We start from the raw sequence: 111,436 nt of genomic DNA on the forward strand, positions 1-111,436 counted from the left end.
CCGGTTGGCCTGGCGTCGGCTGGCCCGGCGTCGGGCGATGGCTGCCGGGCGGCGGCACGGCCCCGGGATCACGGGGCTCCGGTTCATCTCTGGGGGTGCTCATGGCACTCACTTTAAACCCGGGATTTCGCCAATTCCAGAAGGCCTGAACGCCAAACGCCCCGCCTGCGGAGAGACCGCGGACGGGGCGTTTGGGTTCCAGCAATCGTGGCTGCTGGACCAGCGTGAAATCTAGGCTGCAGGGGCGATGAAGGCCAGTTCAAGGTTGATGGCAACCTTGTCGCTGACCAGGACGCCGCCGGCTTCCAGCACTGCGTTCCAGGTCAGGCCGAAGTCCTTGCGGCTGATGGTGGTCTCTGCGGAAACACCGGCGCGGGTGTTGCCGAAGGGGTCCACTGCAACGCCGTTGAATTCGGTCTCGAGGGAGACGGGGCGGGTGACACCCTTGATGGTCAGGTCGCCCTGGAGTTCGTAGCTGTCCCCGTTGGCAACCAGGCCGTTGGAAACGAAGGAGATCTCCGGGAACTTCTCGACGTCGAAGAAGTCTTCGCCGCGGACGTGGCCGTCGCGGTTGGCGTCGCCGCTGTCGAAGCTGGCGGTCTGGATGGTGGCCTCGACCTTGCTGGCCGTGACGTCCTCGGAGAGGTTCAGGGTGGCGGCGGCGTCCTTGAACTGGCCGCGGACCTTGCTGATGCCGGCGTGGCGGACAGTGAAGGCGATCTCGCTGTGGGAGTTGTCGAGGGTCCAGGTGCCGCGGGTGAGCTCGGTGGAAAGTGCCATGGTGGTTCTCCTTGTGTAAGTGGTCGGACTGTGATCGTTGAAGCTTTTGTTGAAGTCTCAACTAACTGCTGCATCCAGTATAAACATGCATTTGCATCTTTTATTCCACCGCCAGGGAACTTTTTTAAAAATTTCTCAGTTCTACTTGGTGTAGAAGATTTCGTCATTGCCCCTGCCCTTTGAGAAACTGGTAGACATGCCCCAAGCCACTGTCCATTTGCTCCGCCACGGCGAGGTCCACAACCCCGAAGGTGTCCTGTACGGCAGGCTGCCTGAATTCCACCTCTCCGAACTTGGCCAGCAGATGGCGCAGACGCTCGCCGAGCACTTCCGCGAACGCGCCTCCCAGGGTGCCAACATCGTGTACCTGGTGGCCTCGCCACTCACCCGTGCCCAGGAAACCGCGCAGCCCACCTCGGCTGCGCTTGGGCTGGACATCCACACCGACAGCCGGATCATTGAGGCCGAAAACTACTTCGAAGGGCTGAAGGTCACCAAAGCCGAGCTGCGCAAACCCAAGCACTGGCCGCACCTGGTCAACCCCTTCCGGCCGTCCTGGGGCGAGCCCTACAAGCTGCAGGCAGCCCGCGTGACCGAGGCCGTCCAGGAAGCCCGCGCGAAGGCCATCGAACTCGGCGGCGACGGTGCCGAGGCCATCCTGGTCTGCCACCAGCTTCCCATCTGGGCCACCCGGCTCAGTGCCGAGGGCAAGCCGCTGTGGCACGATCCGCGGAAACGCGAATGCACCCTGACCTCCCTCACCTCCCTGGTATTCGGCGACGACGGCGCCCTGCTCCGCGTGGAGTACAGCGAACCCGCCGCCGCCCTTCTTCCCGGTGCCTCGAGCACCCCCGGAGCCTAGCTATGACTGAAACACCCAAAAGTTCCCGCCGCAGCGTCCTCGCCGCCGGTGGCCTGGCCCTCACAGCGATCACGCTGGGCCTGTCCGCCTGCGCCCAGGAGGACGCCCTGGCCAAGCAGGCCAAAGCCGGGGACAACAAGAACTACGTAGCCGGCGACGGCTCAGTGACCGAGTTCGCCGCAGCGGAGCGCAAGTCTGGCATCCAGATCGAGGGCACCCTGTTTGACGGCACCGCCGTGACACCCAAGGACTTCCTGGGCAAGGTCACCGTGCTGAACTTCTGGTTCGCAGCCTGCGCGCCCTGCCGGGTGGAGGCGCCGTCCCTCGAAGCCCTGCACCAGGAGTTCAAGAGCAAGGGCGTGCAGTTCTTCGGTGTGAACCTGCGCGATGAGAAGGCCACAGCTGACGCCTTCGACAAGACCTTCGGGCTCACCTACCCGAGCTTCGACGACAAGGACGGCAGCGTGCTGCTGGCCGTTTCCGGCCTGGTACCCCCGGGCGCCGTCCCCACGACGCTCGTGGTGGACAAGCAGGGCCGGGTGGCGTCGCGCGTGCTGGGGGAGATCGAGAAGGGCACGCTCAAAGCTCTCATTCAGTCTGCCGTGGCAGAGTAACCTCCCGTGAACAGCCCCTTCGCCGAAGCCATCCTGAACGGTTCCCTCCTGCTCGCCATCCCCGTGGCGCTGCTGGCCGGACTCGTGTCCTTCCTTTCGCCGTGCGTGCTTCCGCTGGTGCCCGGATACCTGGGCTACGTCACGGGGCTCACGGGCGTTGACCTGCAGAAGCAGAAGCGCGGCCGCATGCTGGCGGGCATCGGCCTGTTCGTGCTCGGCTTCTCGGTGATCTTCGTGCTGCTCGGCGGTGCGTTCGGCCAGCTGGGTTCCCTGATCTCCGGCGGGCAGAACGCCTGGGTCACGCAGGTCCTGGGCGTCGTGGTGATCCTGATGGGCGTGGTGTTCATGGGCGGCTTCTCCTGGTTCCAGCGCGACGCCAAGATCCACGCGAAACCGCCGGCGGGCCTCTGGGGCGCGCCGTTGCTGGGAATCACGTTCGGCCTCGGCTGGGCACCCTGCATCGGCCCCACTTACTCCGCCGTCCAGCTCCTGAGCCTCTCCGGCGGCTCTTCCGCCGCGAAGGGCGCGTTCCTGGCCTTCGTCTACAGCCTTGGCCTGGGCATCCCGTTCCTGCTGATCGCCCTGGCGGTCCGGCGCGGCGCGGGCGTGATGTCCTTCTTCCGCAAGCACCGGCTGGCCATCCAGCGCACCGGTGGCGGAGTCCTGATTGTCCTGGGCATCCTGATGGCCACGGGTCTGTGGGGAACCTGGGTCACCGAATTGCAGTACTGGTTCCAAACCGATGTGAAGTTGCCGATCTGATGAGCGAGCGTGTGAAGTCAACCGAGAAATCCCCGGCCGAGGACGTCCCGCAGCCCGGGCCTGCCAAAAAAGACGCCGTGATGGCTGCCAAGGCCGGGGCCGCAGTTCCCTCCCTGGGCTTCGTGGGCATGCTCCGCTGGGCCTGGACCCAGCTGACCAGCATGCGCACCGCGCTGTTCCTCCTGCTCCTGCTGGCGGTGGCCGCGGTGCCCGGATCGCTGTTCCCGCAGCGCCCCGCCAACCCGTCCGTGGTCACCCAGTACATCAAGGACCACCCGGACTACGGCCAGTTGCTGGACTCACTGCAGCTGTACGACGTCTACTCCTCGGCCTGGTTCTCGGCCATCTACATCCTGCTGTTCATCTCGCTGATCGGCTGCGTGGTGCCCCGGGCCATCGCCCACTACAAGGCCATGCGCTCGCAGCCGCCGCGCACCCCGAAGCGGCTGTCCCGCCTGCCCGAGTACGGCACCCTGGTGGTGCCCGCGGACGCCGGCATCCCGGCGTCGGACGCCATTGAGGACGCAGCGGCGCTGCTGAAGAAACGCGGGTACCGCGTTGAGGTAAGGCACGACGGCGGCGCGCGGCCATCTTTGGGGGCCGAGCGCGGCTTCCTGAAGGAAGTGGGAAACCTTGTCTTCCACACCTCGCTGATCGGCGTGCTGGTGTCCGTGGCCGTCGGCGGGCTGTTCGGCTACAGCGGCCAGCGGATCCTGGTGGAGGGTGACACGTTCGTGAACACCCTGGTGGGCTACGACCAGTTCACGCCGGGCACCAACTTCCAGAGCAGCCAGCTGCAGCCGTACTCGATCCAGCTGGACAAGTTCCAGGCCACGTTCGACCGCGAATCCCAGGGCAAGTTCGGCCAGCCCATCGACTTCACGGCGGATGTCACCACCAAGGAAAACCCCGGGGCGCCGGCCAAGAAGGAAGTCCTCAAGGTCAACGACCCCGTCACGCTCGGCGGCACCAGCATCTACCTGACGGGCAACGGCTACGCCCCGGTCATCACGGTCCGCGACGGCAGCGGCAACGTCGCCATGCAGGGCCCCGTGGTGGCCAAGCTGCAGGGCGAGAACTATTACTCCTCCGTGGTCATCAAGGTCCCCGACGCCAAGCCCGACCAGCTGGGCTTCGCCGGATTCTTCCTCCCCACGGCCTTCGTGACTGAACAGGGCATCTCCTTCAGCGGCGACCCGGACCTCATCAACCCGCAGCTGAACCTGAACTCGTACTACGGCGACCTTGGCCTGGACAAGGGTTCCCCGCAGAACGTCTTTGAGCTCGACGTCAAGAACCTCAAGGAACTCAACGGTCGGAACCTCAAAGCGGGCGGCATCACGCTCGCGCCGGGCAACACCTACACGCTGCCCGAGGGCAAGGGCTCCATCACGTTCGACGGCGTGAAGAAGTACGTGGGCGTGGACATCCACCACAATCCCGGACAGTTGTCCGCCCTCATCTTCGCGCTGCTTGCCGTGGCCGGCCTCATCGTCTCCCTCTACGTGAACCGCCGCCGCGTCTGGATCCGCACCGGCACCCACCAGGACGGCAGGACCATGGTGGAGTACGGCCTCCTGGCCCGCGGCGAGGATCACCGGCTGGCCGGCGAAGCCGCAACGCTGCGCGGCCTCCTGGCGCGCAAGTGGAACCTGGACGCCGGCAACACCGAAACTGCACCTTCCAACTCCTCACCAGCAGGCTCGCCTGAGCCGAAGAAGGACCAGTAATGTTTCCCATCAACGAGACCATGGGCCAGTACAGCGAGCTCTTCATGCTGCTTGCGGCCGGCACCTATACCGTCGCCTTCATCGCGTTCGCGTGGGATCTTGCCAGAAGCAGCAAGACCCTGAAGTCGGTTGACCTCAAGGCCGCTGCCGGTACGTCGGCGGATGCGTCCGCCAAGGTTCCGGTGGTGGCAGGTGCGTCCGTGGGGGCAACCACGCCGCGGACCGCGGGCAGCGGTGAGGACCGCCTGTCCGGACCGGCAGACCGGGCCGAGCGGCCGTCGTCGTCGTACGCCTCCGGTACCGCGAACGGCGCCGCCGGGCAGACCGCCGACGACAGCATGCGCTACGGCGAACGCCGCGCGCCCGCGCGCGTGGCCGTGGCACTGACCGTCCTGGGCGCCGCGATCCACGCCGCCGCCGTGCTGACCCGTGCGGTGGGCGCCGGCCGTGTGCCGTGGGGCAACATGTACGAGTTCCTCACCACCGGTGCCTTCGTGGCCGCGGCCGTGTTCCTCGCGGTGCTGGTCCGCCGCGACCTGCGGTTCCTCGGCACGTTCGTGGTGGGCCTGGTCATCATCATGCTCGTGGCCGCGTCCGTGGCGTTCTGGACCCCCGTCGGCCACCTGGTGCCCGCGCTGCAGAGCTACTGGCTGATCATCCACGTGTCCATCGCGGTGCTGTCCTCCGCGCTGTTCACCCTGACCTTCGCGATGTCCGCGCTGCAGCTGGTCCAGTCGCACCGGCAGAAGACCATCGCGGCCGGCGGCGCGGACAAGCTGGGCTTCATGCGCCTGGTGCCCTCCGCGCTGAGCCTCGAGAACCTGTCTTACCGCATCAACGCGATCGCCTTCATCGGCTGGACCTTCACCCTCATGTTTGGCGCGATCTGGGCGGAGAAGGCCTGGGGCCGGTTCTGGGGCTGGGACACCAAGGAAGTGTGGACCTTCGTGATCTGGGTGGTCTACGCCGGCTACCTGCACGCCCGCGCTACCCGCGGCTGGACGGGCACCCGTGCCGCCTGGCTGTCGATCGTGGGCTACCTGTGCGTGGTCTTCAACTTCACCATCGTGAACCAGTTCTTCAACGGCCTGCACTCGTACTCGGGGCTGTAGGGGGTTCCGGGGCGCCGGGCCTGCCGGGTCGCCGGTTTGCCAAAAAGGGCCGCTCACGCTCGTCGATTTACCGAAAAAGGCCGTTCAGCTTGCTGCTGGGCGGCCTTTTTTGGCGTAACGAAGGAGGGGGCAGCTACCGGGCATCACGTTGGCTGAGGGCGCCCCCGATCTGAAGACGCCTTCGATTTACCGAAAAGGGACGCCTGGCCTCGCCAATTTACCGAAAAGGGACGCCTGGCCTCGCCGATTTACCGAAAAGGGCCGCTTAGCTTGCTGCTGGGCGGCCTTTTTTGGCGAAAGCTGCAGGAGAGGTCGGTCAGGCCCCGCGTGGGCGAGGTGCTTCGGACTTCAGGGGTGCCGGTGCGGTTGGTTATCGGGCGACGGACGATTAACGTGCGGCGTCCAGCCACGGCTTGTTAGGGCTTTGCGCACCTTGGTGACGGCGCTGGGCTCCATGCCCCGGGCGACGGGATCCAGGTCCAACTGTGTCAGGACCACCACGAGCCAGCCCAGACTCCGTGCGTTTTCATCGCGGAAGATGTCGCTTCTTCGTTGCGCTGGAGTGGCGTGGTGGCCGCCGTCGTACTGGATGGCAATCTTGAACTCCTCGTAGGACATATCCGGGTCCTGGACCCAGCCGCCGGTCTCATCGAACATGGGGACGTTGATGGCCGGCTCGGGCAGCCCGGCGACGATCAGCAGAAGCCGCAGTTCGGTCTCCTTCGGCGAATCGGTGCGCGCGCGGACGAGAGCCCTGGCCTTCATTGCCTTGCGATAGCCTGCCCGTCCCTGCTTCTCGGCGAGGAAAGCGTCCAGTGCCTCGGGCGTGGAGAGGGGACCCTTGCGGCGCAGAAGGAAGTCGCCGGCAATGACGAGGTCCTGCAGGGAGAGGATGCCGGCCAGATCGAACCACGTCCGAAGCGGTGACGTGCAGGCAACGAAGCGGCCCTCGAAAATCTCGTCCTCCGGGAGCGGAAGGCAGTGGCCGCAGACGTTCTTCCTTCGCACAGCCCGTGCGCCGTCCCGGCTGGTCAAATGGATGACGGCGTGATCGTCGAAACGAAGGGGCAACGGGAAACCCCAGAGCGCAGCGGCTGAAAGATGGCTGACGACTGCTCCGGTTGCGAGTGCCAGACCGCGCGCCCGGACAAGAAGGGTGATCTCCACGGCCGCAGGCGCGCGTACTCCGTGGCAGGGGCTCGTCAGGTCGAGGGCCCGTGCTCGCCTCCGGGTTAGGCCGGCAGCCGTAGCCTGGCGGATGGTGAACGGCTGTCCCTGCAGGGCCGGAGGAAGGGGACGTGGACGCGGCATAGGAGCATTCTGCTGCCCGAAGTGGGTCTGCGTGCCGTTGTCCACAATTCAGGGCCGGTGTGGAGGAATAGTGGGCGGTGGCTGCCCGGGCGTGTGGGCATCGTCCTGCTGCGACCGTTTTACCAAAAAGGGCCGCTCAGCTTGCTGCTGGGCGGCCCTTTCGGGTAAATCGGTGCGGTCAGGGGTCGCCGCTACTTGGCCTCGGGGTTCCCTTCGGCGTTGGCCTCGCCCGCGGCGCCCGGCTTGCGTGGACCCGGCTCGCCCGCCGCCGGTCCGCTGGCACTCGAACTGCCGCTGCTGGTGCCCGGAGCTGCGCCGGTGCTGCCTGTGCCCGCAGCACCCGTGCGGTGAGGGCCGCCGTCGGCCTGGTTCTTCCGCGCAGCGTCGTCCCTCAGCTTGCGGAGCCGTTCCGCCTCGGCCTTGCGGCGGCGCTGCTCGAGGTTCCGCAGGAAGTCGGGGTCGTCGTCGGGGGCGGTGGGATGGCGCTGGTAGACGGGCTGGGCCACGGCCGATGCGCGGGGGCGGCCGATCAGGAACCACAGTGCGGCGCCGATGAGCGGCAGGAGGGCAACCATGATGATCCAGGTTGTCTTGGAAAACCCGCGGGTCAGATGCCTGTCAGTCCGGATGACGTCCACCAGTCCGTAGACGTAGATGGCGAGAACGGCGACTGCGAGTGCAACACGAGGCATGCAATCAGTCTAGCCGCCGCGCGCCCCGGCGGAGATTACAGTATGCCCACAGTCGTGCGCCAGCAAAACGCCGAACCGGAGCCGCAGATGACGCAGGATACGTTCAGGCGGGACGGCTAAACTTGGATAGTGGCTTTTCTGAAATACTCCCTGATCCGGTTAGCGATCTTCCTGCCCCTGTTTGTGCTGTTCGTCTTCCTGCAGCTGGGGTGGTTTCTGGCCGTCGTCTGTGCAGGGCTGATTTCCTTCGCCATCAGCTACCTCTTCTTCCAAAAGCAGCGCGATGCCGCGACGGCGTCACTGCATGCCCGCTTCTCCGGCCGCGCCAAGCCCATCCGCACCGCCGGCGAGATCGACGATGCCCAGGCCGAGGACCACCTCGTGGACACCCACCCGGACGTCACCATCCGCAACGACGTCAAGAAGCGGGAACCCCGCGGCGAGGAAGCCTAGGCCTTACAGCCCGCTGCTCAGCACCAGTCCCAGCGAGAACAGCACGGCGTAGCCCAGGTTGATGAGACCCGTCTGCTTCAGGACCGGGATGAGGCTCTTGCGCTTCCGTCCGTTGATCATGAGCCAGGCCGGCATCAGGCAGGCCGGGATCAGGAGCAACACGATCAGCATCCACGGCCGCGTGGGAGCCAAAATCACCACGAGCAGGATCGCCACGGCCAGCATCAGCACGTAGCTCTCGCGGGCGTGCTTGTCGCCCAGGCGCACCGCCAGGGTTTTCTTCCCGGCCTGGATGTCCGAGGGGATGTCCCGGACATTGTTGGCCATGAGCAGGGCGCACGCGATGAGTCCCGTACCGATGGCGCCAATCACGGCAGGCAGGCCGATCTGCCCCGCCTGCGTGTAGGTGGTGCCGAGCGTGGCCACAAGCCCGAAGAACACGAACACGAAGACGTCGCCCAGGCCCATGTAGCCGTACGGGTTCTTTCCGCCCGTGTAGCCCCAGGCCGCCATCACGCAGCCCACGCCCACCAGCAGCAGCCACCACGTCTGGGTGATGATGACCAGTACCAGCCCCACGAGCATCGCCAGGCCGAAGGCACCGAACGCGGCATACTTCACGTGTTCGGGGCGGGCGGCACCGGAACCGACCAGCCGCAGGGGCCCGACCCGGTTCTCGTCTGTCCCGCGGATCCCGTCGGAGTAGTCGTTGGCGTAATTGACGCCGACCTGCAGCAGGAGCGCCACGAGGGCCGCCAGGACTGCATTGAGCGGGCGGAAGGAGGCCATCTCATAGGCCGCCGCCGAGCCGATCAGAACAGGGGCGATCGCGGCCGGCAGGGTGCGGAGCCGGGCGCCTTGGATCCATTGTGCGGCTGTTGCCACGGTAAGTACCTCGTGTTGGGTCGGTGATACATTCAAAAAGCATGGGCGTGCGCCGGGTTCGCGAATCCGCAGCGGCGCGGCGGCAGGACTACTCTATTTTCCCTGATGCAGCGCGTTGAGGCGTTCAATCATGGCCAGCCGGTCCGGCTTGCCGTTGGGCAGCATGATCAGCTCTCCGGCCGGCAGGACGGTTTTGGGGGCCAGCAGCCCGAGCGTGCGGTGCCATTCCTCGGCCCACGCGGCGCCGTCCCGTCCAGCGCCATCGGCCCCGGAGGCGGTCCGGGCGACTGCCACATAGGCCGCCACGGCCTGGCCCCACTTCGCAGACTCGACGCCGGCCACAAAAGCCGCCGTCACGCCGTCGGACTTTTCCAGCTCCGCCTGCACGTGCGCGGCGGAGACCTTGACGCCGCCGGTAATGATGACGTCGTCGGCACGGCCCAGCACGGTGAGCCGGCCGTCGGCATCCAGGGTGCCGAGGTCGTTGGTCCGGTACCAGCGGCTGCCGTCCTCCTCGATGAAGGACTCGGCGGTCTGCCGCGGCGCGTCCAGGTAGCCCGCCGCGAGAATGGCCCCGCCCAGGTGGATCCGGCCGTCTTCGGCGAGCCGCAGGGCCACGCCCTCGAGGGGATAGCCGTCGTACACGCAGCCGCCGCAGGTTTCCGCCGCACCGTAGGTGGTGACCACCCGGAGGCCGGCGTCCCGCGCGGATGCCAGGAGCTCGGCCGAGGCCGGGGCGCCGCCGAGCAGGATGCCGTTGAAGCGGCGCAGCACAGCGAGGGTGTCCGCCGACGGATCCGCGAGCAGGCGCTGCAGCTGCGTGGGCACCAGCGACGTGAAGCGGATCTTGTCCGTCAGCTCCAGTGCGGCCGCGGTGAAGGCATCAGCGGTGAAGCCCGCGGACAGGTCCATGGCCCACGGCCGGGTGCCCGCAAACAGCGACCGCACCAGTACCTGCACGCCCGCCACATACTGCAGCGGCAGGGCCAGCAGCCACTGTCCCTCGCCCTTGAGCGCAAAGGCGGTGGCCATCGACGACGCCGCCAGCGCGTCCACCGTCAGGACCGTCGCCTTGGGCGCCCCGGTGGACCCGGACGTGCGGACCACCACGACGGCGTCCTCGAACCCGGGGGTCCGGACAGGGGTCACTGCCGGATTGCCGTCGGGGCCGGCGGAGAGTTCGACGGCGGGGCCCTCACCGTGGAGGGCGGCCGCCAGCGCCTTGAGTGCGGGCTCGATATTCACTGCGTGCGCCTTGGGTGCGCGGGCCTGGGGAGCATGGGGTGCCTTCCGACGAGTGCGTTCTTAGAAGTAGTACGGGAACCGGGACCAGTCGGGGTCGCGTTTTTGCAGGAAGGCTTCCTTGCCCTCCACGGCCTCGTCCGTCATGTAGGCCAGCCGGGTCGCTTCGCCGGCGAACACCTGCTGTCCGGCCAGGCCGTCGTCGGCGAGGTTGAAGGCGAACTTGAGCATCCGGATGGCCTGCGGTGACTGCCGGGCGATGTCCGCGGCGTACTCCAGAGCGACTTCCTCGAGGCGCTCGTGGTCAACGGCCTCGTTCACGGCCCCCATCCGGACCATGTCCTCGGCGGAATATTCACGGGCGAGGAAGAAGATCTCCCGGGCGGACTTCTGACCGATTTGCCGGGCCAGCAGCGCCGAGCCGTAGCCGGCGTCGAAACTGCCCACCGTGGCGTCCGTCTGCTTGAACTTCCCGAACTGGCGCGAGGCGATGGTCAGGTCGGAGACCACGTGCAGGGAGTGCCCGCCGCCGGCCGCCCAGCCGTTGACGACGGCGATGACCACCTTGGGCATGGTCCGCATCAGCCGCTGGACCTCCAGGATGTGTAGCCTTCCCGCGCGGGCCGGGTCGATGGTTTCCTGCGTCTCGCCGTCGGCATAGCGGTATCCGTCCCGTCCGCGGATCCGCTGGTCCCCGCCGGAGCAGAACGAGTGGCCGCCGTCCTTGGGGGAGGGGCCGTTGCCGGTCAGCAGCACGGTGGCCACGTCCGGGGTCATCCGGGCGTGGTCCATGGCGCGGTACAGCTCGTCCACGGTCCCCGGGCGGAAGGCGTTGCGGACCTCCGGCCGGTTGAACGCGATGCGGACGGTGGGCAGGTCCCGTGTCACGGTGCCGTCCTCGGACCGCTCCACCTGCCGGTGGTAGGTCAGGTCCTGGAAGTCGTCGAAGCCGGACACGGTGCGCCAGCGGGACGGGTCAAAGACGTCGGATACCTTGGCGGGGAATTCGTTGCTCACCGTCCAAGTCTAGTAATCGGCTCAGCTGATGCAGAACTCGTTGCCCTCCGGGTCCGCCATGGTGTGCCATTCGTGCGGCCCCTGGCTGGCCGTCCAGAGGAAGGTGGCGCCGCGGGCTTCCAGCTCGGCGCGGACCTCGTCCTTGTCCCGGCCGTCCAGGCGAACGTCCCAGTGCACCCGGTTCTTGATGGTCTTTTGTTCCGGCACGGTCTGGAACAGCAGGCGCCGGGCGGGTGCCTTGGCGTCGATTTCCTCGGTGGGCCGGATCGCCGCGCCCTCCTTCCACACCAGCTTGCCGTTATGCGTCATGGTCTGGTCTTCCGTGGCGAAGCCCTGGCTGATCATGGACCGGATGAAGCCCTCGTCCTGCGGCTCCACGGACCAGTCCAGCGTTTCGGCCCACCAGTCGGCGAGGTCATGCGGGTGATGGCAGTCGATGGCGATCTGAATGTTGAGTCCCATGGCACCAAGCTACGACGGCGGCGCCGCCTCCGGATAGGGGCCGGGCCATCATGACGGGGCCGGCCCGGGCGCGCCCGGGCGGCAGGGCCGGCGGCGGCTCTAGCCTTGGACCCGCTGCAGCTGATCCAGGAGTTCCGGCGGGATGGTGTAGAGGAAGATCGCGGCCAGCAGGTTCTTGGTTGCATGGACGAAGTAGGCAAACATCAGGTTCCGCCCCGTCCACACGTATACAAAGACCAGGGTGCCGCCCATGGCCAGGTACGGCATGAGCGCGGGGAGGGTGAGGGCCTCCTGCCCCACGATGTGCAGGGCGGCGAAGAGAATCACGGAAAGTCCGCAGCAGATCCAGATGTTGACCCGCCTGCTGAGCTTCCCGATCAGCAGGTGCCGGAACACATACTCCTCGACGAACGGTCCCACCACGACAATCAGCGGCACCATCAGCCAGGCCGGGACCTGCCGAATGAGCGTCTGCAGTCCGGCCTGGTTGGCGGACGTCTCGGTGGTCCCGCCCACGGCCACCAGGATGGCCGTGACAACCATCATGGCGACGACGGCCAGCGGCACCATTCCGAGCGTGAACCAGGGCCGCGTGGCAAGCACCTTGAGGTCCCGGGACACCACCCCGCGGGCGGCAAACAGCGCCAGGGCGCCGACACAGCCGTAGAAGAGGAGGTTCACGCCGTAGGAGGCGATGGCCGGCGTCGGGGCCAGTGCCCGGAGCAACGGCAGGATCAGTTCCCCGGCCAGGGCGAAGAACGCGGCGACGGCAACGTAGAGTCCGACGGCGGTGAGGTCCAGCGGCGAAAACCGGTAGAGATCCGGCCGCGGAGCAGGCAGCATGCGTCTGGTATTCACCATGCTCCCAGCGTAGTGCGCGTGCCCGACGGCGGGTGCGAACCTTGACGGGGCCGCCCGCCTGCGGGCAGGCTTGACCCATGAAGTCCTAACCGCGACGCCGGCATCGTCCGGCGTCGACATGGCCACAGACAAGGCCCCGTAGAGCATAACTGAGCTCCGGGGCCGCACTTTGGACTGCGAGGACTTCCCATGACTGAACCACATTTCCGCACCGAACAGCTGCACCTGTCCGGCGTCTCCCACGGCTACGGGGACCGCGAACTCTTCACCGGCGTCGACCTGGTGATCGCCGCGGGGGAACACGCCGCCGTCGTGGGCGAGAACGGTGCCGGCAAGTCCACTCTGCTGCGGATCCTGGCGGGTATCGAGGCGCCTGCGGAAGGCACGGCCCAGCGGCACGGCCGGGTGGGCTATCTGGCGCAGACATCCGGACTCTCCGCCAGGCTGACCGTGGCCGACGCCATTGACGGTTCGCTTCGCGCACTGCGGGAGATGGAAGCCGAGCTGGAACGGCTGGAGGACGGCCTGGCGGCGGCCGGGCCGGCCGAGCTCGAGGCCTACGGGAACCTGCAGACCCGGTACCAGTTGCGCGAGGGATATGCCGCGGAATCCCGTGTGGAGGCGGCGCTGGACAGGCTTGGCCTGGGCGGCGTGGACCGCGGCCGGACGCTGGGGTCGCTGTCCGGCGGGGAGCAGGAGCGCGTGGCGCTGGCCTGCCTGCTGGCTGATCCCGCGGACATCCTGCTCCTGGATGAGCCAACGAACCACCTGGACGCCAGCGGAACAGCCTGGCTCGAGGGCCGTCTCGCATCGCACCGGGGAGTTGTGGTGGTGGTTTCGCACGACCGTGTGCTGCTGCGGAAGGTCGCCGCCGCCGTGATCGAGGTCGACGCCGAGCGCCGAACGGTGAACCGCTACGGCAACGGCTACGACGGCTACCTGAAGGAGAAGCGGGCCGAGCGGCAGCGCTGGGCGCAGCAGTACCACGGCTGGCTCGACGCCATGGATGCCGAACGGCGGCAGGCGGACACCGTGGCGGGCAGGATGGGCTACGCGCGCCGGCGGGACAACGACAAGGCGGCCTTCGACTTCAAGACCGGGACCTGGGAGCGCGCCGCTGCCAGCAAGATCCGCAATGCACAGGAGCGGCTGCGCCGCCTGGAGGACAACCCGGTGGAGCGCCCGCCGGAACGCCTGAAGCTCGACGCCGGGCTCGACGGCGAATTGGACGGCACGCCCGGCGGCGGATTGGACGGCACCGCCGATTCCGGCGGGAGGAACGTCACCGCCGATTCCGGTGGGAGCGCCGGCCGGAGTTCCGGGGGCGGACACCTGGAAGCCGTCGAAGGGGTCCTGCATGCCCGCAACACCCGGGTGCCTGGCCGGCTGGACGTCCCCGAGTTCCGGGTGGACCGCGGGCAGAAAATCCTCATCACCGGGCCCAACGGTGCCGGGAAGTCCACGCTGCTCTCCGTTCTGGCCGGCACGCTCCAGCCGGCCGCTGGCCAGGTGGTGCGCCGCGGCCGGATCGGCTACCTGCAGCAGGAGCTCGAGTTGCCCGAACATCCGGCCCTGAGGCTGCTGCCCGCCTTTGCCGCCGGGCTCGGCGGGAACATCGACGACCATGCGGAGGCGCTGCTGCGGCTGGGCCTCTTCCGCACCAGCGAATTCCATGTTCCGGTGGGCGCGCTCTCCGCAGGCCAGCAGCGCAGGCTGGCGCTCGCCCGGCTGCTGCTCGGCCACAGGGACGTCATGCTCTTGGACGAACCCAGCAATCACTTGGCCCCCGCGCTCGTGGAGGAACTGGAATCGGCGCTCGCGGACTTCGGCGGAACGGTGGTGATGGTCAGCCATGACCGGGCCCTGGGTGAGTGGTTCGACGGCTGTGCGGACGGGTCCCGTGGCCGGGCGGGTGAACTCGCTCCGGGGAGATGGCTCAGGTACACGATGGCGGACGGCATGCTGGAAAAGGTGGCGCTGCCCGCCTGAGCAGAAAAACCCAGGCCCGGCGGATGTGCCGCCAGGCCTGGGTTTTCTTGCAGCTGGGTCAGGAAGCTACCGGAACAGGGCGCTGTAGGTTCCCATGATGATTCGGTCGCCGGGCCTGGACTTCCTGATGTAATCCACCACGGCCCAGTCGTCCAGCGAGATACAGCCCGCCGTCGGGACCTTGTTCATGTGCAGGAAGATGGCGAAGCCGGCGTCCTGCACGATGTTGGGACGGTTGTAGTTGACCACCACGCCCTGGCGGTAGTCATGAGTGGCGCGGGTGGCGAAGTACCACATGTTCTCGTCCCAGCCCACCCACGATGAGGACTCGAAGTACTTGTTGTACGTCGCGGTCCACGGGTTGCCGCCCCAGCGCGAGCGGGGGTTCAGCGTGCGGTAGGGGAGCTTCGTTCCCGGGTTGCCCAGGCCGAAGGCCTCCGTCACCGAGTACGAGCCCGTGGGCGAGTACAGGTAGCGGGTGGGGCCCGAGGGGACGCCCGGAGCCTTGAAGCCGGAGGCGCCCACGTAGCCGTCGGTCCGCCAGTCCTGGACGTACGTTCCGGCCATCCGGACGCAGTAGACGTTGGTTGCATACGACTGGCCGTAGCCCTGCGTAAACGTCAGCAGCACCCGGTTGGCGCCGTACGTGGAGTACCTGGACCGCCCGTTGTTAAGCTTCTGGCATTCGGTAATTCCGTAAGCCCGCGTGCCGGCAGCCTTGGTGTAGCCGATGAAGCCGCGCTGGAACGATTGGATGCACTGGTCGCCGGCGCACCGTTCGTTCGCCGTCGGGTAGCCCAGCCAGCCGCCCGCCCCGCCGTTGGTGGCATAGCGCTGGGCGATGCCGGCCCGGACGATCCAGGCCGGGGTCAGCGGAGACCAGTAGATGGTGCCGCCCTGGAACCGCTGGATGCACCCGCCGGCGGCCTGCCCGCAGGCCTCATTGGCCACGGGATAGCCCAGGGAGCTCCGGTTTCCGCCGGTCAGGATGTACCGGGTGCCGATGCCGCCGCGCGTGATCCAGGCGCCTGTGGCGGGCGACCAGTAAATGCTGCCGCCCTGGAACCGCTGGAGGCAGCCGCCCGCCACCTGGCCGCAGGCTTCCGTGCTGGTTGGATACCCCAGGACGCCGTTCTGCGCGCCGACGGCACGCCAGCGGGAGCCGATGCCGCCGCGGATCGCCTGGCCTCCGGTCTGCGGCGACCAGTAGATGGTGCCGGCGTCGAAGACCTGCGAACAGCCCCCGTTTCTCAGCCCGCAGGTTTCTCCGGCTGACGGCAGGCCCAGGACCGTCTCAGCTCCCGACGCTGCCCAGCGGCTGCCGATGCCCGTACGGGTGGAGAAGTTGAGCAACCGGGTTCCGGTCCAGATGATCACCTTGCCGGTGGAGAATTTCTGCAGGGACCGTGCCCCCATGGCGATTTCGTCGCCGATGGGATAGCCGAAGGCTGCCAGGCCGCCCCCTGCCGTCCACTGCGGGCCGGTGCGCCCGGAGGCCAGCAGGACCGGATGGGCTCCCGACTTGGACGTCCAGTAGATCGGGCCGCCCGAGAAGCTCTGCACGCAGAGCCCCGCCGAGCACTGCTCGTTCGACGTCGGCTCGCCGAGCACGCCGCCCGCTCCGCCAAGGCTCCGCCACTTGGCGCCGATGCCGCCGGCGGTGACAAATTCGGGCTCGGGGTCCGGCTCCGGATCGCTGACGGCTGGATCGGCGGCCGGATCTGTGAGCGCCGGATCGGTGACGGCGGGATCTGTGACGGCGGGGTCCGTTACGGGCGGGTCCGACGCCGGCCCCGGAGCCTCTGGCTCGGTCACCGGATCGGTGGCCGGGTCAATCGCGGCTTCCGTTGCCGGGTCAGTCGCCGGTTCGGAAGCAGGAGTAGTGGCCGGGGCGGTCTCTGCAGTGGCGCCCGTGGTTCCGGCTCCGGGAGTGGAAGAGGCAGTCGCCTGGACGGGCGGCGGCGTCTCGGAACCGACGGCGAGGGCAGGTGAGGACGCGAGCGGCCCGGCCGCCAGGCTCAGGAGCAGGGCGGCCGCAAGTAGTGGTTTTCTCACGAAGCATCCTCCACCGACACAACCGGTTCGCACGTGCCGGTTTGGCCCGCGGTTTTGGCGAAGTTCTCTGCAGACACTTCAGCCGATTTCCCTGCCTGGACCGTTTCCGTGAGCAGGGTGTGGCCCTGGACAGCCGCGCCGACGGTGACCGCAATGGCCACTGTGTACTTCTTGGCTGTGTCCGATGAGTTGACCAGGGTTCCCTTGAACGTCCACTGGCCGTCCGGACCGGCCGCGCAGGTGTGCTCCTGCAGGGCATCGATCGCGTTCAGCGACGTGGACACATCGGTGGGGAGGGAAGGGGCCGTCGTGGGTGGTGAGGATTCCGACGGCGGCTGGGACACCGCCGTCGTACTGGTTGCTGATGGTGCGCTGGGGCTGGATCCGGAAGGGGCTGGACCCCCGCCGGAACACCCCGAAGCTGCCAGCAGCAAGGCCGCAGGCAGCAGTAGTGCTCTCTTTCTCATAGTCCCCCCTGAAAAATGGCGCGAGTGCCGGCGTCCGCATGAGACGGTGCGGACACCATGGCCGGGAACGAATCCCCGGCCATGGTGCTCAGAGTAGCCCCAATCCGGGCACCAACGGGAGGTTTTTGTCCATTCGAGTTACTGTTTCGCAACGCGACACGGGGACCGCGTCAAAGCCCCGTCAAAGCCCCGCCGAACCCCAACCGGACCTGCGGAATGTTGCCCGCGTCACGGAGCAGTCCGGAAATCTTGTACGATGGACGGGCCGTGCGAACCTTCGATGCTCCACGAGTTTTTGTACACATACGGTCCTTAAGAGGGGCCTGAAGTCGAATTATCTGTACAAAAACTCCAGGTTCCGGAACCGGCAGTGCCCTACCCAAGGCAACCCCCGACCTACAAGGAACAGTTGTGCCTCAAAGTACCCCCACAGAACTTATGAGCCCGACGGCTCCATCCGCCGCCGTCGACTCGACCCTCAGCGCCGAGGGCTACAAGAAGACCCTGAGCCGGCGCCACGTCACGATGATCGCGATGGGCGGCGCCATCGGCGTCGGCCTCTTCATGGGAGCCGGCGGCCGGCTGGCCTCCACCGGACCTGCGCTGATCTTCTCCTACGCCATCGCCGGCGTCATCGCCTACCTGCTGATGCGGGCGCTCGGCGAGCTCGTCATGTACCGCCAGACCTCCGGCTCGTTCGTCAGCTATGCCGGCGAAATGTTCGGCAAGAAGGGCGCATTCTTTTCCGGCTGGATGTACTTCATCAACTGGGGCATGACGGGGATCGCGGAGCTTATCGCGATTGGCCTGTACTTTCAGTTCTTCTTCCCCAACGTGCCGGTTGAAGCTTCCGCCATTGCGGCGCTTGCGCTGCTCGTGGCCGTGAACCTGCTGAGCGTCAAGGCGTTCGGCGAGTTTGAGTTCTGGGCGTCCTGCCTCAAGGTCGGCGCCATCCTGATCTTCCTGGCCGTGGGCACCTTCATGGTGATCACCAACGCCAAGGTCGGCGGCGGCCACGCCTCCGTGGCAAACCTCTTCGACGGCGACGGCGGCATGTTCCCCAAGGGCGCCCTCGTCATGGTCCTGGTGCTCAACGCCGTCATCTTCGCCTACAACGGCATTGAGCTCGTCGGCATCACCGCCGGCGAGATGCAGAATCCGGAACGAGAAGTACCCAAGGCGGTCCGCGCCGTCGTCCTCCGCATTGTGGTCTTCTACGTCGGCTCCGTAACCCTGCTGGCCATGCTGCTGCCGTCCGACCAGTACAAGGCCGGCGTGTCCCCGTTCGTCACCGTCTTCGGCCAGATGGGCCTGGGCTGGGTGGGCGACGTCATGAACATGATCGTCATCACCGCGGCGCTGTCCTCGTGCAACTCGGGCCTCTACTCGATCGGCCGTGTCTTCCGCACCATGGCCAACAACGGCCACGCGCCGCAGTGGCTCACCAAGATGTCCTCGCGCCACGTTCCGTACGCTGCGATCCTGGCCATTGCCGCCTTTTACCTGGTGGGCATCCTGCTGAACATCTGGCTCGGCGGCTCGCACGCGTTCGACCTCGCCCTGAACACCGCGTCCATCGGCGTGATCTTCACGTGGGGCGCCATCTTCGCGAGCCAGATCGCGCTGCGTCACCAGAAGGGCAAGGTCTCCAGCCTCCCGATGCCCGGCTCGCCGTGGACCAGCTGGGCCGGACTTGTCGCTCTACTCGCCATCGCCGTGCTGATCGGCTTCGACACCATGACCAGCAAGTCCGGCGAGGTCTTCCACCTCGGCCTCTGGACCCTGGCCACCATCCCGTTCTTCGCCGTGGTGCTGTGGCTGGGCTGGCAGAAGGTCAAGAACAACGAACCCAAGAGCGAGCTGTTCAGCTAGCTTCTGGTTTGATCCCGACTTTTTTGATCGCGACGGCGGGCCCTCCTTTCCGGAGGCGCCCGCCGTCGTCGTTCCTCCATCGGTTGCTCCATAACTGCCCTTCTGAGCGTTCAAAAGGGCAGTTGTGGAGCAATCGATGTCAGATTTTCAAGTGCCGCGCGAAGTGGTCCTCGATCCGGCGCCACGCCTCCGGGGCGGCGGCCGGATCCGGTCCGATCCCCATCACGCGCGTCAGCGGGCGCAGCGCCCGCGGGCCTTCCTCCTGGTCGTTCAGGAAGGAGTGTCCCGCCGTCGGGAATTCCTTGACGTCGTGTTCGACGCCCACCGCATCCAGGGCGGACTCCAGCCTGGCCGCGGCGCCGGGCAGGGTGCGGTCCTTGGCGCCGTAGTTCGCCACGAGTGGGCAGGCGCCCCGGAGCGCCGGCTCCAGGTCGCGGGGCAGACGGCCGTAGTTCACGGACGCGGCGTCGAAGCCGTCGTTGGCCGCGAGGAGAGCGAAGCCGCCGCCCATGCAGAATCCGATGACCCCCGTCCGGCCGGTGGAAAGGGGCGACGCCTGCAGCCAGGACCGTGCGGCGGCGATGTCGGCGAAGACGCGGCCTTCGCCTGTGATCATGGATTTCATGGTGCCCACCAGGCAGCGGCGCGGGCCGCCGTCGCTGAAGAGATCGACGGCGAGCGTGAGGTAACCGGCCGCCGCGAGCCGGTCCGCGTGCCGGCGGATCTGGTCGTTGAGGCCGAACGCCTCATGGATCATCACGACGGCGGGAAAGGGGCCTGAGCCGGCGGGTGTGGCAAGGTAGCCGCGAAGAGTCTTGGATCCGCCGCGGACGGCTGCCCCGCTCAGATCAACGTGCGTCATGGACCCAGTCTTGCACGGGCCGCAATCCCGAACGGGCGGTATTGCTTGGCGTCAAGCCTGACCTTTCTACAAGAACGGCCTTTCTACAAAAACGGCGACGCCGGGCTCCCCCCAAGGGAGTCCGGCGTCGCCGTTCGCGGTGATGTACTAATCCCGCTTGAATTCGTCCTTGACGTCTTCGCCGACCTTCTTGGCGTCGGCGACCACCTGGTCCTTTTGGCCCTCTGCCTTAAGGCGGTCATTGTCCGTCGCGTTGCCTGCCGCTTCCTTCGCCTTGCCGCCGAAGTCTTGTGCAGAGTTCTGGATCTTGTCTCCGATACCCATGATGGGAACCACCTTTCGGTTGCCGGTTGATCTGACAAAGCCATTTCAGCCTAACACGAAGCATGCTTACTATTTCAAGCCGTGGTGGGAATTCCTGTGAGGCCCGGGGCTGGGAGGAGGGCGCTCCAGGCCCAAAATGTCGGCCGTCGACGCTAGGCTCGAAGGCATGGATCACAGCATTAGCCTGAGTCAGCACGTGAACGCCAGCCCGGAGAAAGTCTGGCAGGTGATCTCGGATGTACCGGGGTCCGCCGCCACACTCTCCGGGGTTGAGTCCATCCAAATGGTCAGCGAGGGGCCGTATGGCGAAGGCACCCGCTGGAAGGAGACGCGGTCCATGATGGGCCGGCGCGAAACGGTGGAAATGTGGGTATCCCAGGCTGATCCGCCGCACAGCACAACGGTGAAGGCGCTGCAGGGCGGAGCTGACTACACCTCCCGGTTCACGCTGGAAGAGCGGGGCGGCGGGACCGACCTCACCATGACCTTCGGTGCGGAGGTCCTCAGGCCCACCGTGTTCAGCCGGCTGATGCTTGCCGTGTTCGGGAGGATGGGCATGACTATCACGCGGAAGGCCCTGGCGAAGGACCTTGCTGAGATCGCGGCGAAAGCGGAGCAGCTGTAGTGGCGGGAAGGTCTGCGGGCAAACCCCGCCAGGGTTCGGCGTCGAAGGTCACGCCCCCGAGGCTGGCGCCGGTCCGGCTGGAGGATCTGCGGGAGGACGATGCGCCGGACTTCAGCCGCGCCGCGCGCTATGACGGCATGCGGTACAGCAGGGCGGCTGCAGATGGGCTGGAGCTGAGTGGCATCACCTTCGCCGAATGCGAATTCGCCGGAGTCTCCTTCAATGAAGCGCAGCTGCGGGGCGCCACCTTCCGGGACTGCGTCATTGAGGAGGCCTTTGCCCCCGTCCTGAACGCCGCCCGGTCCACGCTGCACGACGTCGTCTTCAGTAACCCCAGGTGGGGGTCCGCGGAGCTCTATGAGGGCGGCTGGCAGTCGGTGCGGATCGACGGCGGCAAGATCGACTACCTGAACCTGCGCGGCTCGCGGCTGGCGGACGTGCTGATCAGCGACTGCATCATCAGCGAACTTGACCTGGGTTCTGCCACCGCTGCCCGGGTGGCGCTGAAAAACTGCACCATCGGCAGCCTGGACCTCGCCGGCGCCAGGCTGAAGGACTTCGACATGCGCGGCACGGACTTCCGGAGCATCAGTGGACTGGGGAGCCTCGCCGGCGTCGTGATCGACGAGTATCAGCTGGGTCTCCTGGCCCCGTTGCTGGCTGCGCACCTGGGTGTTGTGGTGGCCTGACGCGGGTGGTGCCCAGGGGAGCCCCGCGGGTGGTGCCCTGACGCGCCCCGTGGGCTGAAGAGTTTTTGTCCACTTGTCACGACTTCGAGGCATGTTAGGTCGCGACAAGTGGACAAAAACTCCCGTCCCGTTGACCGGTTGCCCGCACCGTGTAATCTTTATAGAACGAACGGTCGGTAATTTATTCGCTGCCGACCCAGCTTCTGCGAAAAGGATGTTCTCATGGTCGAGGCTTTTCTGGTCGGCGGTGCCCGTACCCCGGTAGGACGATACGGCGGAGCGCTCTCGGCGGTCCGGCCCGATGATCTGGCCGCGCTGGTGGTCCGCGAGGCCGTTGCCAGGGCGGGCGTGAATCCGGACGCGATCGATGAGGTCATCCTCGGCAACGCCAACGGCGCCGGCGAGGAGAACCGCAACGTGGCGCGAATGGCCACCATCCTTGCCGGCCTGCCGCTCCACATCCCCGGCATCACCGTAAACCGGCTCTGCTCCTCGGGCCTGAGCGCCATCATCATGGCCAGCCAGATGATCAAGTCCGGGGCCGCGGACATCGTGGTTGCCGGCGGCGTGGAATCCATGAGCCGCGCGCCCTGGGTACAGGAGAAGCCACAGACGGCCTTCGCGAAGCCCGGCCACATCTTCGACACCTCCATTGGCTGGCGGTTCGTGAACCCCCTGTTCACGAAGGGCGAGTTGTCCCGGGACGGCAAGATGACATTCTCCATGCCGGAAACCGCTGAGGAGGTGGGCCGCGTGGACGGCATTTCCCGCGAGGACGCGGACGCCTTCGCCGTCCGCTCCCACGAGAGGGCACTCGCCGCCATCGAGGCGGGTCGCTTCAAGGACGAAATCGTCCCGGTGACGGTCAAGACCCGCAAGGCCGAGACAGTGGTGGACACCGATGAGGGGCCCCGGGCAGGCACCACCATGGACGTGCTGTCCGGCCTCCGCCCCGTGGTTCCCGGCGGCTCGGTGGTCACGGCCGGTAACTCGTCCTCCCTCAACGACGGCGCGTCCGCCATCATCGTGGCCTCAGAAGCCGCGGTCCAGCGGCTCGGCCTCACGCCCCGTGCCCGCATCATCGACGGCGCCTCCGCGGGCTGTGAGCCGGAAATCATGGGCATCGGCCCGGTTCCCGCAACGCAGAAGGTGCTCAAGCGGAGCGGTCTCAGCGTCGGTGACCTTGGCGCCGTCGAACTTAATGAAGCGTTTGCCACCCAGTCCCTTGCCAGCGTGCGGCGCCTTGGGCTGGACCCGGACATTGTGAACAACGACGGCGGCGCGATCGCTTTGGGGCACCCGCTGGGTTCCAGCGGCTCCCGGATCGCCATCACCCTGCTGGGCCGGATGGAGCGCGAAGACGCGCGGATCGGCCTGGCCACCATGTGCATCGGCGTGGGTCAGGGTACAGCCATGCTGCTGGAGCGCGTGTAGTGCCGGGCCACGACATAGTGACAGGCCAGGACAGCGCGAACGGGCACTTGGGCACGCGGGAGTTCAGCACCATCCTGGTCGAAGAGCGCGAGGACCGGGTGGTGGTGCTCCTCAACCGCCCAGAGGTCCGGAACGCGATCGACCAGCAGATGGTGGACGAGCTCCACGCGGTCTGCGCCGAGCTGGAAAAGGATCCCAAGGTCCTCATCATTGCCGGCACCGAGGGCATCTTTGCCTCGGGCGCGGACATCGCGCAGCTGCGGGAGCGGCGCCGCGACGACGCGCTGCAGGGCATCAACTCCACGATCTTTGTGCGGATCGCCAAACTTCCGATGCCGGTGATCGCGGCACTGGACGGCTATTGCCTGGGCGGCGGGGCGGAGCTGGCCTATGCCGCCGACTTCCGGATCGGCACCCCGGCCGTTCGGATCGGCAACCCGGAAACCGGATTGGGCATTCTGGCCGCCGCCGGTGCCAGCTGGCGCCTGAAGGAACTCGTGGGGGAGCCCGTGGCCAAGGAAATCCTGCTGGCCGGGAGGGTGCTGAAAGCCGAGGAGGCGCTCGCCATCAACCTGGTCACCGAACTGCACGAGGCCGCCGAACTCATGGACGCCGCCCATCGGCTCGCCGACCGCATCGCCCGGCAGGACCCGCTTGCCGTCCGGATCACCAAATCGGTGTTCCACGCCCCGGCCGAGGCGCATCCGCTGATCGACCAGCTGGCGCAGGGAATCCTGTTCGAGTCGCAGGCCAAGTTCGACCGGATGCAGGCTTTCCTGGACAAAAAGAAAACCGACAAGAACACCACAGACGGGACGAAGTCATGACCGCCATTCCCCAGTACGTCGGAGTGCTCGGCGGCGGCCGGATGGGCGCAGGAATCGCCCACGCCTTCCTCATCAAGGGCGCCACCGTCGTGGTGGTGGAGCGCGACGACGATGCTGCCGCCGGCGCACGCGCGCGGGTCGCCGATGCCGTGGCCAAGTCCGCTTCCCGCGGCGTTCTGGATGGAACGCCGGAGGACGTCCTGGCGCGGTTCAGCACGTCCACCGATTACTCCGCCTTCGCCGGCTGCGGCCTCGTGGTCGAGGCGGTTCCGGAGGACTTCGAGCTGAAGGTCAGCGCCCTGAAAGCCGTGGAGGAACAGCTGGCGCCCGGGGCGTTCCTGGCCTCCAACACCTCGTCGCTCTCGGTCACCGATCTCGCCGCCCAGCTGCAGCGGCCGGCCAGCTTCGTGGGGCTGCACTTCTTCAATCCCGTGCCCGCCTCCACCCTGATCGAAGTGGTGGTGGCCAAGGAGACGTCACCCGAACTGGCGGCCGCAGCGAAAGGCTGGACGGAAGCGCTCGGCAAGACCGCCGTCGTCGTCAATGATGCCCCGGGGTTCGCGTCCTCGCGGCTGGGCGTGGCAATTGCGCTGGAGGCGATGCGCATGGTGGAGGAGGGCGTGGCCTCCGCTGAGGACATCGACGCCGCCATGGTGCTGGGCTACAAGCACCCCACCGGCCCGCTGAAGACCACCGACATTGTGGGCCTGGACGTCCGCCTGGGCATCGCCGAATACCTGCACTCGACGCTGGGGGAGCGCTTCGCGCCGCCACAGATCCTCCGGGACAAAGTGGCACGTGGCGAACTGGGCCGCAAGACCGGCAAGGGCTTCTTCGACTGGACCGACTGACCCGCCCGAGCCCCCACCCGCCGAAGCCTTGGCGTGCCTGCATCGGGCCGTACAGGCTACAGCGATTCCAGCCTCTGCCGGAGTCCGTTCAGGGCAGGGTCGCGCAGCTTCATGAACTGCGGCTTGAGGAACGACTGCAGCAGCTTGTAGGGCCAGTTGATGCTGAACTGTGCCGTGTACAGGACCTCGGATCCGGAGGTGAGCGACCGCACATCGATCGAGTCAAAGGCCACGAGGTTCCGGTGTTCGCCCCGGAGCTTGATGTGGTTGTCGAACAGTTCGACGACCTCGTACTCGATGGGTTGGCGCCTGTCCCGGAACAGTGCCTCCGCGTGGTAGCGGTGGCCGACGGCGACGGGTCCCTCGGTCAGCTTGTCCATGACTGCTGTGCCCGGGTCCCACTCGCTGGTGTGTTCGAACGCGGACAGGTACGCGAACGCAGTCCGGGCCGGCAGGGAAGAAGCAACAGTGCCCGAGACTGTGATCATGACACCAGCCTAGCCACGCAGGCCGCCGGGCACACCGTCCCGGGTCAGGCCCGGGTGCAGCGAGGAACTAGTCGAGCGCCGCCCTGATGGAGGCGGCGTAGCCTTTGGCGTAGCCGTCGGCCGTCGGGTGGAAAATGTCGGCGGTCTGCGTGCCGCAGGTGGCGGTGGCCGTGCAGAGCGGTGGCAACCCCACGATCCATGGCTGCGGCGATCCGATGCCATGGCCGGCGAACGCCCGCGCGACGTCCACATAGTGCACCTTCGAGCGGCCGCCGTCGGCTGCGCGGGCGGCGTTGGCAATCACCGCGTTCAGCTGCTGCGTCAGCCCGTTCACCGGATCAGCAGCCGGGCCGGCGCCGGGCTCGAACAGCAGCGGATACCCGGTCACGTAGATGTCAGCACGCGGTGCCTTCGCTTTGACGTCCGTCAGCATGGCCAGAAGATCCTGGAAGAACGGGCTCGCGGCCGGGCTGTTGAGGGCCTGTTGCAGGACGGCCGCCCGCTGCGCCAGGGCAGCAGTGCACGCCGGACCGGAGTCCTGCGCACAGATCACCAGCGCGCCAATGGAGTCGAGGTCGTTGCCTCCGGCGGTGACGGTCACCAGGTCCACCTTCTTGCTCAGCGAGGGGATCTGGTTGGCCCGGACGGTGCTTGTAGTGGCGCCGCTGCAGGCCGCATTCCCGGTAAGGCCGATCTTGCGCACCGCGTCCAGCAGTTCCGGATAGCTTTGGTCGCTCCGCAGGCAGGCGTCCACGTACGAGCCGGCGCCCTGGCCCGCGGCGTAGGAATCGCCCAGCGCGACATAGGAATCGAACCGGTCCGCGGACGCCGGCGCGGCGGTCAGGCCGGCCAGAACCAGCGCCGCGAGGACACCGGTAAGGCGGGCGATCCGCCGTCGCAAAGGCTTTTTGGCTGTCATCAGAATCCCCATATTCGCTCAGGCCGGAGTGCGGCGCCCGTTCCCCAAGGGTACGCCCGCAGTCAACGCTTTGCCCGAACCCCGTGCGGCCGCCGGGGCAGGTGTGGTTAGCTGGCTCCGTGAAGGCGAGGGGACAAATCGACTGGGACGGGGCGGTGAACGCCTGGCTTGTGGCGGGTTCTGTCTACCGGATGGGGCGGCGGGAATGGGTCACGGATGCAGGCTGGAAGGAAGCGTACCGCGACGGCATCCGCACGGTCATTGACCTCCGGAATCCCGGTGAACGGCAGCGCCGGCCCAGCGATCCGGTGGTGGGCGAGGCACTCGCCGCGTTCGACGTCGTCCTGGCGCCCACCGAGGATCCGGAAAACCCTGAGTTCAAAGCCCTGTGCGACCCCTACCTGAAGGATCCCGCACACTATGCCGCCAACGCCCGCCTCTTTCCGGACAGGCTGGCCGCAGTGTTCAAGGCCGTGGCTGCCGCGCCGGGGGGGCGTCGTGATCCACTGCTCGGCTGGCAGGGACCGCAGCGGCATGATCGCGGCCATGCTCCAGGACCTTGCAGGCGCCACTGATTCCGAGATCGTGACCAGCTATCAGGCCGCCATGCGCACCATCAACGAACGGCACCGGACCATGTGGCCGCCGCATCCGCATGAACGCTACCTCGACGAGGAAACCCTGGCCCCCCTCCTTGAGACCCGCGGGGCGCGGGTTCTGGACTTCGTGCGGCAGCTCGACACGCGGGAATTCCTGCTGCGGAACGGCGTCACGGAGCCGGAGCTGGAGGCAGTGCTGGCCGCCCTCGGCACTAGGGTTGCCCTGTGACTTCTCCCTCCTCCGGCCGGGCACTCCGGCGCGCACTCGCCCTGGCAGCTGCGGTGGCGCTGGGCGCCCCGCTCGCATCAGCACCCGCTTACGCTGCCCTGGAAAGTACCACGACGGCGGAAGCCGGCGGCGCGGTAGCCTCGCCGGCGGTGGCGTCCCCGGCTGCGGATCCGGGGGCCGGTGCTTCCGGACTTCCGGGCCCGGGTGCATCCTCGACGACACCGGCGGAGGCCGGCGGTGGGGTTGCCTCGCCGGCGGTGGCGGCCGGCACATCGGGAGTGGCCGGCACGCCGGCGGAGGGCCTTGCCGAAGCCGTTCAGCGCGATCTGGGCATGACACTGGAGGAATTCAACGCCGCAGGGGAGCAGGGAAAACGGGCTGCCGCCGCCCCTGCGACCGCTGCCCCGGAACCAGGCACCGGGAAGGCCGCGGCCGGGCAAACCGGGAATGACCTTCGCGCCGCGAGCGTCGAGCAGCTTTACCAGGCGTACCTGCGTGAGGTGGGAGCTGCGGGGCTCCAGGCCGTGGCTGAGGCGGACGGCAAGTTCATCATCCGCACGGGCGGGGTCAACGAGCCCCAAGCGGAGCCAAAGCCCGCAACAGCAGCGGGCGGCACTCAAGCGGACGGGACCCAGGCGGGCGGCACTCAAGCGGACGGGACCCAAGCGGACGGCGCCGATCCCGCGGCCAACCAAGCTCCGGCGTCGGCGGACCCGGCGAGCGGCGGGCGACTGTCGCCGTCGGAATTCGTGGAGCAGTACGCCAACGTGGTCCTAGAGATCGGCGAACCCCTGGCCCCGGAGGAGGACTTCTTCGGCGGACAGGGGTACCGGATCGACGGCGGGGTGGTCTGTTCCGCCGGCTTCAGCGCGTTCAGCCCCGACGGCAGGCCTTTGGTCCTCACTGCCGGCCACTGTGCCGACGACGGCGCCGCACGGCTTGCCGAGATCACCCTGCCGGCCGGGGATCCAGCCGGAGGATTCGCGGCCGAAAATGCGGTCACCGGGGAACTCGGGACATTCGGCTTCAGCCAGTTCGGCGGCCCGGGGAACTCAAGGGTCGCGGATCCGGAGAATCCCGGCACGCCGGGGAACGACATCGCGGTCATCGGCTCCATCCGTGCAGACCTTGACCCGCTCCCGGCCACCACCACGTGGGAGGACGCCACCAGCCTCGGGACCGGCTCCGTGAAGATCGTGGGGACGGTGTCGCCGTTTGTGGGGCAGGCCGTTTGCCGTTCCGGGCGGACCGCCGGCTGGTCATGCGGCACCGTGGACGAGGTGGGGATCTACATCGTGGGTGGAGGCTCCGGGGACGCTGCCGACCTGCGGTCCTTCAGCGGATTCCTCTCCACCTCCGTGCAATCCAGCGGCGGTGATTCCGGCGGGCCATGGATCAGCGGGAACTACGCCGTGGGCACGCACTCCGCGGGGAATTCCAGCGACTCCACAGAGAACTTCGCCGTTGCCGCAACGCTTGAGGACTCGATGTCAGTCCTCCAGGGCGTGCAGCTGAGGCTGTTCCTGAACAGGCCGGTCCTGGCCGGGTCCCTTCCGGCAGGGCCGATCGCTCCGGGGCAGCGAATCACCGGCCGGCTGGCCTCGGACCCGGCCACGGACGTTCCGGCGGGAACCAAGGTCCGGGTCACCTTCCCCGGCAGCGAACCGTTCGACGTGGACGTGGACGCCACGGGCAACTGGACCTTCAGCGCGCCCGGCTCCGCCACGGAGTTCACGGCCCAGGCGACGAACGGCTTCAGCCGCTCCGGGCTGAGCACTTTCAGCACCGTGCCGGAGCCAGGGGTGCCTGCGCCAGGCGGTTCCGGCACCGGGCCAGGCCCCGGCGGGTCCCCGGCTGCGTCCCCGCCGGCTGCGGCTCAGGGCGAGCCTGCGGTGCTGACCCCCGCGCCCCAGCCGTCGGTGGTGGCCGTGCTTCCCGCCGCCGGCCCCTCCGCGGCCGCAGGACCGGATGGTGCTGCAGTTCCGGACCAGGATGCGGCGCCGATGGGGCTCGCCGACACGGGCGTATCGGGCCTGACCATCGCTGTTGCTGGGGCAGGAGCGGCCCTGCTGCTCGGCGCCTTGTTGCTGGTTACCGTGCGGCGCCGCGGCAGGCGCTAGCCGATGGTTGCGGCTTCGTCCAGGGTGTGCGGCTCGAAGTGTTCGATGATGTCGCGCACTGACGCGAGGCCCTCAGTGAACGCCGCCGAGGCCCGCCACTGTTCGATCTGCTCGAGTGACGCCCAGGGCCCGGTGCTGATGAAGCGGTTAGGGACATCCCGGTCACGCATCAACAGGCCCCGCCCGCCCGGATAATCCTTGTGGGTTTGGTCGGCCATGTGCTTCCAGGCCTTCACGAAGTCGTCCTCGTGGCCCGGTTTCACGAGCCAGATACCCAACGTGTACACGGACACATCCACCACCTCCATTGGTGTGCAGAGCGGATACCTGATTATCTTCCCGCGCCGCGACGGGCGGAAGAGGCTAACAGTTCGCCGGCTTGTATTCGTAAGCGCCGGCGTCGGCCTGTCCGGATCCTGAGCATTGACCGTTCTGCGGCACGGACGCCTGGTCCAGGTCCACCACGGACGGGCTGCCGCCCGCGCGGTCTATTGCCGGGCTGCCGCTGGCGAGGTGGAGGTCTTCCGGGGGATTGACGAACTCTGCGGGGTCGGCCGTCGAACTGTTGTCCAGAGGGACGTTGCTGGGGCCGTTGACGACGTTGGACTGTTCCGTCCAGCCAGATCCGTCCATCCACAGGGCGTCCCGCACGGCCACGAGGATGTTCGCGCGGATGACAGTCGAGGAGGGGCAGGAGGCGTGGCAAACGACGCCGCGCGAATGGCTGCCGTCGAGCCAGACCGTGTTGAATTCGAAAGTGGTGCTGTTCGTGGGGCCGAACCGTGTGCCCGGGCCGCGGATGATCAGGCCCGCAGCCTCGGCGCATTCCGCGCCGCAGGAGGAACGGATCAGGTTGTAGCGGAAAATATTGCCGTCGGCTGCTCCGTCGGAGCGCCCGATTTCGGAAAACACGTTGTTGTCGATGGCCTTGTTGTGGTGGATGTTGTTGCGGCTGCCGTTGTAGATCTCGAAGGCGCTTCCGTCCCGGCTGAAGTCGTAGGAGGAGGCGGTGGAACCGGTGACGGTGTTGCCGGAGAACTCGTTGTCGTTGCCGTTGATCAGCACGCCGAACGCCCCCGAATCGTCGGTGCAGTTGGCCGCTTCCGGAGTGCCGCACTGGTCGCCCGGTGTGTTGACGTTCATGACGTTGTTGTCCGTCAGGACATTGTTGGAGTAGGTTCCGAAGTCGGAGCCGGTGCCCACTTTGATTCCTGCGGTGTTGTCCGTTGCCTCTGAATTCTTCACCACCACGTGGTCGCCGTAGACGTTGAAGCCCGCGTACCCGCAGTTTGTGGCCCGCAGTCCGTCCACCTCGATATAGCTGCCGTCCAGCCGGAAGCAGTTTCCGCCCTCCCCGCTGGTTATTGTGGGCAGGTCCCCGTTCCCGTAGCTGTTCAGTTTGATGGCCGACGACGGTGTTCCGCTTTCGTCCAAAAGGACGTTGCCGATCCACTCGTCACCCCTGCGGAAACTGAGGGAATCACCGGGTTTGAACGCCGTTTCATTGACTTTCATCAGCGACTGCCAGGGCGAATCCTGGGACGTCCCGGAGTTGGTGTCGCTGCCCTCGGCGCTCACGTAATAGTGGGTGGACGGCGTCGACGGGGCCGTCGCGGAGACACAGCCCACCAGCAGGACCGCCAAGACAGCCGCCAGCGCGGCGGCCCTTCTGGAACGTGTGCTCATGATTGCACCTGCCGGAGGCGGACAATGAGGGCCCGGCCCAGCAGCGCCGCTGCGTCTGGTCCGGAGCGGCCAGAGTATAAAGCGCCCGGCGCAATGTCAACGGACGGCGGCCGCCCAGGAGACTGCTGAGCAAATCTCCTAGGCGAGTGGTGCGGGCCGCACGTGGACCGGGGCCAGCAGGCTGATGAGCAGGATGGCGGTGACGGACCCGGCGGCCATGATCGAGGCCAGCACCACGATCTGGAACCGGCCCGCCTCCAGCGGTGAAAGGCCGCCGAAGATCGCCCCGACGAAGGCTCCCGGCAGTGTCACCAGGCCCGTCGTCTTGGTCTGGTCCACGGTCGGAATGAGCGCGGAGTACACGGCTCCGCGGGCCATCTCGCGGGTGGCCTGCCTCGGAGTGGCGCCCAGCGCGAGCCAGCCCTCCACCTGGTCCCAGCGGTCGATGACGGCCTCGTTGAACCTGCGGCCCGCGAGCCCGGCAATCGCCATCGAATTGCCGACGACAATCCCTCCGATCGCCAGCGCGTAGCGGGAAGTGAACTCGATGGCGCCGGTGCCAAACACGATGACCAGCGACGCGAGGATGCCGGCGGCCATCGAGCCTGCTACAACAGCAAGGCGGCGCCAGGACCAGGCGAGGCGGCGTGCGGCGGTAATGGCGGCGACGGTGAACATGACGCCCAGCGCCACGGCCACCCATTCGGCGCTGGCGATCACGGCGCCGAGGATCAGGCTGACGGCGGCGAGCTGGGCGGCGCCGCGGAGGATGGCGAGGGCCGGTGCAAAGGCGTGCGGAACCCGGAATCCTTTGAGGACGGCGGCCGTCAGCGCCATCAGGAGGCCCACCGCGATCAGGGTGGGGGCCAGGCTGCGAAGCTCGATCACGGGATCAGCCTAGCCGGGGCGGGCCCGCGGAAGGTTGAGGCACGGCTGCAGGCAGCGGCGCCGGTCAGTGCGGCCGGCCGGCCGGAGGCGGCGCCGGGCGTCAGGCTCGCGGGGTAAGCAGCAGGTTGGTAATCCGGAGGGTGCACAGCCGCTGCCCGGCGTCGTTGGTGATCAGCACTTCGTGCGTCGTCAGGGTGCCGCCGAGGTGGATGGGGGTGGCCGTGATGGTGATGAGGCCGCTCCGGGTTGACCGGTGGTGCGTGGCGGAGACGTCCACACCCACGGCGGTCTTGCCCAGCGTGCTGGCGTGGATCACCGCTGCCCATGATCCCACGGCCTCACCCACGGCCAGGGAGGCGCCGCCGTGCAGGAGCCCGAATGACTGGCGGTTCCCCTCCACCGGCATGGTCGCCACGACGCGCTCGACGGACTCCTCGACGATCTTCACGCCCATCTTCTCGTCGAGCTCACCCAGAGTGATCTGCCACAGTTCCCCGGGCGTCGGTCCCTCGGGAAGGGGCTTCCGGGCTGCCCCGGGTGCCGGTGGCGCAGCTGCCTGGGATTTCCCGGGCGTGTGGGTGGCCGTCAGTTCTGCGTCGCGGGCTTCGGGCGTCATGTGCTCTCCTCGGTTGGCGTTTCTTCGCGTCAGTTTCCACCGTTGCCGGTGGTAAATCGCCACTAGTGTGCAGCGGGGCACATTCATGTACTGTAGACATATTACCGAACGGACGGTCAGTAATGTTCTGGCCGGATCAGATTTGTCCCCCGTTGGAAGGACCCGTCAACGATGACCACCACCGCCGCAGCCCCCGAAGCCACCTTGGACACCGTGGAAACGGTCCCCAGTTTCGTGCAGGATTCCTGGTGGACTCCCGACGCCGGCTCGACGGCTTCCGCCGTCGCTGTCCGGGACGCGAGCACAGGGGAGATCCTGGCCAAGGTGAGCACCGACGGCCTGGACCTGGCCGCCGTCGTGGACTACGGCCGCACCACCGGCCAAACGGAACTCGGCAAGCTGACCTTCCACCAGCGTGCCCTCAAGCTCAAGGAGCTGGCACAGTACCTGAATGCCCGCCGCGAGCACTTCTACGCGTTCTCGGCGCAGACCGGCGCCACCAAGATCGACTCCATGATCGACATCGACGGCGGGATCGGCGTGCTGTTCACGTTCGGCTCCAAGGGCAGGCGCGAGCTGCCCAACGCCCAGGTGGTGGTGGACGGGCCCATGGAGGTGCTGTCCAAGGACGGTTCCTTTGCCGGCGAGCACATCTACACCCGCATCCCCGGCGTCGCCGTGCAGATCAACGCCTTCAACTTCCCGGTTTGGGGCATGCTGGAGAAGCTCGCTCCCGCCTTCATCGCCGGTGTTCCCACCATCGTCAAGCCGGCCACTCCCACGGGCTACGTTGCTGCGGCCGTGGTCAAGGCCATCATCGAATCCAACATCCTGCCCAAGGGCTCGCTGCAGCTGATTTCGGGCTCTGTCCGGGGGCTGCTGGACGTGCTGGACTACCGCGACCTCGTGGCCTTCACCGGTTCGGCGTCCACCGCGCAGTCCCTGAAGTCGCACCCCAATGTGGTGCTGGGCGGGGTGCGGTTCACGTCCGAGACCGACTCGCTCAACGCCGCGATCCTGGGCCCGGACGCCGTCGAGGGCACACCGGAGTTCGACGCGTTCATCAAGTCCGTGGTCACCGAGATCACGGTCAAGGCCGGCCAGAAGTGCACCGCGATCCGCCGTGCCATCGTGCCGCAGGACCTGGTGCCCGCCGTCGTTTCCGCGATCGGCGCACGGGTGGAGCAGCGCGTGGTGCTGGGCGATCCCCGGGCCGAGGGCGTCACCATGGGTGCGCTCGCCTCCCTTGAGCAGCTCGCCGATGTCCGGGCTGCCGTGCAGTCCATGCTCGACGCCGGCGGCGAGCTCGCGTACGGAACCCTTGATTCGCCGTCGGTCACCAGCGCGGACGGCGCCAAGGGCGTCGTCGACGGCGGTGCCTTCATGTCCCCCGTGGTGCTCAGCTGGGCCGACACGGAGGCCGAGCCGGTCCACTCGCTGGAGGCGTTCGGCCCGGTGTCATCGGTAATCGGGTACAAGGACATTCCCGACGCCGTCCGTCTCGCCGCCCGCGGCGGCGGCTCGCTGGTCGCCTCGGTCTGCACGAACGACCCGTCCGTGGCGCGGGACCTGGTCACGGGGATCGCAGCCCACCACGGCCGTGTGCTCATGCTGAACCGCGAGGACGCGCGGTCGTCCACCGGCCATGGTTCGCCCGTCCCGCACCTGGTCCACGGCGGGCCGGGACGTGCCGGTGGCGGCGAAGAGCTGGGCGGCATCCGCTCGGTGATGCACCACATGCAGCGCACCGCCATCCAGGGCTCGCCCAACATGCTGACCGCCGTGACCGGGATCTGGCACACCGGTGCTGACCGCAACTTCACCGCGGAAACCGAGGGCACCCACCCGTTCCGCAAGTCGCTGGAAACCCTGCGCATCGGCGACGCTGTCCGCTCGGACCTGCGGCAGGTAACACTCGAGGACATCTCCGCCTTCGCCAACTCGACCGGTGACACGTTCTACGCCCACACCAACCAGGAGGCCGCCGAGGCCAACCCCTTCTTCCCGGGCATTGTGGCGCACGGATACCTGCTGCTCGCGTGGGGCGCCGGGCTGTTCGTGGAACCCGCTCCGGGCCCGGTTCTGGCCAACTACGGGCTGGAGAACCTGCGCTTCATTACCCCTGTGGCTGCCGGCGACTCCATCCGCGTGACGCTGACCGCCAAGAAGATCACCCCGCGCGAGACCGACGAGTACGGCGAGGTGGCCTGGGACGCAGTCCTGACCAACCAGAACGACGAAATCGTGGCCACCTACGACGTCCTCACCCTCGTGGAGAAGTAACCCTGCCCCGCCCGGTGTTTGGGACGCGTCCTCAGGTCCTGTCGGGTTACTCTCGACGCTTCCTCACGTCCTGTCGGGTTTTTCTCGACGCTTCCTCAGACGTGCCCGAGAGGGGTGGAACTTCCCATGATCTTTCAGGGATCTCCGGGCGTAAAATGACCCCCGTAGGAGGTGGCGAAATGACCCTAGCACTAAGAACAGCCACAACCATCCTGCCTGTCGATGATCCGGACCGCGCCCGCGGATTTTACGCGGAAACGTTGGGCCTCCCACACCGCGGCAAGGCTGATGATGGAAGCGATTTATTCGGCAACGCTGACGGCCCCATGCTGCAGCTGATGCCCGTCAAAGACGGAAAGCATTCCGATCACACCACATTGAGTTTCGAGGTCACCGACATCGAACGGACCGTCCAGGACATGGAGTCCAGGGGCGTCCGGTTCCAGGACTATGACCTCCCTGATCTGAAGACCGATCACCACATCTGTTCAACCGAGGCCGAGAAATGCGCCTGGTTCATGGATACCGAAAACAACATCCTCTGCATTCACGAGAGGCTCGGAACGCAGGCTGAGTATCAGCTCTGATCCGTCCCACCGTCGAAGGTTCCCAAGCCCTTCCTCACCTAGGTGAGGAAGGGTTTGGTTTTGGGTGGCGAGAGGTGAGGAAGGGCTTGGTTTTGGGCGGCGAGAGGTGAGGGAGGGTTTGGTTTTGGGTGGCGAGAGGTGAGGGAGGGCTTAGGACCAGGGGGTGACCGGGTGCTCCTGCCGCTCGCCGTCCACGGACACGTCCGCCCGCTCGTTGAAGAAGCAGACCAGCCCGTGGACCTGCCGCGCGTCGATGAACCGCGAATCGTAGGCCCAGGCAATGTTCCTGCCCCGCGCCGACTCCGGATAGCTCCAATACCTGGCCTCGCCCTTGTAGGGGCAGATGGTCCGGTGCGGGCTGGCCTCCAGCAGGTCCATCCGGACGTCGTCGGGCGGGATGTAGTACCGCACGGGAAGCAGCGTCTCGTACAGCAGGTGGGCTCCGACGGTATCGGCCAGCAGCACGCCGTCGAGCTTCACTTCGATGTGCCGCAGCGTGGCGCGGATGTCCACCCGGTGGAACGGGTCCCGGGGGTGGCCGATGATCTCCTCGTGGTCCTCGAGCCAGTGGAACGCGCCGAAATCCAGCACGACGTACCCTGCCAGGTCCGGATCCGAGGGCCGGAACGCCGCCCGGGGCACGCTGAACGCTGAGGCCACGACGTCGAGCTCCTCGCCAGCCGCTGTGTGCCGCCGGAACCCGGTCCGCGGGTCCAGCGCCGGCGGGGCGTCGGCCGTCAGCCTGACGGGATACTCATCAGGACCGCTGTCCCCTTTGTCCGCGGGCGGCTCGAGCCGTGCCAGCAGATCCTTTTCGGGGACGGCGTAAACAGGAGTGACGCGTTTCGGTTCCCAAACCAGGAGCGCCTCTTGGGTGTCGACGACGGGACTCCCGTCGATGCCCGCCCGAATCCTTTTGGGCGTGGGCTGGTACCGGAGATCAGGAAATACGCCGAACAGATGATCGGACAGTTTCGTGGCCATGCATTCAGGGTGGGCACCCGGCCGCCCGGCGTCAACGTCCAATTGGTCAACGCCATTTCCTGGCCCGTCAGGGCTGCGCGTGCAGGCCGTCGAACGCCATGGTGATGACGTCGTCGGCCAGCTTTTCCGGCGAGAGGGAACCGCCCGGCTTGTACCACTCAACGATTGAGTTGATGGTTCCGAACAGGAGACGGGTCACGGTGCGGGGGTCGATGTCCTGGCGCAGTGAACCCTCGTCGCGGGCCGCGGAGATCAGCTCCGCCACCTTGTGGTCGAAGGCGCGACGGCGTTCCATGGCGTTGCGCTCGATGTCCGTGTTGCCGCGCAGCCGCAGCAGCAGCGTGACGAAGGGAAGCCGGTCCACCAGTACGGCGATGGTTTGGCGCAGCACGAACTCAAGCCGTGCGTCGGCCGCCCCCGAGGTGGCCCCGGGCTGGTCCAGGATGGCCTCCAGGCCGCCGAGTGCGTGGTCCAGGGCGAGCTTCAGCAGGTCGCCCTTGGACGGCACATGATGGTAGATCGCCGACTTCGAAATGCCCAGGTTCTCCGCGAGGATGCCCATGGACGTGGCATCGTAACCGTGGCGGTTGAAGACGTCGACGGCGATCAGCAGGACGGACTGCTGGTCGTAGCCGGGACGGCCGCGCTTGGTGGGGGCTGCTGTGCTGGCTGCTGTACTGGGCATACGGGCCATTTTCTCATGAACGTTCGGTAATCCCGGCACGCGCGAAAACAAAACGCCACAGACAGTCTGCCGCCGGTGCGGCCCCGTGGTTCAAAAACCGTGGCAGACCGCCCATTCGGAGGGTCTGCGCGGCTGGCCTCAGCCTTTCCCCAAGGTCCGAACCCCACAGTTTCGCCAGGGGAATCAGTGCGGCAAAGCTGACCCTCGGGACAAAGGGGTCCCCGTGGTCAGCATTCGGTCTCAGAACCACATATTGGGATGACGACCGGGGCAATGGAATTGGCATGTGCCCCGTGCCAAGGAGGCACTGACCATGTCAGAAGATTCTGCAACCACAAACGGGCTGCGACGCCGCACGCTCCTTCGGCTGGGCGCAGCCGGAGGAGCTGGAGCGGCGCTCGCGGCCGCACAAACCTGGGCCAGTCCGCTGCTCGCCCAAAGGGGGCTGCTTTCGCCCGATGGCGCCTTCGCCGCCACGTCGACAGCGCTTAGTGACATCGTGTTCTACATTGAAAAATACCCAACGAGCCCGCTGATCCTCTCGCCGTTCAGCGACCCGCTGCCGATCCCCAAGGCGCTGGCCCCGGTGCCGAAATCGGTGGTTGATGCGTGGAGCGACCCGCCCGGACCGGGGCCGGGCCAGCAGAACTCGCTGCGCAACGAGCAGCACCAGCTCTGGCCGGGCCGGATCGGCTATCCGGACCCCCTGGTCTACAAGATCGACATACTCCTGCGGCAGCACGCGTTCACCACCTCCCAGGTGCTGCCCATTGACGAGGACGGGCGCCCCACGGTTTCCTTCGACGAGAGGCGAAAAACCTATCCGGCTGGGACCAGGCGGACGCTGCCGCTGTGCACCATCTACGGCTTCAACGGGACATTCCCCGGCCCCATGATCAACGCCGAATACGGCAAGCCGGCGCTGGTCCGCTTCGAGAACCACCTCGACGAAAACCCGCTGAACCTGGACCGCCAGGACTTCGGCTCCCCGGACTGGTCCTCCCTGGTCCACCTGCACAACGGCCACACCGCGCCCGAGAGCGACGGCAACCCGCACTACGCGATGGTGGCCGGGCCGAAGCACCGGGGCTTCCTGCCGAAGACGTGGGTCGACCAGTTGTACCTGAACTGGCCGGCCGGCGGTGATGACCGGGAGAAGCAGAGCTTCTTCTGGTTCCACGACCACACGATGGACCACACCGGCTCGAACGTGTACAAGGGCATGGTGGGCCTGTACCCCATCTACGACCCGAAGAACGGTACGGACATGGGCGACGAGCGCCAGGGCCTTCGGCTGCCCGGCGTCCGCACCAACAACCCGGACGGGTCTTTCGACGTCAACTACGATGTGCCGCTGGCCTTCTACGACTGCAGGCTCGACGACGGCGTCACCATCCACAAGGACATCCACGACGTGCAGGGCGAGTTCCCGGCCGCCAAAAACCCGGCTAAGCACCCCGAATGGTGGGGCAAGACCTTCTACAAGCACTTCCCCAACCACGGGTTCGTTGGGGACATCTTCACGGTGAACGGCACCGCCTCCCCGGTGATGGAGGTGAAGCGGCGCAAGTACCGCTTCCGGTTCCTGGACGCCTCTGTCTCGAGGATCTACGAGTTCAAGCTGATGAGCTCGACGCTGGGCCCGAAGTCATCGGCGTCGCTCGGCTACGTGGAGGACGAGCTCGAAGGCCAGTACCGCATCCCGGACGGGCAGCAGTGCATGCAGTTCACCCAGATCGCGTCCGACGGCGGCCTGTTGCCGTTTCCGATCAAGCGCGATTCCTTCGAACTGTGGCCCGCGAAGCGCCGCGAGGTCATCATCGATTTCACCCGGTACCAGGACGGAACGCCGACCACCAAGGGCGACGTCGTCTACCTGACCAACGTGATGAAGATGCCCAACGGCCGGATGTGGACCAACTCGTCCCGCTTCTTCCCCGACCCGAAGTACAAGGTTCCGGTGCTCAAATTCGTGATCGGCGACACCGCGCCGGACGACAGCCGGATCCCCACTGCGCTCCGGCCGCTTCCGCCGCTGCCGAGCAACTGGCAGAGCATGCTGGACAGCCGGCTGATCTTCGAGGTGAAGCGCGGCGCCCTGGGAGGGGAGACCGAATGGCTCATCAACGGCAAGCCCTTCGACCCGGCGGCCGTGGCCGCGAGCCTGAGGAATCCCGCCGGACGCACCCCCCTGGCCCAGCAGCGGAAAGGCAGCTTCAACCTGTGGGAGGTCCGCAACGGAGGCGGTGGCTGGGTGCACCCGTTCCACCTGCACATGGAGGAACACCGCACCGTCATGCGCAATGGCAAGGACGTGACCCGTGCAGGAGATCCAGGGCATCCCGACGACGTCTCGAAGGAGGATCTGGCGGCGCTCGATCCCGGCGAGTCTGTGATCCTCTACCGGGGCTTCCGGGACTTCGTGGGCCCGTACGTGGCGCACTGCCACAACCTGGCCCACGAGGACCACTCCATGATGTTCGGCTGGTCGATCACGCCGTGACCTGCCACTGAAGACGTGCGCCCGGAGGCTATCCCTTCGGGCGCAGGTCGTAGATCCGGCGCAGCTTGCCGTTGGAGCGCTCGAGCGAGCCGGGCTCCACCACGTCCACCGTGCACGAGGAACCCACGTGGATCTTGATCTGCTCACGCAGGGTGCGGGCCGCCGTCGTGCTGTCCTGGGCTGTGACATTGTCACGGCGCTCGATCTTCACGGTCAGCTGGTCCATGCGCGTGCCCTCGGGCCGGGTGAGCTCGAGCTGGAAGTGCGGGCTGAGCTCCGGGATGCGCAGCGCGATTTCCTCGATCTGGGACGGGAAAAGGTTCACGCCGCGCAGGATGATCATGTCGTCGCTGCGGCCGGTGATGCGCCCCATCCGGCGGTGTGCCGGGCGGGCGGTGCCGGGGAGCAGGCGGGTCAGGTCCTTGGTGCGGTAGCGGATGATCGGCAGGGCTTCCTTGGTGAGCGAGGTGAACACCAGTTCGCCGTGCTCGCCGTCGCCCAGCACGTTTTCCTTGCCCGGGGCGGGGCTGAAGGGGTCGATGATTTCCGGGCGGAAGTGGTCCTCCCAGATGTGGCTGCCGTCCTGGGTCTCCACGCATTCGCCGGCAACGCCCGGGCCCATGACTTCCGAGAGGCCGTAGATGTCGCAGGCCTTGATGTCCATGGTGACCTCAAGCTCGTGGCGCATTTCCTGCGTCCACGGTTCGGCACCGAGCACCGCGTACTTCAGTGACGTGGACGTGGGGTCGATTCCCATGTGGGCCATGGCATCGGCGATGGTGAGCAGGTACGTGGGCGTGGCCAGGATGGCGTCCGGCTCGAAGTCCTGGATGAGCTGGATCTGGCGCTCGGTCTGCCCGCCGGACATCGGAATCACCGTGCAGCCCAGCGCTTCGGCACCGGCGTGGGCGCCCAGCCCGCCGGTGAACAGCCCGTAGCCGTAGGCGTTGTGGACCTTCATGCCGGGGCGGACGCCGGACGCCCGGAGGCATCGGGCCACCAGTTTGGCCCAGTCGGCCAGGTCCTGCTTGGTGTAGCCGACGACGGTGGGCCGGCCCGTGGTGCCGGAGCTGGCGTGCACGCGGGCCACCTCGCTCTGCGGGACGGCGAACATGCCGAACGGGTACTCCTGGCGCAGGTCCTCCTTGGTGGTGAAGGGGAAGTTGCCGAGGTCGGCGAGTTCGCGCAGGTCGGAGGGGTGGACGCCGGCGTCGTCGAACTTGCGCTTGTACAGCGGAACGCGGTCGTACGCGTACGCGACCGTGTGCTGGAGTCGGCCGAGCTGGAGCGCCTCGAGCTCGTCCCGGGACATGGTCTCCTCGGGGTCGAGCACGGCACCGGTGGCGTGCACGCCGGCCTCGGCGACGGCGGCGACGGTGGGTTCAGGGGCGTGGAGGGTCATGGTCTGCTTCCTACTTCTTGGGGATGGTACGGCTGCGTCCGCGGAACTCGGCAATGAGTTCCCCCGGCAGTTGGGCACCGGGATCGGCAGCGAAGATCTGGATGTCGTAGAGGCCGCTGCGGCCTGCGCTTGAGCGGCGGTCGGCGACGGCGGTGATCACCTGGCCCTGGTAGGCCGGCTTGAGGAAATTGATGTCGACGCCGGCAGCAACGGTGATGCTGTCGGGGTCGGCGGGCGACGCGGGGTTGCAGGCGAGGGCGAATGCGGAGTCCGCGAAGGCGAATATCATTCCGCCGTGGGCCATGCCGAAGCCGTTGAGCATTTCCTGCCGGAGGGTCATCCGGATGGTTGCGTGGCCGTCGCTGAGGGTGAGGACTTCTATGCCCATCCATTCCGAGGCGTAGTCGTTCTCAAGGATGTGGTGGGCCACACCGGGGATTGCCGTTTCAGCCATGCGTCGTTGCCTCCAGCTTTATTTACCGAATGTTCATTAGGTAATCCCATCGGAGGGGTTCGTGTCAAGGGTGCGGGCCAGCCGGAGGGGCCCGGCGACGGCGATGACCACCAGCGCTGCCAGGACATGCAGGAGCGCCACGGTCCACCAGAGCGTGAGGTAATCGGGCCCCAGCAGGGCGGGAAAGACCAGCGCGCCGGAGGTGTTGAACGCGGCGTGGAAAACCATGCAGACGGGAACGCTGCCGCTGCTGTTGTAGAGCCAGGCCAGCAGCACGGACTGCGCCAGGACCAACAGCAGGAACGGCAGCGGCGGACGCTGGCCGGTGGGATCCGAGAGTAGCTCCGGCACGTGCCACGCCGCCCACACCAGCCCGAGGAGCAGCGCCGCAGACAGGGCAGTGCGGTCCCGCTGCAGGAGCGGAAGGGCGTAGCCGCGCCAGCCCAGCTCCTCGAAGAGGCCAACGGTCACCAGCGTGAATGCGAAGGTGCCGAGCAGCATGAACCAGCCCGGATTGGGTCCGAGCTCCGGGGCGGGCGCGCCGCCGGAGACCGTGAGCCCGGCCGCCAGCGTCACCAGCAGGCAGGGCACTCCCGCGGCTGCGACGTACCAGCGGCCGGCCACGCGCCACCGGGCCAGTTGCCGGAGCAGTTGCAGCAGCTCGGCCTTGCCGCCTGCGAGAAATGCGGTGATGGCCGCGGCCAGGGCAGGCCCGAACGGTATCAGCGGTGAGCTGTTCGGGTTGAGCAGGGTCAGCGGCCACACCAGCCATGAAATAGCGAAGGCCAGGGCGAAAAACAGCGCGAGCCGATGGGCGGCGGGCCAGGCCATCGTTCCGCGCCGGTCCGCTTCCTTCCGAGCCCGACGGCGGCCTCCGCCGCCAGCGGGCAGCTGCTGTTCAGCGGGCGGGGGCTGTTCACCGGGCATGGGCTGCTCAGCGGGCGACGGTCGCGCCATGGCCCGCCCCCGCCGCCAGGGCGCGGAACCTCCGGAGCAGCGCCAGGACCACGAGCAAAAGGGTGGCCGCGGCAATCTGCTGCCACGCGCCGTCGAACACCGTGAACTTGTCCGCCGAGGAGGCGTTGAACGAGGCGTGGAGGAGTGCCACGATCAGCAGGCTCTGGCCCGTTCCGAGGTAGGCGATGCCCACCAGCAGCCGGAACAACGGGGCGAAGACCAGGAGCACGCCCCACGCAACCGCCACGTCGGACAACGGGGTGCCGCCGAAGCCCTTGTCTGCGAAGGCCAGCGGCAGATGGATGAGCGCGAAGGGGATGGCGGTGAGCAGGCTGCCGGCAACCAGGCCGTGGCGCTCCATCAGCCGGCGCTGGACCATCCCCGTCCAGGCCAGCTCCTCCCAGATGTTCCCCAGCAGCGCGCCAACGACCAGCGTGTTCAGCAGGTATGACCCTGTCACCGCGGCCCACCCGTCCGCGGGCTGGTGGAACGTGCCGGTGGCGGCCGCGATGAGCACTGTCAGGGCGGGCAGGGCCAGGACCGCCGCCACATACCAGCCCGCTCCGACGCGCCAGCGGACGGTTTGGCGGAACAGATCCCGCGCGCCGGGTTTGCCGCCGGCTGCCCGGGTCACCAGGACGGCAGTTCCCAGCAGGATGAGCAGTTCGGCGAGGATGCCGGGCACCGCATTGCCGAGCAGGGCGATGGACAGGATGAGGGCAAGCCACGTCAGCCCGATCGCAATCACCAGGAACGCGGCCACCGGGCGGGCAGCGATGAGCCGGCGCAGCGGAGGGACGGACGGATCGGAAGCGCGGCCAGCGGGACTCATCGGGACCACCATTAATCAGGACATTGCAGCTCAGGACCTTGCTGCGGATGGGCCGGTCCCGGGGCGCTGGCCCACTCCGGGTCCGGGGCGGCGAATGTGCGCCGACGTGGCAATCAACATCATTGTGTGCTCCCGGAAGCGCGGCAACAAGTGAAAGTATGGGGGAGGGCGGGCCCCGGCGCGTCCAGTCAGTAATCCGGCACGTCCAATGCAGTGCGTTCCACGCAGGAGCTTCCAACCAGAGGACAGATCATGGCCAAAGGGATATATGTCAGTGCGACCACTCCGGGATCGGGGAAGTCGCTCATAGCGCTGGGCCTGGCGGACACGCTCCACCGGCACGCGGACCGGATCGGATTCTTCAAACCCGTGGTCCACGGCGATGACGCCGGCGCGGACCCGATGGTGGCGCTCATGAAGTCCCGTTTCGACCTGGACGACCAGCGCTGCCGCGGCGGGCTGACGTTCACGGAGGTCCGCGGCCTGCTCGCAGAAGGCCGGCGCGAGGACATCGACTCCCGCTGCGTGGAGATCTTCGCCGAGATGGGCCGGCACTGCGACGTGATCATCGTCGAGGGGACGGACCTCACCGGCCACGACGCCGCCGTCGAATTCGACCTCAACGCACGCCTGGCCAACAACCTGGCCGCGCCCGTCGTCGCGGTGGTGGGCGCCAAGGGGCGCAGCGTGGCGGAGGCCGCGGCCGCCGTCGACGTCGCCCGCAAGGAACTGGCTGCCGAGAAGTGCTCGCTGCTGGCCATAATGGTGAACCGGGCGGACCCGGAGGACGTGGACGCGATCATTGCCGCCGTGAAGCCGGGCGCGTCCGGCCGGCCGGTGTACGTTTTCCCGGAGCTGGAAGACATCGCCCGGCCCACCACGGGCGAGGTGGGCACGGCGCTGGCGCTGCGGCAGGTCGCCGGCCGCGCGGACATGGAGCGGGACGTCCGTGACGTCAAAGTCGCCGCCATGAATGTGGGCAACTTCCTGAACGTCCTCGACGACGGCGCACTGGTGATCGTGCCCGGTGACCGGGCGGACGTGATGGTGGCCTGTCTGGCGTCGTCGTTCTCGCCCGAGTTCCCGGTGCCGTCCGGGCTGATCCTCACCGGCGGACTGGCCCCGGACGCCAACATCTATCCGCTGCTGGCCTCCGCGCCGTTCCCGGTGTTCGCCACGGAGGATGACACCTACACCACGGCCCGGCGGGTGTCCGAGGTCCGCAGCGAGATCTGGAGCGGCCACCGGCGCAAGGTGGCCTCTGCACTGGGCCTGTGGTCCCGGCAGGTGGACGAGGCCGAGATGCTCGAGCGGCTGCACCTGCCCCGTGCCGAGCGGATGACGCCGCTGCGGTTCCTGCACGACCTCATCGAGCGTGCCCGCTCCCAGCGCCGCCACATCGTGCTGCCGGAGGGCAAGGACATACGGATCCTGAAGGCAGCCGAAATCCTGCACCGCCGGGACGTCTGTGACCTGACGCTGCTGGGCCGGGAAGCCGACGTCCGGGAGCTCGCCGCAAGCCGGGGCATCGACCTCGCCGGCATCAACATCGTGGACCCGGCCACGTCCGAGCTGCGCCAGGACTTCGCCGCCAGGTACGCCGAGCTCCGGGCGCACAAGGGCGTTGACCTTGCCCGGGCACTGGAGGTCATGCAGGACGAAAGCTACTTCGGCACCATGATGGTCCAGCTGGGCGTGGTGGACGGCATGGTCTCCGGCGCCGCGCACACCACCGCCCACACCATCCGGCCCGCCCTGGAATTCGTGAAGACCCGGGAGGGCGTGAAGATCGTCTCCTCGGTATTCCTCATGCTCATGCCGGACCGCGTGCTGGTCTACGGCGACTGCGCGGTCAACCCGGACCCCAACGCGGAGCAGCTCGCGGACATCGCCCTTGCCTCGGCCGAGACCGCGGCCCAGTTCGGGGTGGAGCCGCGGGTGGCCATGCTGTCCTACTCCACCGGCGGCTCCGGCTCGGGCGAAGCCGTGGAGAAAGTCCGGCAGGCCACCGACCTGGTCAGGGAACGCCGCCCGGATCTCGCCGTCGAAGGCCCCATCCAGTACGACGCCGCCGTGGACGCCTCCATCGCCGAGTCCAAGATGCCCGGCTCCTCCGTCGCCGGACAGGCGACCGTGTTCATCTTCCCGGACCTGAACACCGGCAACAACACGTACAAGGCGGTGCAGCAGAGCTCCGGAGCGGTCGCCGTCGGGCCCGTCCTGCAGGGACTGCGCAAGCCCGTCAACGATCTCTCCCGCGGCTGCACCGTGGAGGACATCGTGAACACGGTGGCCATCACCGCGATCCAGGCGCAGAGCCTGGCCGTCTCGCCGGAAACCCCCAACGCCACAGAACCGTCCGCCGTTTCAGCAGCCAAGGCTTAGGAGGCCCCATGCTCGTGCTCGTCATCAACTCCGGCTCGTCCTCGCTCAAGTACCAGGTGCGCGACGTCGCCGCAGGCAGCGTGCTCACCGAAGGCCTGATCGAGCGGATCGGCGTGTCCAACGGCGGCCAGGGCGACGGCGAGGTGGTGGGCCCGGCGGACCACGCAGAGGCCCTTGAGCAGGTGGACGCGGCTATCCACGAGGTGCTGGGGGACAGGCAGCTGGACGCGGTGGGGCACCGGGTGGTGCACGGCGGCGAGCGGTTCGGCGAGCCCGTGCTGATCGACAACGAGATCACCCGTGCCATCGAACGGCTCAACCCGCTGGCGCCGCTGCACAACCCCGCCAATGTGCTGGGCATCCGCGCCATCACGAAGAAGTGGCCGGACATGCCGCAGGTGGCCGTGTTCGACACCGCCTTCCACCGCAGCCTCCCCGAGCACGCCTGGCGCTACGCCGTTCCCGACGAGCTCTACACCAACCACGGGATCCGCCGGTACGGCTTCCACGGGACCTCGCACGAATACGTCACCAACAGAGCCGCCGCGCTGCTGGATATCCCGGTGGAGGAGTTCGACGGCGTGATCGCCCACCTCGGCAATGGTGCCTCCGTCACGGCGATCCGGGGCGGCAGGTCCGTGGACACCTCGATGGGCTTCACGCCGCTGGAGGGCCTGGTCATGGGCACCCGCTCCGGCGACCTCGACCCGTCCATCCTGGTGTTCCTGGCCCGCACCGGCTGGAACGCCGAGGACCTCGATTCGATGCTCAACCGCGAGTCCGGGCTCAAGGGGCTCGCCGGCAACAACGACATGCGCTCTGTGGTGGAGGCGGCCGAATCCGGTGATTCCCGTGCGGCCACCGCCCTGGCGGTCACCTCCTACCGGCTGGCCAAGTACATCGGCGGCTACCACGTGGCGGTCGGCGGGGCCAAGGCGCTGGTGTTCACGGCAGGGATCGGTGAGAACTCACACCAGTTCCGCTCGTTGGTCGGGGAGCGTCTGGGGGCGCTGGGCATCGAGCTCGACGCCGGGTTGAACAGTGAGCGGTCCAAGGAACCCCGCGTGATTTCCACCGAAGCGTCCGCCATCCCCGTGCTGGTGGTGCCCACGGACGAAGAGCGCGCCATCGCCGAGGCAACAGCCGCCGCCGTCGGGGGCTAGCCGTTGGTCCGTCGAGTGCTCCATAGATGCCGTTTTGAGCCCTCGAAACGGCATTTACGGAGCAACCGATGGGAATTATCCGGGCCAGATGTCCTGCCCGGCGAGGCGTTCGGTGAACTCGGCTGCGGGGAGGGGACGGCTGAAGTAGTAGCCCTGCCCGCTGACGCAGCCGGTGTTCCGCAGATGCTCGGCCTGCTCCGCGTTTTCCACGCCCTCCCACACGGCCTCGAGCCCGCAGGCCCGGATGAGCTGCAGGATGGCCGCGATCAGTGCAGGCTGCGCGGGGTCGCTGCCGAGAGCCGTGAGCAGTGTCCGGTCCACCTTGACCCGGTCCACGGGCAGGCGCCGCAGGTAGCTGATGGATGAATACCCGGTGCCGAAGTCGTCGATCTCCAGCCCCACCCCGAGCTTCCGCAGGCTGGCGAGCGTGTACCGGTCGAGCTCGTTGCCCTTGATGATGTCGCTCTCCGTGAGCTCCAGGACCAGGAGCGCAGGCTCGAGGTTCGCGGCGGTGAGCGCATCCCGGACGTCCTCGATGAACTCAAGCCGCTGCAGGTCCGCGGCCGAGACGTTGATGCGCATGTCGAAGTTGTGGCGGCTGGTTTCCGGGGAACTCCGCCAGCACCGGAGCTGTTCCACGGAGTTCTTGAGCACCCAGTTGCCGAGCTCCGAGATGAGGCCCGTCTCTTCGGCGACGGGAATGAATTCGTCCGGCATGATCAGGCCGCGTTTGGGGTGTTTCCAGCGGACCAGGGCCTCCACGCCCTCGATCTTTCCTGAGGCAAGCTCAATGACCGGCTGGTAGTACAGCACCAGCTGGTCGGTGGCGATGGCCTCGCGCAGTTCCCCGACCAGCTGGTTGCGGAGCTGCCGGGCGTGGAGCATGGCCGGTTCGAACACCCGGAGCTTGTTGCGGCCGTCCGCCTTGGAGGCGTACATCGCGATGTCCGCCTCCATGAGCAGTTCCTCGGACGTCTCGCCGGGATCGGCAATCCTCAGGCCCAGGCTCGCACCGCAGCGGATGGTCTTGCCGTCCACCTCCAGGGTTCCGTTGAGGGAGTCCAGTATCCGGTTTCCGACGGCGGCAGCCTTGGCCGGGGTGGTGGCAGGCAGCAGGACGGCGAACTCGTCGCCGCCCAGCCGGGCCACCATGTCGCCGTCGCGCACGCACGAACGGATCCGTGCCCCCACGGTGGCCAGCACCTTGTCACCCATGGAGTGGCCCAGGGAATCGTTGACGCTCTTGAAGGCGTCGAGGTCCAGCAGCAGCAGCGCCGGCGGCAGCCCGCCGTCGGCCGCCTCAGCCTGGGCCTCATTGACGGCGGTGACCAGCGCCGAACGGTTGTAGAGTCCCGTCAGGGAATCGGTGAGCGCCATATGCTGCATCTCTTTGTGCGCAGCGTTGAGCAGCCGCGTGCGCGATTCCACCCGCTCCTCGAGCTCCTGGTAAATGATCTGCAGGTCCTCGGCGAGCAGATTGGTGCCCATGATCACCGCGTCCAGTTCGTCCCGAGCCTCGGAAATCTCAATGCGCGAGTGGAGTTCCCCGGCCGCCAGCCGGACGATGCCGTCAAGCAGCTTCCCGAGCCGGGGATCGTCGTTAGAGAACATCGTCAAGGCGGCTCAACCAGTCGAGGGCGTCGTTTTCGGCGGTGAAATAGCGGGCCGGCACGGAGCTGAATTCGCCGCCCAGCAGAAAGTGCCCCAGCAGCCTGTCCACGGGGGATTCGCCCAGGATCGCCCAGGCAGACACCGAGGGAATCGCCGCGTAGGCTGCCCGCGCCGCGCGGTTTACGGACCTCACCCCGGTCAGTTCGAGCACGACGGCGACCCTCCGGTCCCCGGCCAACTCGCCAAGGCGGCTGTACAGTTGGGCGGTTGCGGTCTCATTCAGATCGGCCCCGCGCGGGAGTACGGCTTTGACGGCGAGGTCATGCAGCACGGTGAAGGCAACAACGGGCGCGTGGGCCGGGCGCGTCGAGGACCCCGGCTGCAGCGGCGCGGCACCGGGAAACACTGTCGCTTCTGGCATTTACCCCCCCTGGAGAAATTGCTGTTGGCGCCGGTCCGAAGACTCCGTTGAGGCAATGAAACCACGGACGGTGGCGCTACGCTCCGGTGCAGCAGCTGTATCGAACAGCGTAGCGGCCTCGTCAAGCAACTGCAGTGATTCCGCTCCGTGTCCCTGTGCCAGCAGCGCCCTGCCCAGGATGAAGGTGGCCTCCGCCGCGGTCTGGGTGGCGAGGATGGGGAACTTGCTGCGCAGCGGAGTCAGGAGGCTGATCGCCGTCTCCATGTCCCCGGTGAGGTAGTACCAGTGGGCGCGGACCAGGGACATCTCCAGGATGTCCCGTTCGCTGCCGCCCACCACCTCGGTGGCGAGCTCGGCACGCTCGATGCAGCGCAGCGTTGCGGCGTCGCCCAGCTTTGCCTGGAGGCGCATTTCCGCGGAGGCGCGGTTGAAGCGCGCCCACAGGTCGACGTCCTGCGAGGGGGAGAGTTTGCCGGCGGCGAGGTCGTGGTAGTGGCCGCCTTCGTTGACCCGGTTGCTGAGGAAGGCGACGTTGCCCATCACCCAGTAGGCCTTGCCTGCAGTGTCATCGTCCACGTGGTCTGTCAGCAGGGACTCCAGGTCCAGACACTCCAGCCAAGCGTCCTCGTGCCGGCCGCTTTCCGCGAGGGCGGCAATGAGTGCCTGCTGGGCCTGGATGTGCAGGTAGACGTTTTCGAAGTCGCCGGCCACCAACCGGGCCGCGGCGGAGGCGGCATCCACCGCTTCGGGGAGCCGGCCGAGGCCCTGCAGTGAATGTGCCAGCAGAATGGCTGCCCGGGCGCCCAAGTCGGGGGCGGAATTTGCAACAGGATGGGCAGCCAGTTCGACGGCGAGTTGCTGGCACTCCTGGATGGCTCCCTGGTCGCGCAGGCATTCGGCCTGCAGCAGGACCATCTTCCACCAGCGCAGCTCGTCCCCGGCCTCCTGGGCCAGCTCGGCGGCGTGCCCGGCCTCGGCATATCCTGCGGCGTAGTCCCGCCGCTTCCAGCTTTCGCGCGCAGCCAACTCCGCGATCACGAAGGGTGACAAGTCGCGCTGCATAGGCATGTTCCCAATTATCCATAATCCTGCGCGCGGTAGGCCGCGGAGGAGCACTGAAATCCGCTTGTTACGGCCATTGCAAGACGCCTGCGGAAAAACATGGCAAAACCTGTGGAATTGACAGGAAATGACTTGACCAAACCTTGATCCAGTGACCGTATACTGTGCCCCGTAATGTGTAATTCGGCTCACAGCGACAAACGACGAAAGGGACAGCGGATGAAGAAACTTGCCGCAACACTTGTTATGACCGGCATCCTTGCAGTGGCAGGTTTCGCTGCTCCTGCAAACGCCGCCCCGAAGGACAAGGACACCACCACGTCCTCCAGTTCGAAGAGCGAAGTCAATTACGCCACCATCGGCTGGTGGCCCAACTAAGGTCGGCACCAGCCAGTCAGAATTACGAGAACCGCCCCGGACCTGCAGGTCCCGGGCGGTTCTCGTTTGCATGCTAACCGGACGGCGACGGCCAGCCGGCCGGGTCGGTAAGGCGACGCCGGTTAGTCGGTTTGGGGTGCGCCGTCCGCTTCGTCGCCGTCGGCCCCGTCGTCCGTTTCCTTCGCCTGGGGACCTTCGACCGGAAGGTGAACCGAGACGGTGGTCCCCTCGCCCAGCACGGAAGAGAGGTCCAGCGAACCGCCGTGGCGCCGCACGATGTCGTGGGCAATGGCCAGGCCGAGTCCGCTGCCCGGGATGGCCGCGGAGGAGGCGTTGGACGCCCTGTAGAAGCGGGTGAACACCTGGGCGATTTCCTGCTCCGGAATTCCGACGCCGGTGTCCACGACGTCGACGACGGCGCTCGGGCTGCCGGCCTCGGAAGCGGCGGTCATGAAGCTGATGCTGATCCGGCCTCCTTTCGGGGTGAATTTGATGGCGTTGGCCACGATGTTGGTGAAAACCTGCTCCAGCTGGGCTTCGTCGGCCTGGACCTTCACGTCCTCGTGCGAGTCGGCGCCGGTGATGGTGACGTTCCGCGACTCGGCGAGCGGGCGCAGGGCGGCCACGACGATCCGCAGGACCTGGCCAAGCTCCACCTGCTTGAGGTTCAGGTTGCCGGAGTCCTGCTGGGAGACCGTGAGCATGTCCTCGATCAGCCTGCGGAGGCGGTCGGAGTTCCGCGAGATGACGTCCATCATGGACAGAATGCCCGGCGGAACGGGGCCGCCAGCCCCGTCGCGGATCATGTCGAGGTACGCCGTGATGGAGGTGAGCGGCGTGCGGAGCTCGTGGTTGACCGTGGCGAGGAAGTCCGTTTTGGCCTTGTCCAGCTCCCGCAACTGCTGCAGCACCTGCAGCTGCGCGCTGATCAGGTGGCCCTGGATGAGGCTGTGCGCGAGGTTGCCGGCCACGTGCTGGATGAGGGCGATCTCTGCCCTGGTCCAGTCGCGGGGCTTCTCCAGCTGCGCGATCCAGATGATCCCCAGCGCCGATTCGCCTTCTCCTACCGGCAGGGCAACCGAGGCTCGGACGGAGCCCAAACCGGACCATTTCCGCAAATCCTCGGCCAGCGCTGCGGACTGGTCCGCCTGGTGATCCGGAACGGCCAGAGCCTCGGCGGCCGACCACAGCGAGGTGGTCTGCTCCCTGGCCGCGTCCTCGGCCGCACCAAGCGAGTCCGGCAGCTTGGCATGGCCGGGCAGGGACCACTGGGCACTGATCCGGGGCACTCGCGAATCCTGGAAGGTGGTGAACCAGACGTTGTCCACGCCCAGGGATTCGCCGAAGCCGCGGACCAGGTGGCCGGCCATCTGCTGGGGGCTGTTGGTGCCGCGGATGGCGGCGGAGACATTACGGAGGCTTTCGCGCAGGAATTCGGCGTCGGCCCGGATGCGGCGGCGTTCCCTTGCCCGTCCGATCAGGGTCTCCACCCGGTGCGTCAGTTCCCGGGCAGTCGCGTCGCGGGAGATGTAATCGGCGATCCCCCAGGGCTCAAGCCGGGCAAGGTCGAAGTCACCGGCGAGGTCAACCAGGAGCAGCACCGGCGTGCCTTCCCATCGGTAGCCGTCCGTCAGCGCGGTGTCAAGAAGTACGACGGCGGCGGGGTTGCCTTCCAGCTCCCCGGCGAGGGATTCGGCGTCGGGCGCCTTCCGGACGCTGAAACCCGCGCCGGTGAGGACAGATGCCACGGCGTCCAGGCGGGCGTCATCGGTGAGAGCGACCACTGCCTCGTGCGGTGCGGAGAGGAACTCCGCCGGTGCCTGGACCATGTGCCCCCTGTGTTGCGAGTGCCTTTTGAGGCTACCGTGAATTTGGACTCACATTATCAGTAGGCCGCCGGTTGGCAGCCTCCTGGGGGGATGTACCTTGATACTTGTCCTCGTTAGCCACCGCGGAGGTTTGATTTGAATTCCCACAGCACCGGACGGAACACGCTGTTCAACCTGGACTTGGATGCCGAAGGCCTGCTCCGGCTGACCTGGGCCAGAGATGCCAGTATCAGTGAGGCGGACGCCGAGGCCGCCATGGCGCAGGTCAACGCGCTCTGCGGCGGCAGCCGTCACCCCATGCTCGTGGACATGGCCACCACCGCCGATGTGAGCCGCGGAGCCCGTGCCGTGTTCGGCCGTCCCTGCCAGGCTTCACGGATTGCGCTGCTCGGTGCGTCGCCCGTGGACCGGGTGATTGCCAACTTCATCCTGGGCATCAACAAGCTCCCGTGCCCCACGAGGTTCTTCACGGACAAGGCCGAGGCCGAGTCCTGGCTGAAGGTCCCGTAGTCCTCAATGCTTTCGCGTCAGCGGGGCTTTCCGGTTCAGCGGGCCTTTCCGGTTCAGCAGGCCTTTCTTGTCATCGGGCCTGGAGCACCGCGAAGTAGCCCGGGATCTGTTCCGGCCGGCCAGCGTGCGTGAGGGGCCGGGTTTCAATGGTCACCGGGCCGTCTTCCACCACATCCCATTTGGCCTCGGGAAAAGCCCGCCTGCGCTGCTCGGTGCCGAAGCGGCCGGGCATGGGCAGTCCGCGGATGGCCTTCTCGAGTGGCCCGGGGATGGAGTGCAGCGTGGCTCCGAGAAGGCTGACGTACTGGATGGGATTTCCGCGGAAGTCGGTCTCGGCCAGGAAGACCCGCCCCCGCTTGCCCACGAGCGGGTGCAGTTCCGCGGCCAGGGCCGCCTGGGCAGGCTTCTTCAGCACGTGCAGGACGCCCCGGATGAAGATGTTGGCTTCACCGGAGAACCCGGCTGCGGCCAGGGCGTCCGTCACGGCACGGTTGCCCGCCGGTGCCGTCATGTCGGCCGCCACGTAGGAGACCCGCTCCAGGCCTTTGGATTCGGCGGCCGCACGTGCGATGGCGTTGGCTGACACATCCACCCCCAGGACATGCGGAAAGTAGGCTGCAAGCGGCCGGCTGAAGACGCCGCTGCCGCACCCGACGTCGATGATGGGAAGGCTGGGGTCCAGTTGACGCGTCAGGTGCTCAAGATACGCCTGCAGCTCATGGTCGCTGCCCGAATCCCACAGCACGTCACCGCCGGCGCCGGTGGCCCCGACCCTGCCCCAGTACTGGTCCCAGGCGACGCTGGGGTCCTTGGGCGCGTTGGAGGACAGCTTCACCAGTTTCGGGAGCAGCAGGTACTTCTTGAGCGCCGAGAGCATCCTTCAAATATATGTTGCCGGGGACACGTCACCGTTCACCCCGGTCCGCACGTCAGTCCCGTCGTCGTCAGGCCCCAAACCACCGTTTGGCCGAAAGTGGCCGCCTGACAAGAGTTGCAGGCGGCCACTTTTGGCAAACCGATGAGGCAGGACCTTGAACTTACCCTGCCTTTGAACTCTCCGGGCCTACGGGCCTGCCGGCTCCGGCGTCGGTGACGCGGACGCCGCGCTGCCGGGAACCGTTGTTGCGGGGGACGGCGCCGCGCCAGAGCTGGCCGGGGCTGGACCGGCGGGGACCGGCGTCGTTCCCGATCCGGGCGCCGGAACCGCAGGGTCCGCCGTCGTTCCTGGCGACGGCACACCCGGCGACTGGACGCCCGGCGTCGGCTCCGCCGGTACAGGCGCACCTGGCCCGGGTCCCGAGCCCGGCTCGGCCCTGTCACTGGCCCCGGGAGATGGCGTGGAGCCCGGTGACGGGGTGCTGGTGCCGGGTTGGGGCTTGGCGCTGGGATCTGTCCGTATGATCTCCGTGAGCTGATCCTTGTAGGCGCTCAGCCGTCCCTGGATCTCGGAAAGGGGGACGCCCTGCAACGTGCGTCCGAACTCCGCGATCTCCTGCCACAGCTCATTGAGCCGGGCCATGCCTTCCGCGCTGAGCGGTCCGTCCAGTGTGAGCACCAGCTGGCTGGCCAGGGCGTACGTCAGGCACCGGAGGCAGTTGTAGTTCGCGGCGGCGGAGAGGTTCTCGGGAACCACAACGTCCGCCTGGCCCACAATCAGCACCACTTGGAACCCGACGGCAACCGCGGCGCAGTCGGCGCAGCTGGCGAATGCGTAGGCCTCGTTGCGGGTGTCCACCGGTCCGTCCTCGGCCCACACCAGCGCGAACGCGACGTCGTAGGTGACGGAGCCATCCGTGGTGTTGACGGCGAGCGCTTGGTTTCCGTCCTCGTCAGGGGCCGGGGGCCTGTCGAAAGGGAAGACCCACGACGGCGGCGCAGCGCCCTCGGGTGCCGTACCCGGGCCCTGGCCCGTTTGGCCCTGGTCCGTTTGCCCGGAGTCCCGGTTGCCGGGCGCCGACGCCGGTGCGGTGCCCGCCCTCGGCACGAGGACCATGCTCAGCTGCGGCTGCTCCCGGGTGGGCAGTGCCGTGCCGTCCGGCCACAGTGCTACCGTCTGCCCCGTCCGGCCTTCCCGAAGGGCCGCGCCGGGACCACCCTGGGCGGGATAGATGGTGGCCGTGGCATCAAAGAGTGTCCCGCGTTCGTAGGGCTGCACCGGGCGGTAGCTCTCGGGCAGCGGCCACCAGGCCCACGCCAGCCCGGCGGCGACGGCGCCGACCGCCGCCACGGCGGTGGCGCGCTGGAGCGGCTTGCCCCGGGTTTTGCTCCAGAGTCCGGTGATGAGCTGCCGCGCCAGCCTGAGCAGCATGTAGACGACGCCCACCACAGGAAGGACGACGGCGGCAATCGCCAGGACGCGCACGGCACCGTCGGCAAAGTCCCCGTCCCCGAGGCTGCCGGCGAGCAGGGCCTGCTGGTGCTGCAGGCTCGCCCACGCAGTACCCAGAAGCCGCGGGAAGGAGACGACCATCAGCACCAGGCTGACCAGCAGCAAGGGGACAGTGACCAGGACCCACACCGTGATGACGGCGCGCGCCCACGGCTTGAGGGCCTGCGCCTCGGGTTCAGGCTTCCCCCAGCGCCACGGCAGGAGCCCGAGCAAGGTGGGACGAATCCGCTGGAACAGGTCGGGCACGCCCGTGGCATCGGCCAGGATGTGGTAGCCGTCGAAGCGGACCAGGGGAAGGAGCTGGCGCACCATCTGCAGGATCTGCGTGAGCACCACCAGGAGCAGCGCATCGAAACCCGTGGCCCACCAGACACCCATGGTGGCGACGGCAACAATGGCGTTGAAGTACAGCCCGCCGGTGTCAGTCCGAAGCCTGCCGCCCCGCCCCAGCCGGTAGGAATCGGTGACATCCGTGAAGAAGGCAGGCCAGACGAGATAGAGCCCGGCACCCATCGCGCCCGGAGTAGCGCCGCCCCGGCGTGCCGCCGCGGCGTGGCCGAATTCGTGAAAACCGGCCGACAGGACTGTGACGGCGAAAATCAGCAGGAGCAGCCACGGGTTCGCGAAGGCGTCGTGCGTGGCGGATGCCAGGCCTTTGACCATCAGGACCCACCAGCACGAGGCCAGGAACCCTGCGGCGACAACTGCCACGATCAGCGGATGGAACAGCACAGCGAACGGTGCCGTCAGCTTCCGTGTGCGCTCGGGGTCCGTGACGGTGTACCGGAACCGCATGCCTAGCAGCGGATCCGATCTGCGGACCGCCGGCTGCGTCCCGTCCGCTAGCTGCAGGAGGCCGAGCGGCAGCAGTTGCCCCTCAATCAGCGTCCGAACGTTGTCTCCGCTGATGAGCCGGCCGCAACGCGTACTGGCCTCCTCGGCGATCCCGTCGATGTTCCGCACGCCGTCGATGGCGTCCAGCACCTGAAAAAGCAGCCGGGTGAGCTGGATGGTCTGGCCGTCGGCGCGGCGAACCAGCGAAGGGGCCTCCCGGTAGCCGGACCCTTTGGCCTCGCCGATGAGCCGCATTCCCTCCGCCCGGACCGGGACGTCGCCGCGTCTTGTGTCCGGGCTTATTACGACGGCGCCGCGGGCGCCTTGGGCGGGGGACTCGCCCGGGCCGCCCGGTGCGGCAGCCGCCCTCGAGACTCCCTCCTGGGTAGTGCGGGCGGTTGAGGGATTCCGACCGGTGGAGGGTGTAGGGGAGACCGGCGGGCCGTCCATGCCGGACGGCCCGCTGTGTTGGGCGCTCATTCAGGAACTACTGCTGCAGATCGGACTGCTGATCTGCAGATGCGGTGGCCTCGCCGTCGATGTCCTGGGTGATGATGGCGTCCTGCTGGGCCACGGCGAAGGCGTCGCTGTCGATCGAGCCAATGTTGGCTGCAACTGCGGCGTCGATGGGCGCGGCAACGTTGGCGTTCGCGGCCACGGCGCCGTTGATCGGGGCGGCGATATCGGCGTCGGCCGCGAGGTCCACGTTGACGTTGAGGAGGTCCCCGTCGAGTCCCGTGGACGGGTCCACGGGAAGGGCGCCCACACCTGTACCGTCCGGAAGTGTGCTGTCGGGCGTTGTGCCGTCAACAACGCCACCGGAGCTGCCGTCAACAACGCCACCGGGGGTGCCGTCGGCCGTCCCGCCGTCAAGACCCGGCCCCTGGCTGATGGTGCTGTCCTGCACGGAGTCTGCCGTGGCGTCGGCGGTGATTCCCTGGTCGATGATGACGCCCTGGTCGGCGAGGGCCTGCGACTCTGAACCGAAGGACAGGACGTTCGCCGAGGCCGCGGCGTCGATAGGGGCTGCTACGTTGGCGTTGGCCGCCACGGCGAGGTCGATCGGCGCAGCGGCGCTGATGCCCAGGTCGAGGTCGGCGTTGAGGTCGAGCACGGACGCGACTTCCTTGTCTGGCAGGGCCGTGCCCGCCTGCGCATTCAGTTCGTCGTCGGAAAGCGGGGTCAATCCCTGTTCATTGCTCACGCTATGCTCCAGTTCCGGCGTCGGATTCCCCGCCCCCAGCGGACAGGTGCACCGAGCCCGTATGCCCGTCAATAGTAAGCAGGATTACTATTTTCTGGAAACACCGGCTGCGCCCAGTGCGCCCGCGGATCGCCAAAATTGGCCGCCTGACAAGTGTCGCAGGCGGCCAATTTTGGCAAAACGGTGGCACGTCGCAGGCGCGAGCACCAAAGAAATGAATCGGGTGAGCGGGAGCCCGGAGCCTTATTTCAGTCCGGCGCCGGGCAGCAGTTCCGTGGCCCCGAGCGAGTCCGCGATGAAGCCGTAGTCCCACGCACGCTCGCGCCACTGCACATAGCGGCCGGAGGCTCCGCCGTGGCCGCCGTCCATCTCGATCTTCATGAGGATCGGCTCGCTGCCCGTGGTCCTGTTGCGCAGTTCCTGCACCCACTTGGCCGGCTCCACGTAGAGGACCCGGGTGTCGTTGAAGGACGTGACCGCAGCGATCTTGGGATAGGCCACCTCACGGACGTTCTCGTACGGGGTGTACGACTTCATGTACTCGTACACCGCGGGATCGGTGATGGGGTTGCCCCACTCCTCCCACTCAAGGGCGGACAGCGGCAGGTCCGGGTCCAGGATGGAGTTCAGCGCGTCCACGAACGGAACCTGCGCCACAATGGCGGCGTACTTCTCCGGGGCGAGGTTGGCCACGGCGCCCATGAGGAGCCCGCCGGCCGATCCGCCGAGCGCGGCGATCCGGTCCGGAGCCACCCAGCCGGACTGCGCCAGCCAGTCTGTGGCGGCGATGAAGTCCGTGAATGTGTTTTTCTTGCTGAGCTTCTTGCCGTCCTCGTACCAGTGGCGGCCCAGTTCACCACCGCCGCGGATGTGGGCAATGACAAACACAACTCCGCGGTCCAGCAGCGAAAGCCGGGCGATGCCGAAGCCCGGGTCCATGCTCAGTTCGTACGAGCCGTAGCCATAAACCAGGCCGGCTGCCGTCGAGTCCTGCTTGACGGCCTTGTGCCGCAGCACCGACAGGGGGACGCGGGTGCCGTCGGCGGCCTCGGCCCATTCGCGGGTGGCCACGTAATCCGAGCCATCGTAGCCGCCCAGCACGGGGCTTTCCTTGCGCAGCAGGAGTTCGCCGGCGGGCTGCTCCGGGGTGGGGAGGACGAAGTCGTACACCCGCGACGGCGTGAAGTAGGACGTGTAGCCCAGCCGGATCACGGGAGCCTCGTAGTCGGAGCCGCCAACCCCCGCCGTGTACAGTTCCTCGTCAAACGCAGGTTCCACCGGCGCCTGCTGGGCCGCGGTCCCCAGCCCGGACAGCGACATCACCTGAACCCGCTCGATGGTGTCCTTCCGGATCGAGACCACGAGGTGGGTGGCGGTGACCCCGGCCCCGTTGACCCGGACGTCGTCGGAATGCTCGACGACGGTGGTCCAGAGCTGCTCGGCCAGCGGCTTGGAAAGCTCGGCAGGGTCCACCAGCGAGACCATGGAGTTCACAGCGTTGCGGTTGTGGGTGATGAGGATGCGTTCAGTTTTCTGCCCGTCCGGGCCCTCGAGCAGGAAGGGCTCGGCCTCGTAAAGCACGCGTTCGTTGCGGGAAATGACGGTGGACAGGCCGGCGTCGGGGTCGTCAAAGCGCAGCAGGCGCGTCTCGCTGTACTCGGAGCAGCCAATGCCGAGCACGAGGTGGCGCCGGTCTGAGGAGAGTTCAAAGCCCAGCCACATGGCGGCGTCGTCCTCCTGGTAAATCACCTCATCGTCGGTGACCGGAGTGCCCAGGACGTGGGACTTGACCTGGTACGGCCGCCACGAGTCATCCACCACGGTGTAAAAGATGCGGGTGCCGTCCGGGGAGAAGGACACACCGTAGAAGACGTTCTCGATGACATCCGGCAGCAGTTCCCCGGTCCGCAGGTCCTTGATCCGCAGGGTGAACCGCTCGTCGCCAGCGTTGTCCACGGCGTAGGCGTAAAGGTTTCCGTCAATGGTCACAGCTGTGCCGCCCACCGAGAAGAACGGCTTGCCTTCGGCTTCGATGTTGCCGTCCAGCAGGACTTCCTCGCCGGGGATTTCGACGCCGGCCTCCACCGCCGGGGGAGTCCAGTCCGCCACCGGGTTGCCCGTGTTTTGGGCTCGGACGCGGCACTGGATGCCGTACTCCTTGCCCTCGACGGACCGGCTGAAGTACCACCAGCCGTCCTTGCGGTTCGGTACGGACAGGTCTGTCTCTTTGGTCCTGCCCTTGATCTCCTGGAAGATGGCCTCGCGCAGCGGCTCCTGGTGTGCCGTGAGGGCCTCCTGGTAGGCGTTCTCCGCCTTCAGGTGCGCCACGACCTCCTCCGACTCCTTGTCCCGCAGCCACTCGTACTGGTCCACGAACGTATCCCCGTGGTGCGTGCGTTCGGTGGGCACCCTCTTGGCGACGGGCGGCCGGGGCGTTGCAACGGCGGAGGAGCTTGCGGGTTGCTGCAGGGGAGTGTGGGTCATTCCCTCAATATATAGAGCCGCCCTGACATTTGGGCGGCCGTTCGCTACCGGGGGAGAGGCTGGCTTTTGACGCTCCCGCACGCCGGCCGGGGCCCTGTCCCAGCTTCGGCGCCGGGCGTATCCTGAACTCGCGTCAGCAAAAAGGAACCCACACGAGCCTTCGAGGGGGAAGCATGACCATCCCGCCAGTGCACGAACCAGAGCCGTTTCCGCCGGAGCCGGGGCCCGATCCCATGCGGCCGGACCCGTCCCGTCCCGCACCGCCCAACCCCGTCCCCGCGCCCGAGCCGCCCGGACCGCTTCCGGTGCCCGACCCCGGCCCTGCGCCGCTCCGTCCCGACCCGACCCGCAGCTGAGTAGCCCGCGAGGGCGACCGTCGTCGTCGAACACGTAAGGACGCACAAATGGTCCGGGGACGCTTAATCCACGCATCCCCGGACCGTTTGCGTGTCCGGGGACCAAACGCGGGTCGCGAAAGTCCCATTTTCGCAACATTCAGGATTTTCCTGTTACCTGGGTCACATGCACGCTAGGGTTAGTTCCGGTCGCAGCGTCGCGGCCGCGCATGAGGGGAGAAGTTTTGAACCAGAAGCTCAAGGTACTGGTCCGCGTGGACCTAGACTGCGGTGAGGCTCAGGTCGCCGCCCAGGGACATGTAACCGCCCAAAGCATCCAAGCTCTTTACGTCGTTATGAAGCGCGCCAACCACCTCCGTCAGGGCCTGCAGCTCGTCGTCGATGTCAGCCACGCCCGCGTCGAACCCGTCGCACTTGAACAGCTGCGGGAATGCTCCAAAACGCACCACCTTCCGCGTTCCATCGATCCGCAGCAGTCCGAATGCAACGTCCGCGTCCTAGCCCCGGCCGACGCCGGAATGGGCGCCGGAGCCAGCCGCTACGCGGTGGCCGCGGCTGCTTGAGCCGGGCCGCTGGTTAGCTGAAACAGCACTGAATACGGACTGAGGCCCCGGACTCCCCAATGGAGTCCGGGGCCTCAGCATGTGCCGGAGGAGCTCCGAAGGGCCTGGGCGTCGGAAGGGCGCCTGCTAGCGGTCGGGGTTCGGATCGCGCACGTCGCGCTCGCCGATGTCCGCCGCGCCCAGAACGTCGGCTGCCGGCGAGTGCACGGGGTCATGTTCGCGGACGCGCAACTCGGGATGGTGAAGGTCCAGGGCCGGCCGCTCGGAGCGGATGCGCGGCAGCGAGGTGAAGTTGTGCCGCGGCGGCGGGCAGGACGTGGCCCACTCCAGGGAGGCCCCGAAGCCCCAGGGATCGTCGACTTCCACCTTTTCCTGGCTGCGGGCCGTGATGAACACGTTCCAGAAGAACGGAATGAGGGACGCCCCCAGCAGGAAGGATCCATAGGTGGAGAACTGGTTCATTGCCGTGAAGTTGTCCTGCGGCATGTAGTCGGCGTAGCGGCGGGGCATGCCTTCAACGCCGAGCCAGTGCTGGATCAGGAAGGTGCCGTGGAAGCCCACGAGCAGCATCCAGAAGTGGATCTTGCCGAGTCGCTCGTTGAGCATCTTGCCCGTCCACTTCGGCCACCAGAAGTAGAAGCCGGCGAACATCGCGAACACCACGGTGCCGAACACCACGTAGTGGAAGTGGGCCACCACGAAGTAGGAGTCGGAGACGTGGAAGTCCAGCGGCGGGGAGGCCAGGATGATGCCCGTCAGCCCACCGAAGAGGAACGTGATGAGGAAGCCGATGCTCCACAGCATCGGGGTCTCAAAGGTCAGCGAGCCGCCCCACAAGGTGCCGATCCAGTTGAAGAACTTTACGCCGGTGGGGACCGCGATGAACATGGTCATCAGCGCGAAGAACGGCAGCAGCACGGAGCCGGTGACGTACATGTGGTGCGCCCAGACCGTGGCTGACAGGGCGGCGATCGCGATGGTCGCGTAGACCAGGCCCTTGTAGCCAAAGATGGGCTTGCGGCTGAAGACCGGGAAGATCTCGGACACGATGCCGAAGAACGGCAGCGCGATGATGTACACCTCGGGGTGGCCGAAGAACCAGAACAGGTGCTGCCACAGGAGCGCCCCGCCGTTCTCGGGATCGTAAATGTGGGCGCCGAAGCGGCGGTCCGCCCCGACGCCGAATAGCGCAGCGGCCAGCGGCGGGAACGCCATCAGCACCAGAACCGAGGTGATGAAGGTGTTCCAGGTGAAGATCGGCATGCGCCACATGGTCATGCCAGGGGCGCGCATGCAGACGATCGTGGTGATGAAGTTGACCGCACCCAGAATGGTGCCGAAGCCGGACAGCGCCAGGCCGAACACCCACAGGTCACCGCCGATGCCCGGCGTAAAAGTCGTGTTGTTCAGGGGCGCGTATGCCGTCCATCCGAAGGAGGCGGACCCCTGCGGGGTGATGAAGCCGGAAACGGCAATGGTGGAGCCGAACAGGAAGAACCAGAAGGCCAGCGCGTTCAGGCGGGGAAACGCCACGTCCGGTGCACCGATCTGCAGGGGCATGATCACATTGGTAAACCCGGCGAACAGGGGGGTGGCGAACATCAGCAGCATGACCGTGCCGTGCATGGTGAACAGTTGGTTGTACTGCTCCTTGGTGACCACAACTTGCATGCCGGGCTCGAAGAGCTCGGCGCGGATGAGCAGGGCCATCACACCGCCGAGGCAGAAGAACACGAACGAGGCGATCAGGTACATGTACCCGATCGTCTTGTGGTCAGTGGAGGTGATCCACTTGACCACCATGTTGCCCTTACGGCGGGGCACCACTCTGGGGATCTCAGTGGCGGTGGTGCTGGCTGGTTGCTGATATGCGGTCATCGTCTGCCACTCCCCGGCATCGCGCTTCGACGCCCCGTTTGGGGCGAGGGTGCCGGCCGGACCGTGAGCGGTTCACAGAACCGACGGGATCAGGATAACGCCTGCGGCACCCCCGCAAAAGGTTTACTGGTTAATGGCCCGTGGCGGGACCGTGGACCCTCCTGGTGTCGCGGGACAGCAGCAGGGCGAGTCCGATCATGCCAACGCCCAGCAGGAAGTGCAGCCAGTTGTCAGCAGTGTTGACCGGTACGAAGTTCGCCGCGGTCTCGTGGCCGATCAGCAGGCCGTACAGCCAGAGGACCAGGTAGATGACGCCGCCATACAGCAGGTAGCTCCTTGCCTGTCCCGGCGTCCGTCCCATGAGCAGGCCGGCCACGCCGAAAAGGAGGTGGACGATGTTGTGCAGGATGGATACCTGGAAGACGCCCAGAAGCAGGGCGTCGGACGCCGGGCCGGCCATGCCCAGCGAGGCGTAGTTCGAAGTGATACCGGGAATGAACCCCAGGATGCCGACGAGCACGAATACTGCTCCGACAACCTGTGCCGCCCGTTGCAGCCGGGACCTTGCACCGGCCGCGCTGCCCATGGTGGTCATGGCGCCTACTCCTTCAGTTGGAATTGGGTGAAACGGGAATTGACTGCGTTATAGGGAAGCCCGTTTTCGGCGGTGCTTAAACCACGGTTTTGTTCCCGCGGCGGCGTCGCCAGATAAAAACGATGAGGAGAGTGATGATTACTACCGCCGCGATAACGTACGGGGCGTATTCGAGGCGGTTGGTTTCCGACTCTTCCGGTTCTCCTGTGCCTGGGTTGGCAGGAGGCTCGGAGGGGGTTGCAGACGGGGAAGATGTTCCGGTGGGCGCCGGTGTCCCGGCCGCATCGGACGTACCCGCCTGAACCTGCACAGATCTGCCCGTCGGGGCGGCGGACAGTGCCGCGGAACCCGGGACGGACGTTGCATAAGACGGTGCAGCGAGAGAAAGCCCGGCACCCGCGAGGGCAAGTATGGCGGTGAAAGTAGCAAGCAGTCTGCGCATAAATTCTCCTGCGGTTGTCCAGTGCTGGCATGAATATAGTAAGCATGATTAGTATCTCAAAATAAGTACCCTTTGTAACTTGTTGGCACCAGTCCAAAAGGCGGTCCCGTGGAAATCGGACAGGAAGTTCGGGTGGGGGATCTTCAGGAGCTGATCTTTGCACTCACCCAGGACCAGTGGCAGCCGTCGGAGGCGAAGTATCGCATCAACGTTGCATACCGCGGCCTGTCCTCGGATGACTATCCACTGGAGACCGGCCTTGCCAGGCTGCAGGCTGAAGCCGCCGGCGGCCTGGAGCAGCACCTGCTGCGCAATTTCAAAAAGTACGCCCACCGGAACGCCACCCCTGGTGATTCGCTGTGGAATTGGCTGAGCGTCGCGCAGCATCACGGACTTCCCACCCGACTGCTCGACTGGACGTTTTCCCCGTACGTCGCACTTCACTTCGCCACCTCCAATCCCCGAGGCTACGGCCGCCCCGGCGTGGTCTGGTGCGTTGACTACGTGGCGGCGCACGAGCTGTTGCCTGCGGGGCTGCGCACGCACGTGGAGCCGCTGGGGCACGGCCTGTTCACCACCGAAATCCTCACCGCAGCCGCGGAATCGCTGGCAGGCTTTGACGAATACAGGTCCGACGACGGCGGCGGCGTCCCGCTGTTCTTCGAACCGCCGTCGCTGGATGACCGGATCGTCAACCAGTCCGCCGTGTTCTCGATCATGACGGATCCGGAGGCTTCGCTGGCGGACTGGCTTGCGGAGCACCCGGAGCTCTACCGCAAGGTGGTGTTTCCGGCTGAGCTGAAATGGGCCATCCGGAACCACCTGGATCAGGCCAACGTCACCGAACGCGTGCTGTTTCCCGGCCTCGACGGGCTTTGCCGCTGGCTCGCCCGCTACTACGGCGACCGTCCGGAGCAGGCGTATCCGGACGCCCAGATCTCGCCCACCGAGGCCGCCGAACCCCGGCCCGCTGATTCCGGCGCTGCGAAATCTGGCGTCCAGACGGAAGATGCTGAGCCGGAAGACGCTCAGTAGGAGATGAACTCCACCAGTTCGCCCACCCGGTCCTCCGGGTAGTTCCGGGCGATGTCGGCCTGGCTGAGCATCCCGATCAGGTCGTGGCCGTCGATGACCGGCAGCCTGCGCACCTGGTGCTGCTGCATGGTCCTGATGGCTTCCTCGATGGTGTCGTCGGCGCCGATGGTCACCGGTTTTCCCTCGGCGAGGTCGCCGGCCTTCGTGCTCTTGGGGTCGCCGCCGTCGGCCAGGCAGCGGACCACGATATCCCGGTCGGTGAGCATGCCCTTAAGCCGGTTGTCCTCGCCGCAGATCGGAAGGGACCCGACGTCGAGGTCCTTCATCTTCCTGGCCGCCTGCTCAAGCGTTTCATTGACGCCAATGCACTCTGCCCCTCCGGTCATGATGTCGCGCGCCACGATCGACATTGCCGTTCTCCTCACCTTTGGTGCTCGTACGACGGCGGGCTGCCCCCGCTCCGTGCCAACCCGCCCCGAGTTTTTGTACAGATAATGGCTCCAAAGTGGCATCCAGGGCCCATTATCTGTACAAAAACTCGGGAACTGCGTCCAGTCCTGTTCAGTCCGGCACTTCCATCTGGAACCCGCAGCCGCAGCGCAGCAGCCGGGTGGGCAGGTGCACGTCGTGGATGGTGCGGCGCCGGCCGAGCTCCGTGCCGTAGATGCTGCTGGTTCCCGAGCTGACCGAGGCCATCGGCGTTCCGCAGTGGAAGTACTCGCCGCCGAACTGCAGCACGCCCATCACCTGACCATGGCGGTTCAGCACGCCTGCCACGTCGTGGACTCCGGCCGGGTGGGCATAGAACTGGTCGCATTCCACGCAGGTGTAGGAGACGTCCACCATGCCGTCCCGAGGGGGATGAAGGGCCTCAATGGATTCAACGATCAGGTGTTCATCCGTCTGGCACTGGGAACACCACAAGGGGTCGCCGGAGGGGTGCTGCGCTTCGCCGGGAAGGTGGGCGTTGGAGATGGTCGTCATTGACGTGCTCCTGGATAGGGGGCATCGGCGCCCTGCTGCTTGAGCTCAGTCCCACGCTTAAAATACTCCCGGGCCGCCGCGGCAAGCAATAGCAGCCCCCGCTTCCGGCGGCGCCGCAGGAACAGCCGGCCGGACGCCGTCGTAAACCCTGAATTCCCCGCCCTCACGGGCCGATATCGGGAAGGAAAAACCGCGGCGCAGCCCTTGTGGCGGGGCGGGGTCGGTGCTATAAAACATCTACAGCCAGCCGATGCGGCTGGCGGTGAACGGGAGGACCGGGGCTTCAATTGGCTGCCAAAGGGGCGGTTAGCCCGGGAGCACGCCACCGCGCCAAATAGCGCACGGCAGCAGCGTCCGGATCCTCCCACGGACGGTCTCCGGCTCAATGAGCGGAGGCCGTCCCTTCATGTCCGCCTTTTTACCTGCGTTTATCCGCGGCGCAAGCCGGGTCCTGTTGACGGACGGGCCCTGTGGTCAATGCGGCCTGCTGACAGCCGGGCGCCAATTCGTTACGCTTGTGACACAGGTCTCCTAGTGGTGCGCGGGGTTTGACGCCCCGCGTACGTCCGTTCTGCGGACACGGTATGGCAGGAGTGCCAGGTGAATAGGACCAGAGGCCAAGTCAGGGCGGGCGTTCTAGCGGCGGTGTTCTTGGCAGCGGTCTTTCTGGTGTCCTGCACGCCAGGCAATGGTCAACCACCCGCACCCGCCCCGGACATCGACCACCACAACATCACCGTCTGGACCACCGAGACGCTTCCGGACCGTATGGCCAAGCTTCGCGTCGTCATCGAGGATTTCACCGCTGCCACCGGAGTGAAGGCTGACCTCGTGGGCGTTCCTCCGCACCGCTTCAACCAGGTCCTGACGTCGTCGGCCGCCTCCGGTGACCTCCCCGACGTGATGGCTTCGCTGTCGCTGGGTCAGGTCCGGACCATGGCGGCCTCCGGCCATGTCGACTACAAGACCAACGCCGCCATTGTGCAAAGCCTCGGGGAGCAAACGTGGGCGGCCCGTGCGCTCGAACTGACGCGCGACAATGGCCAGCAGCTGGCGGTTCCGGGTTCCGCCTGGCATCAGGTGATCTACTACCGCAAGGACCTCTTCGCCCAGGCAGGGTTGAGTGCGCCCCGGACCTACGCGGACATCGTTGCCTCGGCCAGGAAGCTGGATTCCCCGCAGCTGGCGGGCATTGTGGCGGCCAACAAGACCGGCCAGGCCTTCACGCAGCAGTCCTTTGAGCACATTGCGCTGGGAAACGGCTGCGAAATGGTGGATGCCAAGGGAGGCATTGCTTTCGACAGCCCCCAGTGCGTGGCGGCGCTCGGGTTCTACCGCGACCTGCTGAAGAACTATTCCGTGCCCGGCATACAAGACATTGATTCGGTGCGGTCCGCCTACTTCGCCGGCAAGGCCGCCATGGCCATCTGGCCGACGAACATGCTGGACGAGCTGGCAGGCACCCGGACCGACGCGCGGCCCAGCTGCCCCGAATGCACCAAGGACCCGCTGTTCCTGGCGCGGAACACCGGAGTGGCGGTTGGACTCCAGGGGCCGGACGGGCAACGGCCCGCGCACTTCGGCGAAGTGAACTCATGGACCGTGACGGCTGATTCGGACGCCGAACCTGCCCGCCGCTTCGTGGAGTACTTCCTGACCGACGGCTATGCCGAATGGCTCGCGATTGCCCCGGAAGAGCGCGTTCCTGTGCGATCGGGCAGCACCGCAAACCCGGCCGAGTATGCGGATGCCTGGATGTCCATCCCCGTTGCAGCGGGCAGGACCGAGCGCTTCAGCAGCGTTTATGCCAACGACGTGCTCGCCACCCTGCTGCAGGGGTCCAACGACCTGAAGCACTGGGGGATTGTCCAGGGCCAGGGCGACCTGACAGGCGCAGCGATGGTGGAGTTGCCCATTGCCCAGGCCGTCAGCGACGTTGTAGCGGGCCGGGCCCAGCCGCAGGCCGCTGCCGCCAAGGCTGCCGCGTCGCTCCGGTCCCTCCTGAAATCGCTGAAGTGAGACGCTGGTTCTCGCTGAGTGAGTCTGCCTCGCCTACGTGGCCAGTTCCATCATGAGGGGCGGCAGTTCGTCGGCCAGTTCCCGCGCCAGGTAGCCGAGGCTGCCCACCCGGCTGGCGAGCCTGTCGCCGGCTGCGGCGTGCAGGTGAGTGCCCCAGCAGGCGGCCTGGGCGTCGCTCGTGCCTCGGGCCCGAAGCCCGGCGATGGCACCGGCAAGAATGTCGCCGCTGCCGGACGTTCCCAGCCCGCCGTAGCCTGTGGTGACTTGCCAGTGGTCTCCGGTAACCGGGAAATCAGCGGCTGACGAGCCGCCGTCCGGGGAACCGCCGTCGGAGGAGCCGCCGTCGGGGTTGCCGACGGCGGGTGGCCCGGCAATCATGCCCTGACAGCTCACCACCGCGCGGTACTTCCGGGCGAGTTCGACGACGTCTGCCGCCAAGTCGCCGGTGTCCCGGCCCAGCAGGATCGCGGCCTCAGTGGGGTTCGGCGTGAGAACCAGCCGGCCTGCCCAAGGGTCCAGCTCATCAGCCAGCCGGGGAAGGGCACCCAGAGCGTAGGCATCGAGCACCACCGTTGGACCAGCATTCTGACCAGGACCCTTGGAGGAACAATGCCGCAGCAACCCGCGGAGCAGGGCCTCGGTCTGCCCGATGTCGTCCAGCCCGGGGCCGATCAGCACGGCATCCGCAGCATCAAAGTCCCCGAGCAGGTTTTCGAGCCCGGCATCACTTACGGAACCGCCCGCGGATTGTGGCAGGCCGATCACTCCCGCCTCCGGCAGTGTCACGGCCAGCTGGACGGCCACCGACTCCGCCACAGCCAAGGTCACCCGGCCCGCCCCGACTCGAAGGGCGGCCGTACCGGCGAGCAACGCGGCACCCGGAGTCCGCTGCCCGCCGCCGATGACCAGCACCGCACCGCGGGAATACTTGTCCGATCCCGCGGAGGGCAGCGTCCAGCTGCGCAGGAGCGTCGGCGTGATCAGGGTGGCGGCAGTGCTGGCGGAGTCTTTGGCTGCAGTGTCCGTGGGTTCAGCGCGGGTGGACATTGGCGTCCCCGGCGTGTTCGGTCACTTCGACGCCCTGCTCCATAAGGTGGTCGGCCACGTTGAAGCTCTCCAGCGTCCACGGGCCCACACCCTCCGGACGCACATAGCGGGTCAGCGAGGCATTCAGGACCGGGGCGCTGGCCGCCACGTCCAGGAGCTCCCGTTCGGACATGCCCTCAAGGATGTAGCGGAACAGCATGACGACGGCGTCGTGGCACACCAGCATCACCCGGTGGCCGCTGCCCAGCGCGTTCAGTTCCCCGATCACGGAACGGAGCCGCAGCGCCACGTCCGCCCACGATTCCCCGCCCGGCGGACGGTAATAGAACTTGCCCAGCCACCGACGTCGTTCTGCCTCCTGGGGAAGCCGGGTTTCCACACCAAAGGCGGTCAGCATGTCCAGGATGCCCAGCTCACGGTCGCGGAGACGCTCGTCCGAGCGGACGGGGACGGGCCAGCCCGCCGTCTCCACGGCGATTTCTGCCGTCTGGTAGGCGCGCATGTACGGGGAGGAGATGACGACGTCGGGCCGCCGGTCCTCGGGAACCGCCGCCAGTGCGCGGCCCAGGGCCGTCACCTGCTCCCGTCCTGTGGAGGAAAGCTCGACGTCGGCATCACGGGCCGGGACCGCGATCACCTCGGCACCGGAAACCGTGGCATCGGTGGCGGCCACGTTGCCCTGGCTCTCGCCGTGCCGGATCAGGATGAGTTCGACGGCGCCGGCCGTCCACGCAGCGGGCACCGGCGCATCCTTGTGCGTTCCGTCAGCGGAGGTTCCGTTCTGTCCCACGATTGCACTCCCGTTCAGACTAGGCTGCGAATTTTCCACGTTACTAGTGCCGTACCCGCAATGTCAGCAGAGTAACCATCCGCCACGGACGCCCACACGCTCCCTCACCTTTCGTCGCCTTCCTTAGGACGCTTCCTCACCTTTCGTCGCCTTCCTTAGGACGCTTCCTCAATCCTGCCTGTCAGCCAGAAGGGAACCTGCATTGGCGCCTATGAGGAAGCGTTGGTCCAAAACCAGCAGGACGTGAGGAGGCGTTGGTCCAAAACCAGCAGGACGTGAGGAGGCGTTGGTCCAAAACCGGCAGGATGTGAGGAGGCGTTGGTCCAAAACCGGCAGGATGTGAGGAAGGGTCAGGGGATGCGTTTGCCGCCCGAGCGGTTGAGGAAGAACGCCAGCAGGGCCGCCAGCAGGAGGAACGGCGCCACCCACAGCAGGAAGGCCACCGCCTTGATGGTTGCGCCCACGATGAAAGACAGCACCGCAACAACGGCGATGATCCAGATCAGCTTTCTCACTGGCTACCCCTCACACTTGTTGCTAACCGCACTGTCCCTAACCACACTCGTCACTCAGAGCAAGCGTCACTTCCCCAGCGTCGCGGCGTACTGCCCCAGCCGGTCCCTCCCCAGGGCGGCGCCCACAGCGGCGGCGGCGCCGTAGTCCGGCAGGATAATTGACTGTCCATCGGTGCTGGTCCCAAATCCCGCCGTCGGAAGAGTGAAGAACACCGCGTCCTGCATCCGGACGTTCCGCAGGCTGTACACGAGGCTGGCCAGCGCGGTCGCCTTCAGCCCCTTATCCACAGTGATGTACTTCGACGCCGTGTTGACCAGCTTGTACAGCGTCACCGGGTTGGTCAGGGTGCGGGCGGAGAGCAGCTTGGCCAAGGTGGAGCGAAGGAACAGCTGCTGGTTCGCGACCCGGCGGTAGTCGCCGTCAACAAACGCATAGCGCTCGCGGACGAACTCGAGGGCACGCTGGCCCTTGAGCCGGTTCACTCCGGCGGGGAAGTGCTGCTGGGTGTCGTGCGTGGACGTGAAGGCTTCCGGGTTGTTGACGTCCACGCCGCCGAGCGCCTCGGTGATGCCCCTGAAGCCTTCGAAGTCGATCATGACGGCGTGCTGGATCTTCTGCCCGAACAGGGACTCCACGGTTTTCACGGCAAGCGGCATGCCGCCCTGCTCGAGCGAGGAGTTGATCTTGGCTTCGCCGTACCCGGGGATCGGAACCCAGAGGTCGCGCATGAGCGAGATGCCGTAGGCGTGCTTCCCGTCGGCCGCCAGATGCACCAACATGAGGACATCCGCGCGCTGGTTCGGCAGGCCGTTCGGCGCCGGGGCGTCGCCCTTGCGGTGGTCGCTGCCGATCAGCAGGATGTTCATGGGCAGCGTGGGCGGCGGTGGCGGCTTCACCGGTTTGGGCGCCGGCTTCTTGGTGGGCGAGGGCTTGGTGGTTGCGGTCTGTGTGGGGGATTCAGGGGCCGCGCTGATCTCCGTCTTGGCGGTCTGGGTATTCCAGATCTGCGCCAGGTTGAACAGGAAGCCGCCGGCCACCAGGGCAATCCCGAGCAGCCCTGCCAAAACTACGTTGCGTATGGTCCGCTTGGGTTTGGCGCCGCCATTGGCGCCTGGAGCGGGGTCGCCGTTGCCCCCGGCTCCCGGACTGTTCCGGGATGTCATGATCGGACGGTACCACCAAAAGTCCGCCGTGAGAACGACGGCGGCGGGCCGGTTTAGGAGGGGGCGTTCAGCCGGGCGAAACGAAGGATTGAGATGATCGCCGGGGCAAGTTCGTCCTCCATTTGCCGGTAGTAATCGGCGCTGCGGCGGTAGGGATCGACGACGTCATTGTCCGCGGCATCGGGGGCCAGTGCGAGGTGCCGGACCGATGCTGCCCGCGCGGGAAGCCTGCGCCACAGCTTGGTGTTGGCCGCGAGCCGTCCACCGTTGAGGCCCGCGCCCTGAGGGGCCTGCCCTTCACGCTCCTCCAGGACATCGAGCATCCTGGCAAACTCGCGGATGGTGAACGTCCGCTTCAGCAGGGAGGCGTCCAGCTGGAGCACCTCGCCGCGGTGTCCGGACGTCATGGTGAGGACCAGGTCCACGTTCCGAAGGATCTTGCCGGACAGCTGGCGTGCGGCGAAGCCCTCCGCTGTGCCGCCGAAGGTGCGGATGATGTCAGCGGAGAGCGGCTGGACGGGGTCGCCCACCAGGGCGCGGGTCCCGGCGCTGCGCACCTCGAATCCGCCGGGAAGCACCTGGTCCAGACCTGCCTGGAGCAGGCGCTCCGCCACGGGGGAACGGCAAATGTTGCCCGTGCAGACGGTCAGGATTCGGACTGGCGAAGGCGATTCCACGTATTGGCTCTTTCAGGCTGGTGCGCAGGACAGGTCTGTCCCACCGATTCAACTTAACATGTGAGCCGCCCGGCGTTCCGTCAGGAGCATGGTGCGCCCTCCCAATCAACTCCCAGCTTTCCTTCATGCTGCTGAGGGGATAGGGATGCCAGCATGGAGCCGGGACCGCGAACCGACATTGCTGCAGAAGGCAGGATCCAATGAGAGCTGCTCCGACTCACTCGTGGGACTGGCACAGGTGGCACCGTCGCCGGCCGGCTGGCCGGAAGCTCCTCCCGGCTGCGCTGGCTGTGCTGGCTGTGCTGGCCCTCACGGGTCTTGCTGCCTGCGGAACTGGACCGTCGCCGTCGCCCTCGCCTATAGCGGCGGCACAGCCGGGACACGTGTTCGTGATCAACCTGGAGAACAAGTCCTTCCGGGATGTCTGGAACGACCAGTCGGACGCAGAGTACCTGTCCCAGACGCTGCGTCCGCAGGGCGTGCTGCTGAGCCGGTACTACGCAATCGGGCATGCTTCCCTTCCCAACTACATCGCCCAGATTTCGGGGCAGGGCCCGAACCCCGCCACCGAAGGCGACTGCCCGGACTACGCGGCGTTCAACGGAAGCGGCACAACATCACTGGGCCAGGCGCAGGGCAGCGGCTGCGTGTACCCGGAGTCTGTGCAGACGGTTGCCAGCCAGCTGAGCGCGGCCGGGAAGACCTGGAAGGGGTACATGGAAGACATGGGCACCCCCTGCCTCCATCCGGAGCCGGGTGCCCGGGATTCGAACCATGCAGCGCAGGAGGGCGACCAGTACGCCACCCGGCACAACCCGTTCGTGTACTTCGCCGGGATCACGTCGTCGCCCGAGTGCCAAGCCAACGACGTCGACTTCTCAAACTTCGCCGCCGACCTCAAAACCGTGGCAACCACACCGAACCTGTCCTACATCAGCCCGAACCTGTGCAACGACGGGCACGACAGCCCGTGCGTTGACGGGCGGGAGGGCGGCCTGGTCTCGGCCGATGTATGGCTCCGCAAGCATGTTCCGGAGATTCTGGCTTCCGCGGCGTACAAGCAGGACGGGATGCTGGTCATCACCTTCGACGAGGCGGAGGGGAAGGAAAGCGCGGATGCCGCTCTGCCGGGGGGAGCGGCGGGCGGACTGATCGGGACGCTGGTGCTGTCACCGCTGGCCAGGGCAGGCACGACCTCGGACCGTTTATATAACCACTACAGCCTGCTGGCCAGCATCGAGGACGCGTTCGACCTGCCCTACCTCGGGTACGCCGCCGACCCCGGGCTGAACCGCTTTGGGTCCGATGTCTTCAGCCGCTGAACCAGCAAAAACGTCAGCAGCGCCGCCGCAACGTGCGCGTACAGCAGCACGTGCAGCGGCTGGGTCGGCACGCCGGCCAGCAGCAGGCCGGGGCCTGTGAACTGAGCGGCGGCCGCATGTCCGTGACCGTCCAGCGTGGTGGCCAACGGATTGGCGAAGAATGCGAAAGCCCAGTGAACGGTCTGCTGTCCCGCCCCGGCCAGCACAAGCAGGGCCCAGTTTGGAACACCCATCCTGGTGACGACCGCGCCGGCCAGGCCCAGCAGCGCGGCGGTGGCGACGACGATTGGCACTGCGGGCACGGGATGCCCGGACACGGCGTGGATGACCAGGCCAAGGACAACACTGACGGACCCGAAGAGCCAGCCGGCAACAGCAAACTGCGTGCGACCTGTACGTTCCGCCATGCGCCCATCCTCCATCAGGTTGCCCACGGGGGCCAGTGCGTCCTAGTAGGCTGGCAGTGAGAGTCACCCCGATCTGCCGTAAGGACAGCGTGGAATGGCAGCACTCATGAATGAGCCAGCGAAGAGGTCCGGTTTCCCGAGCCGGGAGGACGAATTCATCCCGCAACGGATTGCCGGCCCGGTGGTGGTCGGCGTTGTGCCCGGGCAGCCGCCCGCCGTCGTGCAGAATGCCGCCCGGCTGGCCTACTCCCTAAACGTCAAGCTCATCTGTGCCTATGTGGACATCACCTCGTACCTCAGCAACGAGCGGGACGACCAGGACCTGCTCCAGTCGCCGGCGCAGGACGGGACCGTTGACGACGCCGAGCAAACCAGCGCCCGCCTCAGGGAGCACCTGCAGGCTGTCCTCGGCAAGGCCGGGATCCGCTGGTCGCTGCTGACCCTTGTCGGGGAACCTGCACGGGCCCTGGCCCGGCTGGCCGATTCGGCAGATGCCTCGGTCATTGTGGTGGGCACGCGGGAAGGCAGGGTGGGCGCCCGGCTGGAGCAGCTGCTGCTCGGCTCGGTGGCGGTCCACCTCACGCACCGGCAGACCCGGCCGGTGGTTGTTGTTCCGCTCGCCCCGCAGAGACGGCACAAGCCGAAGGAGGACGCCTGACACCCTTCCGGCGCGACTGACGGCGCCACTGACGGTCCGGACCACGGACACCATCCACCTCACCCAAGACGAATGCGAGGGACTTCACATGGCCGACCTGATCGATTTTCTGGAAGCGCGGATCGCTGAGGATGAGGCGGACGCCCGGAAGGGACTGGAGATTGAAGGATCGGCGGGACCCGTCGTCGGCTGGTTCAATCCCGGACGCGTGCTTTCAGAATGTGCGGCCAAACGGAAGATCTTGGGCAATGTCCCGCTGGTCACCGATATTCCCACAGCTATCGGCGCCACGAGCGAGTACGTCCTGATGTCCCTCGCCGCCGTCTACAAGGACCATCCGGACTACCAGGAAGGCTGGGCTGTCGACGGACTGTGACGCCGCGTAGGCCGGGTGGCCGGCGCCCGGGAAGGCCCGCGGCGCCTGTGCCCGGGCTAGCCCGTGGTGCCTGTGTCGTCGTGCGCCGAGCCCACGGGCTTGGACTCCGGTGAGCCGCGCTGGCGCAGGTAGATCGACAGGACAACCATGGAACCGACGGCGAGGAATTCGGACTGCCAGTTCTGCAACGTACGGTTCCAGAACTCCGGCGAGACGATGTACTCCGCCCAGCTGACCGGTTGCTGGAAGTTCTGGATCTGTTCCTGGTTGTAGTTGCTGTTCCCCGCGATGGACTGCACCAGCCAGGACAGGAGGAATATGAGCCCCATCGTCAGTCCCAGCGAGTTGGAGTAGAGGGTACGCCGCCAGCCGGAAACGCGGGCCCACTTCGGGGACTTGGCGTTGCTGAACTCGCCCACCAGCTGGTCCTTGTCTGACTCCGGTCCGGGCTCGTTGAGTTGCTTGGACTCGGGTGACCCCTTCTGGACCAGCCAGATCGTAGCGAAAATGTACAGCAGGAACTGCAGGTACTCCGATTGCCAGTTCTCGGAGACGTCCACGGCGAAGTTCGACGACGTCAGATACTGTCCGAAGCTGATTTCCTCCAGTCCGGAGGCCACCTGCTCCTCGTTGAAGAGGGCATGTCCGGTGAGCGCCTGGCCCAGCAGGGCCAGGAGGAAGATCAGTCCGAAAAAGAGGCTGAGGCCGTTGTTTCTGATTGCTTTCTTCACTGTCCGCCTATCCCCGCAGAAGCCCGACGGCGGCCATGTAGGCCAGTCCGCCGAAGATCAGGATGAGATACAGGGCAAAGCTCCAGCGCATTCTATTTGCCTCCTACTTCGCAGGTGTACGGCGCTTCTTCCCCGTTGGGGGTGCAGCCGACGCCCGTTATTTTCCAGCCCGCGTCGGAGGCGGCCAGGAAGACGGCGTCGTTCTCGAACTCCACGAAGGCGTCACGGCCGAACTGCTCGGTGCTCAGCAGTTTTCCCGGGTCCGGGATTTGAGCCTTTTCCAGTTGGCTCTCGCAGGTGCCGGCGTCGCTGGAGCGGGCCGTCTCCTCCCGGGTTTTGGACTGGAGCAGTGAGCAGGCCGCCGTCATGTCCGAGCCGGCCACGTCCCGGTGGAACTCTTCAGCCGCTTCTGCGGCTTGCGTGCCGTCAGCGGCGCACCCTGAAAGTATGGCCCCCGAGAGCGCGAGCACGGCGAGGAGCCCAAACCGAAGGCCCCTGCCTGCCCTAGGCGTCTTCACGTTCCGGGTTTTCTAGACGGAAGAAGTTGGACTGCGTTCCGTCAGTGCGCTGTTCCTGGTAGATGAAATTGAGGCGGCGCCCGTCAAAGGTCTTGAACCATTCCTCCCAGCTCACGCGGCGCAGGTTGCTGTCCTCACCGCCAAAATCTATCCGCAGCACGCCCAGATGATCACCGTGCTCGGTACCTTCAACCGTGGCCGGGACACCGCCGCGTTCCTCGGCCCACTGCCTGATGACCTCGTGGTGGGTGGTGGCCAGGCTGCGGCCTTCCCGTTCTGGTTCCTCCTCGGTAGAGGTAACCTCCTGGGAGTACTTCAGCGAGCTGGACGAGGCGTCCCCGTGCCGGATCTTCCCGCCTTCCGGTCCCGCGCCCAAATCGTCAGGGTCGGAATCGGCGCCTCCGTCGCTGTTGCCTGCGCCCTGGGAACGGGCATTGGCAACTTCCTTGACGAGCTCCTCTTTGCGCATGCCGGAAGTTCCGCTGATGTTTTCGTCCTTCGCCTCCTGGCGGAGCTCATCCACCTTCATTTCCCGCAGCTCGGTCTCGCTGACATTTGGGGTGTCCGGCGTCTGGTTACCTGGCTCATCACTCATGGCAATTCCTCCTCGTGCAGGGACGGCACCAATTACTAAGGCTACTTATTGTGTAGTCCGTGCGGTGAGTGACGTCAAGTTCCCGTAAGGGTCTGATCAGGGCCTTTACCCGCGCTGTCCCAGTTCTTCCCATAGGAAGGCCAAAGTGGCGGCCCCTGCCTTCAGGATGTCCACGCGGACGCTCTCGTCACTGTCGTGCCAGTTGTCTTCCACGAGTCCCGTTCCGAAGAAGACCACGGGGACATCCAACGCAGAGGAGAGAAGATCGGCGGGTCCACCTCCGGCGTTCCCCATTCGGCCGACCTCCGGTGACCTAAAGCCTTTCTCCATTGCTGCGGAGAGGGCATTCAGGAACGGGCCCTCCGGGGTGCGGTAAAACTCCTGCGCTGTCTCGGTGTCCAGGGACAGCGCATAGCCGTAGCGATCGCTGATGATTGCATCCACCCAGCACCGCACCTGCTCAGCCACCTCGTTGACCTTTTGGCCGGCAACTGTACGGATGCTGAGTTCGGCCGACGCCATCGAAGGGACGGCTGCACGCTTCACGCCCACAGGGTCCCCGGCAGCAAGTGCAATAACCTCAAGCGCCGGACGCTCCCAGAGCCGTTCGAGGACGGTGTAGCCTTCCTCGCCGCCGATGCTGCGCGTATGCGAGCGTTCCAACCAGTCTTCGGGATCGAAGGGAAGAGCCGCCAGTTCGGAGCGGCGGCGCGGGGAGATTTCTTCGACATTGTCGTAGAAGCCGGGGAAGGTGATCCTGCCCCGCTGGTCGTGCAGCCGCGCGAGCAGCCTGCTGAGCTCGAGGGCGGGGTTAGGGGCAGTCCCGGACACTGCGCCGCTGTGGATGTCGGTCAGCGGGCCGTAAACCTCGATGCTTGCGCCGAGCATGCCACGGACGCTGGTGCATAACGCCGGATGATCGGCGCGCCACAGCAGGGTGTCGGAAAAAATCACCGCCTCGGCGTCCAGGCGAGACCGTTTGGCGTGGAGCAGCCCCCGCAAGCCGGGGGAGCCTGCCTCTTCCTCCCCTTCGACGAGGACCTTGAGGTTAACTGCGGGAGCGCTGCGGCCCGTAGCTTTCATGTGTGCACGGATCCCCCAGATATGGGCCATCACCTGGCCTTTGGCGTCCGAGCTTCCCCGGCCGTAAAGCCTGCCGTCCCGCAGGACCGGATCGAACGGCGAGGTCTGGTCCCAGTTTTCCTCCTTGACGGCGCGGACGTCATGGTGGCTGTAGATGAGTACGGTGGGGGATCCAGGGGCGGCAGCCCATTCGGCAAAGACGGCGGGGCCCTCCGCCCCCTGCCAGATCTCCGTAGTGGGGAACCCGACGTCGCGCAATTCTCCGGCCAGCCAGTTGGCCGAGCGGACAAGGTTGTGTTTTCGTTCAGGAACACCGGCCACCGAGGGTATGCGGATCCATTCGGACAGGCGTTCTATGAGCACGCCCGCGTGGTCGTCCAGGTAGCTTCGGAGCTTGCTGTCCGCGTCCATTGGTGATCCTCCCGTCGTATCGTCAGGCTGTTTGATATCGTCCGGGCACATGATGTGGGCCCCTGGGATGATGTGCCGGCGTGAGTTCGACGGCAACCATCACCGTGTGTCAGGTATCCCCTTCGGCTCATGGAGGTCCTTGGTGGGAAAGGGGCCAATCCCGGCCCGTGGTGGTGGCGCTACTGTTCTCACTGCGCCTGCAGCCCTCCTGCACGAGCCCGCAACCGCCCCTGAATCCGCAGAACCTGATGGGCGGTGGTTTTTCAGATTACCCACCATCACCGGTTCTGGGAAGGAACCAGGGAGCAAAGTACTTCGACCGAGAAATCCAGCGCTGCCTCTGGTTATCGTGATGCTCCTGCGTCAAGATGGTAAGCCTGCTGATCGTCCTTTTGCGGAAGGGGTGGTTCAGAATCTTTCTTAGGAGGTTGCTTCCATGAGCGAAATCCCCGAACATGATGACCTGCCGCTGGCCGACTACGACCACATTCCCAGCGGCACCTTACCGTCCCGCATTTCAGGCTTGGACGAGGCAGGCGTGGGCCAATTGTTGAGCTACGAACGTGCCCACGGCAATCGTCTGCCGGTGGTACAGATTTTGGAAAGCCGTATCGACGCCCTGAACGCCGGCGCCGAGCCAAGCGCCACGTCTGTGCCGGACACTCCTGAAGTGACTCAGGCCCAGCACGGATCGAAGGTGTCACCGGCCACGTCGGGACCGCCGATCAACCCGCCGTCCCAGGGAGTTCCGACCAACCCCTCACAGCCGCGCTGACTCTAGGCTGCCGCTGAACCTGATTTGTCCCTGATCCTGCCCGCCGAGGTCAGCCGGTGCGAGGTCAGTCCGTAGCGGAATTGCCCAGTTCGTAGATGGCGTGGTCAAGCAGGTCCCGCTGGATGGGGCGGAGCATGTATGAGCCGTGGAGGTAGGCGTCAATTTCCATTGCCCCGGCATCGCCGCCAATGCTGAAGTAGTGCATCCAGAGTTCATCGACGTCAAGGTCGGACTGCCGGAATGCCTGGGCCGTCCGGTCTCTTTGGGCCTCTCCGTCAGACGCAGAGGTCATGGCGCCTGGGGGTCGAGGTCCATTGCGGGTGCAATGATCCCTTTGGCCAGTTCGCTCAGCAGGAGGTTTTCCGCGCGGGCGCGGCGGATCATGGCCTGCATGGCTTCCCTTTCGTTCACTTGGAGCCGTTCCATGAGGGCGCCCTTGGCCATGTCGATCAGGCTGCGGCTGTGCAGTGCGTCCTTGAGGGATTCGCTGAGTTGCGCGGCCCGTTCCCTGGTCTGGATGTTGGACAGGATGAGTGCCGCGGGTTGGGCCAGGAGTGCCAGGACCTGCTGGCTGTGCAGGTCGAAGGCATGCGCCCGGTCTGCGTAGACCTTCAGGGCGCCGATGGGCTCGGAGGTTCCGTTTCCCGTGGCGTCCGGGAGCAGGAGGGGGACGCTGATGCAGGACAACAGTCCGAGCGGGGCACTGGCCCTGGCCCACCCCTGCCAGCGGTGCTCCCGGCGGAGGTCATCCACGATGACGGCTTGGGCGCTAGCCCAGGCCGCGAGGCACGGTCCCTCACCGAGGTCGTACTGCAGCTGGTCCGCCTGCTTCACAAGGCTGTTTGTGGAAGCTGTGCTCGTTGGCCGGCCCTGGTCATCGAAGAGGGTGGCCCCGGCGCCCACGCTGCCGGTCAGGCTTTCATGGGCGGCTTGGGCTATGTTGGCCACAGCCCGATCAACCGCTGGTTCCGTGAGGAGCAGGCCCGCGACCCGAGCGAAGATCTCGGGCAGTTCGCCTGCCATTGGGTGCTTCCGCGTCACGGGCTGGCCTCACAAGTCATCGGTGTTGTGAACATCCCCTCGGGAGAGATATTCGGCAGGTGTTCTCCATCCTAATCCCGGTATCGCCGACGACGGCGGTGGACTTACGGGTGGGGTTCACCATCAGTGGACGGATCCGGGAGCGCGGCACCGTTCAGGATGTCAGTGGCGATCTGCTTCAGTTGCTGCTTGCTGGACTGTGCCATTTCATGGAGCAGTTTGGCGGCTTCCTCCCTGCTGCCCCGGGTCTGGGCCATCACGAGGCTCAGGGCAGCGTCGATTACCGCCCGGGACTGCAGGGCCGTGTGCAGGCCGTCCTGATACGTGGGAAGGCGGTGCACGCGAAGCGCCAGGCGGAGGATGCGGGACAGCGACGCGCTGTAGGATTCCACTGCCGATACGTTCGCTGCCCCGAACGTGGACGTGCTCAGGGCATAGCAGTTCAAGGCGGCGGCGGCGTTGGGCCCTGCGTCAATGGGAACTGCAAGGATTGACCGAACTCCTTCGTTTGCCACCGCCTGCGAGTAACGCTGCCACCTCGCTGATGTTTCAAGGTCCTCGACCAGGACGGTCCGGCCTTCCCTCAAAGCCGTCAGGCAGGGGCCGTCGTCGACCCCGTACTGCTTTTCATCCATCTGCTTGGCTTTATCGCTGCTGCTGGCCACGGTGGCAGGCCGGCCGTCGCGCTCGACTGTGATCGCACACAGCATCGGGTCCGGTGCTGCGAGCTTCGATGCCGAGAAAACCGTCAGCTCAAGGAGGAATTCGTCAAACCCGGGACTTTCCAGCAGCAGGTCCTGCAGCTGCTCGGGCGTGGGTGCCTGATTTTGCCCGGATGTCGGCAGATGGCCTGACTCAGCGGCCATGCGATGCCCCGATCCACGTGGAGCCGGATGCCCGGCGCGTTTTTACCGCCGGATTGCTGTCTCCGGAACGATCGTGGACTGGTTGCCTCCACGGCCAATGACGTGATGAACGGGCCGATCGCAACCTCTGTGTCCGGCTGGCAGGATGCCTGGCCGGAATATCGCATCGCCTTCACTTTTGAGCCTACTCCCTATGGGCCGCCCAAGATACTGCAGTAGGCGCACGACGGACCGCTACATCCAAAGGTGTAGCGGTCCGGTGCTCTCGCATGGGGCAGGCTCAGGCCCGGTCAGGTGTTTTGGACGTGGTCTTTGGCGTCGGTGGCGGTTGCTTTGACGTCGGTGGCGGCGGTTTGGCCTTCTTCCTTGACGTGTTGGGCGGCGTCGGTGGCGGTGGCTTTGACGTTTTCCATGGCGTCCTGGGCGGGTTCCTTCCAGCCCTGGGCCATGTCCTTGGCTGCTTCGGTGAGCTGGGTGGTGACCGGTTCGGCGGCGGTCTTCAGGGCGTCGGCGGCTTCGCGTTCCTTCTCGCTCGGGGGGATGAGTGAGGAGACGAGCAGTCCGGCGCCGAACGCGATCAGGCCGGCGGCGAGGGGGTTGCCCTGGGTTTTGGCCTTGACCTGGTGGGGTGCGTCGGCGATCGCTTCGCCGGCGCCGTGGAGGGCGTTCCCGGCGGCGTCGGTGGCCTGGTGGACCCCGCCGCTGGTGGTGTGGGCGGCGTGGTGGACCCCGCCGGTGGTGCTGTGGGTGGTGTGTTCTGCGGTGCCCATGACTTTCTCCTTTACGCCGAAGACGGCGTCCCGGACCTTGCTGGTCTGGCGGTGGACGATGTTGGAGGGGGTGACCTTGTCGGCGACGGCGTCCACGTTGGTGCCGAGGCGGGCGCGGGTGGCTTCGATGTCGGCGCGGATGGCGTCCGGGTTCTCACTCATCGGTGGTCTCCGTTCGGTTTGAGGGTGGGCGGGATTTCCCTGGCTGTTTCGACGGTTTGGGGCATGCCTTTGATGGCTTTGAGTTCCTTGCGTCCCACGGACGCAAGGATCGCGGCGATGATGGCCCAGATGATGGCGACGACGACGGCGGACCAGCCCAGTCCCATGAGCTCGCCGAGGGCGTACCAGAGGGCGACGGAGAGGAACAGGAGCACGAAGTGCCCGGCGATGCCGGCGCCGGCGAGCATGCCGCCGCCTTTGCCGGCGCGGGTGCCGGACTGTTTCAGTTCGGCTTTGGCGAGTTCGATTTCCTGCCGGATCAGGGTGGACAGGTCCCGGGTGACCTCGCTGAGGAGGTCGCCGAGGGAGGTGGTGTCGGCCTTGGCGTGCGCGGCCGTTGGCGGGGTATCGGGGATCTGGCTGCTCACAGGGGACGACCTCCACCCTCGGTATACGGGTCCTCGGGATCACGAAGCGGAACGCCTGCCGAACCCGGCGCGTCAAAGCCGGGGCGGGCCGGCTCACCGTACACGGTTTCCGCGTAGGTGGTCGGGGTTGCCTGGGGTGCGTCATAGAGCGGGGCTGCCGATGCTGCCGTGAGATTGCTTTCCGTCACTGGCGGCTGGACCGGGTACTGGGGCAGAGTGCCGGTGGATCCGACGCCGGTGGCGGTACTGGTGTCGGGGGCGCCGGCCTGCAGGCTGCGTCCCAGGCGCCCGGCGAGGAGGCCCGCGCCTGCCGCGATGAGCAGGAAGGTGCCGGGGCGCTGGCGGGCGAAGGACTTGGCCTCGTCCAGCAGTGAGCCCGGGTCGCGGTTATCCAGCCAGGACGCCACTGACTCCGAACGGTCGGCGGCCTGCCGGATCAGGTCCGAGGCCACGCCCTGCTGGTCCGGGGCGTCGGCCATGGAGCGCAGCTGCGAGGAGATGCTGCGGATGCCTTCGGCGGCCTTGGTCTGCTGGGTGCCCGCCTGGCTTGTCAGGTCCGACTTCGCCTGGTGCAGCAGATCCCGGGCGCTGTTCTTGGCTTCATACGCGACGTTCTTCGCCTCGGTCTTAGCCGTCTCGGCCACGTTCTGGGCGGCGCCGGCAGCGTGGCCGGCCACGTTCGCGGCCTCGTCCTTCGCCACGTCCTTCTTCGAGGAAGTACCGTCCTGGTATCCGGTGGTGCCCGTGTAGCCAGGGGTTCCCACGGCCGTGGTGTCGTAGCCGGTGCCCGCGCCGGTGGTGTCGTAGCCCGTGGTGCCCGAGCCGGTCGTGCCCAGACGCGTGGTCTCCGCTTCGGTGCCGAATGGGTTCTCGGTCATCATTGCTCTCTTTCCTTTGGGGTTAGCTGCTGTTGATGAACCAGCACCCAGCAATAGTAAGCATGATTACCATCTGATGGTAAGTACACTTCCTATATGTGTTGCAAAATTGCCGGCGAGGGCTCAGACCACCTGCCCGGCCCCGGGATGCCTGGCTGTACGGCCTGATGATCTCCTCCGGGAAGCCCCGGCAAGCCGTGGGAAGCCCTATGAGGCGTAGTCTGGCAGTAGATGTTGGTCAGCCCCGCCCGCCTAGCCAGGGACGTTCTCGATACGGACGTTTGCAGCCCGGAACAACGGCGGAGCTGCCTGTTGAAACGAGGCTGCTATGGGCGATCAAGCCCGCGCGTGGGACCGTGAGGACGTCGCGGGGCGGCTCCAGGAACTGGTGCTGGAGAGCCTTGATGTCGGAGATTTCCTTGGGGAACTGGCGGAGTACGCCGGGGTTTTCTTCTCCGCACCAGGGATCAAAGTGCGGTGCGCCTTCACCGTCCTGCGGAGGAAGAAATCGGCCACGGTGGCCAGCAGCGATGCGCAGGCCCGGATGCTTGACGAAGTCCAATTGGCGTTTGGCGAAGGTCCCTGCCTGGCTGCCATGCAGGAGATGACCACTGTCCATGTACCGGACGTAGCCTCCGAATCCCGTTGGCCTGCGTATATGTCGACCGTGGCTGGCCACGGTGTGGGTTCAATCCTCGCGGTGCCGCTGGCGCTGGAGGGCGAAACCCGGGCCGCGCTCAACCTGTTTTCGCCCCGGCCGCATGGGTTCAGCGGGGAAGACATCACCGGCGGGGAAGAATTCGCAGCCCAGGCCTCCAAGAGCCTTCGGCTCGCCCTCCGCATTGCCCAACTGACTGAGGCACGAAACGACCTGACTGCCGCCATGCAGTCGCGCACCGCAATAGACATTGCCACCGGAATCATCATGGCGCAGAACAGATGCGGCCAGGAGGCCGCCCTGCGGGTCCTGAAAACGGCCTCGAGCCTGAGAAACGTGAAATTACGTGACGTCGCGGCGTCAGTCGCCGCCTCGGTCTGCGGCGATTCTCCGATATCCACCTACTTCGATGAATGAACTGACCTTCCGGCATCGCCTTATTCTTGAAAGATGAGCGATACAGCCGCACCAACCATCGCCTTTGAAAGCCGCTTCGCCACGGAGCTCTCCGAGATGGCCATTCCCTGGAAGGCAGAGGAGGTCCCTGACCCGCGGCTGCTGGTGCTGAACGAACCGCTGGCGGCCGAGTTAGGCTTTGACCCGCACTTCCTGGGGAGTCCGGAAGGACTTCCCCTGCTGATCGGCAATGCAGTGCCCGACGGCGCCACACCCGTTGCGCAGGCATACTCCGGCCACCAGTTTGGCTGGTTTGCGCCGAGGCTGGGCGACGGCCGTGCGCTCCTGCTCGGTGAGATTGCCGACGTCGCCGGCTGCCTCCGCGACATCCACCTGAAAGGCTCCGGCCGCACGCCGTTCTCGCGGGGCGGCGACGGCTTTGCCGTCGTGGGGCCAATGCTGCGTGAGTACGTGGTGAGCGAGGCCATGCACGCCCTCGGCATCCCGACGACGCGGTCCCTCGCCGTGGTGGCCACCGAGCGTTCGGTCCACCGGGAGACGGTGCTGCCAGGGGCAGTTCTCACGCGCGTCGCGAGCAGCCATCTGCGCGTGGGGAGTTTCCAGTATGCCCGGGTCGCCGGAGACGTCGGACTCCTGCGCCGCCTCGCCGACCACGCGATCGCCCGCCACTATCCCGATGCCGCGAAGGCGGATAACCCCTATCTGGCCATGTTCAAGGCGGTGATCGCCGGCCAGGCCTCCCTGGTTGCCCAGTGGATGCTGGTGGGCTTCATCCACGGCGTCATGAACACGGATAACATGGCCATTTCGGGGGAAACCATCGACTATGGCCCCTGTGCCTTCATGGACGCGTTCGACCCCGCAGTCGTCTACAGTTCGATCGATGAGAACGGACGCTACGCCTACGCGAACCAGCCGGTGGTGGCAGAGTGGAACCTCACCCGCCTCGCGGAGGCGCTCCTCCCGCTGTTCGACGACGACGAGGAGCGCGCGGTGGCGCTGGCACAGGATGCGCTGGGCGCTTTCCGCGAGCAGTACAGTGCCGCCTGGCTGGCCGGCATGAAGGCGAAGCTTGGGCTCGCCAGCGGCATCGCTGATGATGTGGCTTCGCCCCTGATTGACGAAGTACTCGGGCTTCTGCAGGAGGGGCGCGTCGATTACACGTCGTTCTTCCGGCGTCTCGGAACCGCAGCCCGCGGCGAGGATGAGCCCGCGCGAAACCTGTTTCCTGAACCGCAGGCCTTCCTGGCCTGGGCGGAACGCTGGCAGGCCCTGAACCCGGATGCAGAGACGATGGACCGGGTCAACCCGGTCTATGTGCCCCGCAACCACCTTGTTGAGGAGGCACTCGACTCTGCGACAAACGGTGACCTTGAGCCGCTCCGGCAGTTGCTCGAAGCGGTGACGGACCCGTATCACGAGCGTGCCGGCGTCGAACGTTATGCAGAGGCTGCGCCGGAAAGCTTCGGCCCCTATAGGACCTTCTGCGGAACCTGAGTGGGTTAGCTGGCGCCGGGGTGCACCAGGGTGTCCGGGTCCAGCTCATTCGCCGGTGCGTCAGAGAGCCCCTGCGGCGTGAGGTCCAGGTCGTCCAGGGCGGTCATGGCTGCAATCGGGGCGGCGTTCAACCCGGCGCCCGGGGCAATGTTGTTAGTCATGGTTCTCTGTCTCCTGAAGTGAGCGGGGCGGTGCATTGTGTGCTGACTCGCTATTTTCCTTGGAAACGTTGCGCGCGCCAAAGTTGCGCGGGGGAGGCAATTGGTGTAGCCCAACCCGGATGGTGTCAGCCAGGGGCGTGCGCAGTGAGGGAATGGACGACGCCGGCACCACCTCCTGTGCAGGCCGTTTCAGCCCGTGCGGAGGCAGTTTGTGACGGCGGGTTACAACTCGCCGCCGCCGATGATGTCCTGGGCGAGTTGGTTCAGGGGTTCGTTGTGGCGCCGGGAGGCGCTGATGAGCGTGGCCAGCGCCTGGTCGCGGCTGACCTGGAGGCGCTCCATGATGATCCCGGTTGCCGTTCCGACGGCATCGCGGGCGCCGAGTGCGGCGATGAGCCCGTCGCTGAGGCGCTCTGCGGCGTCGCGGGCCTGGGCATTGGCAAGCATCAGCGCAGCAGGACGCGCCAGGAGTTCAATCAGGCGGATGGCTTTGGGATCGAAGCCGTCGGGAACGGGGGAGTAAACCTTCAGGGCGCCGATGGCGCCGTCCGGGGTGGACAGCGGCGTGCTGATCGCCGAGCGCAGCGGCAGTTCGGTGATGGCACGGCTCCAGGCGGGCCAGCGGTGGTCGGTGCGGCTATCCGCGACCGTAACGGTTGCCTGCTGAGCCCAGGCTGTAAGGCACGGGCCCTGTCCCAGGTCGTACTGGAGCTGGTCTGCCTGCATGACGTCGGGGTCAGTGGAGGCCGTGCTGGTGCGCCGGCCGCGCGCATCCATCAGGCTGACTCCCGCACCCCAGGTCCCCGGGATGGCTTCCTTCAGGGCATGGGCGAGCGCGGAAACGGCTTCGTCGACGGTTTCGTGGGTCAGCAAAAGGTCGGCGATCCGGGCGGTAAGCGCCGCCAGCTCGTCGGCGAGGGGCAGGTTGGCTTGCATCAGGAACCGGCTGACACTCGGCGCCGGGTCGGCCTGCGGTGGCCGAGACGGCACGGCGGCAGGATTCCGGGCCCTGCAAAGGTGGAGGCTACTGAAGGAGGCACGCGCGTTCCTTTCCTGGGGCCGCGGAGTCCCGTCCCGGTGGCAGGCTGCGGTGTCGAAGGTACTAAGACGATTATCTCAGCGGAAGGCCCGCGCCGCGAGGGGTGCGGGCCTTATATGGGCAGCTATATATGAGCGGACCATAAGCAGCGGATTGATGCGGGAAGGCGTTGACCGGGAACGCGGGCTTCAGTAATCGTTGCGTGAGAGGATAATCGCTTAATATCACGTGTTTCCCCAGATAGGAGCAACGGTGCTCGGACTGACTGGATCCGCGGAACGGGTCGCGGCCGCTGAAGCGGAGTTGTTCAAGGCACTGGCCCATCCCGCCCGGGTCCGGGTCCTGGCTGTGCTCACGGCAGGGCCGGCGTCGGTGCCGGAGCTCTGTTCGGCGACCGGACTAAAGCCGTCTCACCTGGCCGGGCAGCTTGCCCAGTTGCGCGCCCAGCACCTGGTAACCGGCCGCCGCTCGGACGGCAGGCTGCAGTACCGGTTGTCTTTTCCCCAGATTGCGGATCTCCTCTCCGCTGCCGGGGCAGTGCTTAACGCCCGGGCTACGGCTGACTCGGGCGGCCTTTCCGGCATCGGCGTACCCGGCCCAGGCTCCGGACCCGCTGACGAGGTGGCCCTGACGGATGAGTCCGCGGCGGTACTGGAGGAGTCGCTGGTAAGGCGCGCCCTGATAACCAGTGCAGTGCGTTCCGTCAGCGTCCGGACCGGCCGCAGCTTTGAGGAAGCCCTGGCCGGGCTCCTGACCGATGCCCGGGAACGGAACCTTACCCTGGCTGAAGTTTCCGGCGAGACAGTGGCTGGCGGCAGGAGCGAGTGAGGCCAGACGACCCGACGCCGAGAAGCTCGGGCACACACGTTTTGCGGGCTAAGGGTTAGTGCCCTTGACGGGCTGGCAGCGCTGGGCCAGACTCGTGATTGAGGAATTGATGAATTCATAGTTTCTTCAATCCTCTCCATTGGGGGCCCTCTGCCCTGGTACGCGCAGAGGGGCCGGAGCACCGCGGGGCAGCTGGACACATTCCGCTGACCGGGGGTCGCGGAATAGACGGAAAGGGACCGGAACAGCGTGGTTCCGGCCCCTTCCGGTTATTACTGTTCCGGAAGTTACGGGCGTTCGAAGAGGCTCAGAATATTGCCCTCACTGTCCAGGAACCAGGCGGCCTTGCCCCCGTCCGCTGTGGCAACGCCGTTCTCGGTCTTCAGGCCCGGGAAATCGTACTCTTCGAAGACGACTCCGCGGCTCCGCAGCTCCTGCACGTCCCGCTCCACGTCGTCCGTCACCCAGCCCATCTGGGTGTTTTTTGCGGTCCCCGCGTTGTCAGTCTGATACAGCAGGAACTTGGTCCCGTTGCCGCATTGGAACATCACGTTGTCGTCCGCTGGTTCAATGGGCTCCAGTCCCAGCTTGTCCCGGTAAAAATCCTTCGCCCTGCCCACGTCTTTCGCGGGAAGGACAGCGGTGACGTCCATGTCCTTGAGCATGACAGTTCACTCCTCGTTGAGTTGATGGCGATGGTCCCCCCTGTTCGGTGCCGGGAACGGACTGGCGTCCGTGCCCGGGCCGCGTCGCCGCCCGTTTCGCCGACAGCCGGGGCAGCCACCTGGGACTCGATTGCACCTCGCCGGCATCGCCGGGCGTGAGAGTCCCCGAAGTTTATGGGGACATTATGTTCCCGAAGTGCCACCTGCGGATATAGGACGCGGGGCAGGAAAGAACGACGTCGGCCGGGTTGGCCAGGTGCGCGGCCAACGGTTAGGCGCGTGACTCGAGGCCGTGGGCCGTTAACGGACCCACAGGGCATAACTTGTTGACCGTCTCCGTGAGCTGCCGTGGGCGGAATGGCTTGATCAGGTATGCGGCGGCTCCGGACGCCATGCCGGCCATCTCGTCGTCGAGCTCCGCCCGGGCCGTGATGAACAGCATCGGCGCCCCAGAGCGCGCCCGGATATGCCGCGCCACATCCAGGCCGTCCATGTCCGGCAGGTTCAGGTCGACGGTCACCAGGGCCGGGTGGTGCTCCCACGCCGCGGCGACCCCCTCAACGCCGCTGCCGACTGCATGAACGTCAAACCCAATCCGCGTCAGGATCAGTGTGAGCAGATCGCGAATATCCCGGTCATCCTCGATGACCAGGCAAAGCCCCCGTGAACCCAACGTGCCCCCCGGCCTGTAGTAGGTGTGCACAGTGTAGGGCGCAAACCTCAAGAAGCGCACGGCCGGGGCACGAAAAAGCCCCGCACCCTTGTGAAGGCGGTACGGGGTTTTCCGTGGGCGACCACCCGCATGGGGGAATAGGGTGGGGCCCCGCATAAAAAGTTACCCGCGCGTAGATTTGTCCTTCAACTGTACGATTCCCGTCATCCGGGCAGTTCCATCCGGAAACCGCTCGCGCGTCAGCGGACGCGGGTGTGGCCAGAGTTGGCCATCCGTGCGCGGCCGATCGCTGCCAGGGCGGCCGCGCTGGCAGCGAGGCGGAGGGCGTTGACGCGGTACCACTTGGACAGCAGGGGTTTGCGGCGCATGTCGCTCAGCGGGTGGGGGCCGAAGAAGAGACCCGGGTTGACGGACCGGAGGAGATAGGCGGTGCCGGCCCCGCCGGTCGCCGAAGCGAGCGCCGCAGTCACCAGCCACGGCCGGCTGCCCGGCCGGCTCCACCCTGCGGCCACCGCGAGTGCGACGGCCGGGAAGGCAACGGGAGCCAACGGCGCGTAGTAGCGGCCGGGACTTCCGGGCCCCAGCGGGGACCTCAGCTCAGGGCTCTCCTCGCACGCGGCAACGCGGTGGGGGACTTTGACCACGACCTCGTAGAGATTGCCGAAAACCAGTGCGCGTGCGTGAATTCCGCGGCGGCCAAACTTACATCAGTCAGCATCTGCGCCTGTCCGTTGCTTCATGCCCCATGGCCATAACGTACAGCAGGCGCGTGGGGCGGCCCTCAAAAAGACAGGACAGCCACGATTGTTGTGGGTCCGGCGGCGGGCTGGGTTAGGCAGCCAGGTCCCGGAGGGTGGACCAGGGCCACCGCCGCCGGCCCTGGATAAAGTGTCCGCCTTCGTTCTTGGAAGAACTTTGGAGTCCCTTGGGCCGTCACGGGGAAACGGGGGGTCGGTCAAAGCCCCAAGGTGCCCCAGTCATTTCCACATGTCAGCGGACAATACTGGCAGCGTCCTGATGGAGACGGAATCCGCGCCCCGAACCTTCAGAACTGCCGGGTCCGGCCGTACTCCCCCCTCACGCACCGGACCCGGCAACACTCTCCATAAGCTGCGCGTGAACCGACACGGCGTGTTGCACAGGCCACGTTCACAGGCTGTTCACCCCAAGCTGGTTCCATTGGGGCATGGACGCGAACGCTGGCAACAATCACGACGCCGACCTTCCGGCGGTGTGGGGGACGTTGACCCCCGGGCCGGAGACCGCGACCCGGAAACCGGGCCGCCCCGCCCGAGCCGGCGTTGCCGGCAGCGTGCCCCTTGACGGCTCCGTCGTATTCGCCTGGATCGAGGGGCAGTCTTCCCGCCGGCTGCATTTTGCCGGAGATCCGCTGGTTGTCCTGCCGGAGCTGGACCACACGGACGCGTTTTAGTGCTGCCCCCGTTTTTGCTCATCGCGAGTACTATCGGAAACATTCATGGCCCGGAGAGTTCCGGAGACTGGAGCAGCACATGCAACTCGGCGCTTTCTCACTCAGCCTCGCCGTCAAGGACATCGCGGCCTCGGCAGCGTTCTACGAGAAGCTGGGATTCACCAGGTCCGGGGGAGAAATCGACCAGAACTGGCTGATCCTGCGGAACGGGCAGACGGTGATCGGCCTCTTCCAGGGCATGTTTGAGAAGAACTCCCTGACGTTCAACCCGGGCTGGAACCAGGACGCGCAGCAGCTCGACTCCTTCACCGACGTGCGCGATCTCCAGCGCCAGCTGAAGGACCGGGGCATTCCCTTCATCGCTGAAGCTGGCGACGGTGCGGGGCCCGGCAGCTTTATCGTGGTGGACCCCGACGGCAACCCGGTCATCGTGGATCAGCACGTCTGATCCGTAGCCTCCAACCAGAGAGGAGCCAGAAAATGCCCAATGACCCTGAAGATCTGGTCAGCGTCCGGTACATGGTGGACGACGTCGAAGCCGCCGTCGGCTTCTACACGAAACACCTCGGCTTCACCGTAAGAATGAACGCGGCACCGGCGTTTGCCGACGTCGTGCGCGGCCAGTTACGTCTGCTGCTCAGCGGGCCCACCAGCTCGGCGGGCAGGCCAATGCCCGACGGCGCGGTCCCGGGCCCGGGCGGATGGAACCGGATCCATCTCATCGTGAGCGATATCGCCGCCGAGGTGGACAGCCTGCGGGCCGCGGGGGTTCCGTTCCGGAACGACATTGTTAAGGGGCCGGGCGGCCAGCAGATCCTGCTGGAGGATCCGGCAGGCAACGTCGTCGAGCTGTTCCAGCCCGCCGACAGGTAAACGCCGAAAACGCAGAAGCCCCGCCCACCGAATTCGGTTGAATCCAGCACGCGGGGCTTGTGCCTTTAGCGGCTTGTGCACTTAGGGGCTTGTGCGGCTCAAGCGCCCGTCCGGCTCAAGCGCCCGTCCGGCTCAAGCGCCTGGAGGCAGCTATTAGTGGGCTGCCGTCGCAGGGGTCTTGTGGACCAGGTAGATGGCGCCGGTGGTGACGTCCTCCTCGAGTGCTTCGAGGGTGCGGCCGCGGGTTTCCGGGACCTGGGTGTAGATGAAGATGAGGGCGAGGATGCCCACGATGCCGAACATAAAGAACGTTCCGGTGATGCCGACTGATGCCACCAGGGTCGGGAAGAACAGGCCGAGGAAGGCGTTGGCGATCCACAGGCAGAAGATGGAGACGCCGATCGCGAAGCCGCGGATGTGCAGGGGGAAGATCTCCGAGAGCATCACCCAGACGGCGATGTTGAGGAATGTCTGCATGGAGCCGACGAAGGCAACCACCAGGAAGAGGATAACGAAGGGCCGCGCCGGGTTGCCGACGGGCAGCGCGATGGAGGCGATGCCGATCAGGAAGTGGCAGATGGTGGTCAGCGTGAAGCCGAGGAGCAGGGTGGTGCGGCGGTTGACCCGCTGCATCATGCTCAGGGCGATGACGCCGCCGACGACGGCGATGACGCCCGGGGCGATGTTGGCAATGAGGGCGCCGCTGGAGCTGAAGCCGGCCTCAACCAGCACGGACTGGCCGTAGTACATGATCGAGTTGATGCCGGTCAGCTGCTGCGCCACGCCCAGCCCGATGCCGACGAGCAGGATGCGCAGGATCCACTTGTTCTTCAGCGCGCCCCAGCCGGAGAGGTTCATTTCCTTTTCCTCGTCCGCCAGGTGCCTGACGTCGGCCATCTCCGCTTCGGCGCGGTCGGATGAGCGGATGGTCTTGAGTACGGCCAGCGCGTCCTGGTTGCGGCCCCGGGAGATAAGCCAGCGCGGGGATTCCGGCATCCGGAGCATGCCGACGAACAGGGCGACTGCGGGTACTGCGGCGACGGCGAGCATGATGCGCCAGACGCCGCCGAATTCGCCCCAGACGTTGCCGATGACGGCGTTGACCACGAACGCAGCGAGCTGTCCGATGACGATCATGAGTTCGTTGCGTCCGGCAAGCGAGCCGCGGATTTCGTAAGGCGCGAGTTCGGCGAGGTACACGGGGACCACGGACGAGGCGCCGCCGACGGCGAGGCCGAGGATGACACGGCCGACGACCATGACCTCGAAGTTCGGTGCGAACACGCAGGACAGGGCGCCGACAAGGAACAGGACGGCGAGCAGAATGATGGTCTTCCGGCGGCCCCAGGTGTCGGAGAGCCGGCCGCCACCCACGGCGCCGGCTGCAGCGCCGAAGAGCAGGGAGCTGGTCACGATGCCCTCGGTGATCGGGGTGAGGCCAAGATCGGCGGTCATCGGCCGGAGCGCGCCGTTGATGACACCCGTGTCGTAGCCGAACAGCAGTCCACCGAAGGTTGCGACCATGGCGACCATGCCGAGGCGCTTGCGGTGGGGGCCCTTCGTGAGCGGCGGCAGTGAGGGCGTATGCGCTCCGCCGCGCTGGGCTTGGGTTGCAGACATAAGGACTCCTTTGTCTCAAGTTTTGCGGGACGTGTGCCCGCTGTCACATCTAGACTAACGCGCGAAAGGCTTAAATGTAAGGTCAAACTTACAAATGCCCTCAATTTCCGCTGGTTGCCCCCGTGGGAGGATGGCGGTATGACGATTCAGCGGCAGCACCGGCCAGCCACGCAGGCTGATGTTGCCCGCGAAGTCGGGGTCTCCCGGACGCTGGTGTCCTTCGCCTTCCGCGGTGCCTCGGGCGTCAGCGACGAGACCAGGCAGGCGATCTTCGACGCCGCCAAGCGTCTGGGATACCGGCACAATGCGGCAGCTGCCGCCCTGGCAAGCAAGCAGCGCACCGCCGTCGGGCTTTACCTCCTGGACCTCCGGAACGAGGTCTTTTCGGATGTCCTCAACGGCGTGCGGCTGGCGCTGCCGCAGGCGCGCAACCGGCTCATCCTCAGCGTCTCCCGCTCGATCGGCGGCGAGGACCAGGGTGCCCTCGACTCGCTCATCGAGGCACGGGTTGGAATCATCATTGCCGCGACGCTGCTGGACCCGGACGAGCAGGTGCGGGAACTGGCGCAGGTGGTGCCGGTCGTCAGTGTCACACGCCGGGTGGAGGGCGTGGACAGCGTGTACCCGGACGACCGTGCGGGCGCGCGGGCCGCCGTCGAGCACCTTCTCCGTCTTGGACATACGCGGATCGCGCATCTGGCCGGGCCGCATTTTGACGGTCACACCGTGCGCCGGGAAGCCTATGAGCAGATCATGCGGTCCGCCGGCCTGACCCCGCGGACGGTGGCGGCCGACGATTTCACGCAGGAGGCTGGGGAGCGCGCGGCCGCGGAGCTGCTGGCCGGACCGGACCGGCCGTCCGCGGTCTTCACACACAACGACCAGTTCGCGCTGGGTGTCCGCGAAGCCGCCTACGCGATGGGCCTAACGATTCCCGGCGAGCTGTCGCTCGTGGGCTACGACGATTCCCGGACGGCCAGGCTCCACGGCATCGACCTGACCTCCGTGGACCTGCACGCGGTGGAGCTCGGCAAAATTGCCGGAACTGTCGCGCTGGAGCGGCTCAGCGACCCCGGCGCCCCCATCGCCGACAGGTGCATTACGCCCAAGCTGGTGGTCCGCAACTCCACGGCCCCGCTCCGCTAGTTCTTCCGTCCCCGGTTGCTCAGCTGCCGCCGATGACCGTTGACCGCGGCACCAGGCGGTGAGGATCCAGCAGGGCGGCGATGGCCCCGGCAATTTTGGCCCCGCCCTGCACGGAGGGTTCAATCGCGTTCGCGTAGTCGCCGTCGTGGTTGCAGACTAACCGGAGGTCGAGCAGGTTCAGGCCCCGGGTAAACGCTGCCCTGGTGACGCAGTCATTGAAGACCGTGAGGGCGGTCTTGATCATCCGGTAGAACGGCCCGGCGGAGGGCGTGTCGTAGATGGTGCACACCGCCGCGGGCAGGCCGGTCGCTGAAAGCGCTCCGGCCATCAGCTCATAGTCGGCGGCGAACCGCTCCTGGGCGTCGGCGAAGAGGTCCAGGGCCTCGGCCACAGAGCGTGCGGGGGCCTCGAGCAGGTCGGCGAAGCCGAGCGCATCGTTGCCGCCGGCGCTGACAACCAGGTGGGTGGCGCCGTCGGGAAGCGCGAGCAGCTGGCGGTGAACCCCGGTAATCACGTCACCGTCAAGCGCCAGCAGCGTTGCCTTCCAGCCGGGCGGCAGTTCATCACGTAGCTGCTCCACGACGTCGGGCCCGCCGTCAACGTACGCTTTGTTGTCCAAAATCGAGTCCCCGAGCAGGACGATGTGGCCGCCGGCACTGCTGTTCATGCCGCATCGTCCCACGAAAGGACGCGTACTGACGAGAGGTGGGAGTTTTTGTACAGATATCGCGAGCTAAACGCCCTCGAAGTCGTGACAAGTGGACAAAAACTCCATGCCGCGGCGCGCCGCCGTCCAGGCCCCGGGTCCGTCGGCCTCTTGATTGAACTGCCCGCTCTTGTTGCACTTGAGTACGCAGGTTTGTGGGCACGATTCGCTTCCTCCGGCGATTTCCGTGCTCCGACCGCCAAACCCCGGGAGACCGCCATGACCGCTGACCCAGCCAAGAAGCCCTCCGTCCTGTTCGTCTGCGTGCACAACGCCGGCCGGTCCCAGATGGCGGCCGGGTTCCTCAACAGCCTGTCCCGGGGAGCGATCGAGGTGCGGTCTGCCGGTACCCGGCCGTCGCACGAGGTGAGCCCCTCGGTCGTCGACGCCATGGCCGAGGTCGGCGTTGATATTTCCGCGGAGGTCCCCAAAGTCCTCACCACCGGGGCAGTCCAGGAGGCCGACGTCGTGATCACCATGGGTTGCGGCGACGAGTGCCCGGTGTTCCCCGGCAAGCGCTACGAAGACTGGGAGCTGGCCGACCCCGCCGGTAAAGGGATTGAGTCGGTCAGTCCGATCCGCGACGAAATCCGGACGCGCGTCGAGGCGCTGGTCACCGAACTGCTGCCTGCCCGGCACGCCGACGCCCAGTAACAGTTCCCATGAATGAGCCTGAAGAGAAGGAGTCAGCAGTGAGCAAGAACGCCAAGCCCGAGGACGCCAGGACCCAAAACGTCAGCAGCGAGCAGCTGATCATCATCGGGTCCGGACCCGCCGGCTACACCGCCGCGATCTACGCGGCCCGGGCCGGCCTGAAGCCGCTGGTCCTGGCCGGCTCGGTCACCGCGGGCGGCGCGCTGATGAACACCACCGAGGTGGAGAACTTCCCCGGCTTCCCGGAGGGCGTCCAGGGCCCGGAGCTGATGGATGGCCTGCAGCAGCAGGCGGAGAAGTTTGGCGCGCAGGTGGTGTTCGACGACGCCACCGACGTTCAGCTCAAGGGTCACCTCAAGCGTGTGGTCACCGGCGGCGGTGAGACGTACGAGGCTCCGGCGGTCATCCTGGCCACCGGCTCGGCGTACAAGGAACTGGGGCTGTCCGAGGAGAAGAAATTCAGCGGCCACGGCGTCTCCTGGTGCGCCACCTGCGACGGGTTCTTCTTCCGCGACCAGGACATCATCGTGGTCGGCGGCGGGGATTCCGCGATGGAGGAAGCCACCTTCCTGACCCGCTTCGGGAAGTCCGTGACCGTCGTCGTCCGCAAGGGCGAGCTGCGCGCCTCGCGGATCATGGCGCAGCGCGCCAAGGACAACCCGAAGATCACGTTCGCCTGGAACTCGGCCGTCACGGCGATCCACGGCAACGGCAAGGTCAGCGGCGTCACCCTGACCGACACCCGGACCGGGGAGACCCGCCAGCAGTCCGCCACCGGGCTCTTCGTGGCGATCGGGCACGTGCCGCGCACCGAGCTGGTGGCCGGGCAGGTGGAGCTCGACGGCGAGGGCTACATCAAGGTCGATTCGCCCACCACCTGCACCAACCTCAGTGGCGTGTTCGCGTGTGGCGACGCCGTGGACCACCGCTACCGCCAAGCGATCACCGCCGCCGGCACCGGGTGCGCTGCCGCCCTCGACGCCGAACGCTACCTCGCGGCGTTGGAGGACGCGCACAGCATCGCCACGGCACTGGTCGAGGAGCCCACCCACGCCTGAGCTGCTGGGCAGGGAGGCGCGGCGGCTGAAAGTTAAGGGACGGCGGCGGCTGGGGGGGCCGCCCTGGTCTCAGACAGGCGGCACCGCCGCCGGCCCAGCCCCGGTGGTCGCCTTAATTATCGTCCTCACTCGATCCAAAAAGAAGTGGGAGTTGGCGCTTGCCTGCCCCTGAGACTGCGCACCCCCAAAACGGGTGGACTGCGGCAGCTGCCCGGCGGCAGGGGCTCAGGTTTTTTCAAGTCTGCGCGCCCAGAATCTAGGGGTCCCGGTTCCGACGGCGGACCGCCTATCCAAGGCCGGGGCATGGCAGCCGGACCCGACAGCATTCCCCCCAGTCCGCCGGATCCGGCTGCCTCCACTGGCCCGATTCCGGCCCTGTTCTGGCCCGATTCAGTGATGCGCTAGATGAACTTCCGCACGCGGCCCCACCCGGGATCATGGGTGTGGGTGACCTGGACGTCGTGGCGGGGGCGGGCAAAGCGGTCGAAGCTGTCACGTCCGTTCTGGTCTTCGGAGTCGCTGTAGTAGTGCAGGACGCGAAGCCCGTTGGAGGTTTCCGAGGCCACCAGCCTGCCGCGGGGCCCGAGTAGCGAGTCCAGCTCCTGTTCGAGATGAAGGAGCCGGATCAGTTCCTCCCCGTCCGGCAGTCCGCCATCCCCGGTCCGCCGGCAGCTGATCCGGACAGCAGTATGCAGGTCCAATAGCGGGTGATCGACCCATCGCAATGGCCGCAGGGCGCAGACAATTACCCTGTGCCCCGAGGAAGTTCTGGCCTCGCGCATCGTCCATCGGGGGTCCGGGTTCCGGGTTGCCACGGCCCGGAAGAACTCGGGGACGACGGCGGCGGGCTGGCTATCGCGGGGATCGGCCCGGGTCACGTTGATGGCGCCAACCCACCGCTGGACATCGTCTTCGCCGAGGAGCCAGTCCACCAGGAGGCGGCCGGCCTGCCGGCAGTCGTGGGTGCCCATCATCGTGAAGGCAGGGTGGAAAACCGTCAGTTCAGCCAGGGCGCGGCGTTCGTCCCAGTCCACCGCAATCCGGGCCAGCCCCAGGTCCACCGGGTGCTCCAGACCTTCGAGGGTGCCGGCCAGCATGCCGGGCTGAGACTCCCTTGCCGCGGCGAATTCCCAGGATTCAGTGGGCGGGGGAGCCGCCCTCCGCCACCGCTCGGCCAGGACCCGCAGCCGGGGATCCCCGGCGCCGGAGACGCAGAGCCGGTGCCGCGAACGGGCTCCCGGTCCGGTCTCCCAGCGCAGTTCGGGATGAATCGCCATCACCATGGCACCGATGATTTCCGGGAGGTCGCCGTACACGCCGGTCATGACGGCTGCCGTGACAAGGCCGGCTCCCGCCACTGACCACCACCGCCAAAAGGCGCCCACGGCTTCCGTCTCCGTCTCGCTGCTCCGCCGCACCAACTCCATCGGACCTCCTCGTCGTGCTGGTGTTCGCGCCATCCAATCCTGATGAGGATCATGCAGCCGCAGACTCAAGAAGGGGGCACCGTAGCCACAGGTTTGGCGCAGGAGTTACTTGGGTGAAAGCCGACGGCGGGCCGGCCCCTTAAGGGACCGGCCCGCCGTCGGGCGTTTATCGCCTTAGAGGGTGGCGGTGTCAATCACGAAGCGGTAGCGCACGTCCGAGGCGAGGACGCGCTCGTAGGCTTCGTTGATCTTGTCGGCCGGGATGACCTCGATCTCTGCGCCGATGCCGTGTTCGGCGCAGAAGTCGAGCATCTCCTGGGTTTCGCGGATGCCGCCGATCATGGAACCGGCGAAGGCGCGGCGTCCGCCGATGAGGGCGAACGCGTTGACCGGGAGCGGCTCGGCGGGGGCACCGACGTTGACCAGGGTGCCGTCGAGGGACAGCAGCTGCAGGAAGGAGCTGATGTCGATCGAGGCGCTGACCGTGTTGATGATCAGGTCGAAGCTGCCGGCGAGCGTTTCGAACGTGCCGGCATCGCTCGTGGCGTAGTAGTGGTCCGCGCCGAGGCGCAGGCCGTCTTCCTGCTTCTTAAGGGACTGGGACAGGACGGTGACCTCTGCGCCCATGGCGTGGGCGAGTTTGACGGCCATGTGGCCCAGTCCGCCGAGGCCGACGACGGCGACCTTCTTGCCGGGGCCGGCGCCCCGGCGCTTCAGCGGGGAGTAGGTGGTGATGCCTGCGCACAGCAGGGGAGCTGCGACGTCGAGCTCGATGCCGTCCGGGATGGTGACGACGAAGTCCTCGGTCACCACAATGTGCGTGGAGTAGCCGCCCTGGGTGATGGTGCCGTCACGGTCGACGGCGCCGTACGTGCCGACCATGCCCTTCAGGCAGTACTGTTCCTCGCCGGCCAGGCAGTTGGCGCACTCCTTGCAGGAGTTGACCATGCAGCCGACGCCCACCCGGTCGCCAACCTTGTGGCGGGTCACATCGGAGCCCACCTCGGTGACGATGCCGGCGATCTCGTGGCCGGGTGCAAGCGGGTACTGCTGGGGGCCCCAGTCGCCGCGGACGGTGTGGATGTCGGAGTGGCAGATGCCGGCGTACTTGATTTCGATGAGAACGTCGCGCGGGCCGACGGCGCGGCGTTCGATGGTGGTGGGGATGAGGTCCTCGGAAGCGGAGGGCGCGGCGTAGGCGTTGACGGTAGGCATAGTTCTCCTAGTTGTCGGTGTGCGTGGAGCGGGCCGTGGATGAAAGGGATCGGCCTTTTCTTTCATCCACTTAACCCCAGCGCCGTGGCGTGAGGCAGACCCTGCTGTAAGGGGTAACCACAGGGACCCCCAAGTCTCTTCCCTGTTTTGCGCGGCAATTTCCCGGCCGGTGCGCAGCAGTGGACTTGTTGGTATCCACTCTAGGGACACCGCCATGAAACGTGGGAGGCCCTGTCAGGGCCTGCCAGACGCCGGGATGCACCGTTTACTGTGAGACCAGGCGGACTGGTCGGCGAGCGCGGAACGGAGCACGGAGTGGCGAGAATATTCATCACCGGTTCTGCCGGCGGACTCGGGCTCAACGCTGCCAGGGCTCTGATTCAGCAGGGCCATGAAGTGGTGCTGCACGCCAGGACGGAGTCGCGGCTCGCGGACGCCGGCGAGGTCCGGGACCGGGCCCTCGGGACCGTCGTCGGGGATCTGGCCGACCTCACCGAGACGGAGCATGTGGCCGAGCAGGCAGACCAGTACGGCCCGTTCGATGCCGTCATCCATAACGCCGGGGTGTACAGCGGCAGCCAGATTTTTTCGGTGAACACCGTCGCGCCTTACGTTCTGACCGCGCTCATGGCTCGGCCGCTGGCCCGGCCCCGCCGGGTCGTGTACATCAGCAGCGGCATGCACCGGTCCGGCACGCCTGACCTCCAGGGAATCGACTGGACGAACGCGGCCAGGCGGCCGGCCGCCTACTCGGACAGCAAGCTGTACGTCACCGCGTTCTCGGCCGCGGTGGCGAACCGGTGGCCGGACGTCGACAGCAACGCGGTGGATCCCGGCTGGGTACCCACCCGCATGGGCGGACGCGGCGCGCCCGATGACCTGGAGCTGGGGCACGTCACGCAGGTGTGGCTCGCCACCCGGGAAGCGGCGGAGGACCGCGTCTCCGAAGGCTATTGGTTCCACCAGCAGCGCCGGCAGCCCCACCCGGCCGTGAACGACGCGGCGTTCCAGGCTGAGCTGCTCCACGCGCTGGAGCGGCACACCGGTTTCGCGCTCCCGTAGCCTCCGGCCCAGGTAGGTCGCAGCTGAGGGCGTTCTCAGCGCTGGGAACGCCCTCAGCTGCTACCCAGTTGGGTTAGCGGCGGGTGAGCAGGCCCCGCACCAGGGTCAGGCCCTGGCCCAGGTTGATCGAGGGAAGGTAGGCCCGGGTGATGGCGTTGGCGATCGCTGGCAGGGCGGCTGCGTCGGGGTAAAGCAGGTACATGGGTTCGTAGTCCGGTTTGAATTTGGCCTTGAATGCCAGCAGGGAACGGAAGCCGTAAACAGGTTCCAAGGCCGCGCCGAGCCAGTCGAGCATCCGGTCCAGGCCGCCGTTCGCGTCTGTTCCCACAGAACGCGGGGACCCGACGTCGGACCCGCCGGCCGGGGAGGACGACGGCACCCGTGCCAGCGGCGCCCCGGAAAGGCTCATGAACTCGCACCCCTCGTCCTGCAGGCTCAGCGCGGCGGAGGCGATGAGGAAGTCGATGCTCGCCCGGAAGCCGTCGCCGCGCCGCCGCATGAAGTCGAGCGTCCAGCCCACCACGTATCCGTTGCGGTACACCGGCAGCCATGACGCCACCGCATGCAGGGTGTGATCGGCATCGATGGCCAGCAGGCAGCGGACCTCGGGGTCGTCCAGTTCATCGAGGCTGCCCAGCGTGAAGCCCATCTCCGGGACCTTCTTGTCCGCCACCCACTCCTCGGAAATCGCCTCGATCTGGGCCTGCACGGCGATCGGCGCGCGGGCAAACGTGGTCCACTCGGCGCGGATGCCTGCCTTGGCCGCCCGGTTCAGTGCGGTGCGGATGTCCTGGAATTTCTTGCCGCGGAAGGACACCTCGTCCAGCCGCAGCACGGTTTCCTGTGCCACCTGTACCGAGCCCCACCCCAGAGACCCGGCCAGGCCGCGGAGTTCCTCAGACACGAAGTAGAAGCACGGCGTCCACCCGCTGAACCTGCAGTGCCGGGCGAACTCCGTGAACGCGGCTTCCCGGTCAGCTTGCGGACCCACTGGCGGCCCGAGCGCCACAGCCACCCCGCTGAGCACCCGGTACGCGATGAAGCTCGATCCGGAGAACCAGTAGCTGTTCCCGCTCCACGTGGTCATCCAGGAGAGCGAACCGCCGCCGTGCGCCTTCAGGATGCGCCGGGCCCGCTCCTCGTCCGCGCTGTGCCGGCCGTGTGCCGGACGCAGGAACGTCCGGAGCAGCAGGAATCCGGTCCACGCCCAGAATACGACGCCGATACTTTCGTAAAGGACGACGGCGGCGGTGCTTTCGGGGAAGAACGCCGGTGAGCGGTCCACCAGGAAGCCGAGGGGAAGGAACCTGTCCGGAACGTCGGCCAGAAGCTGAAGGAGCCCGGGCGCGGGAGTGAATCCGCCGGCCAGGGCCAGTCCCAGGCCCACATACAGAAGGCCCAGCAGAACCAGGGCCACCACCACCCGGCGCGCCAGCCGCAGGTACGTTCCGTGCGGCGCACGCACCGGGAACAGGTTCCGGCCGGCCAGCAGGAGCACCGTCAGGAAGACGGGCAGGAGCATCGGCAGCACCAGGCTGAGCGGGTGTGAATAGCCCGATAGCTCGATCCCGCCCACACCCTCGCGGGCGGGCAAACCTGGACCAGGCGGCGGCAGCAGGACGCCGGCAATGGTAACGGCGGCCAGCAAGGACAGCGAGGCCTGGATCAGCAGCGCACCCGCCCAGGCGAACCGCCGCCCGCGCCGCAGCCCGTCCGCGAACAGGAGCAGCAGGAACGAGGGCAGGATGGCCATGAAAATCCCGCCCGCACCGGCCCGCAGTTGCAGCTGCGCGGCCGCGCAGTCCCTGAGGCCGGCCGGGCGGGAACAGGACGCCTGCAGTGCCGCGGGGTCCACCGGCTGGATGTTGGTGAAAAGGAACTTCAGCACGGAAAGAGGTCCGACGGCGTGCGGCGCCAGTCCCGCAATCACCGGACCGACCGCCGCGACCGTCAGGAGCAGCGCCACCAGAATCCTGGCCTCGTGCCGGGAGACGGCGGGCCTGCCGAAGCGCGGCCGCCGGCCCAGCAGCATCGGGCCCAGCAGCCCTCCTGCCGCGGCCGCCCCGAGCCGGACGAGGTCCTCGACGCCTCCGGCATACATCGCAAACAGCAGCAGCACGGCGAGCAGGACCACGCGGACCCGGCGCCGCCACAGGGTGGAGAGGGCCGCGGTCGCGGCCATCGCAGCAGCGGAGGCCAGGGCGCTCGGGCCCAGGAAGAAGTGCCCGCTCAGGTCCCGGATCCAGCTCCCCATCAGGCCGCGGGCCGCGGCGAGGAACCCGAGCGTCGCCACGATCCCCAGCACGTGCCCGGCCAGCGCCGCCGCAGCGAATTTCAGGGATCCGACGCGGCGCTCCAGCGGTAGCCCGGCCAGAAGCAGCACGAGTGTGCCCACCACATATCCCGCCAAGTCCCGCTCCCAGAACGCGGAGAGCAGCAGTGCGTACCAGTGGTCCGGAACCGCGTGTGAGGTGGCCGCAACATGGGGCAGAAGAAAAGACGGCGGCCCGGAGCGGAGGCTGGCCGACAGTGCGCCGGCAGCCCAGAACAGAACCACGAAAGTGAGGGTGGCGGGGGAGCCGCGCAGCACCCGGGCCCACCCGGCGGGTGTCCGGTAGCCGGCGGGTACCCGTCGTCCCTGGTCCGGCTGCCGCATGGGTGAAGGGCTCCTTTCAAAGGGCTCTTCGATTGTTCCACACCCGCTCTGGAACACACCCGCGGCCGCCGTCGTGATCCATGGGCGAAGCCCCAACTGACTCGCAGTTGTTGTCGTTTTGAGCGCTCAAAACGACATTTACTGCGAGTCAGTTGGGCCAGGAGTTCCTGGGGCCCTCAATTTGGCGGGTCGTCCCACCACCCAGCCGGGGGACGAGCAGGAAACGGCACAGGTTTTTTCCAAGCGCCAGGAGAGATGGTTGGCCTCGGCAACCAAATGTTGCCTTTGCTGCCCCGGCAAACAGAACGTCCGACGTCGGCCCGCACCGCGCGCGGGCCACGCACCCGAGCATCGCACCCACCGCACGCACCGCACCCCTCATGAGCGCAGGAACCCCGTTCCTGCACGTCCCGCCCAGGAACAACGGCACTTCCGAAAGGACCAGCCATGAGGACCACCAACGTTCGTCCGAAAACGCTTCGCCAACTCACCATCCTTTGTGCCGCCGCCGGCCTGATCGCCACCGGCGGGGTCGGCACCGCCCTGGCCAAAGGTGGCGGTGGCGGAACAGCCAAGCCGCCCAAGGGGATCGTCTCCCCGTGGGTGGTGCCCACGCTGCCCACCCCGGCCTTCTCCGTTCCCGCCGCGCAGCTGCACGGCTTCGATGACACCGGCCTGGCCCGCAACGCCACCGTCGACGGCGCTGCCTGCCCCACGGCTGACCCGGCTGACTTCGGCGGCACCGTCACCATCAACGGCGTCGTCATCACCATTCCCTGCAACCTGATCGTCCAGATGCCGGCCAACACGCTGAGCTGGGCCGACTTCGTCCACGGCACCGGCGGAAGCGCGCCGCTGGCCACCGACGGCCTGGAGCTGAGGGCAGTCGGCAACATCGCCGGAACCAAGCACATCGCCGGCCTGGCCTTCGTCTCCCAGCAGTCGGCCAACACCGGCCGCGGCGAAATCACCGCGATCGACTACGCCAACGGCGCCCTGAAAATCGCCAACGCGGCCGGCGGCACCCTGACCGTGCAGCTGAACGACCCCAAGATCCCCGGCCTGCACGACAGCGCCGGCGCGGACACGGGCCGGTTCAGCAACGGCCAGTCGCCGGACAACCGCTTCAGCGTGGACCAGGACAACCCCACCGTCCATGCCGCCACCGGCTACCCCTTGTGCATCCCGCGTACGGACCCCAGCGTGAAGGACGACCCGCTCTGCCCGCAGAAGAACCGGCCCCTCGCCCCGGGCTGCCGCAACTTCAGCATCGCCGGCGTCGCCCTGCCGGCCAGCGGCGAACTCAGCGCCCCGGCGCCGGGCCAGAAGTACTGCTCGCAGTACGTGATGCCGGCCTTCACCGGACTTCCGACGACGGGCCCGGACCCGTCGCAGCAGGCACCGTTTGAGGTGGGCGACACCGTGGACTACTCGGGCACGCTCATCCACGGCACCGAGGACTACATCTCCGCCCACACCGTGGAGGCCAATCTGGGCATCTACACCCAGCCCGGCACCCAGCCCAGCTACCTGGCCATCGGCGAGTTCGGCGTCGGCACCGCGGATCCGCTGGCAACGGCGGCCAACGGGGCAGCACAGGAAACCCAGGACCGCATCTTCCTTGAGGCCGAAACCACGGACGTCAAGACCGCCGTCGACATCTACTACGAGGACCGCAACACGGACGGCTCGGTGCGCAACCGCTGGATCACGCCGTTTGAAATGACCGGCGAGAACGGCGTTCCGATCAGCGGCCCCACCGGCGGCATCACCACGCAGAACACCGGGGCCCAGCCGCAGCGGGCCCGTCTGCGGGCCACCAAGGCGCCCAACGGGCTGCTGAGCCAGCCGGACCGGACCGTCCGGGTGGGCGTGCGCAGCCTGTGCCTGCCGACACCGGTGAACGTCAGCACCACAACGATCAACCAGGCAGCCCTGGACGCCTGCTTCAAGAACGCGCCCACCCGGGCCAACGGGCTCCAGCCGGGGCAGTACATCGCACCCGTCTTCGAGTACATCTTCCCGGAGAACGTGAAGCCGGGCGATCCGATCGTGCCGAACGACCTCTGGCACCTGCCGTTCCTGGTGAACGGCGAGGGCACCGGAAACGCTGCGGCCCTGGTGCCGTCGCCGTGGTGACCGGCCAACACACATGAACCGCCCCGCGTTTCCGAGGCGAGGGATGCTGTGGCGGGGACTCGCTTCGGCGGTCCTCGCCACGGCCGCGCTCGCAGGCTGCAGCGCGGCGCCGGTAACGGCACCACGGTTATCCGGGGCGCCGGCGACGGGCCAGCCGTCGGCTCCCGTCCCGGCGCCGTCTGCCGTTAACGGGAGTACGACGGCGGGCGGGCCGCCCGCTCAGACCGGCGGCCGGCGTCGTGGCCTGGAGGGAAACGGTTCAGACGGCGAGGGCGGGGAGGGTGCCCGCACGGTACCGGCCCTGCCCGCCGGCTGGCCGGCTGACGTTCCGGTTCCGCTGGGCCAGCTGCAGGGTTCGGGCGGGACTGCCGGAGCGTGGACCGTGCTGCTGACCATGCCGGGCGGCGCGGACGAGGTGCTCGCGGCGGCGAAAGTGCTTTACGAGTCGAACGGCTTCACCCGGACCGGCAGCGCGCAGCTGCGGAAGGGCCGGTACTCCATCGTGATGGTGGCCCGGAACAGGGACCACTCGGCGGCGCAGACGGACCTGACCATCTCGCTGGGCGTCGCTGGTTGAGCCTGTCGAACCCGGGGGTCCGCTCGGTTAGAAGCGAACCCTGGCCCCGGAACAGCATCAGAGCATCACGAGTGGTTCCTGAACCGGTAACGACAATGGCGCCGATGCAGACATTGCCGCCGGCGCAGCTGGCTCCGGAACCCGGTCCGGCAGTTTGTTGGGGGCGCCGAGGGCGCGGTAGTCCCAGCCGGCGGCGCGGTAGGCGTTGGCGTTGAGTGCGTGGCGGCCGTCGACGATGTTCCGCCGTTGTACGAGGGCGCCGAGTTTGGTGGGGTCGGCTTGGCGGTAGAGGTCCCATTCGGTGAGGAGTGCGACGATTTCGGCGCCGGTGACGGCGGTTTCGAGGGTGTCGGCGTAGGTGAGGTCGGGGTAGGCGCGGCGGGCGTTGTCCATGGCTTTGGGGTCGTGGACGGTGACGTTGGCGCCGGCTTGGTGGAGCATGCGGGCGACGTCGAGGGCGGGGGCGTCGCGGATGTCGTCGGAGTTGGGTTTGAAGGCTGCGCCGAGGACGGTGACGTGCACGCCGGCGAGGTCTCCGCAGGCCATTTCGGTGATGAGGTCCACGGTGCGTTGGCGGCGGCGTTGGTTGATGGCGTCGACTTCCCTAAGGAAGCCGACGGCGTGTCCGACGCCGAGTTCTTTGGCGCGGTGGGTGAAGGCGCGGATGTCTTTGGGCAGGCAGCCGCCGCCGAAGCCGAGGCCGGGGGTGAGGAATTGGCTGCCGATGCGGGTGTCGTGGGAGAGGGCGGTGGCGAGTTGGTTGACGTCGGCGCCGGTGGCTTCGCAGATTTCGGCCATGGCGTTGATGTAGGAGATTTTGGTGGCCAGGAAGGAGTTGGCGGCGGCTTTGACGAGTTCGGCGGTGGGGAGGTCGGTGACCACCACTGGTGTGCCGTTGGCGATGACGGGCCCGTAGCAGGCCGCGAGGAGTGCCCGGGCGTGCCCGGAGGCGACGCCGAACACGAGCCGGTCCGGGTGCAGGGTGTCCTGGACGGCGTGGCCTTCGCGGAGGAATTCGGGGTTCCAGGCGAGTTCGGCCCGGGCGCCTGCGGGGGCGTTCAGGTGCAGGAACCGGGTGAGCCGGTCGGCGGTGCCGACCGGTACGGTGGATTTGCCGGCGACGAGGCAGTCCGTGTCCAGGTGGGGTGCGAGCCGGGCGAGGGCGGCGTCCAGGAAGCGGAGGTCGGCGGCGGGCGAGTCGGGCATTTGCGGGGTTCCGACGCACAGGAAATGGATGTCAGCGCCGGCGGCGGCGGTGAAGTCGGTGGTGAAGCTCAGCCTGCCGCTGTCCAGCATCCGGCGGAGCAGTTCCTGCAGTCCGGGTTCGTAGAACGGCAGTGTTCCGCTGGCCAGTGAACGGATCTTGTTCTTGTCGACGTCGATCCCCACCACGCGGTGCCCCAGCAGCGCCATGCACACGGCGTGCGTGGCGCCAAGGTACCCGGTGCCGACAACGGACAGCGACAGGCCAGCGGCCGGTGATCCCGCCGGTGATCCCGCCGGAAGTCCCGCCGGGTGGGAGAGGTCGGACGGTTCATGCTCGGGCTGGTCGGACGGGGAGTTCGTGGCCGCGGTTGGCGGGTTCTTCATGTCAGGCTCCTATCGGGGTTCGTTCGGGCAGGGCCGGGCCCTGGGCGGGGAGGTCACCAGCGACGAGGTAGCTGGCGGCGTCGGCGCCCCACGGCGGCCGGAAGGAATAGAGGCAGGCCAGCCGGAGCCGGGTGGACGCGGCGTAGGCGGAGAAGCGGTGCGGGCTAACGTGCAGGCGTTCGGCCGCGGACACGACCGCCGCGTGGGCAATGGCGTAGCGGCGGGTGGTGAGCAGGTTTTGCCGCCATCTCAGTTCCAGGTGCACGTCCAGGTTGGCCAGGTCCAGGGCGGCTTCGGCTCGGCAGGACTCATCAAAATCCAGCAGCCCGGGAGCTGCGGACCTCGCGGCTGTTTTGCTGGAGGAGCCACCGCCAACGAGCATCTGGCCCCCGAGCATCTGCTTGTCGTGCAGATCGCCGTGGGCCCAGCCCACGGGGTCCGGCCCTGTGTTGAGCAGGGTCTCGGTGACTGCCTGCGCCTGCGCGAGGAGCGCGGCGCGGGCCGGAGCCGCTTCGGCGATGCCCTCGCTGTGCCGCAGCCAGTGATCCACCCAGCGCTGCAGGCTTGCGGCCTCTTTCCCGGCATCGCGGAGCGGAAGCTGCTGCACGCTGCCCTGAAATGCGCCGCTGCCAGCGGCGGCCACGGTTCCTGCCCAGGCGCGGGACCACCGCGCCCACATGGCGGCGTAGGAAGCGTCGGTGATTCCCGTCTGGCTGTGGCCGAGCTCGTAGAAGGACAGGCCCACAAGGCGGCAGAAGACAAGGACGTCGGGGCCGGCGCTGACCAGCCGCGGAGTGTTGAAGCCACCCTCGGTTAGCGCAGCGCCGGTGATGCTGTGGCTGGCGGCTGCGGCGAGAGCACGGCCGGGCCGGAAGACCTTGATGTAGGCATCGGGGGCGCGGAGGACGGCCCGTTTGTGGGCGCGGTGCACCACGATCTCACCCTTGGCGGACTCGACCGCGAGGGCGGGGAGGCGGGGGTCGTCCACCGTGATGGCCTCGAACGCGCCGTTATTGAAGTGACCCGCCAGGACGCCCGGCCGGTCCCGGGAACGGACTTCCAGGACGTAAGAGCCCGGCGATGTTCCCGGCCATGCCCGCTGGACTGTCCAGGCGCTGCCGGCGGCGTCGGTTACCCGGCGGGGGACAGGCGGATGCCAGGTCATGGGATCAGCTCCTTTGCCCGGCTCAGGTGCCAGGACATGTCGGCGGCCCACTCGGGGGACCGGTCGCGGAAGGGATCAACGCTGCTGTTGAAGAGCCGGTAGGCTGCCCAGGCATCCACGGCGGACTGCGAAAACCGTCCCCCGGCGTCGAGATAGCCTTCGGCGAGCAGCGCCGTCTTGGCTCCCCCGGCGGGGGCACCCCCGGCTGGGGCGCCACTGACAGGGCCCCCGTCGAACCCAGCGCCGTCGGACACAGGACGTACGGCCTCTTCGGCGGCGGCGAACGACCCCAGGTCGGCCTCCACGGTCCCGGTGGCCGCCCGGTCGAAGTCGATCAGGCGCACCTCTGAATCTCCCACCAGCACCTGGTCGGGGGAGAAGTCCCCGTGGACCAGGACCGGTGCTTTCCGGGGCCGGTCAAGCAGCAGGGCAGTGAGCCTGGTTTCGAGGTCCCGGGCCAGTGGTTCCAGTTCCGGCAGCAGCGCGGAAACCATGGCGCGCGTGGCCTTCAGCTGCGCCGCGACGTCTTCACGCCAGCTGCCTGCCGGATCGGCGACCGGACCGGGCGGATCGGCGGCGACGGGAATGCAGTGGAGTGCGGCGAGGGCCTGACCGGCCGTGTAGGCGGCGGTGCGGGTGTCGGTGCCGTTGCCGCGCGCCGCGAGGTCGCCGGTGCCCCACGCGGTGCTGGCGCTGATGCCGTGGGCGAGGCATTCGGCGTCGGCGAGCTGCGGCAGGAGGGGGACGCCGTGGTGGCGGAGCCGGTTCAGGAACTGGGTTTGCTGCCCGGTGCCGGCGGGCTTGGCCGCCGTCTTAATCACGACGGCGGTGCTCGCCTTGTGGGCGAGAAGGACCAGTCGCCGTTCCGGCTTGTAGCGCAGCACGCTGCTGCCGGCCAGCAGGGCAGTGCCCGGCCGGTGGCGAAGGCCCAGTCGCTCGGTGCCGTTCCTGTGCAACCAGGTGATGTTCTTGTGCAGGGCCCAGTCGTCCTCCACGCCGCCCACTGCCACCAGCGTGTCTGGATCCCTAGGGTCCGGCCGGAGGACGCGCATGTCCCCGCCGCGGCTGCGGACGGTGTGTTCGCGTTCGAGGAGTTTGCCGCCGCCGGCCGGGGTGCGGGTCATGGCCCAGCCGTAGTCGAAGCTGCCGTTGCGCCGGCGGCGGAACGCCACCAGCAGGGAGGTGCCCGGCTTATAGCGGACGCGGGTGACGCGGACGGTTTCGCCGAGAAGTTCGGAGAGGCGGCCGTTGTCCAGCAGCCAGGGGAGGCCGGGTAGCGCGGCGTCGCGGCGGGCGAGGGACCGTTCGGCCTGCGTCGAGCCGGGTGCCAGGGTGATCATGGCCCTTCCACCCCGACGGCGTCCGAGGCAGCCAGAGCACCAGCACCGGCCACGGCCGGAACGCCGGGGCCGCCGAGCCGGTTAGGGGCACCAAGGCCCTGCTCCTCCATCCACCGCGCGAACCGCGAGCGCGGGTCCCGGAGCAGTTCGTCGGGACGCCCCGCTTCGATGATGCGGCCGTGTTCCAGCCAGACCACCCGGTCGCAGGAGCGGGCGGAATGGGCATCGTGGGTGATCGTGATGGAGGTCCGGTCCCGGGTGAGGGCGGCGAGGGCCTGCAGGACGGAGTTCCGGGCGACGGGGTCCAGCCCGGCGGTGGCCTCGTCGAGGATGACGATGGGCGCCTGCCGGAGGATTGCGCGGGCGATGGCGATCCGTTGCCGCTGGCCGCCGGAGAGGTCCTTCGCGGCCTCGCCGAGCACGGTGTCGTAGCCGTTGGGCAGGGCACGGATGAAGCCGTCGGCCTGGGCGAGGGCGGCGGCCTCCTCGATGTCATGGTCCGTGGCGTCCAGCCGGCCGAATCGGATGTTGTCCCGCACCGAGGATCCGAAGAGCACCGAGTCCTGCAGCAGGATGGACACGTGCGAGCGGACGGACGCGATCCTGAGATCGCGCAGGTCCTCGCCGCCCACCCGGACGGATCCGGTGCTGGGGTCGATCATGCGCAGGATCAGGCTGGCCAGCGTTGATTTGCCGGCACCGGACGGGCCGAGGATGGCGAGGTGTTCGCCGGCGGGGATGGTGAGGCTGATCCCGTGCAGCACGGTCCCTTCGCCGTGGCCGGCGGAGACGTTGTCCAGCACGATGTCCGGGCGGGCGCTGTCCAGGTGCCGGGCGTGGGGAGCCTCGGGGAGGTCGGTCTGGGCCTCGAGGAGGTCGGCGACACGTTCGCCGGAGGCGGTGGCGCGGGCGATCCTGCCGGTTTGTTTGGCGAGGTCCTTCAGCGGTTTCATCCCGGTCTTCAGGTACATCAGGAACACCACGAGGTCGCCGGGAGTAATGGCGTGTTCCAGGACGCGCCAGCCGCCGCCGGCCAGGACCACCGCCGTCGCAATGCCGATGAGGACATCGGTGCGCCGTTCAAGTCCGGCCGCCAGCCGCAGCGCCACCACGCCGGTGCCAAGGGTGGCCTGGTTGCTTTTGCGGAAGCCGGTGCTGATGGTGTCCTCCAGCCCGTAGGCCTGGACTTCGCGGATGGCGCCGAGGGTCTGGGCCGCGGTGGTGGCCAGGTTCCCCTCGCCCTTGCGGGAGTTGCCCGCGGCGGCGGTGATCCGGCCGGAGCTTGAGCGGGAGAGGAGCGCGAACACTCCGCCGGCCAGGAAAACCACCAGGGCGAGGAGAGGGTCGAGCCACAGCAGGATGCCGGTCATCAGGACCAGGGTGAGCATGTTGCCCAGCAGAGGCAGGCCCGCGGTGACGGCGACTTCCTGCAGCCGGGAGACGTCGCCCACCAGGCGCTGGACGGTGTCGCCGGTGGAGGCTCGGGTGTGGTGGCGCATGGACAGGCCCTGGACGTGGCGGAAGGCGCGGGCCCGCAGGTCCGACGCCACCCGGGACCCGACCAGCGCGAAGCAGATGGCGGACCAGTAGTTGGCCACCGCCCGGCCGAGCGCGATCGCCACCACAAAGGCGCCGCAGAGCAGCAGCGTCTGGAGACCGGCGTCCATGGAAGGTCCCGGCTTGCGAAGCGTCGCGCCCAAGGCGCGGGAGACGGCGTCCACCACCATCTTCACCGGCCATGGCTCGATGAGGCGGAAGACGACGTCGAACGCCAGGGCGGAGATTCCGCCCGCCATCAGCCACCGGTGGCCCTGCAGGTGCGGGCGCACGCAGCGCAGCGTGCGGCGCAGCCCGGACTCCGGCCTGGCCTGCGGGGCGGCGCTTTTCGGGACGGCTCTTATGCCCATGTCAGGCCACGCTCCTTTCGAACGTCAGTGCTTGGCGGATGGTTGCCAGGACGCTGTCCCAGCTGTAAAGCCCGACGGCGGCTGCCCTCGCCTCGGTGCCCAGTCGATCCCGCAGCGCGGCGTCTGCACCGAGACGCCCCAAGGCAGCGGCAATCGCACCGGGGTCGGCCGGCTTCACCAGGAGACCGGTGCGTTCGTGCTGCAGGATGGACGGAATCTGCCCGACCTCGGACGCGACCACCGGCAGGCCCGCAGCCAGATATTCGTAAACCTTCAGCGGGGAAAAGTAGTCGTCCCGGCCGGGTTCCGCTGCCGGATAGGGCGCGGCTGCGGCGTCGCATTCGTGCAGCAGCCCTGGCACGGAATCCGGGGCCACGGCACCGGTGAACTCGGCGTCCACGCCCAGCTGCCCGGCGGTCCGCCCGAGCTCCTGCCGGCAGGGTCCGTCGCCAATGATCTTCGCCCGCCACGTTGGCCCGGCCGTGCGGATGTTGGCCTGGGCCACGGCTTCGAGCAGGTAGCCCACGCCGTGCCAGGGCTTCAGCGTGCCCACAAAAGCCACGGT

General features: G+C 67.0%; 108 protein-coding genes and 1 pseudogene (2 of these 109 running past the window's edge). 41 read left to right on the forward strand and 68 right to left on the reverse strand.

Annotated features, from left to right (window positions below; genetic code table 11):
* On the reverse strand, positions 1-103 hold the beginning of the coding sequence (locus AC57BR_RS19400) for a hypothetical protein (protein WP_496363534.1). 542 nt of this gene lie to the left of the window's left edge; only the first 103 of its 645 coding nucleotides appear in the window; its start codon is at positions 101-103; its stop codon lies off the left edge, out of view.
* A gap of 128 nt (positions 104-231) precedes the next feature.
* The gene (locus AC57BR_RS19405) at positions 232-780 is read right to left on the reverse strand and encodes a YceI family protein (protein ID WP_496363536.1); all 549 of its coding nucleotides are present in this window, start codon (positions 778-780) and stop codon (positions 232-234) included.
* Positions 781-976: 196 nt separating this feature from the next.
* Between AC57BR_RS19405 and AC57BR_RS19410 the strand changes: the two genes are divergently transcribed.
* Genes AC57BR_RS19410 through ccsB form a run of 5 tightly spaced genes read left to right on the forward strand, consistent with a single transcriptional unit; the run spans position 977 to position 5,860 of the window.
* Complete coding sequence (locus AC57BR_RS19410; RefSeq protein ID WP_496363538.1) at positions 977-1,642, forward strand: histidine phosphatase family protein; 666 nt, start codon at positions 977-979, stop codon at positions 1,640-1,642.
* A gap of 2 nt (positions 1,643-1,644) precedes the next feature.
* Positions 1,645-2,256 (forward strand): TlpA family protein disulfide reductase, encoded by a 612-nt coding sequence (locus tag AC57BR_RS19415; RefSeq protein ID WP_496363540.1) that lies wholly within the window; start codon positions 1,645-1,647, stop codon positions 2,254-2,256.
* A gap of 6 nt (positions 2,257-2,262) precedes the next feature.
* On the forward strand, positions 2,263-3,018 hold the full coding sequence (locus AC57BR_RS19420; protein WP_496363542.1) for a cytochrome c biogenesis CcdA family protein: 756 nt from the start codon (positions 2,263-2,265) through the stop codon (positions 3,016-3,018).
* A complete protein-coding gene (gene resB / locus AC57BR_RS19425; RefSeq protein WP_496363544.1) occupies positions 3,018-4,748 on the forward strand; it encodes a cytochrome c biogenesis protein ResB in 1,731 nt (576 codons plus the stop codon). The genes AC57BR_RS19420 and resB overlap by 1 nt, the downstream gene beginning before the upstream one ends.
* Entirely contained in the window at positions 4,748-5,860 is a 1,113-nt protein-coding gene (gene ccsB, locus AC57BR_RS19430) for a c-type cytochrome biogenesis protein CcsB (RefSeq protein WP_496363546.1), read from the forward strand. The genes resB and ccsB overlap by 1 nt, the downstream gene beginning before the upstream one ends.
* 348 nt (positions 5,861-6,208) lie before the next feature.
* Here ccsB and AC57BR_RS19435 read toward each other — a convergent pair whose 3' ends face one another.
* Together AC57BR_RS19435 and AC57BR_RS19440 are read right to left on the reverse strand one after the other, a co-directional pair.
* Positions 6,209-7,027, reverse strand: coding sequence for a putative endonuclease domain-containing protein (locus tag AC57BR_RS19435; RefSeq protein ID WP_496363548.1), 819 nt, complete (start codon positions 7,025-7,027; stop codon positions 6,209-6,211).
* A gap of 335 nt (positions 7,028-7,362) precedes the next feature.
* The gene (locus tag AC57BR_RS19440) at positions 7,363-7,863 is read right to left on the reverse strand and encodes a PLD nuclease N-terminal domain-containing protein (protein WP_496363550.1); all 501 of its coding nucleotides are present in this window, start codon (positions 7,861-7,863) and stop codon (positions 7,363-7,365) included.
* Between the two features lie 129 nt (positions 7,864-7,992).
* On the opposite strand from AC57BR_RS19440, the gene AC57BR_RS19445 reads away from it, so the two are divergent.
* The gene (locus AC57BR_RS19445; RefSeq protein WP_496363552.1) at positions 7,993-8,316 is read left to right on the forward strand and encodes a DUF4229 domain-containing protein; all 324 of its coding nucleotides are present in this window, start codon (positions 7,993-7,995) and stop codon (positions 8,314-8,316) included.
* A 3-nt stretch (positions 8,317-8,319) separates the two neighbouring features.
* Here AC57BR_RS19445 and AC57BR_RS19450 read toward each other — a convergent pair whose 3' ends face one another.
* The 5 genes from AC57BR_RS19450 to AC57BR_RS19470 form a co-directional block, all read right to left on the reverse strand.
* Positions 8,320-9,201 (reverse strand): 1,4-dihydroxy-2-naphthoate polyprenyltransferase, encoded by an 882-nt coding sequence (locus AC57BR_RS19450; RefSeq protein WP_496363554.1) that lies wholly within the window; start codon positions 9,199-9,201, stop codon positions 8,320-8,322.
* 93 nt (positions 9,202-9,294) lie between these two features.
* On the reverse strand, positions 9,295-10,446 hold the full coding sequence (locus AC57BR_RS19455) for an AMP-binding protein (protein ID WP_496363556.1): 1,152 nt from the start codon (positions 10,444-10,446) through the stop codon (positions 9,295-9,297).
* Between the two features lie 60 nt (positions 10,447-10,506).
* Positions 10,507-11,460: a 1,4-dihydroxy-2-naphthoyl-CoA synthase gene (locus AC57BR_RS19460; protein WP_496363558.1), complete on the reverse strand. Its 954-nt coding sequence runs from the start codon at positions 11,458-11,460 to the stop codon at positions 10,507-10,509.
* Between the two features lie 21 nt (positions 11,461-11,481).
* Positions 11,482-11,922, reverse strand: coding sequence for a VOC family protein (locus AC57BR_RS19465; protein WP_496363560.1), 441 nt, complete (start codon positions 11,920-11,922; stop codon positions 11,482-11,484).
* A gap of 99 nt (positions 11,923-12,021) precedes the next feature.
* Complete coding sequence (locus AC57BR_RS19470; RefSeq protein ID WP_496363562.1) at positions 12,022-12,783, reverse strand: CPBP family intramembrane glutamic endopeptidase; 762 nt, start codon at positions 12,781-12,783, stop codon at positions 12,022-12,024.
* 189 nt (positions 12,784-12,972) lie between these two features.
* On the opposite strand from AC57BR_RS19470, the gene AC57BR_RS19475 reads away from it, so the two are divergent.
* Positions 12,973-14,772: an ABC-F family ATP-binding cassette domain-containing protein gene (locus AC57BR_RS19475; protein WP_496363564.1), complete on the forward strand. Its 1,800-nt coding sequence runs from the start codon at positions 12,973-12,975 to the stop codon at positions 14,770-14,772.
* Between the two features lie 66 nt (positions 14,773-14,838).
* Here AC57BR_RS19475 and AC57BR_RS19480 read toward each other — a convergent pair whose 3' ends face one another.
* On the reverse strand, positions 14,839-16,827 hold the full coding sequence (locus tag AC57BR_RS19480; protein ID WP_496363566.1) for a hypothetical protein: 1,989 nt from the start codon (positions 16,825-16,827) through the stop codon (positions 14,839-14,841).
* The gene (locus tag AC57BR_RS19485) at positions 16,824-17,294 is read right to left on the reverse strand and encodes a hypothetical protein (RefSeq protein WP_496363568.1); all 471 of its coding nucleotides are present in this window, start codon (positions 17,292-17,294) and stop codon (positions 16,824-16,826) included. Before AC57BR_RS19485 ends, AC57BR_RS19480 begins: the two co-directional genes overlap by 4 nt.
* A gap of 411 nt (positions 17,295-17,705) precedes the next feature.
* On the opposite strand from AC57BR_RS19485, the gene AC57BR_RS19490 reads away from it, so the two are divergent.
* Entirely contained in the window at positions 17,706-19,166 is a 1,461-nt protein-coding gene (locus AC57BR_RS19490; protein WP_496363570.1) for an amino acid permease, read from the forward strand.
* A gap of 139 nt (positions 19,167-19,305) precedes the next feature.
* On the opposite strand, the gene AC57BR_RS19495 is transcribed toward AC57BR_RS19490, so the two are convergent.
* Positions 19,306-20,028, reverse strand: coding sequence for a dienelactone hydrolase family protein (locus AC57BR_RS19495; RefSeq protein ID WP_496363572.1), 723 nt, complete (start codon positions 20,026-20,028; stop codon positions 19,306-19,308).
* 147 nt (positions 20,029-20,175) lie between these two features.
* Positions 20,176-20,352 carry a CsbD family protein gene (locus AC57BR_RS19500; protein WP_496363574.1) on the reverse strand — a complete coding sequence of 59 codons (177 nt, stop codon included), beginning with the start codon at positions 20,350-20,352 and terminating at the stop codon, positions 20,176-20,178.
* 166 nt (positions 20,353-20,518) lie between these two features.
* Between AC57BR_RS19500 and AC57BR_RS19505 the strand changes: the two genes are divergently transcribed.
* The 5 genes from AC57BR_RS19505 to AC57BR_RS19525 all read left to right on the forward strand — a co-directional run bounded on the left by AC57BR_RS19505 (position 20,519) and on the right by AC57BR_RS19525 (position 24,778).
* Positions 20,519-20,977 (forward strand): SRPBCC family protein, encoded by a 459-nt coding sequence (locus AC57BR_RS19505; protein ID WP_496363576.1) that lies wholly within the window; start codon positions 20,519-20,521, stop codon positions 20,975-20,977.
* Complete coding sequence (locus AC57BR_RS19510) at positions 20,977-21,666, forward strand: pentapeptide repeat-containing protein (protein ID WP_496363578.1); 690 nt, start codon at positions 20,977-20,979, stop codon at positions 21,664-21,666. Before AC57BR_RS19505 ends, AC57BR_RS19510 begins: the two co-directional genes overlap by 1 nt.
* 222 nt (positions 21,667-21,888) lie before the next feature.
* Positions 21,889-23,100: a thiolase family protein gene (locus AC57BR_RS19515; protein WP_496363580.1), complete on the forward strand. Its 1,212-nt coding sequence runs from the start codon at positions 21,889-21,891 to the stop codon at positions 23,098-23,100.
* Between the two features lie 47 nt (positions 23,101-23,147).
* The gene (locus AC57BR_RS19520) at positions 23,148-23,927 is read left to right on the forward strand and encodes an enoyl-CoA hydratase/isomerase family protein (RefSeq protein WP_496365184.1); all 780 of its coding nucleotides are present in this window, start codon (positions 23,148-23,150) and stop codon (positions 23,925-23,927) included.
* Positions 23,924-24,778, forward strand: coding sequence for a 3-hydroxyacyl-CoA dehydrogenase family protein (locus AC57BR_RS19525; protein ID WP_496363582.1), 855 nt, complete (start codon positions 23,924-23,926; stop codon positions 24,776-24,778). The genes AC57BR_RS19520 and AC57BR_RS19525 overlap by 4 nt, the downstream gene beginning before the upstream one ends.
* A gap of 56 nt (positions 24,779-24,834) precedes the next feature.
* Here the strand turns inward: AC57BR_RS19525 and AC57BR_RS19530 are convergent, their stop codons facing one another.
* Positions 24,835-25,266 (reverse strand): SRPBCC family protein, encoded by a 432-nt coding sequence (locus AC57BR_RS19530; protein ID WP_496363584.1) that lies wholly within the window; start codon positions 25,264-25,266, stop codon positions 24,835-24,837.
* 67 nt (positions 25,267-25,333) lie between these two features.
* Positions 25,334-26,185, reverse strand: coding sequence for an SGNH/GDSL hydrolase family protein (locus AC57BR_RS19535; protein WP_496363586.1), 852 nt, complete (start codon positions 26,183-26,185; stop codon positions 25,334-25,336).
* Between the two features lie 119 nt (positions 26,186-26,304).
* On the opposite strand from AC57BR_RS19535, the pseudogene AC57BR_RS19540 reads away from it, so the two are divergent.
* Positions 26,305-27,013: pseudogene (locus AC57BR_RS19540) on the forward strand (tyrosine-protein phosphatase).
* Complete coding sequence (locus tag AC57BR_RS19545) at positions 27,010-29,133, forward strand: S1 family peptidase (protein WP_496363588.1); 2,124 nt, start codon at positions 27,010-27,012, stop codon at positions 29,131-29,133. Before AC57BR_RS19540 ends, AC57BR_RS19545 begins: the two are co-directional and overlap by 4 nt.
* Here AC57BR_RS19545 and AC57BR_RS19550 read toward each other — a convergent pair.
* From AC57BR_RS19550 to AC57BR_RS19565, 4 genes are all read right to left on the reverse strand, one after another.
* Positions 29,130-29,426 (reverse strand): antibiotic biosynthesis monooxygenase family protein, encoded by a 297-nt coding sequence (locus tag AC57BR_RS19550; protein WP_496363590.1) that lies wholly within the window; start codon positions 29,424-29,426, stop codon positions 29,130-29,132. The two genes, AC57BR_RS19545 and AC57BR_RS19550, sit on opposite strands and share 4 nt — an antisense overlap.
* A gap of 70 nt (positions 29,427-29,496) precedes the next feature.
* A complete protein-coding gene (locus AC57BR_RS19555; RefSeq protein ID WP_496363592.1) occupies positions 29,497-30,819 on the reverse strand; it encodes a choice-of-anchor Q domain-containing protein in 1,323 nt (440 codons plus the stop codon).
* A 138-nt stretch (positions 30,820-30,957) separates the two neighbouring features.
* Positions 30,958-31,707, reverse strand: coding sequence for an ABC transporter permease (locus AC57BR_RS19560; protein WP_496363594.1), 750 nt, complete (start codon positions 31,705-31,707; stop codon positions 30,958-30,960).
* Between the two features lie 100 nt (positions 31,708-31,807).
* Complete coding sequence (locus tag AC57BR_RS19565; RefSeq protein WP_496365185.1) at positions 31,808-32,161, reverse strand: PaaI family thioesterase; 354 nt, start codon at positions 32,159-32,161, stop codon at positions 31,808-31,810.
* A 333-nt stretch (positions 32,162-32,494) separates the two neighbouring features.
* Here AC57BR_RS19565 and paaZ point away from each other — a divergent pair, with 333 nt between their 5' ends.
* On the forward strand, positions 32,495-34,606 hold the full coding sequence (paaZ, locus tag AC57BR_RS19570) for a phenylacetic acid degradation bifunctional protein PaaZ (protein ID WP_496363596.1): 2,112 nt from the start codon (positions 32,495-32,497) through the stop codon (positions 34,604-34,606).
* Positions 34,607-34,785: 179 nt separating this feature from the next.
* Positions 34,786-35,193: a VOC family protein gene (locus AC57BR_RS19575; protein ID WP_496365186.1), complete on the forward strand. Its 408-nt coding sequence runs from the start codon at positions 34,786-34,788 to the stop codon at positions 35,191-35,193.
* Positions 35,194-35,343: 150 nt separating this feature from the next.
* On the opposite strand, the gene AC57BR_RS19580 is transcribed toward AC57BR_RS19575, so the two are convergent.
* Both AC57BR_RS19580 and AC57BR_RS19585 read right to left on the reverse strand, forming a co-directional pair.
* The gene (locus tag AC57BR_RS19580; RefSeq protein WP_496363598.1) at positions 35,344-36,177 is read right to left on the reverse strand and encodes a DUF427 domain-containing protein; all 834 of its coding nucleotides are present in this window, start codon (positions 36,175-36,177) and stop codon (positions 35,344-35,346) included.
* 67 nt (positions 36,178-36,244) lie between these two features.
* Positions 36,245-36,862, reverse strand: coding sequence for a TetR/AcrR family transcriptional regulator (locus AC57BR_RS19585; protein ID WP_496363600.1), 618 nt, complete (start codon positions 36,860-36,862; stop codon positions 36,245-36,247).
* Positions 36,863-37,175: 313 nt separating this feature from the next.
* Here AC57BR_RS19585 and AC57BR_RS19590 point away from each other — a divergent pair, with 313 nt between their 5' ends.
* Complete coding sequence (locus tag AC57BR_RS19590) at positions 37,176-39,365, forward strand: multicopper oxidase family protein (RefSeq protein ID WP_496363602.1); 2,190 nt, start codon at positions 37,176-37,178, stop codon at positions 39,363-39,365.
* A 28-nt stretch (positions 39,366-39,393) separates the two neighbouring features.
* On the opposite strand, the gene paaK is transcribed toward AC57BR_RS19590, so the two are convergent.
* From paaK to AC57BR_RS19610, 4 genes are all read right to left on the reverse strand, one after another.
* Positions 39,394-40,767 carry a phenylacetate--CoA ligase PaaK gene (gene paaK, locus AC57BR_RS19595; protein WP_496363604.1) on the reverse strand — a complete coding sequence of 458 codons (1,374 nt, stop codon included), beginning with the start codon at positions 40,765-40,767 and terminating at the stop codon, positions 39,394-39,396.
* Between the two features lie 10 nt (positions 40,768-40,777).
* Entirely contained in the window at positions 40,778-41,221 is a 444-nt protein-coding gene (gene paaI / locus AC57BR_RS19600) for a hydroxyphenylacetyl-CoA thioesterase PaaI (RefSeq protein WP_331572265.1), read from the reverse strand.
* A 36-nt stretch (positions 41,222-41,257) separates the two neighbouring features.
* Positions 41,258-42,052 (reverse strand): CPBP family intramembrane glutamic endopeptidase, encoded by a 795-nt coding sequence (locus AC57BR_RS19605; protein ID WP_496363607.1) that lies wholly within the window; start codon positions 42,050-42,052, stop codon positions 41,258-41,260.
* A gap of 103 nt (positions 42,053-42,155) precedes the next feature.
* Positions 42,156-43,010: a CPBP family intramembrane glutamic endopeptidase gene (locus tag AC57BR_RS19610; RefSeq protein ID WP_496363609.1), complete on the reverse strand. Its 855-nt coding sequence runs from the start codon at positions 43,008-43,010 to the stop codon at positions 42,156-42,158.
* A 252-nt stretch (positions 43,011-43,262) separates the two neighbouring features.
* On the opposite strand from AC57BR_RS19610, the gene pta reads away from it, so the two are divergent.
* Both pta and AC57BR_RS19620 read left to right on the forward strand, forming a co-directional pair.
* Complete coding sequence (pta, locus tag AC57BR_RS19615; RefSeq protein ID WP_496363611.1) at positions 43,263-45,395, forward strand: phosphate acetyltransferase; 2,133 nt, start codon at positions 43,263-43,265, stop codon at positions 45,393-45,395.
* 8 nt (positions 45,396-45,403) lie between these two features.
* Positions 45,404-46,558 carry an acetate kinase gene (locus AC57BR_RS19620; protein WP_496363613.1) on the forward strand — a complete coding sequence of 385 codons (1,155 nt, stop codon included), beginning with the start codon at positions 45,404-45,406 and terminating at the stop codon, positions 46,556-46,558.
* 75 nt (positions 46,559-46,633) lie between these two features.
* Here the strand turns inward: AC57BR_RS19620 and AC57BR_RS19625 are convergent, their stop codons facing one another.
* The 3 genes from AC57BR_RS19625 to AC57BR_RS19635 are packed head-to-tail and all read right to left on the reverse strand — an operon-like array spanning position 46,634 to position 49,658.
* Positions 46,634-48,169, reverse strand: coding sequence for a putative bifunctional diguanylate cyclase/phosphodiesterase (locus tag AC57BR_RS19625; RefSeq protein WP_496365187.1), 1,536 nt, complete (start codon positions 48,167-48,169; stop codon positions 46,634-46,636).
* Entirely contained in the window at positions 48,159-48,590 is a 432-nt protein-coding gene (locus AC57BR_RS19630) for a DUF7793 family protein (RefSeq protein WP_496363615.1), read from the reverse strand. The genes AC57BR_RS19625 and AC57BR_RS19630 overlap by 11 nt, the downstream gene beginning before the upstream one ends.
* Positions 48,591-49,658 (reverse strand): tetratricopeptide repeat protein, encoded by a 1,068-nt coding sequence (locus AC57BR_RS19635; protein ID WP_496363617.1) that lies wholly within the window; start codon positions 49,656-49,658, stop codon positions 48,591-48,593.
* A 213-nt stretch (positions 49,659-49,871) separates the two neighbouring features.
* On the opposite strand from AC57BR_RS19635, the gene AC57BR_RS19640 reads away from it, so the two are divergent.
* Positions 49,872-50,030 (forward strand): hypothetical protein, encoded by a 159-nt coding sequence (locus AC57BR_RS19640; RefSeq protein WP_496363619.1) that lies wholly within the window; start codon positions 49,872-49,874, stop codon positions 50,028-50,030.
* Between the two features lie 122 nt (positions 50,031-50,152).
* Here AC57BR_RS19640 and AC57BR_RS19645 read toward each other — a convergent pair whose 3' ends face one another.
* Positions 50,153-51,859 (reverse strand): ATP-binding response regulator, encoded by a 1,707-nt coding sequence (locus AC57BR_RS19645; RefSeq protein WP_496363621.1) that lies wholly within the window; start codon positions 51,857-51,859, stop codon positions 50,153-50,155.
* Between the two features lie 135 nt (positions 51,860-51,994).
* Here AC57BR_RS19645 and AC57BR_RS19650 point away from each other — a divergent pair, with 135 nt between their 5' ends.
* Positions 51,995-52,369 (forward strand): SpoIIAA family protein, encoded by a 375-nt coding sequence (locus AC57BR_RS19650; protein ID WP_496363623.1) that lies wholly within the window; start codon positions 51,995-51,997, stop codon positions 52,367-52,369.
* 70 nt (positions 52,370-52,439) lie between these two features.
* Here AC57BR_RS19650 and AC57BR_RS19655 read toward each other — a convergent pair whose 3' ends face one another.
* The 4 genes from AC57BR_RS19655 to AC57BR_RS19670 form a co-directional block, all read right to left on the reverse strand.
* Positions 52,440-53,246: a class I SAM-dependent methyltransferase gene (locus tag AC57BR_RS19655; RefSeq protein ID WP_496363625.1), complete on the reverse strand. Its 807-nt coding sequence runs from the start codon at positions 53,244-53,246 to the stop codon at positions 52,440-52,442.
* A gap of 186 nt (positions 53,247-53,432) precedes the next feature.
* Positions 53,433-56,072 (reverse strand): hypothetical protein, encoded by a 2,640-nt coding sequence (locus AC57BR_RS19660; RefSeq protein WP_496363627.1) that lies wholly within the window; start codon positions 56,070-56,072, stop codon positions 53,433-53,435.
* A gap of 7 nt (positions 56,073-56,079) precedes the next feature.
* Complete coding sequence (locus tag AC57BR_RS19665; RefSeq protein ID WP_496363629.1) at positions 56,080-56,796, reverse strand: peptidoglycan-binding protein; 717 nt, start codon at positions 56,794-56,796, stop codon at positions 56,080-56,082.
* Positions 56,797-57,039: 243 nt separating this feature from the next.
* Positions 57,040-59,280 (reverse strand): S9 family peptidase, encoded by a 2,241-nt coding sequence (locus AC57BR_RS19670; RefSeq protein ID WP_496363631.1) that lies wholly within the window; start codon positions 59,278-59,280, stop codon positions 57,040-57,042.
* Between the two features lie 580 nt (positions 59,281-59,860).
* Between AC57BR_RS19670 and AC57BR_RS19675 the strand changes: the two genes are divergently transcribed.
* Complete coding sequence (locus AC57BR_RS19675; protein ID WP_496363633.1) at positions 59,861-60,199, forward strand: hypothetical protein; 339 nt, start codon at positions 59,861-59,863, stop codon at positions 60,197-60,199.
* 126 nt (positions 60,200-60,325) lie between these two features.
* On the opposite strand, the gene ctaD is transcribed toward AC57BR_RS19675, so the two are convergent.
* Together ctaD and AC57BR_RS19685 are read right to left on the reverse strand one after the other, a co-directional pair.
* Positions 60,326-62,077, reverse strand: coding sequence for an aa3-type cytochrome oxidase subunit I (ctaD, locus tag AC57BR_RS19680; protein ID WP_496363635.1), 1,752 nt, complete (start codon positions 62,075-62,077; stop codon positions 60,326-60,328).
* A 130-nt stretch (positions 62,078-62,207) separates the two neighbouring features.
* On the reverse strand, positions 62,208-62,672 hold the full coding sequence (locus tag AC57BR_RS19685) for a DUF4383 domain-containing protein (protein WP_306925486.1): 465 nt from the start codon (positions 62,670-62,672) through the stop codon (positions 62,208-62,210).
* Between the two features lie 550 nt (positions 62,673-63,222).
* Between AC57BR_RS19685 and AC57BR_RS19690 the strand changes: the two genes are divergently transcribed.
* Positions 63,223-64,149 (forward strand): FRG domain-containing protein, encoded by a 927-nt coding sequence (locus tag AC57BR_RS19690; protein ID WP_496363637.1) that lies wholly within the window; start codon positions 63,223-63,225, stop codon positions 64,147-64,149.
* On the opposite strand, the gene AC57BR_RS19695 is transcribed toward AC57BR_RS19690, so the two are convergent.
* Together AC57BR_RS19695 and AC57BR_RS19700 are read right to left on the reverse strand one after the other, a co-directional pair.
* Complete coding sequence (locus AC57BR_RS19695; protein WP_496363639.1) at positions 64,143-64,559, reverse strand: CBS domain-containing protein; 417 nt, start codon at positions 64,557-64,559, stop codon at positions 64,143-64,145. The two genes, AC57BR_RS19690 and AC57BR_RS19695, sit on opposite strands and share 7 nt — an antisense overlap.
* 151 nt (positions 64,560-64,710) lie before the next feature.
* A complete protein-coding gene (locus AC57BR_RS19700) occupies positions 64,711-65,133 on the reverse strand; it encodes a hypothetical protein (protein ID WP_496363641.1) in 423 nt (140 codons plus the stop codon).
* 645 nt (positions 65,134-65,778) lie between these two features.
* On the opposite strand from AC57BR_RS19700, the gene AC57BR_RS19705 reads away from it, so the two are divergent.
* Positions 65,779-67,152 (forward strand): ABC transporter substrate-binding protein, encoded by a 1,374-nt coding sequence (locus AC57BR_RS19705; protein ID WP_496365188.1) that lies wholly within the window; start codon positions 65,779-65,781, stop codon positions 67,150-67,152.
* A gap of 33 nt (positions 67,153-67,185) precedes the next feature.
* Here the strand turns inward: AC57BR_RS19705 and AC57BR_RS19710 are convergent, their stop codons facing one another.
* The 5 genes from AC57BR_RS19710 to AC57BR_RS19730 all read right to left on the reverse strand — a co-directional run bounded on the left by AC57BR_RS19710 (position 67,186) and on the right by AC57BR_RS19730 (position 71,345).
* Positions 67,186-68,199 carry an ADP-dependent NAD(P)H-hydrate dehydratase gene (locus AC57BR_RS19710; protein WP_496363643.1) on the reverse strand — a complete coding sequence of 338 codons (1,014 nt, stop codon included), beginning with the start codon at positions 68,197-68,199 and terminating at the stop codon, positions 67,186-67,188.
* Entirely contained in the window at positions 68,183-68,941 is a 759-nt protein-coding gene (locus tag AC57BR_RS19715; protein WP_496365189.1) for a histidine phosphatase family protein, read from the reverse strand. Before AC57BR_RS19715 ends, AC57BR_RS19710 begins: the two co-directional genes overlap by 17 nt.
* A 398-nt stretch (positions 68,942-69,339) precedes the next feature.
* Complete coding sequence (locus AC57BR_RS19720; RefSeq protein ID WP_496363645.1) at positions 69,340-69,504, reverse strand: hypothetical protein; 165 nt, start codon at positions 69,502-69,504, stop codon at positions 69,340-69,342.
* 66 nt (positions 69,505-69,570) lie between these two features.
* Complete coding sequence (locus tag AC57BR_RS19725) at positions 69,571-70,668, reverse strand: LCP family protein (protein WP_496363647.1); 1,098 nt, start codon at positions 70,666-70,668, stop codon at positions 69,571-69,573.
* Between the two features lie 53 nt (positions 70,669-70,721).
* Positions 70,722-71,345, reverse strand: a complete 624-nt coding sequence (locus AC57BR_RS19730; protein WP_496363649.1) for an arsenate reductase/protein-tyrosine-phosphatase family protein — start codon at positions 71,343-71,345, stop codon at positions 70,722-70,724.
* A gap of 200 nt (positions 71,346-71,545) precedes the next feature.
* On the opposite strand from AC57BR_RS19730, the gene AC57BR_RS19735 reads away from it, so the two are divergent.
* Positions 71,546-72,667, forward strand: coding sequence for an alkaline phosphatase family protein (locus tag AC57BR_RS19735; RefSeq protein ID WP_496363651.1), 1,122 nt, complete (start codon positions 71,546-71,548; stop codon positions 72,665-72,667).
* Here AC57BR_RS19735 and AC57BR_RS19740 read toward each other — a convergent pair.
* Positions 72,604-73,074 (reverse strand): hypothetical protein, encoded by a 471-nt coding sequence (locus AC57BR_RS19740; RefSeq protein ID WP_496363653.1) that lies wholly within the window; start codon positions 73,072-73,074, stop codon positions 72,604-72,606. The genes AC57BR_RS19735 and AC57BR_RS19740 overlap by 64 nt on opposite strands.
* Before the next feature lie 94 nt (positions 73,075-73,168).
* Here AC57BR_RS19740 and AC57BR_RS19745 point away from each other — a divergent pair, with 94 nt between their 5' ends.
* Together AC57BR_RS19745 and AC57BR_RS19750 are read left to right on the forward strand one after the other, a co-directional pair.
* Entirely contained in the window at positions 73,169-73,732 is a 564-nt protein-coding gene (locus tag AC57BR_RS19745; protein ID WP_496363655.1) for a universal stress protein, read from the forward strand.
* Between the two features lie 88 nt (positions 73,733-73,820).
* The gene (locus AC57BR_RS19750) at positions 73,821-74,108 is read left to right on the forward strand and encodes a DUF6221 family protein (protein WP_496363657.1); all 288 of its coding nucleotides are present in this window, start codon (positions 73,821-73,823) and stop codon (positions 74,106-74,108) included.
* Positions 74,109-74,164: 56 nt separating this feature from the next.
* Here the strand turns inward: AC57BR_RS19750 and AC57BR_RS19755 are convergent, their stop codons facing one another.
* The 4 genes from AC57BR_RS19755 to AC57BR_RS19770 form a co-directional block, all read right to left on the reverse strand.
* Positions 74,165-74,839: a DUF6766 family protein gene (locus AC57BR_RS19755; RefSeq protein WP_496363659.1), complete on the reverse strand. Its 675-nt coding sequence runs from the start codon at positions 74,837-74,839 to the stop codon at positions 74,165-74,167.
* 92 nt (positions 74,840-74,931) lie between these two features.
* On the reverse strand, positions 74,932-75,357 hold the full coding sequence (locus tag AC57BR_RS19760) for a hypothetical protein (RefSeq protein WP_496363661.1): 426 nt from the start codon (positions 75,355-75,357) through the stop codon (positions 74,932-74,934).
* Positions 75,344-75,952 (reverse strand): Rho termination factor N-terminal domain-containing protein, encoded by a 609-nt coding sequence (locus tag AC57BR_RS19765; RefSeq protein WP_496363663.1) that lies wholly within the window; start codon positions 75,950-75,952, stop codon positions 75,344-75,346. The genes AC57BR_RS19760 and AC57BR_RS19765 overlap by 14 nt, the downstream gene beginning before the upstream one ends.
* Positions 75,953-76,057: 105 nt before the next feature.
* A complete protein-coding gene (locus AC57BR_RS19770) occupies positions 76,058-77,446 on the reverse strand; it encodes a M20/M25/M40 family metallo-hydrolase (RefSeq protein ID WP_496363665.1) in 1,389 nt (462 codons plus the stop codon).
* A gap of 436 nt (positions 77,447-77,882) precedes the next feature.
* On the opposite strand from AC57BR_RS19770, the gene AC57BR_RS19775 reads away from it, so the two are divergent.
* Positions 77,883-78,221 carry a DUF8129 domain-containing protein gene (locus tag AC57BR_RS19775; RefSeq protein WP_496363667.1) on the forward strand — a complete coding sequence of 113 codons (339 nt, stop codon included), beginning with the start codon at positions 77,883-77,885 and terminating at the stop codon, positions 78,219-78,221.
* A 64-nt stretch (positions 78,222-78,285) separates the two neighbouring features.
* On the opposite strand, the gene AC57BR_RS19780 is transcribed toward AC57BR_RS19775, so the two are convergent.
* From AC57BR_RS19780 to AC57BR_RS19805, 6 genes are all read right to left on the reverse strand, one after another.
* A complete protein-coding gene (locus tag AC57BR_RS19780; RefSeq protein ID WP_496363669.1) occupies positions 78,286-78,513 on the reverse strand; it encodes a hypothetical protein in 228 nt (75 codons plus the stop codon).
* Positions 78,510-79,244, reverse strand: coding sequence for a GAF domain-containing protein (locus AC57BR_RS19785; protein WP_496363671.1), 735 nt, complete (start codon positions 79,242-79,244; stop codon positions 78,510-78,512). Before AC57BR_RS19785 ends, AC57BR_RS19780 begins: the two co-directional genes overlap by 4 nt.
* A 122-nt stretch (positions 79,245-79,366) precedes the next feature.
* On the reverse strand, positions 79,367-80,128 hold the full coding sequence (locus AC57BR_RS19790; RefSeq protein WP_496363673.1) for a GAF and ANTAR domain-containing protein: 762 nt from the start codon (positions 80,126-80,128) through the stop codon (positions 79,367-79,369).
* 290 nt (positions 80,129-80,418) lie between these two features.
* Positions 80,419-81,060: a DUF3618 domain-containing protein gene (locus tag AC57BR_RS19795; RefSeq protein ID WP_496363675.1), complete on the reverse strand. Its 642-nt coding sequence runs from the start codon at positions 81,058-81,060 to the stop codon at positions 80,419-80,421.
* Positions 81,057-81,488, reverse strand: a complete 432-nt coding sequence (locus AC57BR_RS19800; RefSeq protein WP_496363677.1) for a phage holin family protein — start codon at positions 81,486-81,488, stop codon at positions 81,057-81,059. Before AC57BR_RS19800 ends, AC57BR_RS19795 begins: the two co-directional genes overlap by 4 nt.
* Positions 81,485-82,366, reverse strand: coding sequence for a hypothetical protein (locus AC57BR_RS19805; protein ID WP_496363679.1), 882 nt, complete (start codon positions 82,364-82,366; stop codon positions 81,485-81,487). The genes AC57BR_RS19800 and AC57BR_RS19805 overlap by 4 nt, the downstream gene beginning before the upstream one ends.
* Positions 82,367-82,694: 328 nt before the next feature.
* Between AC57BR_RS19805 and AC57BR_RS19810 the strand changes: the two genes are divergently transcribed.
* Complete coding sequence (locus tag AC57BR_RS19810) at positions 82,695-83,441, forward strand: GAF and ANTAR domain-containing protein (protein WP_496363681.1); 747 nt, start codon at positions 82,695-82,697, stop codon at positions 83,439-83,441.
* 33 nt (positions 83,442-83,474) lie between these two features.
* A complete protein-coding gene (locus tag AC57BR_RS19815; RefSeq protein ID WP_496363683.1) occupies positions 83,475-84,938 on the forward strand; it encodes a protein adenylyltransferase SelO in 1,464 nt (487 codons plus the stop codon).
* A gap of 5 nt (positions 84,939-84,943) precedes the next feature.
* Here AC57BR_RS19815 and AC57BR_RS19820 read toward each other — a convergent pair whose 3' ends face one another.
* On the reverse strand, positions 84,944-85,099 hold the full coding sequence (locus AC57BR_RS19820) for a hypothetical protein (RefSeq protein WP_496363685.1): 156 nt from the start codon (positions 85,097-85,099) through the stop codon (positions 84,944-84,946).
* A gap of 222 nt (positions 85,100-85,321) precedes the next feature.
* The gene (locus tag AC57BR_RS19825; RefSeq protein ID WP_496363687.1) at positions 85,322-86,089 is read right to left on the reverse strand and encodes a GAF and ANTAR domain-containing protein; all 768 of its coding nucleotides are present in this window, start codon (positions 86,087-86,089) and stop codon (positions 85,322-85,324) included.
* Positions 86,090-86,390: 301 nt separating this feature from the next.
* Between AC57BR_RS19825 and AC57BR_RS19830 the strand changes: the two genes are divergently transcribed.
* Positions 86,391-86,966 (forward strand): ArsR/SmtB family transcription factor, encoded by a 576-nt coding sequence (locus tag AC57BR_RS19830; RefSeq protein ID WP_496363689.1) that lies wholly within the window; start codon positions 86,391-86,393, stop codon positions 86,964-86,966.
* Positions 86,967-87,253: 287 nt separating this feature from the next.
* On the opposite strand, the gene AC57BR_RS19835 is transcribed toward AC57BR_RS19830, so the two are convergent.
* From AC57BR_RS19835 to AC57BR_RS19845, 3 genes are all read right to left on the reverse strand, one after another.
* Entirely contained in the window at positions 87,254-87,631 is a 378-nt protein-coding gene (locus AC57BR_RS19835; protein WP_496363691.1) for a VOC family protein, read from the reverse strand.
* 271 nt (positions 87,632-87,902) lie between these two features.
* On the reverse strand, positions 87,903-88,334 hold the full coding sequence (locus tag AC57BR_RS19840; protein WP_496363693.1) for a response regulator transcription factor: 432 nt from the start codon (positions 88,332-88,334) through the stop codon (positions 87,903-87,905).
* A gap of 209 nt (positions 88,335-88,543) precedes the next feature.
* A complete protein-coding gene (locus AC57BR_RS19845) occupies positions 88,544-88,948 on the reverse strand; it encodes a hypothetical protein (RefSeq protein WP_496363695.1) in 405 nt (134 codons plus the stop codon).
* Between the two features lie 542 nt (positions 88,949-89,490).
* On the opposite strand from AC57BR_RS19845, the gene AC57BR_RS19850 reads away from it, so the two are divergent.
* From AC57BR_RS19850 to AC57BR_RS19860, 3 genes are all read left to right on the forward strand, one after another.
* On the forward strand, positions 89,491-89,736 hold the full coding sequence (locus AC57BR_RS19850; protein WP_496363697.1) for a hypothetical protein: 246 nt from the start codon (positions 89,491-89,493) through the stop codon (positions 89,734-89,736).
* A 79-nt stretch (positions 89,737-89,815) separates the two neighbouring features.
* Positions 89,816-90,184, forward strand: a complete 369-nt coding sequence (locus AC57BR_RS19855; RefSeq protein WP_496363699.1) for a VOC family protein — start codon at positions 89,816-89,818, stop codon at positions 90,182-90,184.
* Between the two features lie 32 nt (positions 90,185-90,216).
* Positions 90,217-90,609, forward strand: coding sequence for a VOC family protein (locus AC57BR_RS19860; RefSeq protein ID WP_496363701.1), 393 nt, complete (start codon positions 90,217-90,219; stop codon positions 90,607-90,609).
* A 153-nt stretch (positions 90,610-90,762) separates the two neighbouring features.
* On the opposite strand, the gene AC57BR_RS19865 is transcribed toward AC57BR_RS19860, so the two are convergent.
* Positions 90,763-92,229, reverse strand: a complete 1,467-nt coding sequence (locus AC57BR_RS19865) for a sugar porter family MFS transporter (RefSeq protein ID WP_496363703.1) — start codon at positions 92,227-92,229, stop codon at positions 90,763-90,765.
* 138 nt (positions 92,230-92,367) lie between these two features.
* Here AC57BR_RS19865 and AC57BR_RS19870 point away from each other — a divergent pair, with 138 nt between their 5' ends.
* On the forward strand, positions 92,368-93,375 hold the full coding sequence (locus AC57BR_RS19870) for a LacI family DNA-binding transcriptional regulator (protein WP_496363705.1): 1,008 nt from the start codon (positions 92,368-92,370) through the stop codon (positions 93,373-93,375).
* A 19-nt stretch (positions 93,376-93,394) separates the two neighbouring features.
* Here AC57BR_RS19870 and AC57BR_RS19875 read toward each other — a convergent pair whose 3' ends face one another.
* Entirely contained in the window at positions 93,395-94,042 is a 648-nt protein-coding gene (locus tag AC57BR_RS19875; protein ID WP_496363707.1) for a GDSL-type esterase/lipase family protein, read from the reverse strand.
* A 258-nt stretch (positions 94,043-94,300) separates the two neighbouring features.
* Between AC57BR_RS19875 and AC57BR_RS19880 the strand changes: the two genes are divergently transcribed.
* Positions 94,301-94,735, forward strand: a complete 435-nt coding sequence (locus tag AC57BR_RS19880) for an arsenate reductase ArsC (RefSeq protein ID WP_496363709.1) — start codon at positions 94,301-94,303, stop codon at positions 94,733-94,735.
* A 38-nt stretch (positions 94,736-94,773) separates the two neighbouring features.
* Positions 94,774-95,793 (forward strand): thioredoxin-disulfide reductase, encoded by a 1,020-nt coding sequence (gene trxB / locus AC57BR_RS19885; protein WP_496363711.1) that lies wholly within the window; start codon positions 94,774-94,776, stop codon positions 95,791-95,793.
* 401 nt (positions 95,794-96,194) lie between these two features.
* Here the strand turns inward: trxB and AC57BR_RS19890 are convergent, their stop codons facing one another.
* Positions 96,195-97,220, reverse strand: a complete 1,026-nt coding sequence (locus AC57BR_RS19890; RefSeq protein ID WP_496363713.1) for a DUF695 domain-containing protein — start codon at positions 97,218-97,220, stop codon at positions 96,195-96,197.
* A gap of 174 nt (positions 97,221-97,394) precedes the next feature.
* A complete protein-coding gene (locus AC57BR_RS19895) occupies positions 97,395-98,435 on the reverse strand; it encodes an NAD(P)-dependent alcohol dehydrogenase (protein ID WP_496363715.1) in 1,041 nt (346 codons plus the stop codon).
* A gap of 315 nt (positions 98,436-98,750) precedes the next feature.
* On the opposite strand from AC57BR_RS19895, the gene AC57BR_RS19900 reads away from it, so the two are divergent.
* On the forward strand, positions 98,751-99,497 hold the full coding sequence (locus AC57BR_RS19900; RefSeq protein WP_496363717.1) for an SDR family NAD(P)-dependent oxidoreductase: 747 nt from the start codon (positions 98,751-98,753) through the stop codon (positions 99,495-99,497).
* Between the two features lie 73 nt (positions 99,498-99,570).
* On the opposite strand, the gene AC57BR_RS19905 is transcribed toward AC57BR_RS19900, so the two are convergent.
* Complete coding sequence (locus AC57BR_RS19905) at positions 99,571-102,153, reverse strand: bifunctional lysylphosphatidylglycerol flippase/synthetase MprF (protein ID WP_496363719.1); 2,583 nt, start codon at positions 102,151-102,153, stop codon at positions 99,571-99,573.
* Positions 102,154-102,600: 447 nt separating this feature from the next.
* Between AC57BR_RS19905 and AC57BR_RS19910 the strand changes: the two genes are divergently transcribed.
* A complete protein-coding gene (locus AC57BR_RS19910) occupies positions 102,601-104,292 on the forward strand; it encodes a hypothetical protein (protein WP_496363721.1) in 1,692 nt (563 codons plus the stop codon).
* A 43-nt stretch (positions 104,293-104,335) separates the two neighbouring features.
* Complete coding sequence (locus tag AC57BR_RS19915; protein WP_496363723.1) at positions 104,336-104,869, forward strand: hypothetical protein; 534 nt, start codon at positions 104,336-104,338, stop codon at positions 104,867-104,869.
* Between the two features lie 57 nt (positions 104,870-104,926).
* On the opposite strand, the gene AC57BR_RS19920 is transcribed toward AC57BR_RS19915, so the two are convergent.
* The 5 genes in view from AC57BR_RS19920 to AC57BR_RS19940 are tightly spaced (at most 1 nt apart) and all read right to left on the reverse strand, a layout consistent with a single transcriptional unit that may run on beyond the window.
* The gene (locus AC57BR_RS19920) at positions 104,927-106,459 is read right to left on the reverse strand and encodes a UDP-glucose dehydrogenase family protein (RefSeq protein ID WP_496363725.1); all 1,533 of its coding nucleotides are present in this window, start codon (positions 106,457-106,459) and stop codon (positions 104,927-104,929) included.
* Between the two features lies 1 nt (position 106,460).
* Positions 106,461-107,624, reverse strand: a complete 1,164-nt coding sequence (locus tag AC57BR_RS19925) for a hypothetical protein (protein ID WP_496363727.1) — start codon at positions 107,622-107,624, stop codon at positions 106,461-106,463.
* Positions 107,621-108,964, reverse strand: a complete 1,344-nt coding sequence (locus AC57BR_RS19930) for an aminoglycoside phosphotransferase family protein (RefSeq protein ID WP_496363729.1) — start codon at positions 108,962-108,964, stop codon at positions 107,621-107,623. The genes AC57BR_RS19925 and AC57BR_RS19930 overlap by 4 nt, the downstream gene beginning before the upstream one ends.
* Complete coding sequence (locus tag AC57BR_RS19935) at positions 108,961-110,871, reverse strand: ABC transporter ATP-binding protein (RefSeq protein WP_496363731.1); 1,911 nt, start codon at positions 110,869-110,871, stop codon at positions 108,961-108,963. Before AC57BR_RS19935 ends, AC57BR_RS19930 begins: the two co-directional genes overlap by 4 nt.
* Position 110,872: 1 nt before the next feature.
* Positions 110,873-111,436, reverse strand: partial view of a glycosyltransferase family 4 protein gene (locus AC57BR_RS19940; protein WP_496363733.1) — the final stretch only. It continues 597 nt past the right edge of the window; 564 of the gene's 1,161 nt are visible here — the last part of the coding sequence; its start codon lies beyond the right edge, outside the window — the gene reads right to left on this strand; the stop codon is at positions 110,873-110,875.

Source organism: Arthrobacter sp. BGA-UO-ETr-C19 (assembly GCF_059568005.1).

Bases quoted from the DNA above. Each gene is read 5' to 3' on its own strand.
- AC57BR_RS19405 (WP_496363536.1), bottom strand. From the start codon at position 780: ATGGCACTTTCCACCGAGCTCACCCGCGGCACCTGGACCCTCGACAAC.
- AC57BR_RS19410 (WP_496363538.1), top strand. From the start codon at position 977: ATGCCCCAAGCCACTGTCCATTTGCTCCGCCACGGCGAGGTCCACAAC.
- AC57BR_RS19415 (WP_496363540.1), top strand. From the start codon at position 1,645: ATGACTGAAACACCCAAAAGTTCCCGCCGCAGCGTCCTCGCCGCCGGT.
- resB (WP_496363544.1), top strand. From the start codon at position 3,018: ATGAGCGAGCGTGTGAAGTCAACCGAGAAATCCCCGGCCGAGGACGTC.
- ccsB (WP_496363546.1), top strand. From the start codon at position 4,748: ATGTTTCCCATCAACGAGACCATGGGCCAGTACAGCGAGCTCTTCATG.
- AC57BR_RS19440 (WP_496363550.1), bottom strand. From the start codon at position 7,863: ATGCCTCGTGTTGCACTCGCAGTCGCCGTTCTCGCCATCTACGTCTAC.
- AC57BR_RS19465 (WP_496363560.1), bottom strand. From the start codon at position 11,922: ATGGGACTCAACATTCAGATCGCCATCGACTGCCATCACCCGCATGAC.
- AC57BR_RS19470 (WP_496363562.1), bottom strand. From the start codon at position 12,783: ATGGTGAATACCAGACGCATGCTGCCTGCTCCGCGGCCGGATCTCTAC.
- AC57BR_RS19475 (WP_496363564.1), top strand. From the start codon at position 12,973: ATGACTGAACCACATTTCCGCACCGAACAGCTGCACCTGTCCGGCGTC.
- AC57BR_RS19485 (WP_496363568.1), bottom strand. From the start codon at position 17,294: ATGAGAAAGAGAGCACTACTGCTGCCTGCGGCCTTGCTGCTGGCAGCT.
- AC57BR_RS19495 (WP_496363572.1), bottom strand. From the start codon at position 20,028: ATGACGCACGTTGATCTGAGCGGGGCAGCCGTCCGCGGCGGATCCAAG.
- AC57BR_RS19500 (WP_496363574.1), bottom strand. From the start codon at position 20,352: ATGGGTATCGGAGACAAGATCCAGAACTCTGCACAAGACTTCGGCGGC.
- AC57BR_RS19505 (WP_496363576.1), top strand. From the start codon at position 20,519: ATGGATCACAGCATTAGCCTGAGTCAGCACGTGAACGCCAGCCCGGAG.
- AC57BR_RS19515 (WP_496363580.1), top strand. From the start codon at position 21,889: ATGGTCGAGGCTTTTCTGGTCGGCGGTGCCCGTACCCCGGTAGGACGA.
- AC57BR_RS19525 (WP_496363582.1), top strand. From the start codon at position 23,924: ATGACCGCCATTCCCCAGTACGTCGGAGTGCTCGGCGGCGGCCGGATG.
- AC57BR_RS19530 (WP_496363584.1), bottom strand. From the start codon at position 25,266: ATGATCACAGTCTCGGGCACTGTTGCTTCTTCCCTGCCGGCCCGGACT.
- AC57BR_RS19535 (WP_496363586.1), bottom strand. From the start codon at position 26,185: ATGACAGCCAAAAAGCCTTTGCGACGGCGGATCGCCCGCCTTACCGGT.
- AC57BR_RS19555 (WP_496363592.1), bottom strand. From the start codon at position 30,819: ATGAGCACACGTTCCAGAAGGGCCGCCGCGCTGGCGGCTGTCTTGGCG.
- AC57BR_RS19565 (WP_496365185.1), bottom strand. From the start codon at position 32,161: ATGGGCGTGAAGATCGTCGAGGAGTCCGTCGAGCGCGTCGTGGCGACC.
- paaZ (WP_496363596.1), top strand. From the start codon at position 32,495: ATGACCACCACCGCCGCAGCCCCCGAAGCCACCTTGGACACCGTGGAA.
- AC57BR_RS19575 (WP_496365186.1), top strand. From the start codon at position 34,786: ATGACCCTAGCACTAAGAACAGCCACAACCATCCTGCCTGTCGATGAT.
- AC57BR_RS19580 (WP_496363598.1), bottom strand. From the start codon at position 36,177: ATGGCCACGAAACTGTCCGATCATCTGTTCGGCGTATTTCCTGATCTC.
- AC57BR_RS19585 (WP_496363600.1), bottom strand. From the start codon at position 36,862: ATGCCCAGTACAGCAGCCAGCACAGCAGCCCCCACCAAGCGCGGCCGT.
- AC57BR_RS19590 (WP_496363602.1), top strand. From the start codon at position 37,176: ATGTCAGAAGATTCTGCAACCACAAACGGGCTGCGACGCCGCACGCTC.
- paaK (WP_496363604.1), bottom strand. From the start codon at position 40,767: ATGACCCTCCACGCCCCTGAACCCACCGTCGCCGCCGTCGCCGAGGCC.
- paaI (WP_331572265.1), bottom strand. From the start codon at position 41,221: ATGGCTGAAACGGCAATCCCCGGTGTGGCCCACCACATCCTTGAGAAC.
- AC57BR_RS19605 (WP_496363607.1), bottom strand. From the start codon at position 42,052: ATGGCCTGGCCCGCCGCCCATCGGCTCGCGCTGTTTTTCGCCCTGGCC.
- AC57BR_RS19610 (WP_496363609.1), bottom strand. From the start codon at position 43,010: ATGAGTCCCGCTGGCCGCGCTTCCGATCCGTCCGTCCCTCCGCTGCGC.
- pta (WP_496363611.1), top strand. From the start codon at position 43,263: ATGGCCAAAGGGATATATGTCAGTGCGACCACTCCGGGATCGGGGAAG.
- AC57BR_RS19620 (WP_496363613.1), top strand. From the start codon at position 45,404: ATGCTCGTGCTCGTCATCAACTCCGGCTCGTCCTCGCTCAAGTACCAG.
- AC57BR_RS19625 (WP_496365187.1), bottom strand. From the start codon at position 48,169: ATGTTCTCTAACGACGATCCCCGGCTCGGGAAGCTGCTTGACGGCATC.
- AC57BR_RS19630 (WP_496363615.1), bottom strand. From the start codon at position 48,590: ATGCCAGAAGCGACAGTGTTTCCCGGTGCCGCGCCGCTGCAGCCGGGG.
- AC57BR_RS19635 (WP_496363617.1), bottom strand. From the start codon at position 49,658: ATGCCTATGCAGCGCGACTTGTCACCCTTCGTGATCGCGGAGTTGGCT.
- AC57BR_RS19640 (WP_496363619.1), top strand. From the start codon at position 49,872: ATGAAGAAACTTGCCGCAACACTTGTTATGACCGGCATCCTTGCAGTG.
- AC57BR_RS19645 (WP_496363621.1), bottom strand. From the start codon at position 51,859: ATGGTCCAGGCACCGGCGGAGTTCCTCTCCGCACCGCACGAGGCAGTG.
- AC57BR_RS19655 (WP_496363625.1), bottom strand. From the start codon at position 53,246: ATGCTCTCGGCGCTCAAGAAGTACCTGCTGCTCCCGAAACTGGTGAAG.
- AC57BR_RS19660 (WP_496363627.1), bottom strand. From the start codon at position 56,072: ATGAGCGCCCAACACAGCGGGCCGTCCGGCATGGACGGCCCGCCGGTC.
- AC57BR_RS19670 (WP_496363631.1), bottom strand. From the start codon at position 59,280: ATGACCCACACTCCCCTGCAGCAACCCGCAAGCTCCTCCGCCGTTGCA.
- ctaD (WP_496363635.1), bottom strand. From the start codon at position 62,077: ATGACCGCATATCAGCAACCAGCCAGCACCACCGCCACTGAGATCCCC.
- AC57BR_RS19685 (WP_306925486.1), bottom strand. From the start codon at position 62,672: ATGACCACCATGGGCAGCGCGGCCGGTGCAAGGTCCCGGCTGCAACGG.
- AC57BR_RS19695 (WP_496363639.1), bottom strand. From the start codon at position 64,559: ATGTCGATCGTGGCGCGCGACATCATGACCGGAGGGGCAGAGTGCATT.
- AC57BR_RS19700 (WP_496363641.1), bottom strand. From the start codon at position 65,133: ATGACGACCATCTCCAACGCCCACCTTCCCGGCGAAGCGCAGCACCCC.
- AC57BR_RS19710 (WP_496363643.1), bottom strand. From the start codon at position 68,199: ATGTCCACCCGCGCTGAACCCACGGACACTGCAGCCAAAGACTCCGCC.
- AC57BR_RS19725 (WP_496363647.1), bottom strand. From the start codon at position 70,668: ATGACATCCCGGAACAGTCCGGGAGCCGGGGGCAACGGCGACCCCGCT.
- AC57BR_RS19735 (WP_496363651.1), top strand. From the start codon at position 71,546: ATGAGAGCTGCTCCGACTCACTCGTGGGACTGGCACAGGTGGCACCGT.
- AC57BR_RS19740 (WP_496363653.1), bottom strand. From the start codon at position 73,074: ATGGCGGAACGTACAGGTCGCACGCAGTTTGCTGTTGCCGGCTGGCTC.
- AC57BR_RS19745 (WP_496363655.1), top strand. From the start codon at position 73,169: ATGGCAGCACTCATGAATGAGCCAGCGAAGAGGTCCGGTTTCCCGAGC.
- AC57BR_RS19750 (WP_496363657.1), top strand. From the start codon at position 73,821: ATGGCCGACCTGATCGATTTTCTGGAAGCGCGGATCGCTGAGGATGAG.
- AC57BR_RS19765 (WP_496363663.1), bottom strand. From the start codon at position 75,952: ATGAGTGATGAGCCAGGTAACCAGACGCCGGACACCCCAAATGTCAGC.
- AC57BR_RS19770 (WP_496363665.1), bottom strand. From the start codon at position 77,446: ATGGACGCGGACAGCAAGCTCCGAAGCTACCTGGACGACCACGCGGGC.
- AC57BR_RS19775 (WP_496363667.1), top strand. From the start codon at position 77,883: ATGAGCGAAATCCCCGAACATGATGACCTGCCGCTGGCCGACTACGAC.
- AC57BR_RS19780 (WP_496363669.1), bottom strand. From the start codon at position 78,513: ATGACCTCTGCGTCTGACGGAGAGGCCCAAAGAGACCGGACGGCCCAG.
- AC57BR_RS19785 (WP_496363671.1), bottom strand. From the start codon at position 79,244: ATGGCAGGCGAACTGCCCGAGATCTTCGCTCGGGTCGCGGGCCTGCTC.
- AC57BR_RS19790 (WP_496363673.1), bottom strand. From the start codon at position 80,128: ATGGCCGCTGAGTCAGGCCATCTGCCGACATCCGGGCAAAATCAGGCA.
- AC57BR_RS19795 (WP_496363675.1), bottom strand. From the start codon at position 81,060: ATGAGTGAGAACCCGGACGCCATCCGCGCCGACATCGAAGCCACCCGC.
- AC57BR_RS19805 (WP_496363679.1), bottom strand. From the start codon at position 82,366: ATGACCGAGAACCCATTCGGCACCGAAGCGGAGACCACGCGTCTGGGC.
- AC57BR_RS19810 (WP_496363681.1), top strand. From the start codon at position 82,695: ATGGGCGATCAAGCCCGCGCGTGGGACCGTGAGGACGTCGCGGGGCGG.
- AC57BR_RS19815 (WP_496363683.1), top strand. From the start codon at position 83,475: ATGAGCGATACAGCCGCACCAACCATCGCCTTTGAAAGCCGCTTCGCC.
- AC57BR_RS19820 (WP_496363685.1), bottom strand. From the start codon at position 85,099: ATGACTAACAACATTGCCCCGGGCGCCGGGTTGAACGCCGCCCCGATT.
- AC57BR_RS19835 (WP_496363691.1), bottom strand. From the start codon at position 87,631: ATGCTCAAGGACATGGACGTCACCGCTGTCCTTCCCGCGAAAGACGTG.
- AC57BR_RS19850 (WP_496363697.1), top strand. From the start codon at position 89,491: ATGGACGCGAACGCTGGCAACAATCACGACGCCGACCTTCCGGCGGTG.
- AC57BR_RS19855 (WP_496363699.1), top strand. From the start codon at position 89,816: ATGCAACTCGGCGCTTTCTCACTCAGCCTCGCCGTCAAGGACATCGCG.
- AC57BR_RS19860 (WP_496363701.1), top strand. From the start codon at position 90,217: ATGCCCAATGACCCTGAAGATCTGGTCAGCGTCCGGTACATGGTGGAC.
- AC57BR_RS19865 (WP_496363703.1), bottom strand. From the start codon at position 92,229: ATGTCTGCAACCCAAGCCCAGCGCGGCGGAGCGCATACGCCCTCACTG.
- AC57BR_RS19870 (WP_496363705.1), top strand. From the start codon at position 92,368: ATGACGATTCAGCGGCAGCACCGGCCAGCCACGCAGGCTGATGTTGCC.
- AC57BR_RS19875 (WP_496363707.1), bottom strand. From the start codon at position 94,042: ATGAACAGCAGTGCCGGCGGCCACATCGTCCTGCTCGGGGACTCGATT.
- AC57BR_RS19880 (WP_496363709.1), top strand. From the start codon at position 94,301: ATGACCGCTGACCCAGCCAAGAAGCCCTCCGTCCTGTTCGTCTGCGTG.
- AC57BR_RS19890 (WP_496363713.1), bottom strand. From the start codon at position 97,220: ATGGAGTTGGTGCGGCGGAGCAGCGAGACGGAGACGGAAGCCGTGGGC.
- AC57BR_RS19895 (WP_496363715.1), bottom strand. From the start codon at position 98,435: ATGCCTACCGTCAACGCCTACGCCGCGCCCTCCGCTTCCGAGGACCTC.
- AC57BR_RS19905 (WP_496363719.1), bottom strand. From the start codon at position 102,153: ATGCGGCAGCCGGACCAGGGACGACGGGTACCCGCCGGCTACCGGACA.
- AC57BR_RS19910 (WP_496363721.1), top strand. From the start codon at position 102,601: ATGAGGACCACCAACGTTCGTCCGAAAACGCTTCGCCAACTCACCATC.
- AC57BR_RS19915 (WP_496363723.1), top strand. From the start codon at position 104,336: ATGCTGTGGCGGGGACTCGCTTCGGCGGTCCTCGCCACGGCCGCGCTC.
- AC57BR_RS19920 (WP_496363725.1), bottom strand. From the start codon at position 106,459: ATGAAGAACCCGCCAACCGCGGCCACGAACTCCCCGTCCGACCAGCCC.
- AC57BR_RS19925 (WP_496363727.1), bottom strand. From the start codon at position 107,624: ATGACCTGGCATCCGCCTGTCCCCCGCCGGGTAACCGACGCCGCCGGC.
- AC57BR_RS19930 (WP_496363729.1), bottom strand. From the start codon at position 108,964: ATGATCACCCTGGCACCCGGCTCGACGCAGGCCGAACGGTCCCTCGCC.
- AC57BR_RS19935 (WP_496363731.1), bottom strand. From the start codon at position 110,871: ATGGGCATAAGAGCCGTCCCGAAAAGCGCCGCCCCGCAGGCCAGGCCG.